Annotated in this window: 87 protein-coding genes and 4 pseudogenes (1 of these 91 only partly in view); 55 read left to right on the top strand and 36 right to left on the bottom strand. The window is 40.9% G+C overall.

Annotation, left to right across the window (positions count from 1 at the left end; genetic code table 11):
• Both PL9214_RS20915 and PL9214_RS20910 read left to right on the top strand, forming a co-directional pair.
• Nucleotides 1-3,295: the 3' portion of an ATP-binding protein gene (locus tag PL9214_RS20915; RefSeq protein ID WP_072720673.1), read on the top strand. The gene continues 2,090 nt to the left of window position 1, outside the view; 3,295 of the gene's 5,385 nt are visible here — the last part of the coding sequence; its start codon lies beyond the left edge, outside the window; its stop codon occupies nt 3,293-3,295.
• Nucleotides 3,296-3,451: 156 nt separating this feature from the next.
• Nucleotides 3,452-5,758: a GAF domain-containing protein gene (locus PL9214_RS20910; RefSeq protein ID WP_072720672.1), complete on the top strand. Its 2,307-nt coding sequence runs from the start codon at nt 3,452-3,454 to the stop codon at nt 5,756-5,758.
• Nucleotides 5,759-5,769: 11 nt separating this feature from the next.
• Here the strand turns inward: PL9214_RS20910 and PL9214_RS20905 are convergent, their stop codons facing one another.
• The gene (locus PL9214_RS20905) at nt 5,770-7,179 is read right to left on the bottom strand and encodes a proton extrusion protein PcxA (protein WP_072720671.1); all 1,410 of its coding nucleotides are present in this window, start codon (nt 7,177-7,179) and stop codon (nt 5,770-5,772) included.
• A gap of 164 nt (nt 7,180-7,343) precedes the next feature.
• Between PL9214_RS20905 and PL9214_RS20900 the strand changes: the two genes are divergently transcribed.
• The 4 genes and pseudogenes from PL9214_RS20900 (at nt 7,344) to PL9214_RS31495 (ending at nt 19,200) form a co-directional block, all read left to right on the top strand.
• The gene (locus PL9214_RS20900; RefSeq protein ID WP_072721172.1) at nt 7,344-9,479 is read left to right on the top strand and encodes a hypothetical protein; all 2,136 of its coding nucleotides are present in this window, start codon (nt 7,344-7,346) and stop codon (nt 9,477-9,479) included.
• A 568-nt stretch (nt 9,480-10,047) separates the two neighbouring features.
• Nucleotides 10,048-13,374 (top strand): annotated as a pseudogene (locus PL9214_RS30170) (Ig-like domain-containing protein); the annotation flags it as partial.
• Between the two features lie 145 nt (nt 13,375-13,519).
• On the top strand, nt 13,520-16,384 hold the full coding sequence (locus PL9214_RS32765) for an Ig-like domain-containing protein (protein WP_186440429.1): 2,865 nt from the start codon (nt 13,520-13,522) through the stop codon (nt 16,382-16,384).
• Entirely contained in the window at nt 16,360-19,200 is a 2,841-nt protein-coding gene (locus PL9214_RS31495; RefSeq protein WP_186440428.1) for an Ig-like domain-containing protein, read from the top strand. The genes PL9214_RS32765 and PL9214_RS31495 overlap by 25 nt, the downstream gene beginning before the upstream one ends.
• Nucleotides 19,201-19,279: 79 nt before the next feature.
• On the opposite strand, the gene PL9214_RS20815 is transcribed toward PL9214_RS31495, so the two are convergent.
• Nucleotides 19,280-19,888, bottom strand: coding sequence for a hypothetical protein (locus PL9214_RS20815; protein WP_083580113.1), 609 nt, complete (start codon nt 19,886-19,888; stop codon nt 19,280-19,282).
• 375 nt (nt 19,889-20,263) lie between these two features.
• On the bottom strand, nt 20,264-21,250 hold the full coding sequence (locus tag PL9214_RS20810) for a GGDEF domain-containing protein (protein ID WP_186440427.1): 987 nt from the start codon (nt 21,248-21,250) through the stop codon (nt 20,264-20,266).
• 298 nt (nt 21,251-21,548) lie between these two features.
• Here PL9214_RS20810 and PL9214_RS20805 point away from each other — a divergent pair, with 298 nt between their 5' ends.
• From PL9214_RS20805 to PL9214_RS20785, 5 genes are all read left to right on the top strand, one after another.
• Nucleotides 21,549-21,935 (top strand): MAPEG family protein, encoded by a 387-nt coding sequence (locus PL9214_RS20805; protein WP_072720667.1) that lies wholly within the window; start codon nt 21,549-21,551, stop codon nt 21,933-21,935.
• A gap of 56 nt (nt 21,936-21,991) precedes the next feature.
• Nucleotides 21,992-22,219 (top strand): hypothetical protein, encoded by a 228-nt coding sequence (locus PL9214_RS20800; protein WP_072720666.1) that lies wholly within the window; start codon nt 21,992-21,994, stop codon nt 22,217-22,219.
• A 10-nt stretch (nt 22,220-22,229) separates the two neighbouring features.
• A complete protein-coding gene (gene hpsL, locus PL9214_RS20795) occupies nt 22,230-23,840 on the top strand; it encodes a hormogonium polysaccharide biosynthesis protein HpsL (RefSeq protein WP_072720665.1) in 1,611 nt (536 codons plus the stop codon).
• 268 nt (nt 23,841-24,108) lie between these two features.
• The gene (locus PL9214_RS20790) at nt 24,109-25,905 is read left to right on the top strand and encodes a putative bifunctional diguanylate cyclase/phosphodiesterase (RefSeq protein ID WP_072721162.1); all 1,797 of its coding nucleotides are present in this window, start codon (nt 24,109-24,111) and stop codon (nt 25,903-25,905) included.
• A gap of 3 nt (nt 25,906-25,908) precedes the next feature.
• A complete protein-coding gene (locus PL9214_RS20785; RefSeq protein WP_072720664.1) occupies nt 25,909-26,937 on the top strand; it encodes a GGDEF domain-containing response regulator in 1,029 nt (342 codons plus the stop codon).
• Nucleotide 26,938: 1 nt separating this feature from the next.
• On the opposite strand, the gene PL9214_RS20780 is transcribed toward PL9214_RS20785, so the two are convergent.
• The 4 genes from PL9214_RS20780 to PL9214_RS20765 form a co-directional block, all read right to left on the bottom strand.
• Nucleotides 26,939-28,234 (bottom strand): recombinase family protein, encoded by a 1,296-nt coding sequence (locus tag PL9214_RS20780; RefSeq protein ID WP_072720663.1) that lies wholly within the window; start codon nt 28,232-28,234, stop codon nt 26,939-26,941.
• Entirely contained in the window at nt 28,231-28,593 is a 363-nt protein-coding gene (locus tag PL9214_RS20775) for a VOC family protein (protein ID WP_072720662.1), read from the bottom strand. Before PL9214_RS20775 ends, PL9214_RS20780 begins: the two co-directional genes overlap by 4 nt.
• A 169-nt stretch (nt 28,594-28,762) precedes the next feature.
• Nucleotides 28,763-29,560 carry a phycobilisome rod-core linker polypeptide gene (locus PL9214_RS20770; protein ID WP_072720661.1) on the bottom strand — a complete coding sequence of 266 codons (798 nt, stop codon included), beginning with the start codon at nt 29,558-29,560 and terminating at the stop codon, nt 28,763-28,765.
• Nucleotides 29,561-29,696: 136 nt separating this feature from the next.
• Entirely contained in the window at nt 29,697-30,203 is a 507-nt protein-coding gene (locus PL9214_RS20765; RefSeq protein ID WP_072720660.1) for a bilin-binding protein, read from the bottom strand.
• A 477-nt stretch (nt 30,204-30,680) separates the two neighbouring features.
• Between PL9214_RS20765 and ftsH4 the strand changes: the two genes are divergently transcribed.
• The 7 genes from ftsH4 (at nt 30,681) to PL9214_RS20730 (ending at nt 41,653) form a co-directional block, all read left to right on the top strand.
• Nucleotides 30,681-32,579: an ATP-dependent zinc metalloprotease FtsH gene (gene ftsH4, locus PL9214_RS20760; RefSeq protein WP_072720659.1), complete on the top strand. Its 1,899-nt coding sequence runs from the start codon at nt 30,681-30,683 to the stop codon at nt 32,577-32,579.
• A 175-nt stretch (nt 32,580-32,754) separates the two neighbouring features.
• Nucleotides 32,755-34,608, top strand: coding sequence for an ATP-dependent zinc metalloprotease FtsH (gene ftsH, locus PL9214_RS20755; protein ID WP_072720658.1), 1,854 nt, complete (start codon nt 32,755-32,757; stop codon nt 34,606-34,608).
• A 93-nt stretch (nt 34,609-34,701) separates the two neighbouring features.
• Entirely contained in the window at nt 34,702-36,261 is a 1,560-nt protein-coding gene (locus PL9214_RS20750) for a type I restriction-modification system subunit M (RefSeq protein ID WP_072720657.1), read from the top strand.
• Between the two features lie 68 nt (nt 36,262-36,329).
• Complete coding sequence (locus PL9214_RS20745; RefSeq protein ID WP_072720656.1) at nt 36,330-36,569, top strand: hypothetical protein; 240 nt, start codon at nt 36,330-36,332, stop codon at nt 36,567-36,569.
• Nucleotides 36,566-36,979: a putative toxin-antitoxin system toxin component, PIN family gene (locus tag PL9214_RS20740; RefSeq protein WP_072720655.1), complete on the top strand. Its 414-nt coding sequence runs from the start codon at nt 36,566-36,568 to the stop codon at nt 36,977-36,979. Before PL9214_RS20745 ends, PL9214_RS20740 begins: the two co-directional genes overlap by 4 nt.
• Nucleotides 36,980-37,007: 28 nt before the next feature.
• Nucleotides 37,008-38,138: a restriction endonuclease subunit S gene (locus PL9214_RS20735; protein ID WP_072720654.1), complete on the top strand. Its 1,131-nt coding sequence runs from the start codon at nt 37,008-37,010 to the stop codon at nt 38,136-38,138.
• A gap of 365 nt (nt 38,139-38,503) precedes the next feature.
• Nucleotides 38,504-41,653, top strand: a complete 3,150-nt coding sequence (locus PL9214_RS20730; protein WP_072720653.1) for a type I restriction endonuclease subunit R — start codon at nt 38,504-38,506, stop codon at nt 41,651-41,653.
• A gap of 189 nt (nt 41,654-41,842) precedes the next feature.
• Here the strand turns inward: PL9214_RS20730 and PL9214_RS20725 are convergent, their stop codons facing one another.
• Together PL9214_RS20725 and psb28 are read right to left on the bottom strand one after the other, a co-directional pair.
• A complete protein-coding gene (locus tag PL9214_RS20725) occupies nt 41,843-42,349 on the bottom strand; it encodes a MogA/MoaB family molybdenum cofactor biosynthesis protein (RefSeq protein WP_072720652.1) in 507 nt (168 codons plus the stop codon).
• Nucleotides 42,350-42,438: 89 nt separating this feature from the next.
• The gene (gene psb28, locus PL9214_RS20720) at nt 42,439-42,777 is read right to left on the bottom strand and encodes a photosystem II reaction center protein Psb28 (protein ID WP_072720651.1); all 339 of its coding nucleotides are present in this window, start codon (nt 42,775-42,777) and stop codon (nt 42,439-42,441) included.
• A 185-nt stretch (nt 42,778-42,962) separates the two neighbouring features.
• On the opposite strand from psb28, the gene PL9214_RS20715 reads away from it, so the two are divergent.
• From PL9214_RS20715 to PL9214_RS20680, 8 genes are all read left to right on the top strand, one after another.
• Nucleotides 42,963-43,772 carry a tetratricopeptide repeat protein gene (locus PL9214_RS20715; RefSeq protein ID WP_072720650.1) on the top strand — a complete coding sequence of 270 codons (810 nt, stop codon included), beginning with the start codon at nt 42,963-42,965 and terminating at the stop codon, nt 43,770-43,772.
• A 359-nt stretch (nt 43,773-44,131) separates the two neighbouring features.
• Nucleotides 44,132-45,535 carry a sugar porter family MFS transporter gene (locus PL9214_RS20710; protein WP_072720649.1) on the top strand — a complete coding sequence of 468 codons (1,404 nt, stop codon included), beginning with the start codon at nt 44,132-44,134 and terminating at the stop codon, nt 45,533-45,535.
• A gap of 205 nt (nt 45,536-45,740) precedes the next feature.
• The gene (psbA, locus tag PL9214_RS20705; protein ID WP_072720648.1) at nt 45,741-46,823 is read left to right on the top strand and encodes a photosystem II q(b) protein; all 1,083 of its coding nucleotides are present in this window, start codon (nt 45,741-45,743) and stop codon (nt 46,821-46,823) included.
• A gap of 336 nt (nt 46,824-47,159) precedes the next feature.
• Nucleotides 47,160-47,906: a DUF502 domain-containing protein gene (locus PL9214_RS20700; protein ID WP_072720647.1), complete on the top strand. Its 747-nt coding sequence runs from the start codon at nt 47,160-47,162 to the stop codon at nt 47,904-47,906.
• Between the two features lie 212 nt (nt 47,907-48,118).
• The gene (nusB, locus tag PL9214_RS20695) at nt 48,119-48,760 is read left to right on the top strand and encodes a transcription antitermination factor NusB (RefSeq protein WP_072720646.1); all 642 of its coding nucleotides are present in this window, start codon (nt 48,119-48,121) and stop codon (nt 48,758-48,760) included.
• A gap of 129 nt (nt 48,761-48,889) precedes the next feature.
• Complete coding sequence (gene ftsY / locus PL9214_RS20690) at nt 48,890-50,467, top strand: signal recognition particle-docking protein FtsY (protein ID WP_072720645.1); 1,578 nt, start codon at nt 48,890-48,892, stop codon at nt 50,465-50,467.
• Between the two features lie 173 nt (nt 50,468-50,640).
• Nucleotides 50,641-52,113, top strand: a complete 1,473-nt coding sequence (locus PL9214_RS20685; RefSeq protein ID WP_072721160.1) for a GAF domain-containing SpoIIE family protein phosphatase — start codon at nt 50,641-50,643, stop codon at nt 52,111-52,113.
• Nucleotides 52,082-52,300, top strand: coding sequence for a hypothetical protein (locus PL9214_RS20680; protein ID WP_083580112.1), 219 nt, complete (start codon nt 52,082-52,084; stop codon nt 52,298-52,300). The genes PL9214_RS20685 and PL9214_RS20680 overlap by 32 nt, the downstream gene beginning before the upstream one ends.
• A 118-nt stretch (nt 52,301-52,418) precedes the next feature.
• Here PL9214_RS20680 and PL9214_RS20675 read toward each other — a convergent pair whose 3' ends face one another.
• On the bottom strand, nt 52,419-52,928 hold the full coding sequence (locus tag PL9214_RS20675; RefSeq protein WP_072720644.1) for a hypothetical protein: 510 nt from the start codon (nt 52,926-52,928) through the stop codon (nt 52,419-52,421).
• A gap of 293 nt (nt 52,929-53,221) precedes the next feature.
• Entirely contained in the window at nt 53,222-54,772 is a 1,551-nt protein-coding gene (locus PL9214_RS20670) for a tetratricopeptide repeat protein (protein WP_072720643.1), read from the bottom strand.
• A gap of 239 nt (nt 54,773-55,011) precedes the next feature.
• On the opposite strand from PL9214_RS20670, the gene PL9214_RS20665 reads away from it, so the two are divergent.
• Entirely contained in the window at nt 55,012-55,371 is a 360-nt protein-coding gene (locus PL9214_RS20665) for a hypothetical protein (RefSeq protein WP_083580111.1), read from the top strand.
• 66 nt (nt 55,372-55,437) lie between these two features.
• Here the strand turns inward: PL9214_RS20665 and PL9214_RS20660 are convergent, their stop codons facing one another.
• On the bottom strand, nt 55,438-55,716 hold the full coding sequence (locus PL9214_RS20660) for a YggT family protein (protein ID WP_072720642.1): 279 nt from the start codon (nt 55,714-55,716) through the stop codon (nt 55,438-55,440).
• A 214-nt stretch (nt 55,717-55,930) separates the two neighbouring features.
• On the opposite strand from PL9214_RS20660, the gene psbX reads away from it, so the two are divergent.
• Nucleotides 55,931-56,050, top strand: a complete 120-nt coding sequence (psbX, locus tag PL9214_RS20655; protein ID WP_072720641.1) for a photosystem II reaction center X protein — start codon at nt 55,931-55,933, stop codon at nt 56,048-56,050.
• A 201-nt stretch (nt 56,051-56,251) separates the two neighbouring features.
• Nucleotides 56,252-57,082, top strand: coding sequence for a Ycf66 family protein (locus tag PL9214_RS20650; RefSeq protein ID WP_072720640.1), 831 nt, complete (start codon nt 56,252-56,254; stop codon nt 57,080-57,082).
• A 129-nt stretch (nt 57,083-57,211) separates the two neighbouring features.
• Here the strand turns inward: PL9214_RS20650 and PL9214_RS20645 are convergent, their stop codons facing one another.
• Nucleotides 57,212-57,643 (bottom strand): GNAT family N-acetyltransferase, encoded by a 432-nt coding sequence (locus PL9214_RS20645; RefSeq protein WP_072720639.1) that lies wholly within the window; start codon nt 57,641-57,643, stop codon nt 57,212-57,214.
• A 75-nt stretch (nt 57,644-57,718) separates the two neighbouring features.
• Nucleotides 57,719-58,912 carry a lipid-A-disaccharide synthase gene (gene lpxB, locus PL9214_RS20640; RefSeq protein ID WP_222425263.1) on the bottom strand — a complete coding sequence of 398 codons (1,194 nt, stop codon included), beginning with the start codon at nt 58,910-58,912 and terminating at the stop codon, nt 57,719-57,721.
• 290 nt (nt 58,913-59,202) lie between these two features.
• On the opposite strand from lpxB, the gene PL9214_RS20635 reads away from it, so the two are divergent.
• The 4 genes and pseudogenes from PL9214_RS20635 to gntT all read left to right on the top strand — a co-directional run bounded on the left by PL9214_RS20635 (nt 59,203) and on the right by gntT (nt 64,669).
• The gene (locus tag PL9214_RS20635) at nt 59,203-61,695 is read left to right on the top strand and encodes a VIT domain-containing protein (RefSeq protein ID WP_245824321.1); all 2,493 of its coding nucleotides are present in this window, start codon (nt 59,203-59,205) and stop codon (nt 61,693-61,695) included.
• A gap of 5 nt (nt 61,696-61,700) precedes the next feature.
• Nucleotides 61,701-62,696: a tRNA dihydrouridine(20/20a) synthase DusA gene (gene dusA / locus PL9214_RS20630; RefSeq protein ID WP_072720637.1), complete on the top strand. Its 996-nt coding sequence runs from the start codon at nt 61,701-61,703 to the stop codon at nt 62,694-62,696.
• Nucleotides 62,697-63,094: 398 nt separating this feature from the next.
• Nucleotides 63,095-63,262 (top strand): annotated as a pseudogene (locus PL9214_RS20620) (transposase); the annotation flags it as partial.
• A gap of 39 nt (nt 63,263-63,301) precedes the next feature.
• Nucleotides 63,302-64,669, top strand: a complete 1,368-nt coding sequence (gntT, locus tag PL9214_RS20615) for a guanitoxin biosynthesis MATE family efflux transporter GntT (RefSeq protein WP_072720635.1) — start codon at nt 63,302-63,304, stop codon at nt 64,667-64,669.
• Nucleotides 64,670-64,783: 114 nt separating this feature from the next.
• Here the strand turns inward: gntT and PL9214_RS20610 are convergent, their stop codons facing one another.
• The 6 genes from PL9214_RS20610 to PL9214_RS20585 all read right to left on the bottom strand — a co-directional run bounded on the left by PL9214_RS20610 (nt 64,784) and on the right by PL9214_RS20585 (nt 75,067).
• Nucleotides 64,784-65,053 (bottom strand): acyl carrier protein, encoded by a 270-nt coding sequence (locus tag PL9214_RS20610; RefSeq protein ID WP_072720634.1) that lies wholly within the window; start codon nt 65,051-65,053, stop codon nt 64,784-64,786.
• A gap of 19 nt (nt 65,054-65,072) precedes the next feature.
• Nucleotides 65,073-66,692 carry an amino acid adenylation domain-containing protein gene (locus tag PL9214_RS20605; RefSeq protein WP_245824320.1) on the bottom strand — a complete coding sequence of 540 codons (1,620 nt, stop codon included), beginning with the start codon at nt 66,690-66,692 and terminating at the stop codon, nt 65,073-65,075.
• A 112-nt stretch (nt 66,693-66,804) separates the two neighbouring features.
• Complete coding sequence (locus PL9214_RS20600; RefSeq protein WP_072720632.1) at nt 66,805-67,950, bottom strand: acyl-CoA dehydrogenase family protein; 1,146 nt, start codon at nt 67,948-67,950, stop codon at nt 66,805-66,807.
• Nucleotides 67,951-67,960: 10 nt separating this feature from the next.
• Nucleotides 67,961-69,742: a choline/carnitine O-acyltransferase gene (locus PL9214_RS20595; protein WP_072720631.1), complete on the bottom strand. Its 1,782-nt coding sequence runs from the start codon at nt 69,740-69,742 to the stop codon at nt 67,961-67,963.
• 25 nt (nt 69,743-69,767) lie between these two features.
• Complete coding sequence (locus PL9214_RS20590) at nt 69,768-70,739, bottom strand: TauD/TfdA family dioxygenase (protein ID WP_072720630.1); 972 nt, start codon at nt 70,737-70,739, stop codon at nt 69,768-69,770.
• Between the two features lie 74 nt (nt 70,740-70,813).
• Nucleotides 70,814-75,067, bottom strand: a complete 4,254-nt coding sequence (locus PL9214_RS20585) for a non-ribosomal peptide synthetase (protein ID WP_072720629.1) — start codon at nt 75,065-75,067, stop codon at nt 70,814-70,816.
• Nucleotides 75,068-75,317: 250 nt separating this feature from the next.
• Here PL9214_RS20585 and PL9214_RS20580 point away from each other — a divergent pair.
• Nucleotides 75,318-76,391: pseudogene (locus PL9214_RS20580) on the top strand (ISAs1 family transposase); the annotation flags it as partial.
• A 280-nt stretch (nt 76,392-76,671) separates the two neighbouring features.
• Here PL9214_RS20580 and PL9214_RS33285 read toward each other — a convergent pair.
• The 6 genes from PL9214_RS33285 to PL9214_RS30760 form a co-directional block, all read right to left on the bottom strand.
• Nucleotides 76,672-77,247 (bottom strand): MATE family efflux transporter, encoded by a 576-nt coding sequence (locus PL9214_RS33285; protein WP_439331542.1) that lies wholly within the window; start codon nt 77,245-77,247, stop codon nt 76,672-76,674.
• 2,205 nt (nt 77,248-79,452) lie between these two features.
• Nucleotides 79,453-79,620 (bottom strand): hypothetical protein, encoded by a 168-nt coding sequence (locus PL9214_RS20570; protein ID WP_437126717.1) that lies wholly within the window; start codon nt 79,618-79,620, stop codon nt 79,453-79,455.
• Between the two features lie 131 nt (nt 79,621-79,751).
• Complete coding sequence (locus PL9214_RS20565) at nt 79,752-80,492, bottom strand: GNAT family N-acetyltransferase (RefSeq protein WP_072721152.1); 741 nt, start codon at nt 80,490-80,492, stop codon at nt 79,752-79,754.
• Between the two features lie 38 nt (nt 80,493-80,530).
• Complete coding sequence (locus tag PL9214_RS20560; RefSeq protein ID WP_072720626.1) at nt 80,531-81,352, bottom strand: sulfotransferase; 822 nt, start codon at nt 81,350-81,352, stop codon at nt 80,531-80,533.
• A 76-nt stretch (nt 81,353-81,428) separates the two neighbouring features.
• Nucleotides 81,429-82,148, bottom strand: a complete 720-nt coding sequence (locus PL9214_RS20555) for a calcium-binding protein (protein WP_281250360.1) — start codon at nt 82,146-82,148, stop codon at nt 81,429-81,431.
• Nucleotides 82,149-82,507: 359 nt separating this feature from the next.
• Nucleotides 82,508-83,710, bottom strand: coding sequence for a DUF8696 domain-containing protein (locus PL9214_RS30760; RefSeq protein WP_500690253.1), 1,203 nt, complete (start codon nt 83,708-83,710; stop codon nt 82,508-82,510).
• A 555-nt stretch (nt 83,711-84,265) separates the two neighbouring features.
• Here PL9214_RS30760 and PL9214_RS20545 point away from each other — a divergent pair.
• From PL9214_RS20545 to PL9214_RS33105, 4 genes are all read left to right on the top strand, one after another.
• Complete coding sequence (locus tag PL9214_RS20545; protein WP_072720623.1) at nt 84,266-84,658, top strand: Ig-like domain-containing protein; 393 nt, start codon at nt 84,266-84,268, stop codon at nt 84,656-84,658.
• A gap of 77 nt (nt 84,659-84,735) precedes the next feature.
• Nucleotides 84,736-84,846: a PEP-CTERM sorting domain-containing protein gene (locus PL9214_RS20540; RefSeq protein ID WP_072720622.1), complete on the top strand. Its 111-nt coding sequence runs from the start codon at nt 84,736-84,738 to the stop codon at nt 84,844-84,846.
• A gap of 667 nt (nt 84,847-85,513) precedes the next feature.
• Nucleotides 85,514-86,305 carry a PEP-CTERM sorting domain-containing protein gene (locus PL9214_RS20535; RefSeq protein ID WP_072720621.1) on the top strand — a complete coding sequence of 264 codons (792 nt, stop codon included), beginning with the start codon at nt 85,514-85,516 and terminating at the stop codon, nt 86,303-86,305.
• Nucleotides 86,242-87,240 carry an Ig-like domain-containing protein gene (locus tag PL9214_RS33105; RefSeq protein WP_186440437.1) on the top strand — a complete coding sequence of 333 codons (999 nt, stop codon included), beginning with the start codon at nt 86,242-86,244 and terminating at the stop codon, nt 87,238-87,240. Before PL9214_RS20535 ends, PL9214_RS33105 begins: the two co-directional genes overlap by 64 nt.
• Here PL9214_RS33105 and PL9214_RS33410 read toward each other — a convergent pair.
• A complete protein-coding gene (locus PL9214_RS33410) occupies nt 87,191-87,538 on the bottom strand; it encodes a DUF8696 domain-containing protein (protein WP_500690252.1) in 348 nt (115 codons plus the stop codon). The genes PL9214_RS33105 and PL9214_RS33410 overlap by 50 nt on opposite strands.
• Before the next feature lie 189 nt (nt 87,539-87,727).
• On the opposite strand from PL9214_RS33410, the pseudogene PL9214_RS33100 reads away from it, so the two are divergent.
• The 3 genes and pseudogenes from PL9214_RS33100 to PL9214_RS20520 all read left to right on the top strand — a co-directional run.
• Nucleotides 87,728-87,862 (top strand): annotated as a pseudogene (locus tag PL9214_RS33100) (Ig-like domain-containing protein); the annotation flags it as partial.
• A 135-nt stretch (nt 87,863-87,997) separates the two neighbouring features.
• Complete coding sequence (locus PL9214_RS20525) at nt 87,998-89,419, top strand: calcium-binding protein (RefSeq protein ID WP_083580108.1); 1,422 nt, start codon at nt 87,998-88,000, stop codon at nt 89,417-89,419.
• 146 nt (nt 89,420-89,565) lie between these two features.
• Entirely contained in the window at nt 89,566-89,796 is a 231-nt protein-coding gene (locus PL9214_RS20520; protein WP_072720619.1) for a bromodomain-containing protein, read from the top strand.
• A gap of 6 nt (nt 89,797-89,802) precedes the next feature.
• On the opposite strand, the gene PL9214_RS20515 is transcribed toward PL9214_RS20520, so the two are convergent.
• The gene (locus PL9214_RS20515) at nt 89,803-91,056 is read right to left on the bottom strand and encodes an FAD-dependent hydroxylase (RefSeq protein ID WP_072720618.1); all 1,254 of its coding nucleotides are present in this window, start codon (nt 91,054-91,056) and stop codon (nt 89,803-89,805) included.
• Nucleotides 91,057-91,208: 152 nt separating this feature from the next.
• On the opposite strand from PL9214_RS20515, the gene PL9214_RS20510 reads away from it, so the two are divergent.
• Nucleotides 91,209-92,285: a glucokinase gene (locus PL9214_RS20510; protein WP_072720617.1), complete on the top strand. Its 1,077-nt coding sequence runs from the start codon at nt 91,209-91,211 to the stop codon at nt 92,283-92,285.
• A gap of 205 nt (nt 92,286-92,490) precedes the next feature.
• Here PL9214_RS20510 and PL9214_RS20505 read toward each other — a convergent pair whose 3' ends face one another.
• Nucleotides 92,491-93,273, bottom strand: coding sequence for an MBL fold metallo-hydrolase (locus tag PL9214_RS20505; protein ID WP_072720616.1), 783 nt, complete (start codon nt 93,271-93,273; stop codon nt 92,491-92,493).
• A 294-nt stretch (nt 93,274-93,567) separates the two neighbouring features.
• Here PL9214_RS20505 and PL9214_RS20500 point away from each other — a divergent pair, with 294 nt between their 5' ends.
• The 4 genes from PL9214_RS20500 to PL9214_RS31480 all read left to right on the top strand — a co-directional run bounded on the left by PL9214_RS20500 (nt 93,568) and on the right by PL9214_RS31480 (nt 98,877).
• Nucleotides 93,568-94,713, top strand: a complete 1,146-nt coding sequence (locus tag PL9214_RS20500) for an iron-containing alcohol dehydrogenase family protein (RefSeq protein WP_072720615.1) — start codon at nt 93,568-93,570, stop codon at nt 94,711-94,713.
• A 171-nt stretch (nt 94,714-94,884) separates the two neighbouring features.
• Nucleotides 94,885-96,087 carry an aspartate aminotransferase gene (locus PL9214_RS20495; protein ID WP_072720614.1) on the top strand — a complete coding sequence of 401 codons (1,203 nt, stop codon included), beginning with the start codon at nt 94,885-94,887 and terminating at the stop codon, nt 96,085-96,087.
• Nucleotides 96,088-96,176: 89 nt separating this feature from the next.
• A complete protein-coding gene (locus PL9214_RS20490) occupies nt 96,177-97,373 on the top strand; it encodes a class I SAM-dependent methyltransferase (RefSeq protein ID WP_072720613.1) in 1,197 nt (398 codons plus the stop codon).
• A gap of 442 nt (nt 97,374-97,815) precedes the next feature.
• Complete coding sequence (locus PL9214_RS31480; RefSeq protein WP_072720612.1) at nt 97,816-98,877, top strand: PEP-CTERM sorting domain-containing protein; 1,062 nt, start codon at nt 97,816-97,818, stop codon at nt 98,875-98,877.
• A 2,104-nt stretch (nt 98,878-100,981) separates the two neighbouring features.
• Here the strand turns inward: PL9214_RS31480 and PL9214_RS20475 are convergent.
• Nucleotides 100,982-101,668: a potassium channel family protein gene (locus tag PL9214_RS20475; RefSeq protein WP_072720610.1), complete on the bottom strand. Its 687-nt coding sequence runs from the start codon at nt 101,666-101,668 to the stop codon at nt 100,982-100,984.
• An 85-nt stretch (nt 101,669-101,753) separates the two neighbouring features.
• Here PL9214_RS20475 and PL9214_RS20470 point away from each other — a divergent pair, with 85 nt between their 5' ends.
• Nucleotides 101,754-103,310, top strand: a complete 1,557-nt coding sequence (locus PL9214_RS20470; protein WP_072720609.1) for a cation:proton antiporter — start codon at nt 101,754-101,756, stop codon at nt 103,308-103,310.
• Between the two features lie 456 nt (nt 103,311-103,766).
• Here PL9214_RS20470 and PL9214_RS20465 read toward each other — a convergent pair whose 3' ends face one another.
• Nucleotides 103,767-105,416, bottom strand: coding sequence for a glycoside hydrolase family 10-like protein (locus PL9214_RS20465; RefSeq protein ID WP_083580107.1), 1,650 nt, complete (start codon nt 105,414-105,416; stop codon nt 103,767-103,769).
• A gap of 286 nt (nt 105,417-105,702) precedes the next feature.
• Between PL9214_RS20465 and PL9214_RS20460 the strand changes: the two genes are divergently transcribed.
• Both PL9214_RS20460 and PL9214_RS20455 read left to right on the top strand, forming a co-directional pair.
• Nucleotides 105,703-106,575 (top strand): S-methyl-5'-thioadenosine phosphorylase, encoded by an 873-nt coding sequence (locus PL9214_RS20460; RefSeq protein WP_072720608.1) that lies wholly within the window; start codon nt 105,703-105,705, stop codon nt 106,573-106,575.
• A gap of 316 nt (nt 106,576-106,891) precedes the next feature.
• A complete protein-coding gene (locus tag PL9214_RS20455) occupies nt 106,892-107,812 on the top strand; it encodes an IS5/IS1182 family transposase (protein ID WP_072717485.1) in 921 nt (306 codons plus the stop codon).
• Between the two features lie 59 nt (nt 107,813-107,871).
• Here PL9214_RS20455 and PL9214_RS20450 read toward each other — a convergent pair whose 3' ends face one another.
• Both PL9214_RS20450 and PL9214_RS31475 read right to left on the bottom strand, forming a co-directional pair.
• Nucleotides 107,872-108,360, bottom strand: coding sequence for a hypothetical protein (locus tag PL9214_RS20450; RefSeq protein WP_222425262.1), 489 nt, complete (start codon nt 108,358-108,360; stop codon nt 107,872-107,874).
• A gap of 81 nt (nt 108,361-108,441) precedes the next feature.
• Nucleotides 108,442-108,735 carry a hypothetical protein gene (locus PL9214_RS31475; RefSeq protein WP_186440425.1) on the bottom strand — a complete coding sequence of 98 codons (294 nt, stop codon included), beginning with the start codon at nt 108,733-108,735 and terminating at the stop codon, nt 108,442-108,444.
• A 201-nt stretch (nt 108,736-108,936) separates the two neighbouring features.
• Between PL9214_RS31475 and PL9214_RS31470 the strand changes: the two genes are divergently transcribed.
• The 4 genes from PL9214_RS31470 to PL9214_RS20440 all read left to right on the top strand — a co-directional run bounded on the left by PL9214_RS31470 (nt 108,937) and on the right by PL9214_RS20440 (nt 110,998).
• Nucleotides 108,937-109,083, top strand: coding sequence for a hypothetical protein (locus PL9214_RS31470; protein WP_186440424.1), 147 nt, complete (start codon nt 108,937-108,939; stop codon nt 109,081-109,083).
• A gap of 262 nt (nt 109,084-109,345) precedes the next feature.
• Nucleotides 109,346-109,657: a transposase family protein gene (locus tag PL9214_RS33280; protein ID WP_437126718.1), complete on the top strand. Its 312-nt coding sequence runs from the start codon at nt 109,346-109,348 to the stop codon at nt 109,655-109,657.
• Complete coding sequence (locus PL9214_RS20445) at nt 109,608-110,165, top strand: transposase (protein WP_439331533.1); 558 nt, start codon at nt 109,608-109,610, stop codon at nt 110,163-110,165. Before PL9214_RS33280 ends, PL9214_RS20445 begins: the two co-directional genes overlap by 50 nt.
• Before the next feature lie 104 nt (nt 110,166-110,269).
• Nucleotides 110,270-110,998 carry a Uma2 family endonuclease gene (locus PL9214_RS20440; protein WP_072720607.1) on the top strand — a complete coding sequence of 243 codons (729 nt, stop codon included), beginning with the start codon at nt 110,270-110,272 and terminating at the stop codon, nt 110,996-110,998.
• A 59-nt stretch (nt 110,999-111,057) separates the two neighbouring features.
• Here PL9214_RS20440 and PL9214_RS20435 read toward each other — a convergent pair whose 3' ends face one another.
• Nucleotides 111,058-111,603: a hypothetical protein gene (locus PL9214_RS20435; RefSeq protein ID WP_072720606.1), complete on the bottom strand. Its 546-nt coding sequence runs from the start codon at nt 111,601-111,603 to the stop codon at nt 111,058-111,060.
• Nucleotides 111,604-111,616: 13 nt separating this feature from the next.
• A complete protein-coding gene (locus PL9214_RS20430; protein WP_245824319.1) occupies nt 111,617-113,035 on the bottom strand; it encodes a tetratricopeptide repeat protein in 1,419 nt (472 codons plus the stop codon).
• A gap of 201 nt (nt 113,036-113,236) precedes the next feature.
• Here PL9214_RS20430 and petP point away from each other — a divergent pair, with 201 nt between their 5' ends.
• Both petP and PL9214_RS20420 read left to right on the top strand, forming a co-directional pair.
• Nucleotides 113,237-113,443: a cytochrome b6f subunit PetP gene (gene petP / locus PL9214_RS20425; RefSeq protein WP_072720604.1), complete on the top strand. Its 207-nt coding sequence runs from the start codon at nt 113,237-113,239 to the stop codon at nt 113,441-113,443.
• A gap of 195 nt (nt 113,444-113,638) precedes the next feature.
• Nucleotides 113,639-114,733: a Get3/ArsA fold putative tail anchor-mediating ATPase NosAFP gene (locus PL9214_RS20420; RefSeq protein ID WP_072720603.1), complete on the top strand. Its 1,095-nt coding sequence runs from the start codon at nt 113,639-113,641 to the stop codon at nt 114,731-114,733.
• 96 nt (nt 114,734-114,829) lie between these two features.
• Here the strand turns inward: PL9214_RS20420 and PL9214_RS20415 are convergent, their stop codons facing one another.
• Nucleotides 114,830-115,222, bottom strand: coding sequence for a hypothetical protein (locus PL9214_RS20415; protein ID WP_072720602.1), 393 nt, complete (start codon nt 115,220-115,222; stop codon nt 114,830-114,832).
• Between the last annotated feature and the right edge of the window lie 121 nt (nt 115,223-115,343).

The following is a 115,343-nucleotide window of genomic DNA, read 5'->3' as shown; positions in this document are numbered from 1 at the left end:
TGCTCGGGCTGGAGAAGAAGCGACTATTGAAGGCTTAGAAGCCGGGGCTGATGATTATCTAATTAAACCGTTTTCAGCCCGTGAACTTTTAGCTCGTGTCCACTCCATTTTAGAACTTACTCGACTGCGACAGGAAGCCACAATTCGAGAACAAGAATTAAATACCACAAAAGCCCAGGTGATTGATATTCTCGAAAGTATTACCGATGGCTTTTTTGCCTTAGATCATCAGTGGCGATTTACCTATATTAACCAAGCTTCAGAACGGCTATTTTTGAAAACCAGAGGGGAATTATTAGGGTGTAACCTATGGGAAATTTATCCTAATTTTTTAAAATCTATTGAAGCTCAAAAACTGCATCAAGTCATGGAAAATCAGGAGGCAGAACATTTTGAAACTTCAACGATTCATCCGGGATTTTGGTATGAAGCCCACGTTTATCCTTATCAAGAAGGTTTAGCCGTTTATTGGCGAGATATTACCGAACGAAAACAAGCTGAAGTTTCCCTGCGTCAAAGCGAAGAACGATTTCGGGTGGCTCAAGAATTATCCTTAGATGCCTTTACTATTTTGCAAAGTGTGCGAGATGAAACGGGCAAAATTATTGATTTTGAGTGGACTTATGTTAATCCGAAAGCGGCTGACGTTTTACACCAAACCATTGAAAAGTTAATTGGTCAGCGACTTTTAGAAGTGCTTCCAGGGAATAAAACCAATAGTGATTTATTTGAACGTTATGTGCGAGTAGTAGAAACCGGAGAACCCCACGATATTGAGTTATGTTACCAATCGGAAGGAATTATGGGTTGGTTTCGGAATATGTGTGTTAAAATTGGTGATGGTGTGGCGATTTCTTTTAGTGATATTAGCGATCGCAAATTATCAGAAGCAGCCTTACTCCAAAGTGAAGAACGATTGCGAGTTGCCCTTAAAAGTGCACCGATTACTTTATTTAATCAAGATCAAAATTTACGCTACACCTGGATTTATAATCCCTTTCTTCAACAATCTGTTGATGAAATTATCGGTCGCAGCGATTTTGACTTACTCCCACAAGAACAAGCATCCCAACTGGTTCAACTCAAACGCCAGGTTTTAGAAACCGCTACCGGGGCACGGGAGGAACTTTGTTTGATTATCCAGGAACAGAAATATTATTTTGATTTAACCATTGAACCCCTACGCAATACGGAGGATGAAATCATCGGAGTTACTTGTTCTGGGGTTAATATTTCCGACCATAAACAAGTGGAATTAGCCTTACGCCAAAGTGAAGCCTTGGCTAATGCACGGGCTGAGGAATTGAGAACCTTTATGGAAACGGTTCCGGCTGCGGTTTGGGTTGCCCACGATCCCCAATGTCATGAGATGACAGCAAACCGGGCTGCCCATCAATTGGTACAGTTACCGTCTGGTAGCATTGTTACGGCTACCCCGGAAGATGGAAGTTATCCTTTTTTATTCACAATTCAACACCAGGGGGTTGATATTCCCCTGGAAGAGTTACCCATGCAAATAGCGGGACGCACGGGGGAGGATGTTGAGGCAGAATTTGAGTTTGTCTTTGAAAATGGGGAAGTTCGGTATATTTATGGTCGGGCGGTTCCCTTACGCGACGAGGGGGGGAAAATTCGAGGGGTTATTGGTGCGTTTTTAGATATTAGCGATCGCAAACGAGCCGAAGAGGAACTACGAGAACGCGAACAACGGTTTATTACCTTATTTCATGGCATGGAAGATTGGGTACTGGTGTACCATCTCACGCCAGATTACCAACCCGGAACGTTTATCGAAGTTAATCAACAAGCGTGTAACAAGTTAGGCTTTAGTCGGGAAGAACTGCTTACGATGTCTGTGGCGGATATTGTGGGTTCATCCTGGGTTTATCCCCAAGCCAATATAGAACAACTACTTCAGCAGAAGCGTTTGGTGGTGGAATCGGTGCATCGCACCAAACAGGGACATCGAATTCCGGTTGAAGTCAGTGCGACTCTGTTTACCCTCAATGGTTTACCAACGGTACAAGCGATTTGTCGAGATATTACTGAACGAAAACAAGCCGAACAAGAGCGAGAAAAACTGTTAACCCGTGAACGAGCCGCCCGGGAAGAAGCAGAAGTTGCAAACCGAATCAAAGATGAATTTTTAGCGGTTTTATCCCATGAGTTGCGATCGCCGTTGAATCCGATTTTAGGCTGGACAAAACTGTTACAAACTCGCAAATTTGATGCAGCAGGAACCGCCCGCGCCCTGGAAACGATTGAACGCAATGCCAAATTACAAACCCAATTGATTGAAGATTTATTAGATATTTCTCGAATTTTACGCGGAAAAATGGCGTTAAATATGGAGCCCGTTAATTTAATTTCCACCATTCAAGCCGCTTTAGAAACCGTGAAATTAGCCGCAGAAGCAAAGGGAATTCAGGTGACGTTTGAGGTGATTCCCGGCGAAGGTATGGGGGTGATTCCTCTGCGACAAGTTTTGAGAAGTCCCGAGGCCTTGTTCCCGGAATCTCAATCTTTTATCAATGTTTTAGGAGATAAAACTCGGTTGCAACAAGTGATGTGGAATTTGTTATCGAATGCGATTAAATTTACTCCTTCTGGAGGCGTTGTCGAGGTGCAATTAGAGTGTCGAGAAGGTCAAGCTCAAATTCAAGTTAAAGATACGGGAAAAGGAATTAATTCTGAATTTTTACCCTTTGTTTTTGACTATTTTCGTCAAGAAGATAGTACAACAACTCGTAAATTTGGTGGTTTAGGATTGGGATTAGCCATTGTTCGCCATCTCACAGAATTACATGGAGGAACAGTCAGCGTTGATAGTTTAGGAGAAGGACAAGGTGCGGTGTTTCTCGTCCAGTTACCTTTAATGGCTTATGAGCGGGAACAACCTCAATCTCCAACAATAGAGACTGAGGAAATTGACTTAATGGGGTTAAAAATTTTAGTGGTTGATGATGAAATTGATATTCGGGATTTAGTCGAATTTATATTAGAACAAGCTGGGGCTGAAGTGAGAGTTGCTAACAGCGCACGGGAAGCTTTGGGTTTGATGTCGGAATTTTCGCCGGATGTGTTAATCTCGGATATTGGGATGCCAGAAATGGATGGTTATGGGTTAATTGCAGAAGTCAGAAAAACATCATCCATTCCTGCGATCGCTTTAACAGCTTATGCTGGAGAAACGAACCAGGCTTTAGCTCTAGCGGCTGGATTTCAAGTTCACCTCGCCAAACCCATAGAACCTGATGAGTTAGTTCTTGCTATTATTAATTTAACAAAAAAATAAAGCGGTTAGGAATCGGATGGGGTTGTCACCCCAACAAAAACCTGATAAAATTATAGGTATAGCCCTCGCACCTTTCTGAAAATAGGGCAGCTAAAAAAATACGACCCGTAGAAGATTGAGATAACTTCAGCTTTCACCCCAATTTGGTGCTGTGCTATGACTATTTCTAAGTCGGTTTCGACTAACGGTAAACTTTCTAAAGATACTGTATCATCCGAGTCTACAGAACCATTAACCGTGTCCGAGAAAGTTGAACCCCTTCAGGATTGGAAACAGAGTTTAGAACAGTTATTCTATTTACAGCGCTGTAGTCATCTGTTGATGGCAGTAATTGAGCCACAAACTTTAATCTTGCGTTATGGAAATGAATTATTTTGTCAAGTTTCTAAGATTCATTCAACTTTATTAGGGTCAGAAACGGGATTATCGGCGAAGTTGCTGGGAAAAAATAAAAATCCTAAAATTGAAGACGGACTCTTTAACGGCTTAAATATTAAAATTTCAGATCTCTTTCAACAGTGGGATAGTTTAACCTTTGAACAACTCTATCGTTATCATCTCTTACATCACATTCTGAAGCAATATTATGACATTGATTTACAATCTTTACAACTCTTTAATCAGTCGGCGATCGCTATTTTAAATTCAGCTAATACTTCAGAACAACGATTTATTCAAATTTGGTTAAATTCCGATTTATTACAGATCACAAAACTTAATTCTCAACTCGATGACTTTGCAGAGTTTAAATTTAACTTAATGCCCTTCTCTGAGCGAGAAAGTTGGTTTTTAAAACCTGGAAATTTAGATGACATTGCCCAAAAATTAAATTTAGAAAACTATCAAGTCAAGGGAGTATTTTTGTTAGAAGGATTAGAGATTACAGAATCCGAACAAATGCGTCGTCTTACCCATCAATTAATTAGTCGAGATTTAATAGTCCAATCTCAGCAATGGGAAAATATTCAACAACAATTACAAGCTTTATTTCGAGTTAAAACTTGTTTAGTCATGAGAATTCAAGGACAAGAAGCCAAATTATCCCAGAGTTTAAATAATAATCCCCTTCACCAACCCATCATTTATCCTCTGGATACCTTAAAAGATTCTCCGATGTTACAAGCACTTCAAGACAATCAAGTCATTAATATTCCCGACCTGAGACAACAGTGTTTTACAGATTGTGAACGCTATTTAAGAAAGCTAAATATACGTTCGGTTTTATTAATTCCCTTAGTGATTCAATCCGTTAATTTACAAGGAAGTCAACAAATTTTAGGGGTGGTAGGATTAACGAGTGATCACCCCAACCATTTTACCTTAAGTGATGTTAAAAATGCCTATCAATTAATCCCAGCTTTTATTACAGCATTCTGCCATTGTTTACAAGAACAATTCACAAACTTACGCAATATTCATCCTTCCGTTGAATGGCGATTTTTACAAGAAGCAGAGCGCCGGAGTTGGGGATTTCAACCCGAAACAATTATCTTTGAAACCGTTTATCCCCTCTATGGAATTTCTGATATTCGAGGTTCATCAGAACAACGAAATCGGGCGATTCAGGTAGATTTACTAGAACAATTTCAATTAGCTATTAATATTGTAGAAGCTTTATGTGAAACCCAAAAATCCTCATTAGGAGAACAGCTTAAACTGGATTTACAAGACTATATTACTCAACTTAAAACAGAAATTAATGTTGAAATTGAAATGAGTTCAACGGATTATTTGAAAGAGCATTTAGAAATTTATTTTGATTGTTTTTCTCAGTGTAGTCCCAAGGTACAAACTGCTTTAAAACAGTATAAAGAAGCTTGTAACAATGAACATGGATGTGTTTATACTGCCCGATCTTACTATGATGAAATGTTAAACCTAATTACCTATCATTTACAACAAGTTTGGACACACTGGCAAGAGCAAATGCAGGCTATTCTTCCCCATTATTGTGAAATGGAATTTAGTGATGGAATGGATCATATTATTTATGTTGGAAAGTCCATTGATTCTCGGTTTACCTCCTTTCATATCCGCAGTTTAAGATATGAACAACTGAGGGCAATGTGTGATTGCGCCCGCAGGATATTTCGCTTAAAATCAGAACAAAAAATAACCCTAGATTTAGCCCATTTAGTCTTAGTCCAATATACCCCGATTGATATTTTTCATGATGAGAATACCGAAGGTATTTTTGCTGTTCGAGGAACCCGTGATATCCGGTATGAAATTGTTAAAAAACGGATTGATAAAGGCGTGGATAAAGACACCAAAATTCGCATTACCCAACCCGGAATGCTAACCCTAGTTTATTCAACAGAAGAAGAATGGCAAGAATATGAACAATATTTTCGCTATTTGCATCGGGAAGGGTGGGTAGATTCTCAAATTGAATTTGGAATCGTTGATCCCCTTCCGGGCGTTAGTGGGCTAAATTATGCGCGTGTTGCTATTCTGGAATAAGGCAATAACCCTTACTCGTTCATCGTTTTATAGGTAGAAACAGCAGAAGGTGAACTGCGGTTGAGATATCGGAAAATCCAATATTTAAACACCGCATCTAGGATAACCGGAAAAGTAGCAATAAACAGAAAATTAAAATCCCGATTTTCAGGGAGTCCAAAATGTCGCGCTGTACTTTCTAATATTACTTCCCAACCGTGGGGAGAGTGGAACCCCACAAACATATCGGTGGATAAAATAATGATAAACGCTTTAGCACTATCACTCAATCCATAAATTAAATCCCCCATAAAGGATTTCAGAATCTCTACCTCTTTCCGGTTTGAAACTAGCACAAAACAGAACATGAAAACAGCGATAATATCAGCAAAAACATTTTTGATGGCGTTACTTCCGTCAACTTTATATTCTTCCGCTAATTCTTTGGCTTTTTCCTCTAATTTTTCATCGAGTTCCTGTGGGGTTAGGGGAGGAGCTTGACCAATTAAGGTTTGAAATTTCAGCCGTTGTTCATAATGCTGAAGTTCAACAAAAGCTTCCTCCTCCATATTAACATTCAGAAAAATAGGCGTTTGCTCTTGATTGGTAAAAATTCGATCCACAAGGGGGCCGACTACAAAATTTTTAGCCAATTGTTGCGTGAGTAAGGGAATTAAAATTAACAATAAAACAAATCGGATAGAAACAAGGGTTTTGATTTTAGATTTTCGATAGTTTTGGATCATTTCAAACTCAGATTCTGGTCTGAGTTCCTGTTGAACCCGATTTAAAGTTCTCAGTAAAGATCGAGGAAGAACACTGGGGGAAGGTTTAGTCGTTAAATCCTGTTGAATTGTTTTTCCCGAACTCGAAGTCGGACTTCCATTATTCAAAGATTTATTCGTTCCCGGAGTATTTGTAATGCTAAGATCTTGATTAATAACTGTGTTCCGCAGCGATAGAGATTGATTCGTAGGAGCGTTCATTAAAGCAACGGAATCTTCCGGTGGCATGGGGTGGTATCGCGAAATCACCGTATCAATATAATCGAGCTTTTCACAGATAATAGAAATAATTTTAGAGTCAGGTAATGAACCATTCCTTTCCAGGTTATGGGTGATTTCACCGTTCACCGTTGAGGCTGGATTGAGTTGTTCAGATAATCCCAAAACAGAACGACTAGCATTAAATACCATTAAGCGAGTCTGAATCATTTTGAGATGTTTTTTCAGTTCAGAATTAAAATAAGCCAGAGTGCGATCGCTATATTCAGCATGAGATTCCGAGGGAATTTTTTCCCCTTGAAAATGCTCATTTTCCAGGGAACGAATCTTCAAAGCGGCATCATAAGCTTGATCTAAAGCTCGTTCAGGCGTATCACGGAACCATTGATTCGCATTCCCAAACCATCGTTTTAAGAAATTAGAGCTAGAAGTCGTCATAGTTCAGTTATCAGTTATCAGTTATCAGTTATCAGTCAGGAGTCTTCAAGTGTCCCCTATCGTATGACTTGTGACTGTTGCCTCCTACTTGCTCTGTCCTGTCTGCTGTCTACTGTCTTTTTGATCGGTACAATGTACGGGATATCTTAGCAAATTTCTATCGGATTGCTGTGCTGTCTCCTGCTTTGTGGATTACTGGAGGTTCCCGTAGTGGCAAAACCACTCGCCTCATTGAGTTATTTTGTGAATGGACACCTGTATTGGGAACACGCCCCAACCCCCAACGGGGGAAAAAGAAAACGGAAAAAAGCCGATTAAAGCTTCAACTCACGGGGACGACGACCTTAATTTTTGCGGCTAATAGTGATAATCGGATGGTCTTAGCAGAGCGTTTGACCACTACACCCCAGGGACAATATTCTTTTTACTCCACAACCCCTTTAGGCTTTTTTCAAGATGAAGTGATTCTATTTTGGCCCCTATTAGTCGAAAAGTTAGGGTTAAAAGCTCAATTTCCCCTGCGATTACGTCCTGAAACTGAACAGGAACTTGCACTGGCACTTTGGAGTCGTGATCTAGAAATCCACAGCTTAGAACGTCCAGGGATTAGCGTTAATCGTAGGGTGCGCCAAGTCTTGGATCTTCTACAACTGGCTGCTCTGAGTGGAACCTCCATTGAAGACATTCCTCAGATTTTACAGCAGGGGTTTGACTCCCGCAGACAGACAATAGAAACCCTGAATCAACAAATCGGTTTTTGGTTGAAACAGTGGCAAAACTGGTGTTTAGAACGGGGGTTACTCACCTATGGGATAATTGCAGACCTCTATGGTCAACACCTGCTGCATCATCCCATCTATCAAAAACACTTACTGCGTCGATATCCAGTGGTTTTAGCTGATGATGTGGATGAATATCCCGCCCTCGCTCGCCACTTGTTTGAGTTCTTTCTGGAGCAGGGAAAAATGGCTGCATTTACCTACAATCCAAAGGGGGCTGTACGGTTGGGGTTAGGGGCTGATCCCAATGACCTCGCCAGTTTACAATCCCGTTGTCGTGTGGAAACCTTAGACTCACCCCAAGGTTTAGGAAAAGACCTGGCGCAACCAATTTTGGAATTAGTGTTTGAAAATGCGATCGCCTTTCCCGACTCCCTATTATTTTCTCCTAATATTAAATCGATTCAAACCCTATCACGGGCTGATTTACTGCGACAAACGGCTGAACAGATTATTGCAGGCGTAAAAACAGGTCAAGTACAACCGGATGAAATTGCTGTTATTGCTCCCGGTTTAGATGCCATTGCCCGTTATACCCTGCGAGAACTGCTCAACCATGCAGGTATTACGGTGGAGTCGATGCAAGAACAACGTCCCCTCGTCAGTTCTCCCCTGGTTCGAGCTTTATTAACCCTCATGGCCTTGATTTATCCGGGAAATGGTCGCCTTGTCCACCGAGATGCGATCGCAGAAATGCTGGTAACTCTCAGTTATGAAGGGAACAGGGAATTGTCAACCCCTGTGATTGACCCTGTACGGGCTGGTCTGTTGGCGGATCATTGTTTTGTGCCAGATTGGGAAAATCCTCGGTTGCTTCCGGTGACGGCTTTTCCCCGTTGGGATCGGTTGGGATATCAAGCGACCCAAGCTTACCAACAGATTCTGCATTGGATTGAAGTTCAACAACAACAGTATCAACAACGACTCTTAGCCAGTCCGGTGGTGCTGTTAGACCGGGGAATTCAGCAATTTTTAATTCATGATTCTAGTTTAAGACCCGATCAATTGTCCGTCCTGCGAGAGTTAATGGAAACGGCAATTCATTATTGGGAGGTGCAGAATCGTTTACAACTGCAAACTGGTGTTACCCCTTCAGAACAAGTGGGTCAGTTTATTCAGTTATTGCGTCTAGGAGTCGTTTCTGCGAATCCCTATCCGATATCCAGTTTGGGGATTAAACCTGGGGGGGTGACTTTAGGCACGATTTTCCAATATCGGGCCAGTCGAGCATCCCATCGTTGGCACTTTTGGCTTGATGTAGGATCTCCCTTGTGGTTAAGTGGGGGAGCAAGTATTCTGTGGGGAGCACCCCTGTTTTTAAGGGAACGAGAGCATCGTCCCTGGACAGTGGAAGAGGGGTTGGAAGCTGATCTACAACGATTACGTCGTATTATTGTAGATTTGTTGAGTCGGGTCAGCGATCGCTTAATTCTGTGTCACAGTGATTTAGCGGTTAATGGCCAAGAACAACTGGGCCCCCTTTATCAGTTATCAGTTATCAGTAATCAGGATTATTATTGAACTGTAAGTTGGGGAATATTAGGTTTCGATTGGTTCAAATTGAACAAGCGAAAAAATAAGATAATATAGGAGATAGTGTTGGGACGCCACTTTTGCACAGGATCATCTACCCAAACAGTCACCCTAGAAGGTAAATTTAACCTTCAGACTAACCTATAAAATCTCACACAAGGACTTAAAATCAATGAAGTGCAAGTTTTAACTTTTCTTCTTTCTTTTTCTAAGTTCTTCATCATTTTGAATCAACAATTTTCAATTTTGGAAGGCTTCCGCAAGGAGGCTTACTCATTTTTGAAATAGAAAAATTTTACTAATAATATTAAAATGGAGTTGGCTATGTTTGTTTTCAGGTAAACAATTGAATTCGATAAATTTATAGAAATTGATGTTACTATCATCAACCCTTCTGGGAATGCTATAAATGAAACGAGGTTGGGGTGTAAGGAGTTAATTTGATTGCTTGGGTTTATTCATGAGGAGACTAAGAAATGACAAGTGCAGCAATTAATACTGTTAGGGCCAGAGTTATTAATACAGAGGAAACCCTGTTAATTTTTCNGGCGGGACAAATCCGGCTCCGATTGCTAATAATGACTTTTTTCAGACGAACTTTGAACAAGCAACTTTTTTTAATGTTCTGGAAAATGATTCTATTCCCGGAGGAAGTGGAACCAGTATCAGTATTGCTCAATTTAGCTCAACTTCTAATGGAACTTTAGTGTTTAATGGGGCTGGAATTTTTACTTATACTCCTGACCCGAATTTTTTTGGAGTCGATAGTTTTAGTTATACGATTGAACAAGGAACCGCCCCAGCCCAAGTTTTTATTCAAGTGTTAGCGGGGAATCGCCCGATTATTATTGAAGGAATTGGTAAAGGAACAGAAACCAGCGATTATATTACAGGTTCCTCTGGAAATGATGTGATCAACGGTTTAGGTGGAGACGATACCATCTTTGGTTTAGCGGGAAATGATGAACTTCGAGGGGATGAAGGCAATGATACCCTCTACGGTAATGAAGGAAATGATAGCCTCACCGGAGGAGAAGGTAACGACGAACTCAATGGCGGCAAGGATAATGATTTTCTCGATGGTAGTGAAGGAGATGATACTGGATTAGGACAACTCGGAAACGATACCGTCATTGGGAATTTGGGAAATGATAGCCTTTATGGAGGTCAAGGAGGCGATAGTGTTAGAGGTGGAGAAGGCAATGATCTTGTCTATGGAGATAAAGGTAGTGATGTCCTCTGGGGGGATGCTGGAAATGATACGGTAACAGGCGGAGACGAAGCAGACTTGTTGTTTGGAAATGACGGTGCTGATAGTCTCCAAGGAAATCAAGGCAACGATACAATATTTGGTGGCGTTGGTAACGATACTGCCTTCGGAGGCGAAGGAGATGATCAAATTTCGGGTGAAACTGGAGATGATTTTCTCTGGGGTGGTAAAGGCATTGATACCCTCACAGGTGGCTCAGGAAATGATACCTTCGTGATGACTCCCGAAAGTGGAGGAGGGAATTTAGAAGACGCTCAAATTGTGAATGATTTTGAATTGGGCGATCGCATTGGTTTAGCTGGGGGTTTACAATTTAGTGACTTATCGATTACCCAAAGTGCTGAAAATGCCGGGAATACGATTATTAGAAACGGCAGTGCAGGAGATTATATTGCCGTTCTCATTGGGGTAAATAGCACCACCATCAACGCGGATAGTTTTACTCCCATTTCCGGTACGATTATTCCGATTCCAACTCCATCTCCAACAACACCACCGACTCCAACAACACCACCGACTCCAACAACACCACCCACACCAACAACACCACCGACTCCAACAACACCACCGACTCCAACAACACCACCCACACCAACAACATCTCCCACCCCAACAACACCACCAACTCCAACAACTCCCACACCAACGACTCCACCGACGCCAACCACTCCCCCGTTACAACCCCCCATTGCTCAAAATGACACCGTAAAACGAACTCCCGATGGTTCTGTCACCTTTAACGTGTTAGTAAATGACACCGACCCCCAAGGAAGTCAACTCACGTTAGTCAGTACCGGGACAGTTGCCAATGGTAGTGTAGCGATTACCTCTGGAGGAAATATTACGTTCACCCCTATTCCAGGTTTTACAGGGCCATCAACCTTTCCCTATACCATTCAAAACAGTTATGGCTTAACGTCCACGGCTCAAGTCTTAATCACTGTTAATGTTCCCCCGACATTATTAGTGAATAATGGGATTATTATTGCGCTTAATGATGTGGAAAATCTTACTGCTGGAAATCTTTTGGCAGTAGACCCTGATAATCCCCCGAATGAAATTTTTTACCAAATTACTCAAGAACCCAGCTTAGGGAATTTACAAGCCATCGGGTCTACACCTCAAGTTATTAATGTGGGAGAGAGGTTTACTCAAGAAAATATTAACAACGGTTCCATTGAATATAATTCTCGAAATCTATCAGGAGAAGACGACTTTCTTTTCGTTCTCACTGATAACATTGGGACGACAACCCAGAATGCCTTTAGTATCACCATTGTTGATGATATTATTTCCGGTACGGACGGCGATGATTTCATTACAGGTAGTGGTTTAAGTGAAAATATCAGAGGATTTGCTGGAAATGATACCCTCTTAGGACTAGGCAACCGAGATGTTTTACAAGGAGGAAGCGGACGAGATTCTCTCGATGGGGGAGAAGGAAATGATGTTGTGCAAGGAGATGAAGAAGACGATATTCTCCTGGGTCAAATTGGGAATGATTCTCTATTTGGAGGTCAAGGAAATGACTCTCTGGATGGAGGTGCAGGTCGCAATACCTTGTTAGGAGAAGATGGGAATGACACCTTAGTTGCTGGAGATGATAGTAATTTACTCTCCGGTGGGAATAATGATGATATTCTCATTAGTGGTATTGGGAACGATACCCTTTTAGGGGGCAGTGGAAATGATTCCCTCACTGGAAATGCTGGAGATGATTCTCTGTATGGAGAAGAAGGACAAGACCTAATTTTTGCCGGAGTGGGTCGAGACTTAGTTCTCGGGGGTGCAGATAACGATACTATTGATGCCGGAGAGAATAACGACACCATTTTTGCTGGTGATGGCAATGATTCTATCACCGGTGGAGATGGAGACGATACTATTAGTAGTGGTTCAGGGGCAGATAGCGTTTCAGCAGGAACGGGAGATGATTCCATCTTTGGTGAAGCTGGAAATGACTCGATTTTGGGTGATTTTGGAGAAGATACTATCTATGCTGGAGATGGCTTAGATAGTTTGTTTGGGGGAATTGGTAATGACGTCATCTTTGGGGATGGTGGCAATGACACAATCTTTGGTGGTGAAGATGATGATACCTTAGCTGGAGGCTCCGGGGCTGATAGTTTAATTGGGAATGTGGGTAATAATTCTTACTACTATTTAGCTCCCGCAGAAGGCGTTGATGTGATCACAGAATTTAATGTTAATGGCGATGATCGATTCCTGTTTAGTTCTCTTGGTTTCCCCGGTTTTACCACCGCAGAAGGAACCGTTGTTCCTCTACAAGGAATAATCGTTTCTAATCTGGGTTCTACAGGGGATGATATTAGTAATAAACAAGTGATCATTTTCCAAGATACCTTTGATAATGTTCAAGCGGTCAATGCAGCTTTGAAAAATCAAAAAGGTTCCAGTGATACTGCCGCTTTCTTTGTCTATCGCAATAACTTGTCTTATGCCGCTTTCCCGGGTGCTTATGTGATGGGCTATGATCCAAATTTAAGTGATGATAGTCTCCCGGCTTTTGATTTAGGAATTTTACCGTCTATTGATCCAGCAACCAGCAATATTAGTACCTTAATTACGCCTAGTGATTTTGTCATTATCTAGTTGACAGTTGACGATTAACTATTGGTACAAATAGCTGGTAAGGGCAGGTTCTCTTAGATCTTTGTGAATAATCACTCATCTGGATGAACCTGTCCCTACGACTAATTACTGATTACTAATTACTGATTACTAATTACTTAATCTTATGACAAGTTCTGCTATCAATACAACTCCTGCTACTTTAGCCTTAAGAATTTCTCCGAGTAATGGTTTGTACAATACAGGAAATGGAATCTTAATTTTTCCGACCACAGAATTTTCGGGTAAATTTGAAACATTCCCTGGAAATATTCAAAATTTAGTCCCCCTTTCTAGTGGCATCGGAACAACTTTACCTGGGGCTGCTGGGGGAGTGCTTTTTGTACCGGATGAACCGATTTTAGAAGCGATATCAATTGAAACGAATACACCTGTTTATTTAGCCAAAACAGCAGATGGTCAATATCAAACTTTAGAGGGTCAAACAACAGGAGAGATTCAAGCAGGGCCAGCCGGAAGTACAATTTTTGTTCCCGATGGATATACCCCTGCAACCCCTAGCCCTACAGCAACTCCCAGTCCAACTGCAACTCCTAGCCCTACAGCCACACCCAGTCCCATAGCCACACCCAGTCCCACAGCCACACCCAGTCCCACAGCCACACCCAGTCCCACAGCCACCCCTAGTCCTAGCCCCAGCGAGTCCCAACCCATTCGGATTCAAGGTGCGGGCACAGGTACAGAAGGTGATGATACGATTCTGGGAAGTAATCAAAATGATACGATTTCTGGCTTAGACGGAAATGACAGTATCTTTGGTTTAGGAGGAAATGACCTTCTACAAGGAGATGCAGGACAAGATCAAATTAATGGTAATGAAGGAAATGATGCCATTGTCGGAGGCGCTGATGATGACTGTTTGCGTGGAGGTCAAGGGGATGATTTGATCTTCGGTGATGCCGGGAGTGATCTGGCTTTCGGTGATCGAGATAATGATACCTTGAATGGCGGAACCGAGGCAGATAGTTTATATGGTGGCCAAGGCAATGATAGTATCCGAGGGGGAGGCGAAGATGACCTCCTCTATGGGGATAAAGGTAATGATACGCTATCGGGTGAAGTGGGTAATGATAGCGTTAACGGAGGAGATGGAGACGATATTTTATCAGGAAATTCTGGTCAGGATTTCTTGAGTGGCGGTGCGGGAGATGATCAACTCTTTGGTGGCGGAGATGACGATAGTTTAGTCGGAGGTCAAGGGGCGGATATCCTCTACGGAGATTTAGGAAATGATACTGTCTCTGGCGGTGATGATAACGATCAACTGTTTGGAAATGCCGGAGATGATGTTCTCAATGGAGATAATGGAGCGGATAGTTTATATGGAGGTGCGGGGGAAGATATTCTCAATGGCGGTAAAGGTCGAGATTTCCTCTCCGGTGATGGGGGGAATGATTTATTAGCAGGGGGAGCCGGAGTAGACACCCTGACTGGAGGTGCGGGAGATGATATTTTTGTTTTGGGTTATGTTATTACTCAAGCTCCCAATGGGGGCAGCTTTATTACAGGAACTACAGGCGGAACCAGTATTGAATTAGCAGATATTATTACAGATTTTACCACAACTGATCAGCTTGGGTTATCGGGAGGATTAACATTCCAAGATCTCGAAATTTCCCAAGGTCAAGCCTCCAATGCCAGTAATACAATTATCAAAGATAAAAATACGGGTGAATTTTTAGCGGTTTTACAAGGGGTTAATGCGACTACCTTAAGCGAATCTAACTTTGTTCTTGACCCCACTGTCCCTCTTCCTCCCACAACTCCCCCAACCCCAACCCCAACAACCCCACCGACCACGACCCCAACCACTCCACCCATACCAACTCCCTCTCAACCCACACCTCCTCCGGTTGAACCCCCAACTCCAGCCGTTTTGCAGGCTGAAAATGATACGGTATCGGGTTTACAAAATAGTTTATTGGAGATTCCCTCTAATACAATCACCAGTAATGACACAGGGGTTGGACTGCTGACGGTGACAGAAGTTACTCAACCGTCTAATGGGACAGCAGTTTTAAATCGGGATAGTAGAATGATTACTTATACTCCTGATAAAAATTTTTCTGGTTTAGATACATTTGATTATCAAATCCGAGATGATAATGGAGCAACGGGAACGGCTACTATTACCGTTGAAGTTATATCTATTAATGAGCCTCCAATTTTAGATCTTAATAGTTCCCAACCGGGCAATAATTACAGCACTGTTTTTGTGGAAGGGACAACTCCGGTCGCAATTACTGGAAGTGTGAGTATTCTTGATGCAGATGATTCAGATTTGACTTCAGCAACGATTACTTTAATTAATAGTCCCAATGGTGACGTAGAAGGTTTGTCAATACAAGGAGCCTTACCTTCAGGGATTACAGCAGGAGCTTATGATCCGACAACAGGAATTATTCTCCTAACCGGAACAGCACCCATTTCTAGCTATGAAATTGCACTGTCTCAAGTTGTTTATAGTAATACTTCCCAAAATCCTGATCCTGAAAATCGAATCATTGATGTAGTCGTTACGGATCATGAAAATGATAGTAATATTGCAATTAGCACAGTTACTATTGATGCGGTTAATAATCCTCCCGTTAATACGGTTCCAGGAACACAATTAACAAATGGTAGTCAACCGATTGTATTTAGTCAAGCTAATAATAATCAAATTTTGATTAGTGACCCGGATGCTGATGGAAACCCGATTCAAGTTACCTTAACAGCTAGTACGGGAACTTTAACCTTGGGTGCAACACCGGCTAATGTGGAAATTTCTGGCGATGGAACAACAACAGTAACCTTAGTAGGTCGTCTGGAAAATATTAATACGGCTCTTAATGGTTTAACGTTCGCACCTCCTGCATCCTTGAATACCTCGGCAACTCTCCAAATTGTGACAACGGATAACGGAAATACAGGTAGTGGTGGCCCCCAAACAGCTTCTAGTACGNGGTGGGAACGCAAAATCAACTCTTAACAATATCCTCTTCCACTCTCTTAGCAAATGATACCGATCCGAATAATGATCCGTTAACCATTACACAAGTTAGTAATCCCACAAATGGGACGGTTACCCTCAGTAATGGAAATGTTCTGTTTACCCCAGTCAATAACTATACAGGGCCGGCTAGTTTCTTGTATACCATTAGTGATGGTCAGGGTGGAACCAGTAGCGCGACGGTTAACATTACTGTTAATCCCAATCAACCCCCAACCCTAGACTTAAATGGTAGCCAAGCGGGAAATAATACCCAAGTAGCCTTTCAACAAGGACAACCTGCTGTTGCGATCGCGAGTGGGAGTAGTATTGTAATTACGGATGCAGACAATACCACCATCCAGTCCGCCACAATTACTGTAACAAATCCACTCAATGGCGGTGGGGAAAGTTTATCAGCTAATGGTTCGTTACCTTCGGGGATTACCGCCAGTAGTTATAACAGCACCACCGGAATTTTAACCTTAACGGGGAATGCCTCACTAGCGGCTTATCAAACCGCCATTGGACAAGTTGTTTATAACAATACAGCTAATCCTCCCAATACCACCACCCGCCTAGTACAGGTTCAGGTGAATGATGGAACGAGCAATAGTAATACAGCGGCAAGTACCATTACGGTGATTGCTTTAAATCAGCCTCCTGTTGCTGTTACCGATGGCCCAATTTTTACTAACAATAGCATCCAATTCCCGATTTCTCCCTTAGCCAATGACACTGACCCCGATGGAGATGCTCTAACGTTAACTTCTGTGGATAATCCTCCCACCGCCCAAGGGTTAGTGACTCAAGCGGGGTCATTAGTTCAGTATACTCGCCTGGGAAGTAATACCGGGGTGGATAGTTTCAACTACAGTATTAGTGATGGTCAAGGGGGGACGGCGACGGGTCAGATTAATGTTGAATTGTTACCCTTAGCGGATGGGACTCCGAACTTAGTAACGGGAGGCAATTTTGGCGATAACCTCAATGGTTTGGGGGGAAATGACACCCTAACCGGTTTGGGGGGGAATGACACCCTGCGAGGAAATGACGGAAATGATAGTTTATCCGGTGGAAGCGGAACAGATCTGTTACAGGGAGGAATTGGAGAGGATACCCTGAATGGCGGTTTAACACCGGATACGATGACCGGAAATGAGGGAATTGACCAATTTCGTTATGAAACTGCTAATGATGGCGGTGGGTCGGGTTTTAATGCAAGTTCTAATACCGAGATTAAAGCTCAAATTGGAAGTGCTTTATATGATACTATCACCGATTTTGAAGGATTAGGGGCTGCGGTCGGAGATCAGATTAATTTTGCCACAACGGTGATTCAATCCTTTGCAAATATTGCCACAACGGTACAAACCAATATTACTGGAGATGTGATTCCGGGTACAAGTCCAGGTCTATTTGCCTTTAATGATGGCAGTAGCACTTACCTAATTTATGATGGTAATGGTGATAATACAACGGGTAATGATTCTCGAATTTTGGCAAAATTAGACAACGTTAATGGTGTGACAACCCTTAATGTTAATGACTTTGCTGGAATTGCTGGCTTAAATCTTCCTCCAGTAGTTCAAGGGAATACGACCGTTAATATTACTGAAGATATAACTCAAAATTTGGGAATTTCATCCCCAGTTGATCCCAATAATGACCCGTTAATTATTACTGTTAATAGTATTCCTGATAGCACTAAAGGAATCGTCCGTATTACGGGTCAAACTAACTCTATTATTATTGGTCAAACGTTAACGAGTGCTGAAATTAGCCAATTAGAATTTGTACCAAAAGCTAATGTTAATGGTTCAGCCGGGGTGTTTTTATATACCGTGAGTGACGGTGAAAATCCTGCGGTCAGTCAAACCGTTACGATTAATATTACGGCCGTTAATGATTTACCTGTTGCGGTTAATGATGGCCCAATTTTCACCAATAATAGTATCCAATTCCCCATTTCTCCCCTGGATAACGATACTGACCCCGATGGAGATGTTCTAACGTTAACTTCTGTGGATAATCCCCCTACAGCACAAGGGTTAGTGACTCAATCGGGGTCATTAGTTCAGTATACTCGTCTGGGAAATGCTACCGGGGTGGATAGTTTCAACTACACTATTAGTGACGGTCAAGGCGGAACAGCCACTGCTAATATTACGATTAACCTGTTACCTGTTGCTGATAATAACCCTAACTTAGTAACGGGAGGCAGTTTTAGCGATAACCTCAATGGTTTGGGGGGAAATGATACCCTCGTCGGTCTGGAGGGGAATGACACCCTGCGGGGAAATGATGGTAATGATAGTTTATCGGGGGGAAGTGGCAACGACCTTCTCGATGGAGGTGCAGGACAAGATAAGCTGTTTGGGGGTTTAGGACGGGATAGCCTCATTGGTAACTTAGGGGAAACAGACCTATTTATTTATAGTGATGCACTTGATGGAGGCGGTACTGCTTTTAATGCGGTGGGAACTACAATTACGACTCAAATTGGCAGTGGTTTCTATGATTCCATTAACAATTTTGAAGGTTTGGGTCAAGTGGGGGGTGATCAAATTAGCGTATCAACCAGTTTAATTGCAGATGCAGCTAATATTCTCCTCAGTGTACAAACGAATCTTTCAACCGATGTCTTGCCTACAAATAACCCTAGTCTATTTGCCTTTGATAATGGTAAGGATACTTACTTAATCTATGATGGCAATGGGAATAACACATCAGGAAATGATTCTCGAATTCTAGCTAAATTAGAGGGAATTACAGGCGTAACATCCTTGAATTCCGATGATATTATTCTGTTTTAGTTAGACTTTTGGGCGGGTTTTTCCCGCCCCGTTCTCACCCGAAGAAACCCAAAATAAAGACACTTGAAATTCAGTTAATTTATTGTTTTTGAGAGGGTGTATCTAATTTTAACTGAATGGAATTGTCTTTTTGCAACTCCACAACATTTTCAGGGGGAGTTAAACAAGTTTTTAAAACTTGATCAACGCCTAAATTTGTATTAGCTTGAATCAAGCCCACAACACAAAAAGACAACTTTTCAGGTAATACACTCCGACGACAACTATCAAGAATATTCAAGGGGTCGGATGAGTTAGTATTGCTGCTAATATTGACCACACAATTGGCTAATTCATCGGGACGCCGAACTTGCAAACAACCTGATAAAATTTGTTCTACAGGTAGGGCGGCAACATTTTTTTGCATTTGTGTGACACAATACCCCATATTTCTCGGCCTAGCTGCCATTGAACAGCCTTGAGTTGCCAATTCAACGGACAGACCAGCGTTAGTTAACTGTTGAGTACAGTTTCTATAGTCTTGTCGCCGAATTTGCACAAAAGACGGAAAAGCAGATGCCGGAGCAACGGGGACAAACAACGGAAATAAACTCACCGTTGCCACCACTGACAACCAACGCTGATTACGGGATAGGTGAGTCAGAAGTGCTTTTTTCAACCCAGAAGACATCACAATACAACGATTCATCGCGATTTAAAGTTTTGCACAATAATATCATAGGTAGGTTGACACTTCCTCACCCTAAAAGGGCGGAGATTCTTGGTTCACGGACTCAACTTATCTAAGCAGGTATGACAACCAACCCAGATAGAGGTTGTATCTCCCCAAAAGTGTTTAGGTCTGGCGACCAACTTCCGATAGGCCCTATCGTAGCTTTTTTGAGTCTATTGAATGCAGCCCTTTGATTCTATATTTTACCTAGGTTATAGAAACTGGAGCAAGCGATAAAAATTTTAGGTGATTTAATAAAAATTATTCTCTAAATGAGATTCAAAAATAGAATCGATTAAAAATATATTTTTAACCAATTTAAAGGTATATTTTTATTCTATTTTTGAATATTTAGAGAATATCTGAAGCGACTTTAACTTGATCTCGTCCTTCTGACTTGGCGTGATACATGGCTTTGTCTGCCGCACTAATCAACTCTTGTAAATGGGATTCTTCTCCGGGAATAGAACAGGCAACCCCTAAACTACTGGTAATATAAGAACGGATGGGAGAGGAACGATGGGGAATTTTTAAATATCGAATTTGCAGTTGAATTTCTTCAGCAACTTTACGCGCATTTTCTTGATCTAAATAGGGTAAAATTACAGCAAATTCTTCTCCCCCATAACGGGCGACTAAATAGGGTTCTGGTTCCCTAACTCTACGAACTGCCGTTTCAATAGCCTGGGCTATTTGTTGTAAACAATAATCCCCGGCTAAATGACCGTAAGTATCATTATAAAGTTTGAAAAAATCCACATCACATAAGATCATGGAAAGATAGTCTTCTTGGCAGGATTGCCATTGTTCTTGTAAGTAGCTATAAAATTGACGACGATTGGCTACTTGAGTTAAATCATCTAAAGAAGCTAGACGTTTCAGGTGTTGGTTTTCAGCTTGTAATTTAATTAATAATTTTTGCTGCATTTCAATTTGATTTTTGAGACTTTTAATCGTTGTATCAATCGGTAAATCACCAAAGGAAAAATTCGAGGCTGTCAAGGGATTATTCGCCTCAAGGGTTGAGGTAAAGGACGTTAGATATTGTACATTCAAGTCAGAATAACTATTCATCCATAACACCGGAACATTTTCAGTGATTTTAGCTTGCTTCAACTTGTGATAGGTTTCTTGGGGATTAGCTTGGTTGGGGTCAAAGGGAATCAGAATAACGTCTGGATTCGTATATTCTGCATGAAAAATCGCACTATCTGGATGAGGCGCAATCACAAAACTTAAGTGCAGTTGGTTCAATAATTTAACAAATGATCTAAAATTTAAGGGATGGGTTTCTTCTATAATAATAATCATATAGGGCTTTAATTGATTTTGATTCATCACGGGCGTGCAACCTGAGAAATTTAAGTTCAGCATTTTGACCTAATCCATTACGTCGGACTGAGTTAACTATCTAATGTTTGGTTAAAGATGACAGTGATAGCGCTTGGATGAAGCCGTGATAGTTCAAAAGCTTTGGCGTGACAGGGAAGGAAGATTTCCTGTGACTGACTGGGAAGTTTAAAAGTGATTGAGATCACAAGTTGACCTCGGTTGGCTCTGGGGTGCTGCGCGGTTGACCCTGGGTTGTTGAGGGTAGGATAGGAAAAGATAGATTTACTGTAGGGACTTTCTGGTTATGTCAATGTGGCCTAGTTTAGTAACCGCTTGTGCGTTGCTGCTATATTTAGCTGTGACGATTAATGTGGGGCGTGCCCGAATCAAGTACAAAATTATGCCCCCTCAAATGAACGGAGACGAGAATTTTGAGCGAGTGGTGCGCGTCCAACAGAACACCCTCGAACAATTGGTTTTGTTTCTCCCGACGCTGTGGTTGTTTTCGGAATGGGTGAGTCCAATTTGGGCTGCTGGTTTAGGTGCAGTTTGGGTCATCGGACGAATTTTATATGCTTGGGGATATTACCAAGTGGCTGAGAAACGGATGCTGGGGTTTGCCATCAGTTCCCTAGTAACATTTACTCTTCTTGGGGGTGCTATAGTGGGAATAATCCTTTCCAGCCTGTAGAAATTCAGATTATTTATTTTCTCAACAGTTGGTAACGCTCTGTTTTTTGGAACACGATGGCAATCGAACTTTTATCTTCAGAACAAACCCTTAACTTCGACCTCATCGAGCATCAATTGTTGCAATCGGCTTTATTACAAGCTGAAACTTTGGGTGAATTGACAGCTTTGATTGTTAATTATACTCATTGGGAAATTATGCAAGCCTTTGAACGACTTCCCTCTCCTCAACAACAGCGTGTACAGGAACTTTGGGAAGTCAATATTCCTCAACGTTGGCAATAATCATATTCTAATGTCCAACTTTCCTGGTCAACCCCAACAATCAGAACACCAGAGTCATCCCGACCCTGATCTTAACGGTTTTGAATACCCGGTGATTGATCTTGAACCGCCTTCCCCTAAGAAACCCAATTTCTGGCGGTTCTTAGCAATAGTCGCTAGTGTCGCTTTATTGATGGGACTCTTGCTATTTGCGAATGGGGTTTCTGTAAATACCACAATCTTTAGCAGTATTGCTCTAATGATTCTGGTTTTATGTTATCGATATCCCCGTCAAGGGTTATGGGCTTTTTTAATTTATTTACCCTTTGCGGGGACAATTTCTTATTGGGTTGGCAACGATCATTTTATTTTCCATTTAGCAAAAGATGGGTTTTATATCCCGGCTTTAATCGGTTTAATTGTTGAATTAAGAAAAAAAAAGTTACCGCTTATTGTTCCGCCTCAACTTAGAATTCCCCTGTTAATTTTGTTCACGATTGCTATTGTTACCCTCTTTGCTGTTAATGGTGTTCAACAACGACACGCCACGGTCGATAACCAACCGTTTGCCGTGGGACTCTTCGGCTTAAAAGTTTTACTGGGATATATTCCTCTGATTACCGGAGCCTATTATTTGATTCGGACTCGCAAAGAACTGCAATTTTTTTCTCGTTTGCAAATTATTTTAATCGTCATTTGTTGCATTTTAGGATTCATTCAATTTATATTAATAATAACGGGGTATTGTTCGGATAATAGCGGTTTACCAGAACATTTATTATTGAGGGCAAATGTGCAGCGTAAGTGTTTTGTGGGAGGCGCATTAGGATATTACCCATCGGAAAACTTTATTCGTTTACCCGGAACCTTTGTCGCGCCTTGGCATTGGTCTTGGTTTTTAGTATCCAGCACATTTTTTGGTTTTGCAACGGCCTTTAGTGACCCAAAATTGAAGTGGCGTTTAACGGGTTTAGCGGCGTTATCGTTAGTGATGCTCAATGCCATTATTTCTGGTCAAAGAACAGCTTTGTTAGCGGTTCCATCCATTGTGATTTTGTTGCTAGTGGCGACCAGTCATATCTCACGGGTTAAGCGCTTATTAGTGATTGTTGTAGGGATGGTGGCTTTAATTCTCGCCACATCAATTTTCGCACCAGAGGTCATGTCTGAACGAGTTGATAGCTTGATTGGACGTTGGAATGCTGATCCCCCGGCAGTGTTTTTAACGAAACAAACGAATTTGAGTTTGAAAGCCCATCGCGGTTTTTTAGGCAATGGTTTAGGACAAGCAACAACCGCAGCCAGAGGATTAGGAAAAACACGATTAATTGAAGCTTATTATCCTAAGTTGTACTATGAAATTGGCCCCTTTGGAGTTGCCGCTTTTTTATTCCTGGTGACAACAATTACGATTTTAGGGTTTAAATCCTATCATCAATTAATCGATCATAGTTTATGGGGTTATGGAATTACATTTTGGATTTTTATTGCTTTAATTAGCTATAATCCCTATTGGTATCCTCTCGATACCGATCCAGTGGCTGTTTATTATTGGTTTTTAGTGGGTGTCCTATTCAAATTGCCTAAAATTAAACAACAAGATCTGAAAAAAGAACAGCAACAAGAGCCCCTTCCGCTTTAATTTTTTTCAAAAACCTTGACACAAATATTCAGGGCATAAAACCAACAGGAATTGAGTAAAGCTCTAACAAAATGTTATAATTATGGCTTGTATTTTATAGAATTGACACAGTTCGGTTTAATGAGGTAAGCCACTTTACCCAATACCAGCATCCCCAGAGAAACTTTACCCAGTACACCAATAAACAATCAGAGTGGGTCTTTATTCCAACCTGTAGTGATTGGGAATGACCTCAATCCGTACCCCATTTTATCTGTTTCCAATTGAAATGAATCATTACAACCTGGATTTAACAAAAACTGAAGATATTCTCATCGTTGATGATACACCGGACAACCTCCATTTATTGTCCCGAATGCTCACTCGTCAAGGATACAATGTACGCAAAGCTTTAAATGGTGCGATGGCATTAACGGCGGCTCAAACCGTTGCTCCTGATTTAATTCTGCTGGATATTATGATGCCAGAAATGGATGGTTATGAGGTTTGTCAGAATCTCAAAGCTAATGCTAAAACCGCAGAAATTCCAGTAATCTTTTTAAGTGCTTTGGATGATGTTCTCGATAAAGTTAAAGGTTTTCAAGTGGGTGGAGTAGACTATATTACTAAACCCTTCCAATTTGAAGAAGTTTTAGCACGAGTTCAAAATCAATTAGCATTACGATCCGCAGAATTGGAAATTCGGGTTTTAAATTCAGAATTAGAAGCACGGGTAAAGGAACGGACTCAGCAACTTGAAGAAGCTAATGCCAAATTATTAAAAATGGCCCTTCATGATTCCCTAACGGGTTTACCCAACCGGGCCTTATTAATGACGGATTTACACCAATCCATTCAACGATCTAAAGCTGACCCTAATTATCAGTTTGCGGTATTATTTTTAGATTGCGATCGCTTTAAAGTTGTTAATGATTCTTTAGGGCATTTAGTCGGGGATGAACTCTTGATTTTAATTGCTCGTCGTCTTAACAGTTATATTAAACCCCAGAATACATTAGCCCGTCTAGGAGGAGATGAATTTGCAATTTTATTAACAGAAATTCCCGACTTTCCTCATGTTATTGAATTAGCCGATCAGATTTTAGACTCTTTTTCTAAACCTTTTCATTTAGAACGACATGAAGTTTTTATTAATGCCAGTATTGGGATTGTAATCGGTCATTCAGACTATAATGAACCGGAACATTTACTGCGTGATGCAGACACAGCTATGTATCGAGCTAAAGCATTAGGAAAAGGACAATATCATATCTTTGATCCGGTGATGCACGCCGCTGCTTTAGAGCGATTACAGTTAGAAACCGATTTACGTCGGGGTCTGGAACAGCAAGAGTTAGTCGTTCATTATCAACCAATTGTCGATTTGAATAGCGGAAAAATTGCTGGATTTGAAGCCTTAGTTCGATGGCGTCATCCTGAACGGGGTTTAGTTCCACCTGGTCTCTTTATTCCCATTGCTGAAGAAACGGGTTTAATTACTCCCATTGGCTATTGGGTTTTATTTGAAGCCTGTCATCAACTGCAAACTTGGCAAAAACAAAATTTAGTGGATTCCCGTTTATTTGTTAGTGTTAATTTATCTGTTAAACAGTTTACTCAACCCAATTTATTAGAACAAATTGATCAAGTTTTAGAACAAAGTCAACTTGATCCTGATTGTTTAAAATTGGAAATTACCGAAAGTGCGATTATGGAGAATGATAAGGATGTAGCTATCATTCTCAAAGAACTCAGAAAACGTCATATTTTAATTAGTATTGATGATTTTGGAACGGGTTATTCTTCCCTGAGTTATCTCCATTCTTTTCCGGTTGACACCCTAAAAGTCGATAAATCCTTTGTTCAACGTCTTAACTTAGAATCGGAAAATGTTGGCTTAATTCCTGTGATTATTAGTTTAGCTAAAACCATGAATATGAGTGTGGTTGCTGAAGGGATTGAATTACCTGAACAATTAGCCATCCTTAAAGAATTAAATTGTGGATTTGGGCAGGGATATTTCTTTTCTAAACCGTTACCCGGAGAAGAATTAATTAAATTGCTTTCATTAACTCCCCAATGGTAAATTATGAACCCAGATGAAACTTTTTCAACTCAGGGAAATTTACTCATCATCGATGATGAACCGGATAATATTCGGGTTTTGTCAGCGTTGTTAACTCAACAGGGATATTATGTCCGCAAAGCCTTAAATGCTGACATGGCAATGATCGCGATTACCGCTTTAAAACCCGATTTAATTTTACTCGATATTAGAATGCCCCAGGTCACAGGATATGAGTTATGTAATCAGCTAAAATCCTCTCCAGACACCTATGAAATTCCTATTATTTTTATTAGTGCGCTGAATCAAGTTGAAGATATTATAAAAGCGTTTTCTGTAGGAGGGGTAGACTATATCACGAAACCGTTCAAAGTTGATGAAGTCTTGGCACGGGTCAAAAATCAGTTAACAATTTGTCTGTTAAAACAACAACTAATCGCACAAAATCAAAAATTATTACAACAAAATAATCAATTACAAAATGAAATTAAAACCCGTAAAAAAGCTGAGGAAAATTTACAAACTGTGAACCGTCAATTGCAAAATTTAGCCTCTTGTGATAGTTTAACCAGTTTAGCTAACCGCCGACATTTTGATGAATATTTTGATCAAGTTTGGAAACAAATGATCGAAGAACAGCAACCCTTAGCTTTACTGGTTTGTGATTTAGATTATTTTAAAAATTATAATGATCATTATGGACATCCCGCCGGAGATATTTGCTTGAAATTAGTCGCCCAAGCCTTAGATCGATCTATTAATAATTCTACAGATTTAGTAGCTCGCTATGGTGGAGAAGAATTTGCCATTATTCTTCCCAATACGGATTTACAAGGAGCACTTAAAGTCGCAAAAACCATTCATCAAGAAGTCCAACGGCTTAAAATTAATCATGAGTATTCAAGGGTGAGTTCTATTGTAACGGTCAGTATCGGGATTTCTTATGGAATTCCTCAACCGAATACCTCTCCTGAAGAGTTATTAGAAATTGCTGATCAAGCCCTTTATGAAGCAAAACAAAAAGGTCGGAATCAATATTGTGTTAAAGTATAAATTAAAAAATAAAGATTAGCTTTAACTCCCAATTATCCCCATCTCGAATAATCTCAATTTGGTGAATAAATTCTCGAAAATAAAACCGTCGTTCAGGTTCGGATAAATCTAGCCAAAACTGTGGAATACAAACGGCTTGTGCTGTTTCTTTTAAATTAACGGGGGGAAGTTGGGCTAACTTTCCTTGTAATTGAGAAATTTCTGTCCGCAATTTATAAGTTCTTAACTCTGCTGTTTCTAAATCTAATATTCCCGCAGTTAATAAATCAGGAATTTGTAACAAAATCTCCTGTTTTTGGTTAATCTCCTGAATCATACCTTGTTTAACAATTTGTAAATCCGGTAAATTTAAACTAGAAACCGCCTCTGGTAAATCTTGACAAATTCGTTCAATCGTTAACTCTAATCCTGTTTGATAAGATAAGGCTTTGCACTTAGGATTTCGCGGACAATTTGTAGGACGTAAATACAAATATTCTTGATCTTTACGATAGGTTGTAACTCGTGAAACCGTCAGGGAAGATTGACATTCTCCACAAACAACTAACCCTGCTAAAGAACGCGGCGCACTCGCAGTTCGGGGGGGAAGGCGTTGATTTCGGCGTAATAATCGATCTATCTGGGCGGCTTCATCCCGTGAAATAATCGGAATATGGGTATTAGAAATAATCTCCCCATTTTGATATTCTAAATCCCCTCGATAAACCGGGTTTGTTAACCATCGTCGTCCCGTTGTGACAGATATTTTTTTACCATATCGTTTTTCTAAATAGCGCACCGCACCTCGCAAAGACCCATAAATTAAAAACCGCTCAAAAAACTCTTTAACAATCGGAGAAACGCTGCGATCTAAAATATAACGGTCTTTTCCCCGTCGATATCCGTAAGGTGCTTTACCCGGTGGAGGTAAGGTTTTAATTCGATTTTTAGCGTGTCCTTGACGAATGCGGCGACTCCGTTGGCGATTTTGAATTTCTATCAATAATTGCATTAAATCACTCCGATTAATAGGAGTTTCAGAGGTGTTAAAATCGGATTCTATTGCAATAATATTAATTTGAAATGATTCTAATTTTTGTAAGCGATCGCTCACTTCTAAAACAGAATCTCCTAACTCTTCTAACCGTCGAATTAATAAATATTCTGGGGGTTCTAAATCACAATCTTTCAATAATTGTTCTAGTTCTTCTCTTTCGCCTAAATCTTGATAAACCCGATCCACTTCCCATCCCCAAATTATCCGATCTGGGGGTTGTTCAAACAACGGATCAGTATAACAATAAGCAATAATTTTCATGCTTCATTTAATTCAATTATATTACCATCAGGATCTTGTGTAAACAAGGCAGCACGACCGGAAGCACTCATTTGAAAAGAACAATTATAAGTCATTAACTGTTGTTTCGCAGTTTCTAAATCTTCAACAGCAAAAGCCAAATGTCGATTTCGTCCCCATTTCTGATTATTAACTTGATCGTTAATTACAGTTTCAGCTTGAATTAAATGAATTTGAAACTCACCAATTTGATACCAAATACCCGGAAAATTTAACGGACGTTCAACTTTTTCTAAGCTTAACACTTGACTATAAAATTGTTCAGATTTTTCTAAATTAGACACTAAAATAGCAGCATGGAGATATTTATTGATTTGCATAATATCCAAAAACAAAACAATATATTAATTATATAACAGTCCTAAATAAGTAGGCCTATTTTCAATTGACTCAACCCCTAGCAAATATTGAAAATCTGATTAAATGGATGCGATCGCTAGTTGCAGAATTTTAATCATCATCCAAGGTGGGCTAAAACCCACCCTATTGTTAATTTTTAAAGAGTAAATTAGCGTTAGTGATACTAACATACTCCAAGACCTTTTGTTGAAGGTCAGTTTCAATCTCTTTGGGAGTGACAGGTTGAGGATATAATGACAGAATTTCTGTAATTTCTTTGACACACAGAGATAGCCGTTGAATATGCTTAGGTGTCATTTTGGTATCGGTGGATAAATCTAAAACCTCCTCAATAGGTGGTACCTCTTGAACTTTAGATTTATCCTCCTCTCGAACACAAGTTCCCCCATCACAGTCGATGTGTAATTCATGTTGATAATGGGTCGGAATTGCCCACCCTCTTTGTCCGGCGTGTTCATGACCGAGCTTTTCATTTTCGATATATTCACCTGCGGATTCAAAACGGTGTTCATGCCAGTAGGGGATGGTAAAATAACCAAAGGATTTCCGATATTCTTCAGAATCAACCAACTCTGAAACCAGGGCACCAACCCCATGACGAACTAAAATATCATCCCATTCATGTAGTTCTTCATTATTTTTGGGGGCTCGTCCTAAAAAATGTTTACAGGCATTTTCAATAAATTTCATATTAGAGCTATTTTCATAAAAAAGCTCTAAATAAATCGGACGAACTGCTAAACTTTTTAAGAAATGACGAATCCCTATTTTTCCTTTGATAAAATCTTTTTCTAAATCAACTAATTGTTTCCGTTCAGACTCATATAATTGCCGTTCTAAAACTTGTTGATAAATCTGTTTTAAAACAAATTCTCGTTCTTCCGGGGAAGCGTCATGACGAGTCGTTACAGGTTGAGTTAACGTCATAAATAAATTAAACTCCTGTGTGCATTAATATTCCAAATCAGCCTGAATTTACCTGCTATTGTATGAGGATTGAAAATATCATTCCTGTGGCTGGGAACGAAGGAACACCCTGAAAAAAATCAACAATCAATCCGTTTTAAACACCACTTCGTTGAACATTTGCCATCAGTTTAGGGGGAGTATCTAACACTTCTAAAACAATATCCATATAGGGTTTTAATAACTGGTTACAGACACTAGGTAATTGTTCTTGTAGGCTTTCTTGAAGATAGGTATAAGCTTGAAGGCACTGGACATTTTTTTCGTGGGCGGCTAAAATATTTGCCAGCCACAGCATTAAAGATTCCTTAAAAAAGTGAGGGTCATCGCGTAACAAGGCAACAGACATCAAACACATCGTCATCGACATATCATAAACACAGCGTTTGGAATGCTTTTGCATGATTTCTGGATGAGACAGCATGAATTTCTTCAGGGCTTGTTTAATTAAACCTGCTGATTTTACCCGCAACACTTCATAGGTTTTAGTTCGAGCATTTAAGGTCTGAACATACTGATGCAGAGGTTTGAGTTCTGCATTGGTTAAATATCGTCCGTCGCATTGGGTGATTAAGTCATCCCACGTTGAATTAATCGTTGGCATTTTAATCTCCTCTGTCTAGCCAGAATCCTATCTTCTAATTTGATACAAAATTAAATCTAAGTCAAGAAATTGATGTAATTTTTAATAAAAACCCAATAATTAGTTTATTTTTACAACAGTAATTGTACGGGCAATCATGCCCAATAGATGATCCTGTGTTCACTCTTGTCAAGTGTCAAAAAACGATCCTTTGATGAGCCTGCCCTCACCCCACCGATTAGGGAAATCACGCTATGGTGAACATTATAGATCATTGGGGAGAGCCTTACAGGAACATAGAAACATGAGATTATGCCAATATGAAAGCAGACAGGAGGCAAAAGAGATTACTGTCAACCTTAAACCGAATCTCTACCCTGTCCCCTGGAAATTTATTTCTGAGGTTTATCCCAAAAGTCCATTAAAATCAACTAAATTATGAGCGTTCTCTGATTTGAAACTGTACGCCTTTAATGAGTCAACCTTTAATTAAATACCATGAGTGTAAAAGACAAACCTAAATTTCCCCGAAATCTTCCCATCGGAAGTATTTTATTTTGGTTGGGTGTAATCTTCTTAATTGCTAACCTGACATTACCCGGATTATTCGGGCCACAAATTCCTCGTGTTCCCTATAGTTTATTTATTGAACAAGTGGAAGATGGGCAAGTTTCCCAAGTTTATCTCAGTCAAGATCAAATTCGCTATTTAGTAAAAGGAGAACAGGAAAAACCGGGACAAATCCTATCAACAACTCCGATTTTTGATATGGATTTACCCAAACGTTTAGAAGCCAAAGGCGTTGAATTTGCGGCTGCCCCACCTCCTCAGAATACTTGGTTTTCGAGTTTAATTGGTTGGGTAGTTCCCCCCTTAATTTTTGTGGGAATTTGGGTGGCTGTCGGACAATTCTTACAAAGCCGAGGGGGAGGAATTGGAGGGCCACAAGGGGCACTTTCCATTAGTAAGAGTAAAGCCAAAGTTTATGTGGAAAATGATGCCACAAAAGTCACGTTCAAAGATGTGGCAGGGGTTGAAGAAGCCAAAACCGAATTAGAAGAAGTGGTGGAATTTCTTAAGACTCCCCAACGATTTTTACAAATCGGAGCCAGAATTCCTAAAGGCGTATTATTAGTCGGCCCTCCTGGAACCGGAAAAACCTTATTAGCTAAAGCCGTAGCCGGAGAAGCGGGTGTTCCATTCTTTAGCATTTCGGGTTCAGAATTCGTCGAATTGTTCGTTGGCGCAGGGGCAGCGCGGGTTCGAGATTTATTTGAACAAGCCAAAAAGAAAGCCCCTTGTATTATCTTTATTGATGAATTAGATGCCATTGGAAAATCACGGTCGAGTGGCGGAATGTATGGGGGAAATGATGAACGAGAACAAACCCTAAACCAGTTATTAACCGAAATGGATGGGTTTGCAGCCGGACAAGCAACGGTAATCGTTTTAGCGGCTACAAACCGCCCGGAAACGTTAGACCCCGCCTTACTGCGTCCCGGTCGATTTGATCGTCAAGTTTTAGTGGATCGTCCTGATTTATCCGGTCGGTTACTAATTTTAGAAATCTATGCTAAAAAAGTTAAAATTGGGACGGATGTTGACTTAAAAGCGATCGCCACTCGTACCCCCGGTTTTGCAGGGGCAGATTTAGCCAATTTAGTTAATGAAGCTGCCTTATTAGCCGCTCGAAATAAACGGGAAACCGTCAGCCAAGCGGACTTTGCAGAAGCCATTGAACGGGTAGTTGCGGGGTTAGAAAAAAAATCCCGTGTTCTCAATGAAAAAGAGAAGAAAATTGTGGCTTATCATGAAGTCGGTCACGCGATTGTTGGCGCTGTTGTTTCTGGTCAAAATAAAGTGGCTAAAATCTCCATTGTGCCACGCGGAATGGCTGCATTAGGATATACCTTACAACTGCCAACCGAAGACCGTTTCTTACTCAGTGAAGAAGAAATGAAAGCCGAAATTGCCACCTTATTAGGGGGGCGTTCAGCCGAAGAAGTTGTATTTGGAAGTATTACCACAGGGGCTACCAACGACTTACAACGGGCGACGGATTTAGCTGAACGAATGGTTACCAGTTATGGCATGAGTAAAGTATTAGGGCCGTTGGCTTATGAAAAGGGTCAACAAAACAATTTCCTCGGCGATAATATGATGATGAATCCTCGCCGTTATGTCAGTGATGAAACGGCAAAAGCCATTGATGATGAGGTGAAACAACTGGTTGAACAAGCCCATCAAACCGCTTTGGATATCCTGAATCAAAATAAAGATTTAATGGAGCAAATTGCCCAACAAATCTTACAAACGGAAGTCATTGAAGGGGAAAATCTGCAACATTTGTTAAATCAAGTTAAGTATGAAGGCAAAATTCCCGCCGCGATCGCATAATTGATCTATCCCCCCTCGTTCCCTGGTTCTACCAGGGAATGCCCATCAGAGGCTCTGCCTCTAAATAGATTATCCGATTCAGTGAAGGGTGGCAGAGCCACCCAAAAAGCATTTCTAGGTAGAACCTAGAAACGAGAGGAACGAGAGAAATGAGAGCAAACCAGAGCCTAAATTTATGACGATTAAAAGAAGACCTAAATTACCCAGTTCTCAAAAAGTTGCCCAAATTTTATTAATTTCAGCCGGAGTTATTTTAATTGGAAATTGGTTGTTTCCTCAACTGACTCGTCCTCGTTTTCCTAAAGTTCCCTATAGTTTTTTTATCCAACAAATTGAAGATGGTAAAGTCTCAAAAGTTTTAGTCGGAGAAAATGAGATTCTTTACCAAATCAAAGCAGACAAAAATCAACCTGAAAGCATCTTATCCACCACCCCGATTTTTGATTTAGAACTTCCCAAACGCTTAGAAGCAAAAGGGGTTGAATTTGCTGCTTCTCCACCCCCAAAACAAAGTTGGTTAAGTGTTATTTTAAATTGGGTGATTCCCCCTTTAATTTTAGTCGTCGCGTTTCAATATTTCATGAAACGAGATCCCCAAGGAGCATTATCGATTAATAAAAGTAAAGCTAAAGTTTTTGTTAAAGGTCAAACGGATAATATTACCTTTGCAGATGTCGCCGGAGTAGACGAAGCCAAAACCGAATTAGCAGAAATTGTAGATTTCTTAAAAAATCCCCAACGGTTTACGGAAATTGGAGCTAAAATTCCCAAAGGTGTGTTATTAGTCGGCCCCCCAGGAACGGGAAAAACCTTATTAGCAAAAGCTGTAGCCGGAGAAGCCGGAGTTCCCTTTTTTAGTATATCTGGTTCTGAATTTATCGAATTATTTGTGGGAACCGGAGCCGCGCGAGTTCGAGATTTATTTGAACAGGCGAAAAAGAAAGCTCCTTGTATTATTTTTATTGATGAATTAGATGCCATTGGTAAATCCAGAAGTAGTGGCAGTTTCCAAAGTGGCAGTAGTGATGAACGAGAACAAACCCTGAACCAATTATTAACAGAAATGGATGGGTTTGGGGTGGGAGATGCAACGGTAATTGTCTTAGCCGCAACTAACCGTCCCGAAGCTTTAGACGCGGCATTATTACGTCCTGGGCGCTTTGATAGACAGGTTTTAGTAGACAGACCCGACTTAGCCGGACGCAAAGCCGTTTTAGATATTTACGTTAAAAAAGTTAAATTAGAAACGGATGTTGATTTACACGCTGTTGCCACAAGAACCCCAGGTTTTGGGGGGGCAGAATTAGCGAATTTAGTCAATGAAGCTGCTTTATTAGCGGCTAGAAATCAACGAAAAACGGTGAAGCAAGAGGATTTTTATGAAGCCATTGAACGGGTGGTTGCTGGGTTAGAAAAACGCAGCCGTGTGTTGAATGAAAAAGAGAAGAAAATTGTCGCCTATCATGAAGTTGGTCATGCGATAGTCGGGGCGTTAATGCCGGGAGGGGGAAAAGTGACTAAAATTTCCATTGTACCCAGGGGAATGTCCGCGTTAGGATATACCTTAAGAATGCCAACGGAAGACCGTTTTTTAATGGATGAACTGGAATTCCGCGAACAAATTGCCATGCTATTAGGGGGACGGGCTGCTGAAGAATTAATCTTTGGAACTGTTACCAATGGCGCATCGGATGACCTACAACGGGCTACGGAATTAGCCGAAAGAATGGTACTTAATTATGGCATGAGTAAAGCCTTGGGACCCTTAGCTTATGAAAAAGCCAAACAGAATAATTTTTTAGGTAATGCTGATGCTAATCTTCGCCGTCCCATGAGTGAAAAAACCGCAGAAGCCATTGATGATGAGGTGAAAGATATTGTTAATAATGCTCATCAAAAAGCGTTAGCAATTTTGAATTACAACCGAGAATTATTAGATGAAATTGCTGGCAAAGTATTGAAAACAGAAGTCATTGAAGGGGAGGAATTACAACAATTTTTAGAACAGGTTAAACCTGTATCTCGATAATTGATATGTTCCATAAAACCCTTTCAATTCTTACTGTTCCCTGTTCCCTTGCGCGTAGCGCTATACAATAATTGTACGATTAACGATTGATAAATGCCTGCTAATTATACCGAACTCGAAAAACGCCTTTGGGAAGCCGCCGATGAACTGCGGGCGAATTCCAAACTCAAACCCTCGGAATATTCTGTACCCGTATTGGGGCTGATTTTCTTACGTTATGCGGATTATAAATTCAGTTTGGTTGAACAAGAATTAGCGGGGGTGAGTACCCGTCGCCGCAGTGTGGGAAAGCTGGACTATCAGGCGAAAGGGGCGTTATTTTTAACAGAAAAAGCCCGGTTTGATTATTTGCTGAATTTGCCGGAAGCTGAAGATATTGGTACAGCCATTAATCAAGCGATGAAAGCAATAGAAGATGAAAATGAAGAATTAAAGGGAATTTTACTTAAAGATTATAATCGTTTAGAAAAACCAACGCTGCGAGAGTTATTAAAAACGTTTAATCGAATTAAATTAGCAGAAATTGGTGAGGATGCCTTTGGGGAAATTTATCAATATTTTTTAAGTAATTTTGCCCAGAAGGAAGGACAAAAAGGCGGGGAATTTTTTACGCCGATTTCGGTGGTTAAGTTAATAGTTGAAGTCATTGAACCAGATCACGGATTAATACTCGACCCGGCTTGTGGGGCGGGGGGAATGTTTGTGCAAAGTGCGATGCGGGTCAGGGAAAAGTTAGGACGTGACCCGAATACTGCTATTAGTGTTTACGGTCAGGAAAAGACGGAAGGAACCGTTAAACTGTGTCAGATGAACTTGGCGGTACATGGGATTTCGGGTTTACGGAATATCCGACAGGGGAATACCTATTATGAGGATATCCACAACTGCGTGGGGCAGTTTGATTTTGTGATGGCAAATCCACCGTTTAATGTGGATGGAGTGGATAATAAAAAATTGGAAAATGATCCTAGATTTCCTTTCGCTAAACCGAAGGTAGACAATGCGAATTATCTTTGGATTCAGTTGTTTTATACAGCTTTAAACAATACGGGACGGGCGGGGTTTGTGATGGCGAATTCTGCCTCGGATGCACGGGGTTCTGAATTGGAGATTCGGCAGGAATTGATAAAAACTGGGGCGGTGGATGTGATGATTGCCGTTAGTTCTAATTTCTTTTATACGGTAACATTGCCTTGTACGTTGTGGTTTTTGGATAAGGGAAAGGCGAAAACACATCGGAAAGAAAAGGTTTTATTTATTGATGGGCGGCACATTTACCGACAAATTGACCGCGCCCACCGCGAGTTTACGGATGAACAGGTAGAATTTATTTCTAATATTGTGAGATTGTACCGAGGGGAAGCACCGGACACAAAAAATGGCAGTAAAATTTTACTCGATACTTATTTTCCAGAAGGAGCTTATCAAGATGTGGCGGGGTTATGTCGGGTGGCGACAAGGGCGGAAATTGAGGCGCAGGGTTGGAGTTTGAATCCTGGGCGTTATGTGGGCGTCGCCGAACGTCCGGTGGAGGATTTTGATTTTGCTGAAAAGTTGGAAGAATTGAATGAGGAATTGGAGAGTTTAAATGTTGAGGCGAGGGAGTTAGAAGAACGAATTGCTGAGAATATCGCGCAAATTTTAGGGGTTTGAGGGATGAGTATAATTAAGTTAAGGAAAATGAGATTAAACTTTCAGCCGTTAATTAAGAGGAACTATTTATGAATGCTTATAAAGCTTACATCACGATAGAAGACCCGAAACAGGTGATTTTATCAGATTTACCTTTTCAACCTGGACAGCGAGTAGAGGTGATTATTTTAGCAGAAGAAAATCCCCGTGCAGAAATGAGTCGAAAGTTACGAGAATTATTTGACCGCACCCAGGCTTTACCAGGAGTAGAAGATATTACTGAAGAAGAAATTACCGCAGAAATTGAGGCTTATCGTAGAGGAGAATGAAAGTTATTATTGATACCAATGTCTTAGTATCTGCTGTTCTAAAAGGACGCAATCCGAGAATTGTGATTCAGTTTGTGGCTGATCATCCTAATTATGAATGGATTATATCACCAGAGATTTTAACTGAATACAAGGAAGTTTTAAATCGTCCCAAGTTTCCTTTAACGGAAGAAATACGGACAGAGTGGTTAACTTTTATAGAGCAATTTACTACAGTTTTAGAAGTAAATGTTGAGGTAGATTTCCCTAGAGATAGAAAAGATGCTAAGTTTCTGGCTTGTGCTGTGGTGGCTAAGGCTGATTTTTTGATTACAGGAGATAGAGATTTAACTGAAGTAAAAACCTGGGAAGATACTAAAATTATTTCAGTTTCTTTGTTTAAACAGTTGGTCATTGATGCTAGTTCTTAAAAGTTAATGAGGGAAAAGGATAAATTTAATGAATTGGAAAGAAGCAAATCTAGGTGAATTAATTACCTTTCAAAGAGGCTTTGATATCACCAAGAAAGAATTAACACCTGGAAAATATGATGTAATTTTTTCATCTGGCTTTGGTGGTAAACATAGCGATTTTAAAGTGAAAGCTCCTGGTGTTGTTATAGGTAGAAAAGGAACCCTGGGTACGGTTTTTTTTGCTACTCAGGATTTTTGGCCGACTGACACTACGCTTTGGGTAAAAGATTTTCACGGAAACCATGAAAAGTTTGCATACTATTTCCTTCAAACTCTACATTTAGAGCAGTATGATTGTGGTGCAGCAAATCCAACATTGAACAGAAACCATATTCATACAATCCCTGTTAGGTTTCCACCTCTCCCAATACAACGCAAAATTGCTGCTATTCTCTCAACTTATGATGACCTAATCGAAAACAATACACGACGAATTAAGATATTAGAAGAAATGGCGCGATCGCTCTACCGTGAATGGTTCGTTAACTTCCGTTTCCCCGGACACGAACAAGTCAAAATGGTTGATTCAGAATTGGGTTTAATTCCTGAAGGTTGGGAAGTTGTACTTTTAGGTAAACTTGTATCGTTCCAAACTGGAAAGCTGAATTCTAATGCAGCTAAACATAATGGTAGTTATCCTTTTTTTACTTGCTCTCAAGATATATTAAGAACAGATACCTATTCTTTTAATACTGAATGTGTTTTGCTAGCGGGTAATAATGCAAATGGAATATTCCATATCAAATATTTTAAAGGTAAATTTGACGTATATCAGAGAACCTATGTTATTCGTACTTTAGATTCAAAATTAGTTACAAATTATTACTTATATTTCGCTATACAAGCGCAATTAGATCACCTAAAAAGTATTTCTACTGGAGCAGCAACCAAGTTTCTGACCTTGACTATATTAAACAATCTCAAAATTATTGTATCTGATCCTAAAATTCAAAAAGAATTTGCAAGTTTTATTTCGGATGTCTTTTCTCAAATTGAATTATTACAATCTAAAAACGATAACCTCCGCCAAACCCGCGACCTACTCCTCCCCAAACTCATCTCCGGTGAAATAGACGTAGAAAACCTCGACATCAAAACCGGAGAAATCGCTGCCTAACCTCATATAATATAGATCAATTCCACCAACAAACTCCATCCATAACCCACCCTTGCAAAATTAGCTATTTGAATAATATCAAAGTCAGAGAAACATCAAAAAAACCAAGAGGTTTGGGAAGGACGCAAAGTCCGTTAACTTAACCTCAAAAGCCTTGAAATAAATTTCAGGCTAAAAGCTAAAACCCGTTAAAACGGGTTAATAAAGAACAGTTTTAGTCATCTTTAGATGCCGATCGCTATTAGCCCGAACTTGAGTTCAGGGCTAACGTGGGTTAAGTTGACGGACTTTGGACACCACCCTTACCCTAAAATATTACAATTTCCCCCTCGAACACGCAGATTGCTATAACCCCTAAAATTCCCATGCTTAACCCAGACTCAGAAACCGCCCTAGAACTCGAAACCATTAAACTTTTTGAACAACTCGGCTATACCACCGCCAATTGCTACCATGAAAAAATCGGCAATAACAGCACATTAGGACGAGAAACCAAAACCGAAGTTGTGCTAATTTCCAAACTCCGCCCCGCCTTAGAAAAACTCAACCCAACCCTATCAACCGAAGTTATTAACCTCGCCATAGAAGAACTCATTCGTGATAGAAACGCCTTAAGCCTTGCTAACGCTAACCGCGAAATTTATAAACTCCTCAAAGATGGCGTAAACGTCACCTACCGCAACACCGACAACGAAGAAATTACCGAAAACGTCCAAATTATTAACTGGAAAACCCCAACGGAAAACAACTTTTTCCTCGCCTCTGAATTCTGGGTATCGGGGGAAATGTACACTCGCCGCGCTGATTTAATTGGTTTTATAAACGGAATTCCCCTATTATTTATTGAATTAAAAGCCCATTATAAACGCTTAGATTTAGCTTATCAGAATAACTTATGCGATTATAGAAACACCATTCCTCAACTGTTCTGGTATAACGGAATTGTTATCCTTTCCAATGGGTCAGAAAGCCGTATTGGTAGCGTTACCGCCCATTGGGAACACTTCGCCGAATGGAAAAAAATCAACTCAGAAGGGGAAGAAGGGATAATTTCTCTTGATACTATGATTCGGGGAACCTGTGAGAAACCTAAATTATTAGATATTATCGAAAACTTTACCTTATTTAGTGAAGAAAAAGGGCAAATTGTTAAACTTGTCGCCAAAAATCATCAATATCTCGGTGTTAATAATGCCATAGAAGCCGTTAAACAAATTCGTGAAAATCAAGGACGTTTAGGGGTATTTTGGCATACCCAAGGAAGCGGAAAAAGCTTCTCCATGCAATTTTTCTCCCAAAAAGTTCATCGCCAAATTACGGGTAATTGGACGTTTGTTGTGATCACTGATAGAGATGATTTAGACAACCAAATTTATAAAAATTTCGCCAAAACAGGCGCAGTTACCGAACCCGAAAAAGAAGTCAGGGCGAAAAGTGCGGAACATTTAAAACAACTGTTACAAGAAGATCACCGTTATATTTTTACATTAATTCAGAAATTCCGCACCGCTAAAGGCGAAAACTATCCACAACTTTCCGACCGAGAAGATGTGATTGTTATCGCTGATGAAGCTCACCGCAGCCAATATGATACCTTTGCAAAAAATATGAGAAAAGCCTTACCCAACGCTGGATTTATTGGCTTTACAGGTACACCCTTAATGATTGGAGAAGAAACCACTAAACGAGAGTTTGGCGATTATATTAGTGTTTATAATTTTAAACAATCCATTGAAGATAACGCCACTGTTCCGCTATTTTATGAAAACCGCATCCCACAATTAGAACTAACGAATACAGACCTGAATGAAAATATTGCCTACGCGATAGAATCTGCTAATTTAGAGGAAGAAGCAGAAACTAAATTAGAACGGGAATTTTCGCGGGAATATCATTTAATTACCCGTGATGAACGGTTAGAAACAATTGCCCAAGATATTGTTACTCATTTTTTAGGACGGGGACACCAAGGAAAAGCAATGGTGATTTCCATTGATCGCTTTACAGCCGTTAAAATGTACAACAAAGTACAGGCATATTGGCAACAACATTTAACCACCTTGCAAATTCAATTAGACACCGCAGAAGCCCCAAAACGAGAAGGTCTGGAAGCAAGGATTAATTATATGCAAAATACCGATATGGCGGTGATCATTTCTCAATCTCAAAATGAAGTAGAAGCGTTTCAGAAGAAAAATTTAGATATTCAACCCCACCGGAAACGGTTAGTGAATGAAGCGTTAGACGAAAAATTCAAAGATCCAGATCATCCCCTGCGAATTGTGTTTGTTTGTGCGATGTGGATTACCGGATTTGATGTTCCCAGTTGTTCAACCATTTACCTCGATAAACCCATGTTGAACCATACCCTTATGCAAACCATCGCCAGGGCAAATCGGGTATTTAAAGATAAAGTTAATGGGTTAATTGTTGATTATATTGGCGTGTTTCGTAACTTGCAAAAAGCCCTAGCCATTTATGGTTCAGCTTCTGGCGGAGGAGTCCAAGACGGAGACACCCCAGTACAAGCAAAAACGGCATTAATAGAAGAGTTGCGAAAGGCAATATTAGAAGCGACTAATTTTTGTACAGAACGAGAAATTAATTTAGAAAAACTGCAATCTGCACCAGTATTTGAACGCATTAAATTAATCTGTGATGCAGGAGAAGCTATTCTAATTAATGAGGAATCCAAACAGCGTTATTTTGCCCTCGTTAGAAATGTAATTAAACTATATAAAGCAATTCTACCTGATCCCATTGCTGATGATTTTACCTCAATGCAGTATCTATTAATCATGATTAGGGAGTGTATTCTTTCTCAAACACCAAAAGTAGACATTTCAGACGTCAAAGCAACCGTTGAGGAAATTTTAGATCAATCCATTGGAACTTTAAAATATGTGATTTCTGAATCAGAACAAATCATCGATTTAAGTCAAATTGATTTTGAAGCATTGAAGGCTAAATTTGCCACAGGTTATCAACGCACGGAAGCCGAAAAACTTAAAGGACAAATTAGCATCAAGCTAACCCAGATGGTTAATCTTAATAAAAGCCGGATGAATTATTTAAACAAGTTTCAGCAAATGATTGATGACTATAATGCAGGCTGTCGCAATATCGAAACGTTCTTTCAAGATTTAGTAGAATTTGCCCAAGAATTAAATATTGAAGATCAACGGGCGATTTCGGAAAATCTGGAAGAGGAAGAATTAGCAATTTTGGATTTACTAACCAAACCCGATATTGATTTAACGGAAAAGGAAAAGCAAGACGTTAAGAAGGTCGCCCAACAGTTATTAGAAACCCTCAAACGGGAAAAATTGGTGTTGGACTGGCGCAAGCGACAGCGAACCCGTGCGGCGGTACAACTAACAGTTGAGGAGATTTTAGATCGCTTACCCCAGCGTTACTCAACGGAATTATATCAGCAGAAATGTCAAGAGGTATATCAGCACGTTTACGATTCTTATTTTGGTCAGGGAAAAAGTATTTATACCCGTGTTGCTTGAGAAGGTAATCTTATATGAAATCCTTAAATGTTTGTTACGCATCCGTATTGTGTAGAGACGCGCCAATAGCCTTCGGCATAGCTTCGCCCAGGCGCGTCTCTATGTGGGGTTTAGGGTTATAATCTGTAGCGTCGATTGAAGGATTTCATATTAAATTTAAGAAAAAGATAGACTTCAGAAACAAAATTTCTATTGATTTAATACTTTAACTAAATGAGCTAATTCGGGTATAATTAATTGTTCCATTGCTAACTTCACTGCATTAGAAGACCCTGGAACTGAAAAAATTAATTTTCCTTGACAAACGCCAGCAACAGCACGAGAAGCCATCGCCCTTGAGCCTATTTCAGCATAACTCAAGGTTCTAAAAATTTCCCCAAAACCAGGTAAGGTTTTTTCTAATAATGTCTCAATCGCATCATAGGTGGTATCTCGCGGTGAAATTCCCGTACCCCCATTGAAAATACAAGCATCCAGTTCAGGAATTTGGCACAAGGTTTTCAATAATTCTGTGATTTCCGTCGGTTCATCTTTAACAATTTGATAATGCCGAATAGGATAACCTGCATTCTGTAAAAACTGCTGAATTAATTGGCCGCTTTTATCCGTTTCTGGAGTGCGAGTATCACTGACTGTAATTACAGCACAATTAACCTGGATTTCTGAACTATCTGGATGAGGAATGGTTGAATTCATAAACTGTAGATCCAGAACAACAACGATGAGAAGTTAGAAGCCAAACTTTCTCTATTTCTTATAGAATTTAACTTCTAACTCCTGAGAAATTAGGATTTACTAAATTCTAACCCATTCGCTTCTGCATAACGTTTCATAAACAACATAAAACGTTCCCATTCTTCGGGAGATTTCATTAAATGGATCGCTTCAATTTCCGTAGGTTTTCCATTAATAAACTTAGCTTTAACCTCACGGGTTATGATTTCCCCATCATCATCAATCATATACATTCCCGTGATTTCTTCCGTAGAATCATCCGCTAATGCTTTAGGATTGAGGAAATAAAATGTTGCTGTTCCTTGACTCCCATCTCGTGAACGAGTTAGGCGCACATCAGGAATTGCATCTTCATCAATACCTCTTGAAAACTGAATTTTAGCGACCATATTGTCTTGTTAAACCTTTATTCATTTAAGAGTTAACATCTTATTGTCTCACGAGATGGCACTGAAAAGGATAAAATTCCCCATAGGGTGTGTAAATACAGTCCACGGACTACCCCATCCTTCAGCAAGGATTTTACCCCCCCTTTGAGTACAATGGTGTTATTTCAGCTTGCTTATTTCAGTTCATGCCTAAAATTCGCCAATTTTGCCTGAGTTTAACTCTATTATTGAGTATCCTCGTCCTGACTTGGGGAAATGTCGCCCCTCTGTGGGCCGAAAATCTACCCCTGTCTTCCACTTTGGATGGGATGCTTCAGCAAGCGTTTACAGCCACTCAAACCGGTGAATTTGCTCAAGCAGAAACCTACTGGACAGAAATTATTAATCAATATCCCCAAAATCCGGCGATGTGGAGTAACCGAGGCAATGTTAGAGTCAGTCAAAATAAACTTCATGAAGCGATTTCTGATTATAATCAATCCCTAGAATTAGCACCTGATTTTCCTGATTCCTATTTAAACCGAGGAGTCGCCTATGAAGGATTAGGAGAATGGGAAAAAGCGATTGCAGACTATAATAAAGTCTTAGAAATAAACCCCAATGATGCGATCGCCTATAATAATCGAGGGAATGCTGAAGCAGGATTAGGAAAATGGGAAGAAGCGCTTTTAGATTATCAAACCGCCAGTGATTTAGATAAAAACTATTCCTTTGCCCGTGCCAATTATGCCTTAACATTATATCAAGTCGGACAACCAGAAGCAGCGATTAAAATCATGAAAAATTTAGTGCGGAAATATCCCAATTTTGCCGATATGCGAGCCGCATTAACCGCCTGTTTATGGGATATGGGAAAACCCGGAGAAGCGGAAAGTAATTGGGTAGCTGTAGTTGGACTTGATCCCCGATATAAAAATATTGATTGGGTGAAAACCGTTAGACGATGGCCCCCAAAAGTCGTTCTTGCCTTAAATCATTTTCTGAATTTAAAATAACCCTTTCATTTAAGATAAATTCACAATAAAAATGCACTCTTCCAGCCATGAGAGCGCATTTCCAGAGCAGATAGTATGATAGACCAATCATTTCTTTTATAAGGTAAACTATCATCGTTGAGCCTTTCCTCTCTCAATAGCATGACTTCCATCTCATCCTAATCCTATTGTTGGGCGCAGACAAAAGCATTGTTAATAATATTTTCTCGAAGTTGGGTATCACTGAGAATTGCTAATATTTCTTCACCAAAAGAAAAAGATAGGTTTCAGAAAGATAAGTCTAAAGATTGATGTGCGTCTACCTGTGGAACTGAAACAATATTTCTATAGCCACAAATTAATGAACCTTAACAAAAAAAATGACGGTTCACCATCCTCCTGCTTTAAATCAACCCAGTGCTTATTATGTGCTGATGCTGGCAATTGTGGCAGCCCTTGGCGGTTTCTTATTTGGTTTTGATACCGCCGTCATTAATGGTGCTGTCGGAGCATTAGGGAAAGAGTTTCAAGCCAATAGTTCACAAATCGGATTGGCAGTCTCTTCTGCTTTATTGGGGTCAGCCGTCGGAGCCTTCTTTGCGGGCCAGATCGCTGATCGCTACGGACGAATTAAAGTCATGATCTCGGCTGCTGGACTGTTCTTAATGAGTGCGGTGGGCTCTGGTATTGCATTCACCATTTGGGATTTCATGGTTTGGCGATTAGTGGGCGGGTTAGCCGTTGGGGCGGCGAGTGTAATTGCTCCAGCTTATATTGCAGAAGTCTCACCAGCCCATCTGCGGGGTCGCCTCGGTTCTCTCCAACAACTTGCGATTGTGATCGGTATTTTTGCCGCGTTACTTTGTGACTATTTTATTGCGTTAGGGGCTGGAAGTGCCGAAGCCCCGTTTTGGTTTAATATTCCGGCTTGGCGTTGGATGTTTTGGACAGAGATCCCTCCGGCTATCCTCTACGGAATTGGATCATTGAAAATTCCTGAATCTCCCCGTTATTTAGTCGCTCAAGGTCGAGAAGCAGAAGCTGAGGTGATCTTAGCGCGAGTGGTTGGGGGAGATACTCAAACTAAAGTGATGGAAATCCGGGCTTCGGTGGTGCGAGAAACCAAGCCTCGATTGTCAGATTTGCTGGGTCGTCACGGACTATTACCTGTGGTATGGATCGGAACAGGGTTATCGGTGCTGCAACAGTTAGTGGGAATTAACGTAATTTTCTATTACAGCAGTGTGTTGTGGCAAGCTGTGGGCTTTTCTGAACAGGATTCTTTGTGGATTACGGTAATTACCAGTGTGACCAATATTATTACTACCCTCGTTGCTATTTCTGTGGTGGATAAGTTTGGCCGCAAACCGTTATTGATTCTGGGTTCGATTGGCATGACCATCACGTTAGGAACTCTGGCGACTGTGTTTGGAAGTGCGCCCCTAGATGCGGCTGGAAATCCCAATTTAACCGGAAACGCTGGACTCATTGCCCTATTCGCTGCGAATATCTACGTTTTTTGTTTCGGCTTTTCTTGGGGGCCGGTGGTGTGGGTGATGTTAGGAGAAATGTTTAATAATCGGATTCGCGGTGCCGCTCTTTCCGTGGCAGCTACAGCCCAATGGATCGCTAATTTCGTTGTCTCCACAACGTTTCCGCCCCTCAAGGATGTGGGGTTAGGGTTTGCTTACGGTTTATATGCAACGGCGGCGGCGATTTCTCTATTTTTTGTTCTCCTACTCATCAAGGAAACACGAGGTAAGGAACTGGAAGAAATGGTATAGCGTGGAACAGGCATCTTGCCTGTTAAGTAGGGTGTCGGGTGTGCAATCATATTACTTTTTTTAATATAAAAAACTTCAATACAAGGAAATATTAATATAAACGGCTCGACAAATCTTTAACAGTAGGTTATTATAACTATATGGTTATAAAACCAAATAACGAGACACCGAACCTCGAAAAATACATACGCAATACATAACTCCAATGACAACAACCATTCAACAGCAGTTAAGAGGAAACCCATGGGAGCGGTTGTGCAACTGGATCACCAGCACCGAAAACCGCCTCTATGTGGGTTGGTTTGGGATTCTGATGATTCCAACTCTGCTTGCTGCTACCATCTGTTTCGTTCTGGCTTTCGTTGCTGCACCCCCCGTTGATATCGACGGCATCCGCGAACCCGTGTCCGGTTCACTGCTCTACGGAAATAACATCATCTCGGCTGCGGTGGTACCGAGTTCCAATGCAATTGGTTTGCACTTTTATCCCATCTGGGAAGCCGCTAACGTCGATGAATGGCTTTATAACGGTGGCCCTTACCAATTGATTGTCTTTCACTTCCTGATCGGCATCTTTTGTTACATGGGTCGAGAGTGGGAACTCTCCTATCGCTTAGGAATGAGACCTTGGATCGCCGTTGCCTATAGTGCTCCTGTGGCGGCTGCAACTGCGGTGTTGCTGATTTATTCCATCGGTCAAGGTTCTTTCTCCGATGGTTTACCCCTGGGAATTTCCGGCACATTCAACTTTATGCTCGTTCTGCAAGCCGAACATAACGTTTTAATGCACCCCTTACATATGTTGGGTGTAATGGGAATTTTTGGTGGTGCTTTATTCTGTGCAATGCACGGATCGTTAGTGACTTCTTCTTTAGTTCGTGAAACCACCGAAAACGAATCTTTAAACTGTGGTTACAAATTCGGTCAAGAAGGAGAAACCTACAATATTGTTGCAGCCCACGGTTACTTTGGACGTTTAATCTTCCAATATGCCAGTTTCAACAACAGCCGCAGCTTACACTTCTTCTTAGGCGCTTGGCCTGTCGTTGGCATCTGGTGTGCGTCTCTGGCGGTGGCTTGCTTCGCGTTTAATCTGAATGGTTTTAACTTTAACCAGTCCTTACTGGATTCAGAAGGTCGCGTGATCAATACCTGGGCGGATGTGATCAACCGTGCCAACTTAGGGATTGAAGCCATGCACGAACGCAACGTCCATAACTTCCCCTTAGATTTAGCATCCGGTGCATTGACTCCTGTGGCTTTAGTTGCCCCTTCTATCAACGGTTAATTTTTAACCCACGCTAACAAAAGACGCTCTCCGAAAGGAGGGCGTTTTTTTGTGGTTAAATTTGGGTGTCGGTTGTCGGGAAGAACAAAAGGTGAGGAGGACTTTTGAAACCAGAAAGCCGCAGAAGTTGACGAGAAAACCGACTTTTGTTTCAGAATATACAAAAGCTGACATAATAAATAAATTATCTCTCAACCCTTTTAAATCGATTTGAACCCATTTTGTGGTACAGACCGAGTTGAGGAGCCTGGGTACAATGCTTGTACTTGCAATGATTCTTTACAATCGTTAACAATAAGTATCAGCCCCTTAGATAAACAGGAGAGTGGACGCTCTGTGTTCCAACGCTTGAAGCAGGACTTAAAAAATGACTTGATTGCAGGTCTGTTGGTCGTGATTCCTTTGGCAACCACGATTTGGTTGACCATCACCATCTCCAGTTCTGTGATTGAGTTTCTGACCCGCATTCCTAAGCAAATTAATCCCTTTGATGGTTTGCATCCGATTTTAGTCAACCTGCTTAATGTTTTGGTCGGGTTGGCAGTACCCCTGTTAGGGATATTATTTATCGGTTTAATGGCTCGCAATATTGCTGGACAGTGGCTTTTGGCTGTGAGCGAAAAAATCTTACAAGCCATTCCCTTAGCGGGTTCGGTTTACAAAACTCTCAAACAACTTTTAGAAACCCTTTTACGAGATTCTAATGATAAATTTCGTCGTGTGGTTTTAGTTGAATATCCCCGTCGAGGAGTTTGGTCACTGGCTTTTGTAACGGGTTCGGTCAACCGCGATATCCAGTCAGAATTGTCTGAGGAAATGGTGAGTGTGTTTATTCCCACTACCCCGAACCCCACCAGTGGATGGTATGCTATTGTTCCAGAACATGAGGTACTCAACCTCACTCTTTCAGTAGAAGATGCGTTTAAAATTATCGTATCTGGTGGGATTGTTAATTCAACATCCTCATCGGTAAAAGCTCTTCCTCCTAAACCCAATCCTAAATTAGAACCCCTTCTTCCCAGCGAAAATAGATTGCAATCTATTGTCCTAGAAGATGAGGGCGTTGGGATTAGTGAAAATTAACGGATTAGAGTTTAGATTCATTAAACGTTCAAGGGTTGGGGAAAATTCCCTAATAATAACCCCTTATTTTTTTGACTAGACTAAAGTGGTGATTCCAATTTCAAGTTTTTACACTCATTAAAGTGTGAAAAATTCTAAATTTTTCCTGAATTTTCAGGGATTCTTCTTTAATGTTGTGGTTCCCTATTCCTTATTCTTAAATTCTTAAACTTATGCAAGCTCGTCGTACTGCTCGTGAACTCGCTTTACTGGGAATTAGTCAACTCCCAGCAACTTCAGAGCGCCTAGAACCTCAAGAATTACATGATGTTTTAATTGCTGCTGTCAGAACCTTGACTGCTGAAGGTCAAGAATCTTTAGAAACGGCTGTTTCTGAGTTACAACGCAGTAGCGATCGCCTTTTAGGAAGCCAAATTCGGGCGAATGATTTAGACATTGCACGAGCGATGGTACATGAAGCCATTGAATTAGTTCAAGGCGCGATTAATCGCTTAAGTACCGCCCTGGAATTACCGGAATTAGTTCAACTGGCAAATCAACAAGAAGTCCGGGATTATGCCCTTGATATTTTAATTCAAGTCAATAGCCATAAAGCTGAAATTGATCAGTTGTTAACCGATGCTATGGTAGATTGGCAACTGAATCGACTCGCCCGTATTGATCGAGATATTTTACGAATTGCCGTTGCCGAATTAATGTATTTAAACTTAAAAGAACAAGTGGCAATTAATGAAGCGATTGAACTGGCAAAACGCTACAGCGATGAAGAAAGTTATCGCTTTATTAATGGTGTTCTACGTCGATTTGTCGATAAATTAAAAACGACTGTTCCAGAATTAACAGTTGAGAGTTAACCGTCAACAGCTATCATAATTTCAGGGGGATTTCTCAAAACCCAAACTGTTCCCTCTTATCCTGATAACTGATAACTGATAACTGATAACTGATAACTGATTCCAGCCAACAAATATTAAATAAATCCTATGGTATTTAATTGGTTTCGTCGTCAATTTAATGAAAAAACGGATCAAACTCAGGAGTCACAACCAGAGGTTAAATCTGAACCTGAAAAGGTAGAGAAACCGACTGAAACAGCCGTAGAGACGAGCGCGTCTCCACCCGCACCTCAAATTGCTGAAGATTATTTACAGTGGGCAAAAGCGGCTTATCAAAATATTCAAAAACAACAGGAACCCGAACCTGAACCCGAACCCGAACCTGAACCTGAACCCGAACCTGAACCTGAACCTGAACCCGAAGCTATCACAGAGCCGGAAGTTGAACCAACGGTTTTAACCCCAGAAATACCAGAGGCGGAAGCGAGTATTGAAACGGTTGTAGAAGTAGCTGAAACGGACGTAAAAGTACCCGAACCCGTTGTCACCCCTCAAACCGATACAACTCAGTCAGAAACCCTAGAAACGTCCGAACCCTTGCCATTTTGGGCAACAGCAGCTACGGAACGTCAAGCCAGGGTGGAACGGTTAAAAGAAACCGCCATTGAGGAAGAAGAACCCGAACCCAGCGAAACGGCATCCTCAAACGCAGGAATGGTGTTTGATGAGATGTTTATGTGGTCGGCCCAGGTCTTAGCGGATCAAGGTCGTCGTCCCGATGAAGTTGCTTTAGAAGAAATTACCTGGTTACAGAAACTCTGGAAAGCGTTAGGACGGACACGACGCAACTTACTCAACCAATTAAAAGCGATTGTTGGTCAAGGCCCCTTAAATCAACAAGCTGTTGATGAAATTGAATCCATGCTATTACAAGCGGATGTGGGTGTAGCCGCAACGGATCGCGTGATTGAAGCGTTACAAAGTAAACTCCGCCAAGAAGCCTTACCCCCAGAACAAGCGATCGCTTATCTCAAACAAATTTTAAGGGGAATTTTAGAAGAACCCTTTGAAAAGGGGTATCCCATTACCTTTGCACCAGAGAAAGATACCTTAAATATTTGGTTAGTCACCGGAGTCAATGGAGCCGGGAAAACCACAACGATTGGCAAAATTGCCCATTTAGCCCAAAAATCCGATTATCGGTGTTTAATTGCTGCTGGAGATACCTTTCGAGCAGCAGCCGTTGATCAGGTGAAAGTTTGGGGCGATCGCAGTGGCGTTGAAGTCGTGGCGAACCCCGGAAAAAATACCGATCCGGCGGCGGTGGTTTATGATGCCATTGAAGCAGCCAGAGCCCGAAATACAGAATTATTAATTATTGATACAGCCGGCCGCTTGCAAAATAAAAAGAATTTAATGGAGGAACTCAATAAAATCCGTCGAGTGATTGATAAACGCGCCCCAGAAGCCAAAATACAATCATTATTAGTTTTAGATTCTACCTTGGGCCAAAATGGGTTACGACAGGCGGAAGTTTTTTCTGAAGTTGCTCAACTCAGTGGGGTGGTCTTGACAAAACTTGATGGAACTGCTAAAGGTGGTGTTGCCCTAGCGATTGTCCAACAACTCGGCTTACCGATTCGATTTATCGGAGTTGGGGAAAGTATCGAAGATTTGCGCCCCTTTTCCAGCTACGAGTTCATTGAAGCCCTCTTAAGTGGGTAGAGATATGAAAGATGTAAAGTGTGAGGGAAGAATGTGCAGAGTGCAAAGAAGCAGTCAGCAGTCAGAAGTCAGAAATTAATTATTTCTCCCCTGCGGTCACTGCTCCCCCTGCTCCCCCTGCTCCCCCTGCTCCCTGCTCCCTGTTCCCTGTTCCCTGTTCCCTCAAACTGAACATGACAGCCTTGCCCCTACCCAGACGCTCCGATCAATTTGCTGACTCGATTTCGGGTTCTGCAACACCAGAGACCACACCAGTTTTCACCCTGAAAGAACTGGTGGCGCGTTTGCATCGAGAACAGCAAAACGTGAACGAGTTGTTAAGTTCCTTGGGGTATGCCCTGCGTAGCTTCAACAACCTGAATCAATTTTTAGAGTTAACTCCCTTAGTAGCCAGTCGGGTAACAGATGCCGATGGGGGAGCATTAGTCCTATTTAAACCCAACGGACAAGTCCGATTTCAACGGCTCCATTGTCAGGAAGGACGCCAGTGTCAAGATATTCGACAAGCAATTGAAACTGTGACCCGACAAATCTCGTTGATGCCAAAAACCAGCCTGGGAGACTTGTCTGAATCGGCTTTACAAACCTATACAGCGAATTTAGATTATCAGGTGAGTCGCTACCTGGGTTCTGATGTGCAGCTATTTGGCACACCAATTTTGGTCAATAATACGGAACGGGGACGGCTATATGTTTTTAGTCATGATGCCAATTACGTTTGGACACCGACCCGTCAAAAATTAATTCGATTAGTCGCGGATCAAACCGCCGTTGCGATCGCTAATGATGAGTTAGCAACATCCCTGCGGGAAAAAGAACGCTTAGATCGAGAGTTAGAAATTGGGGCAGAAATTCAGTTACAATTACTACCTCGAAAATGCCCGACTATCCCCGGTTTAGATATTGCTGCCCAATGTCAAACGGCTAACCGAGTGGGTGGGGATTATTATGATTTTATTCCCTCTAATTTTGACAAACGGGGTGATCATCCCTCTATTCATCAGGATGAACGCTGGAGTATTGTGATTGGGGATGTCATGGGTAAAGGAGTTCCGGCGGGTTTAATTATGACCATGACACGGGGAATGCTGCGGGCTGAAGTTCTAAACCGCCATTCTCCGGCTCAAATTTTGGGGCATTTGAATCAAGTCATGTATGCGGATTTAGAAAACTCTAACCGCTTTGTGACGTTATTCTATTCAGAATATGATCCGGCAACTCGAATGTTGTCCTATAGCAATGCCGCTCACCATCCCCCGTTATTATGGCAAGTAGCAACGAATACTATTCGACGGTTAGATACTCTGGGAATGTTGATTGGTTTAGATGCGGATAGTTGCTATTATGAAGCTCAAATCCAACTTTCTCCTGGGGATACCCTAATTTATTATACGGATGGATTTACCGATGCTATGAATCAACGGGGCGATCGCTTTGATGAGGAAAATCTTAGTAAAGCTTTTCATTGGGCGTGTCAAAATTGTAGAAATCCCCAATTGATTCTGGAATATTTGTTTGAACAAGTTCAACAATTTATTGGTTCAGGAAATCGAAATGGAGATGATATGACCCTTGTGGTGTTGCAAGTTCAACCCAACAACGGAGGTAATCTTGATGATCACGGTTCTGATACTGAATCCTATTGATGGAGTTAATAGTTTTTATCACAGTTTAGACTTGATAACCCAAGCCCCGATTTTAGCTCAACAAGTGGATGTGGATATTGTTGCTGATTTTGTCAGAACTTGGAACCATATCTTGAAAACAGGTCAACTCTGGGCATTTTTTATTGGGGTAGTTGCCGGATGGAGCCTTAAGAGTTTATTACCTTGAATATTAGGGACAAGGAGAAGGAAAGGGGAGCAAGGGGAGAAGAGGAGGGGGAGGGGAAATCATTAGCTTCTGGCTCTGCACTTGGTACTCAATAAAAGGCAATAGTCAATACCCCTGTTCAGGTTTCTTTCTTCGGGCAATAATTCACTAATTCTTTAAATAAAGCTTCATTTTGAGAAGCAGTTTGTTTGGCTTTTTCTCCGACTTCTTGGACGGTTTGTTGCGCTTGTAAGAGTTGTTGTTTTCCCTCTGGGGTAATAGAGGCTTTCTCCGCAGTCGTTAAGGTTTCACCGAGTTGTTTGAGGCTGTTGGATAGGTCTCTAAATTGTTGGGTAGCGTTTTTTTGAATGGTTTGTAAAGGTTTATCTTGAATTTTTAAGGTTTCAATGTCCTGAGAAATTTGATTTAATTGTTGTGAGAGTTTTAGGGTTGTTATTGCATCCCCTTGAGGACTGAGATTAACCACTAAGGTTTGACCTTCACCAATAGCACTAATCAGTTTTGTACATTCGGCAGATTTACTGCTACAACTAATGAGGGAAAAGGCGATCGCAACAACAGCCACGATCCTTATAGGAATGGAAAAAGATAAAGAAGATTGAAAATGCAAGTCCTCAGAAGGTTTCACAAGATTTTAGGATATTCAACCTCAACTATTGTGCAGTGTTCTGGGTAGAAAATCAAGGGTTATTTTTAAGATCTAGTAGGGAACAGGGAATAGGGAATAGGGAATAGGGAATAGGGAATTACGAATTACGAACCGGGAACAGAAGGGAAAAGAAAATAGGGAATAGGGGGTGAGAAAAAGTGATTAGCCATCTGACAATTATTTGTAGCCAATATTTAAGGACTTCATATTACGAATAGAGTGCGTGCGCTGTGGGGAGCGAAGCGAAGGATCACGCACCCTATTGTATTGGGTTAACTTTCATCTTCATCGGGTTGCAGTTCTTTTGCTTTTTCAAAGGCTGCAACGGCTTCTTCAGTTTGCCCTAACTCTTGCAAAGTTAGACCCAGATTATACCAGACATCTGCATCATTAGGTTGCAATTCCAGAGCTTGATTAAAAGAAATTAAGCCTTCTTCTAATCTCCCTAAATTGAGCATAGAAAATCCTCGATTATACAAGGCATTAAAATAGTTGGGTTCTAATTCAATGGCTTGTTGATAACAGTCTAATGCTTCTTCTAATCTCCCTAAATCGGACAACACATTTCCGCGATTATTCCAAACATAGGCATCATTCGGTTCTAACTCCAGAGCCAGTTCATAGGATTGTAAGGCTTCTTCAATTCGGCCTAAAATCTCTAAGATACTTCCGCGATTATTCCAAGCATCAGCATATTCTGGATGCAGTCTAATCGCTTGTTCAAAGGAGTCTAACGCTTCTTCAAGTCGGCCTAAACTTTTGAGAGTATTACCCCGATAAAACCAAACACAAATATGATCGGGTTGGAGTTGAATTGCTGTATTAAAGGATAGTAAAGCAGCTTCAAAATCCCCGGCTGCATCTTGTTTAATGCCTTGTTCAAACCATTCCTCTACCTCAGAGGAAGTTCTCTCAATAATTGGGGTTTCTTCTGGCAGAATTTCCGGTTGATAATTAACAAGATGTTCCTCAATAATTGGGGTTTCTTCTGGCAGAATTTCCGGTTGATAATTAACAGGATGTTCCTCAATAATTGGGATTTCTTCTGGCAGAATTTCCGGTTGATAATCAACAAGAGGTTCCTCAATAATTGGGGTTTCTTCTGGCAGAATTTCCGGTTGATAATTAACAGGATGTTCCTCAATAATTGGGATTTCTTCTGGCAGAATTTCCGGTTGATAATCAACAAGAGGTTCCTCAATAATTGGGGTTTCTTCTGGCAGAATTTCCGGTTGATAATCAACAAGAGGTTCCTCAATAATTGGGGTTTCTTCCTCCGTTGAGACCGTTACTCCATCTTCCAGAAATTCCGCTTCAATAATTGGATACACCCCAACATTCTCTGAAGGTTGTGCAGGAGAGGGAACCGTTACCCCATCACCCGCAAATTCCGCATCAATAATTGGATAAGCTTCTCTGTTATCTAAGATTTCTGACTCTGTTGGTGGAGCTATCTGTTCCAAGATACTTCTCCCAATGCGTGCTGAAATATCTCCTATTTCTCCAATTTCCAAACTCGCTAACAGTAACATTCGTCGTGCGAGTTCTTCATGTTGGCTAGGTGTTTGTAGGAGTCGGTTTCCAAAGCGTTGTAACCAAGCCACTAACTCCCCTTCTTGAACTTTATTCCCAATCAACCAGCCTTTAACTTGTCCCCGACTAGCACCTTGTTGCACTGTGTCCAAGAGTTGCAGAAACAGTGCTTCATATTCCGTATCTGTCCGAGTAGGAATGGCTTCGGAAGTTGGGGATGGAGGAGAGGGCTGTTTCCCAAACAGGCGTTGAATCAGTCGTTTGAAAAATTGAATAATTCGGCGTAACATAAATAGGCTTAGACAATAGAGTTGTTATGAAGATTCAAGGCAAAACCGCCAAGATATCGGACATAATACACCTTTTTGATTCAGCCGTTTAATTCAATCCTTCTATAATAATATTAAAAGCTTACAATCTCACCCTCTGGGGTGAATAGGCCACAATCTCAAAGTTAAGTAAATTCTCGGATGTTCAGGGTCGTTGTGTTGTTATAAACTCAACTATAATTTCTACCGGATTATCACCCATGTTGAAATTTAGAGTATTAATTGGACTAACCTTGCTCCTGAGTTTATTTGCAACTGAAGCGAAAGCCCAGACTCAAAGTGTAAAATTCACTCTCGTTAACGGTACCAGTCGAACTTTAGAATCATTCTATGCTTCGCCTCCAAGTACCAGTGATTGGGAAGAAGATATTTTGGGAGTTGATGTTCTTCCCCCAGGAGAGTCAACGGAAATCACGATTGATGATGGCCGTGAAGATTGCCACTATGATTTCAAAGGGGTATTAGGCCCTAGTGATGATGGCAGTGTCGGACGGGGTGAATTAATTCAATCAGGAGTTAATGTCTGCGACGGTGGGAGTTACACCTATTACGAAAATTAGGACGTTTGCAAAAGGCAAAAGCTAGAAAACAATATGGGTTGAGTTCCCAGCCTTTTACAGGGGTTGTTACAGCATTCGTAATAGTCCCTGTTGACCAAGGAGCATTTCCCGCAGCAGACTGAAAATCCCCACCCAGATAATCGGGGTGATATCTACACCTCCCAAAGGAGGAACGATTTTACGGGTGACGACTAAAAAGGGTTCTGTCGGCCAAACAATCAAGTTGAAAGGAAAACGCTGTTGATTGACTTGGGGATACCACGTTAGGACGATTCTGAAAATAAACAAAAACGTCATTAAACCTAGAATTAAGCCTAAACCCCACATTAAAATGGTTGTATTCATAAGATGAGACAAAATATTTTAAGTTTTGTTACTGCTTCTGAGATTAATTTTAACGGTTTTGGGGTATTTTCTCAGAAACCGGGGAATGGCTGCCCCAGATTTTAACCGAAAACGGGATTAACTCAGAATTATCGCCTTTCTAGGACGATGGAGTGTCAAGTATTGTTAAAATAGTAGACCAAGAAATTATTCTAAGACAAGGATCGCATTTGTTATGACACCTTCATTGATGAACTTTTTCTATAGTTTGCTGGCTGGAATTCTGATTGTGGTGATTCCCGCCACCGTCGGTCTGATTTTTATCAGCCAGAAGGATAAAATCATTCGTTCCTAGACCGACTCTCTGGAGACAAGTCTTGGTACACTTGCCAAAATCCTTGTTAAACCGATAAACTTAGGGGCTAAGAAGTCAGAACTTAATCTGAATCCCTAGCCCCTCCTGTTTATTTTGCCAACAATACCCATCCAGAAGTGCCGATCAGTAGAGATTCTCAAGAGAACTCGCTAAGATAGGACTGGCATAGGAGAACGAATAATGGTTAATTTAGGTTTAAATTTCAGCAGCTTAGTCGGGATTATCCTCGCGGTTGCTGGTGCTGGATTATATTTCCTGCGTTCCTGGCGTCCAAAACTGGCACGGGATCATGATATTTTCTTTGCGGCCATCGGGTTACTTTGTGGCGGGATTCTGCTCTTTCAGGGATGGCGACTTGATCCCATTCTAGCGTTTGGTCAATTTTTATTAACGGGAAGTGCGATTTTCTTTGCGGTGGAAAGTATTCGCCTCAGAGGAATTGCCGTTGTCCAAGCTAAAGAACGAGCCCCCATTGTGGATGATGAACGCTATGTCAGTAACGTTTATCGGGTCGATGCAGAATTAGACGAACTCGAACCCACCGACGAATATATGCCCATGGCTCGTCAAATTCGCGGGAGTCGGGATACTCGTTTAAGTAGAGCCGATAGCTATGACGATGATGCTGTCCGTCGGCGTCCCTCTAGCCGCAAAAATAGCAGTGTTGACTATCCTCCGGTAGAAGATCGTCCTCGCAAGCGTCGTCCCCGTCCTGAATCTCGTCCTGACACTGCATCTGACTGGGGAGAACCCCCCAGAGAACGGGAAGAAAGATCGGCTAGAAAGCGTCCTAACCGTCCTCCCGCATCACCTTCAGTAGAGAAAGAGGATTGGGCCGTTTCTGAAACACCCCGTTCTCGTCGTCGTCCCTCCTCTTCTTCTTCTTCTTCTTCAGAATATCGTTATTCTGAAGATCGCAATCGCAACACGAATTCAACTGATTATGTTGAATATCGACCCGTAGACTATTCTGATGATGAGGTTGATAGTCCTTCCAATTTTGAAAAATAAATTCCATCTTGTAGGGAACACCGAACAGGGAACACCGAACAAGGAATAGGTTTCAATATCAGTTTATTTATGCTTGAGGAATGAGACTTCTGTCTGATTCCTATTTTTTTATCTATTCCCTAGTTTTTCTTAAAATTCCCCATAATGAGTTGTATTTTCGAGACTCATTAATTTGACACTATCGGATAAATGAAACCCTAGTTTTTCATAAAAAGGAACCATTTCAGGTAAACACATTAATAGAAAAGCTTCCACATCTTTTAAAGCGGGATGAGTCAGAATTTCATCGATTAATTTTTTCCCTAATCCTTGATTTTGATAGGAACTCTCCACTAAAACATCCCAAATTAAGGCTCGATAGGTATAATCTGTTAAAACTCTTGTAAATCCGATTAATTTTTGGGTATCAGAGTCTACTAGACCGATTATAATATCGGAGTGATTTAGCATTTTTTGGATGTCTTTTGAGGTGCGTTGATGACTCCACCATCCTTGTTTATAAAGTTGCTCTAAATCTTGTACTTGGCTTGGGGTTAACTCTTGAATTACGATAATAGGCAAGGGAATTATCCTTCTAAATCGTTTATTGATCACTATTTTACAGCAATTCGGTAAAAAACAAAAATTAAGAGTTGCTTACAGGGAGAGACTCTTAAGAATTTCTAAAGCTGCGCGATCGCACACTCCCTCCTCTCCTAACGCTTGCTTCATCTGTTGATACTGATTTAACATTTCTTGTCGTTTTTGTGGATTTGTTAATAATTCTATCGCCTCTTGAACGATATTTTCGGGAGTGGCTTTTTCTTGTAATAATTCAGGAACAATGGCTTGCATTTGCACTAAATTAGTCGGGGACATAAACGGAATCGAAAATTTCAGGAGATGACGAGCGACCCAAGCCGTTAAAGCACTGACTCGATAAACGACAACTTGGGGAACCTTTAATAAGGCAATTTCTAAGTTAACTGTTCCTGATTTTGCGATCGCTAAATCGGCGGCAGATAAGACTTCTAAGGTTTGATAGTAACTCGTTGTTGAAACTAAAACGGCATTCAATTGATAGGTTTTTATAGCTGTTTCAATCGCTATTTTATACTCAGGTAAAGATAAGGGAATCCAAAATTTTACCTGGGGTATTTTAGCTTGAATTTGTTGAGCCGCTTCAAATAATATGGGCATTAAATATTTAATTTCTTGCCATCGAGAAGCCGGAAGTAAAGCGATCGCAATTTCATCCGGTTGAATGCCTAATTTTCGGCGAGATTCTTCTCGACTTGGTGCTGTTTTCATCCGGTCTAATAGGGGATGACCAACCCATGTCACCTTCGCACCTTTTGATTGAAAATAACGTGCTTCTTCAGGAAAAATGGCAAGAATACGATTCGTTAGTTTAACAATTTGTGCTGTACTTTTTGAACCCAACGACCATACCCATTCTTGCGGCGCAATATAATAAAAAATAGGAATTGTTGGCAAGTTATGTTTAATAAAATTTCCCATCCCAATATTTGGCCCCATATAATCAATTAAAATAACTAAATCAGGAGGATGCTCTTTTAAATAGTGTTTGACTTGTTTTTGCATTAAATAGGTCGGGATAATATAGGGGATAGATTCTAAAATTCCAACGGAACCAATTCCTGTGGTATTCCCTAATAATTTGGCTCCTGCTGATGCCATTTTTTCTCCCCCTAATGCGATAATTTGTATTAATATTCCTGCCTTTTTAGCTTGTCTGAATAAAGCTTCAATTAACAGTGATCCTTGTAAATCACCGGAAACTTCTCCGGTACTTATAAAAATACGAATAGGGGGAGTCTTGTGAACCATTGGAAATCAATAATTAATTTTGAGAGAACGTACTATAGCAATTCTATTCCTAACCTAATTTTTAATTATAGGGGTTTACTGACCTGATCCAGAGTTTAATTCAAAATTTGAGGAAGGATATCGGACAAAACACGATAGAATCATGAATTGTAGGTGCAAGCTGTAGCTGTCCCTACAGAAGTCTTCTGAATGCTAAAAAGTAATGTAGCTCAGGAACGTTTATGATCCTTATTAGGTCTTAGTTCATAGACCTGATTCATATTGTAACTTAAATAATGGCAGTCTTATTCATGAACTCTTTATTGACTTTAGCAAGACTTTCCTGGGGAATTCTGATTTTTAGCGGTTTCAATTTTATCGGGAATACTTCTCCCACATTGGCGAGTCCTGTTCAACAGTTGGAACAGCAATCCTCAACGTTAAAATTAGCACAATTTCCTCAACAATTATCTGAGAAACCTGTAGGAGGATTATATGTTCAATCTCCTACTCAAACTCAAGTTTTTCCCCTCAAAAAAACCCAGGTTAAAGCTAAAATTTCAGGAAATCTTTCTGAAGTAGAAGTTTCTCAAACCTTTGAAAATCCGTTTAAAGAACCTTTAGAAGCGATTTATGTGTTTCCCCTTCCTGATCAAGCCGCCATTGATCAAATGGTAATCAAAATTGGCGATCGCACGATTAAATCGAGAATTGAAACCAAAGAAGGTGCGAGAGAAATCTATCAACGTGCTAAAGATCAAGGTCGCACCGCAGCTTTATTAGAACAGGAACGAGATAATATTTTTACTCAGTCTGTAGCCAATATTCAACCGGGTGAGCAAATATCCGTAACGATTCGCTATATTGATCAATTAAAATTTGAAGGGGGAGATTATGAATTTGTTTTTCCGATGGTGGTTGGCCCCCGTTATATTCCGGGTCAATTAATTGATAAAAATCAACCCAATACGAATCAAGTCCCCGATGCAGATCGGATTACACCGCCTATTATTGATCCTAATACAAAATCAGACCATAAAATTCAAGTTAATCTTGAAATAGATGCAGGTATTCCTATTGAAAATATTCGTTCAACTTCCCATAAAATTATTACCCAACAACAAGGAAATCGAGTTTTTGTTCGTTTAGATGAATCGGATAAAATTCCGAATAAGGATCTAATTCTAAGATATCAAATTTCAGGAGAAAATACAAGAGCAACGGTCTTAACAGAAGCGGATCAACAAGGGGGACATTTTGCCACTTATCTGTTACCTGCAATTCGTTATAATCCTAATCAAATTATTCCCAAAGACGTTATTTTTTTAATGGATACTTCCGGTTCTCAAGAAGGTGAACCCTTAACAAAATCCAAAGAATTAATGAAACGGTTTATTCAAGGATTAAATACTGAAGATACCTTTACCATTATTGATTTTGCAAATACGACTAATACGTTATCCGAAACTCCCCTAGAAAATACCCCGGCTAACCGAGAAAAAGCACTCAATTATATTAATCAATTAGAAGCTAATGGCGGTACAGAATTATTAAATGGTATTCAAGCGGTGATGCGTTTCCCTTCACATCCAACGGGTCGGTTACGCAGTATTGTTTTACTCACCGATGGTTATATTGGAAATGATTCCGAAGTCATTGCAGAAGTGCAAAATAAACTTAAACCTGGAAATCGATTTTATTGTTTTGGGGTGGGAAGTTCAGTCAATCGATTTTTATTAAATCGTTTAGGAGAAATGGGACGAGGAACAGTACAAATTGTTCGTCAAGATGAACCTACTCAAACCGTTGTTGAAACTTTTTTTAAACAGATTAATAATCCCATTTTAACCGATATTGAAATTAGTTGGCAAGGGGAAGGATTAAAACCGGAAATTTACCCCATCACCTTATCAGATTTATTTGATAATCAACCTTTAGTTTTATTTGGACGTAAATTAGATCGACGCAATGGCTTATTAAAAATTACAGGAACCACAGCAAACGGCGATCGCTATGAACAAACCTTACCTGTTAATTTTCCAGTCGTTAATACGAAGGAATCTGGTAATATTGCCATTGCTAAATTGTGGGGACGGTCTAAAATCAAAGAACTGATGAATCAAATGTTTTCCGGTGAAACAAAATCTGGAGTTGACGCAGTAACACGCACCGCTTTATCGTATCAATTATTATCAAATTATACGGCATTTGTTGCTGTGAGCGAAGAAGTTCGAGTTAATCCAAATGGAACCCGTCATACCGTAGAAGTTCCTGTAGAATTACCCGAAGGTGTCAGTTATGAGGGAATTTTTGGCACACCTGCAACCCTTCAACTTCAATCTACAAATTCAATGCCTATAGGACGAGTTCGTTCAGCATCGGGTTACAATAATTATAGTAGTCAACGAAGCCCAGAACTTGCGCCTGCACCCTCTCCATTTCAAGGTGCAGATAGACTCGATACAAGGCTTCAGGCAGCTAGAAATACGGGTTCTACTATTGCAGTGGTTCAACTAACCGGAATTAGCGATCGCGCCCTTTTAGATGACTTAAATCGTTATTTACAGGGGTTAAATTTATCGATTCCAATTAATGGAAAAGTCAGTTTTGAAATGATTGTTGATCAAGGCAATGTCCAACGAGCAATTTTTGATGACCTTGACTCTAATTTAGATTTAGATGATAATCAAAAACAAGCGATAATCATTGATCAAATTCGACGATCGCTGTTAACTTGGCAACCTCCAACTTCAATCAGTGGAAAGATCAGAATAACCTTAGAATTAAAAGCAACAAAATCCTAAATTTCATGAACAATCTGAGATCAATTTCAACCTTAAATCAAAGCTATCCCCTCAGTATTGCTCCCATGATGGATCGCACTGATCGCCATTATCGTTATTTTATGCGACAAATCACCCGGCGAACGTTACTTTATACGGAAATGGTGACAACCGCAGCGATTTTGCATGGAGATCATGAAAAATTATTGAGCTTTTCTCCTGAAGAAAAACCCTTAGTTTTACAGTTAGGAGGAGATCATCCTCATCATCTTGCGACCTGCGCTAAAATAGCAGAAGATTGGGGATATGATCAGGTTAATTTAAACGTAGGCTGTCCCAGTGATCGCGTTCAAAATGGCAATTTTGGGGCTTGTTTAATGGCGCAACCAGAATTAGTTGCACAAGCCATAAAAGCGATGCAAAAAGTTGTTCAAATTCCTGTCACCGTTAAGCATCGAATTGGCATTGATGATCGGGATCGTTATGAAGATATGGCGGATTTTGTTAGAATTGTTTCTGAAGCCGGATGTCAACATTTTACCGTTCATGCTCGCAAAGCTTGGTTACAGGGTTTAAGTCCGAAAGAAAACCGCACCATTCCCCCATTACGCTATCAAGAAGTACATCAATTAAAACAAGAATTTCCCCATTTATTGATTGAAATTAATGGGGGGTTTAAAACCTTAACAGAAGTCAAAGAACAATTGCAATTTGTGGATGCAGTTATGATAGGACGTGCTGCTTATGATCACCCCTATTTATTTGCAATAGCTGATCAAGAAATCTATGGAGAAAAAACACCCCCCCTCACTCGCCGAGAAGTCATAGAAGCGATGTATCCTTATCTTGAATATTGGTTACAAAAAGGGGTAAAATTGAATAGTATTACTCGCCATTTATTAGAACTTTTTGCTGGACAACCGGGAACAAAAGCTTGGAAACGATATATTAGTGAAAATGCCCATCTTCCGGGTGCTGGGGTAGAGGTTCTTCAGCAAGCTTTAGAAAAAGTTTTAGGTTGATATAGTCAGTCTAAATCAATTGTGACAATAATTACCGTGCATCGTAGGGGCGACGCTTAACCCGTCTGGTTTTATTGATAGCGATGCGCCAGCAGGCGCGGCTAGCGCCATCGCTTATACCATAAAAGCCTTACAAGGATTAAAAATCAAACAACTTGGGCAACAAAAATATATCAACCGCCTTCAAGAATTAGGGCGGAGTGTTCAACGGCACAGCAACTTTTGGTCTTGTCAATATGGGCTTTTATGGATAGCTGGAATGGAAATTTGGGCAGACTTGGCTCAACAATTAATGAGAACTAAATGCAATAAGATCCCTTTTTTTCAAAGAGGTCAGAGAGCTATGATGTTGATTCAGTCTACCTTCTAGCTTCTTTGTCACCCCGTCAGCCGCCCAAACTCTTAAACACCATCTTCCCGATATTTGCCATTATTTTATTAATCGAACAACCAGTGGAGTCATGGAGGGATTAAACAACCGGATCAAATTAATTCTTCGTCAAAGCTATGGCTTCAAAAATTTTGAGATGATGCGTGAAAAGCTACTAGCTTGTCTTTCTTTATAAGATTTACTTATCACCATAGGTACAGGAGAACCTAAATCCATGAACATAACACTCCCAAATAGGTACGACTTCCTTTCTCGCTTCTTTAGACTAGCTTTCATCAATGTCCTGTCCAATATTATGGAGCCTCTGGCTGGGACAATCAGCTTAGCGTTCCTGGGCCATCTAACCGAAATCCATCACTTAGCAGGGGTTACTCTCTCTACCACTCTGTTTAACTTCACCTATTTCATTGTGAACTTTTTACGCATGGGAACCACTGGAGTGACAGCGCAAGCGGTGGGACGGGATGACACCGAAGATATGCTGCTGGTGGGACTGCGTAATGCTTTAATCGGACTGGGTATAGGCGGACTGCTTCTGTTGTTGCAATATCCTCTGCAACAGTTGTGGTTTGGTCTAATGAGCGTGACTCCAGAGGTTAAGGCTTCAGGTATTGACTATTTCAATGCCCGAATTTGGGGAGCGCCTGCGGTTGTCGTCAATTTTGTTCTGATTGGGTGGTTTCTCGGACGAGAAATGAGTGGCTTTGTGTTGCTGATGACCCTAGTAGGCAATGCGGCTAATGTTGTGTTCGACTACCTGTTTATTGTCCGTTGGGACTGGGCAAGCACGGGGGCGGGACTGTCTCAGGCAATTAGCCAGTATCTGGTGTTAGTGGTAGGCATAATTTTGGCGAGTCTCAATATCGAGTGGAAGGAAGCTCGAAGTGCAGCCAGAAAGTTTTGGGATGCCAGCGCATTTAAAGCGACTTTTACCCTGAACGGCAACCTCTTTATCAGGTCTTCGGCTAATATGTTCGTCGCCACCTTTTTCACGGCTCTAAGTTCTGCAATGGGGACAACTATCCTGGCTGAAAATGCCTTACTCTTACAAGTAATAATGCTTTCCAGTTACTTTTTTGAAGGAATAGGATTTGCTACCGAGACTTTGGGTGGAAATTTTAAAGGCAAACAAACAATAGATCGATTGTTGCCCCTATTGCAGGTGGCAGTCTCAACCAGCCTACTGGCGGCATTAATTTGTTCTGGAGTGTCTATCCTGTTCCCGAATACAGTCTTTGGGTTATTAACCAATCATAGTGAAGTGAAGGAACTTGTTAAAATCTATGTTTCTTGGCTACTCTCCAGACTGGGATTTAGTTCAATTGCTATGATACTGGATGGATACTTTGCTGGTTTAGCCCAAGGGCATTTTATACGTAACGCTACTTTAAGCGGAGCAATGTTTGGATTTGCGCCCTTAGCAGTCATGGCATGGCATTATCAGAGCAATCATCTCTTATGGTTGGCTCTATCAATGTTCGCAGCAATAAGAGTGGTAGTGCTTGCGGTGCAGGTGTCCGCAACATTGAAAGATGAACCTCTGGTTGTCGCCGAGCAACTGCCTGATTCACGCATAGGTTGAGCCGTCAACGTTTGCCTGTTTAAAACTTCAGCTAATTTGGTCAAAGTAGATTTTGATGGCGTAGCCTGTAAAAATCTAACCTAGCAGGTAGTTAGAAATTGGCAGCAACAACTGTTACAGTCTGCTGATAACGAAAGATTTGATAACGTTAACTGTTTCAAAATTCTCCAGTAAGAATTCTTCTGGATTTAAGGTAATACCAAACTTTTCTTCCAGAAAGCTAGCCAGTCGAAAAATGCCCAGCGAGTCAACCAGTCCTTCTTCGATTATGGACAAATCATTTGATAAAACCATATCGGGTCTATCGTACATGAAATTTTGGATAATATGCTCTTTAATTATCTGTTCTATCTGTGCTTCCGTGTACTTGTTTACGGCGGTCATTATCAATCTCCTTATTGAACTATTTTGAATTCTCTTGAAGTTCTTCGGTACGCAGTAAGGTTTTGTCAATCTTGCCTGTAGGGGTTTTAGGTAACCCAGAACGAAACTCAATTAGCTCCGGTATCATGTATTTAGGTAGACGCTGTGCACAAAAATATTCTACATCGCTCTTTTTGAGATTATTTCCATCCTGTGTGGCAATTATAGCCTTGATTTTCTTGCCGATTTCCTCATCGGGAATAGCAATTACGGCTGCTTCAACAATTGCAGGATGAGCGTATAGCGTCGTTTCAATTTCATCCAGTTCAATTCGGTATCCTCGGCTCTTAATCTGGTTATCGCGACGACCTAAATAAATATAGTTGCCATCAGAATTGAGTTTCACTAAATCCCCAGTTCGGTAAACTTTTTCTAACCATCCGCAACCTGGTACGGGGAAAGGTGTGAGAGCCTGTTGGGTTTTGTCATGATTTCCCCAGTATCCTTTCATTAAGGAGGGGCTACGCACGTAAAGTTCCCCAACTTCTCCTGGTTTGGTAATTTCCTTGTGTTCATTAACGGCAAATACCTCTGTGTTGGCACAAGCTTTGCCAATGGGCAGAGTTCTTACCTCTTCAGGAGGAATTTCCTTTACCGGATAGTAAGTACAGACATTTGTTTCTGTGGGTCCGTAGAGATTATAGTAGTTGGCTTGCGGTAGCAACTCCATAAGTTGACGCAGGTATTTAACTGGGAACACTTCCCCCGCAAACAAAATCGTCCGAATATGGGGAAATTGAGCCTGATGCAGGTTGCCGTAAACAATTAGCTGTCTCAGCACTGAAGGGACAGAATACCAGATGGTAATTTGTTGTTCTTCAATAAACTGAGCGAGGTTTCTGGGAAACACTGAGAGTTCCGGTGGTACCAGAATGACAGTCGCACCTGCTTTGATAGTGGTGAAGATATCAAAGATGGAAAGATCGAAATGAAGTGGGGCGTGATTGGAAACGCGATCGCTCCTTTGTACCTGAAAGCAATCATAAGCCCAGTTGACAAAGGTTAGAGAAGCTCGATGGCTAATCATCACCCCTTTGGGAGTGCCAGTGGAGCCGGATGTGTAGAGAATGTAGGCAAGATCGTCTTCAATCAAATTGCTGGGTGGTGATGGGTTTGGCGGTGCTTGCAACACCTCTTGCCAAGACACCATCCTGACATTTGACAGATTACCCGTGTCCTGTTGTGCTTCATCGTCAGCGAGTACCAGGCACTGGACACCAGAGGTGTTTGGCAGTTGAAGGCTGGCTATCTTTTTATGGGTACTCACCAAAGCCTTCATCTGGCAATTGTCAATGATAAAGCCTATCCGCTTCGCAGGAGCTAAGGGGTCTAGGGGAACGTAGACAGATCCAGCTTTAAGGATACCGAAAATGGCAATGACTGCTTCAATGGATTTGTTCACGTAAATGCCGACGCGATCGCCTCTTGATATCCCGCAACTTATCAAGAGGTGGGCTAACTGATTAGAAACTTGGTCTAACTCCCGATACGTGATGCTGCTATTTTTATAGATTACAGCTTCCCGGTCTGGATATTGCTTGGCACTAATTTCTAAAAGCTGTTGCAGTAGATACGGCATGGGTTTTGGGCTGTCTTCCATAGAATGTTCAAACGATAATACAGCGAGATGAATTCGTACCAATTCTTCGTAGCGCGCCGCAGCGTTGTCTCGTAATCTCGCAAATGCTCTCGCGTAAACAAAAAATCACCCTCTATAATCCCATAAATTGGGCAATTATTTGGTACTGAATCTCAGAGGTTCCTGAATAAAGCTTGCTCCCTAACGCATCCCTTAATTCTCGTTCTAGTTCTAACTCAGTTAGATAGCCATAACCACCATGAATCTGAATTGCATCAAGGCAGGACTGCACCCAAGATTCACTAATATAAAGTTTTGCCATTGCCGCTTCCATAATCGCCGTTTTTTTATTATTTTTTAACCATCCTACTTTATACAGCAGCGCTCTAGCTGTTTCAAGTCGCATCTTCATGTCAACAATTTTGCTGCTAACTAACTGAAATTTTCCAATCGATTGACCAAATTGCTGGCGCTTCCTAGCATATTGAATGCAGCTTTCTAACAGACGTTCCATAGTCCCGATCGCACTGGCAAGAATGAATCCTCGCTCCCATTCCATACTGTGATTAAAGATAGCAAGTCCCGAACCCTCTTGACCAAGACGATTTTCACTCGGCACTTCACAATTTTCTAGGAACAGTTCACCTAACTGAGTCGTTCTTAAACCCATTTTGGAAATTTTACGATTGATCGCGACTCCGGCAAAATCTTTTTCGACGATAAATCCAGTAATTCCCCGTTTTCCTTTTTCGGGAGCGACATTCGCAAATACAATGTAAAGGTCAGCAACTGGACCATTTGTGACCCAATTCTTAACACCATTTAAGATGTACTTGTCTCCCTGTATTTTGGCAGTAGTCTTAAGATTGTAAATATCCGAACCTGCTTCTGGTTCACTTGCCCCATGAGCGCCAATGAATTCACCGCTACAGAGTTTGGGGAGATACTTTTGTTTTTGAGCTTCGGTGCCAAAGGTTAAAATCGGTATTTCGCCAGCCCATATATGAGCGTTGATGGCAAAGATTAGACCATTGTCTTTACAACCATAACCTAAAGCTTCCAAGGCACAAATCGTTGTAAGAATATCTGTCCCAGTTCCCCCATAATGTTCAGGAATTGGCAGACCGATCAGACCAAATTTCCCACATTTTTCCCAACTTTCTCGGTTAAATTCTTCTCGCCAATCTAGGTCAATTAGATTTGATTGCAACTCTTGTTGGGCGAATTTAACAATCTTCTCTCTAAACTGAATTTGTTCCTCTGTCCATGAAAAGTCCATTTTTCAAAGCTCATTGTGGTGATGAATGTATTCTTATATTGGAATCTGGGTGTCGTTGCTCTATTAACAATTTTCCGATTTCTGAAAGACACTGCTTGACAAGAGCGATGAAATCTTCCGGCTGTAGATGTTTACTCGTTACAGCAAAGGTAATCTTGTTGCGATCGATGACATAGCCGATTCCATAGTCGCGACATGGACTGGGGCAGGCTATCTCTACACCCATTTTATTACTTAGGGCAGAAGCGGAGAAGCTTGGGTCTAAGATAACTTCTTCAAAGGTTTTATCTTGAAAAATATCGAGAACACTGCTGCCTTTATAGCGAGCTAAGTTATAAAGCGCATAAAGGTGCATGACCACTCCCTGCCCGTTTTTAGTGTTAAACACTCGCCATAAATGAGCGTTAACAGCACGTTTTAGAGTCCGATATCGCACTTCGTCTGAAGCTCCCTCAGTAAAGGCTTGAATGAGTTCTACAGATTCGGGTGTAACTACTAAGGCGTAGTCGTGCCGCCCGTACCGGAAGGTTCTGTTGTGTACAGCTTGCCAAGCGCTAGTAGTAATCTTACCATGCAGGCGAGTGTAAGCAATCTGTAGCGACAGGAGAAACACAGCATCAGCAATTAAACCATGTTGCTGGATAAAGTCTGACCCAAATTCGTCGAAAATTATTATCCCCATCTGAATTTGTTCGCTCAGACGCTCTGCATCTGTTAATGCTTGCGCTACTTCTTCTTTGAGTGTCCGATCTAACTTCCAGCACAGTCGCTGTGGTGGTTCGAGTTCGACTGAACTGGAGGATGTAAGGGATTCTTCAAGGGGTTCAAGCTCCCGGTTGACCTCGCTTATCAACCGTGCTACCGGATAACCATCGACATTACTGTGTTCAATTGTTACAGCGAACTGACCCTCAGAGTTAAAAACGAGCCGAATAGGTTTATCGAACCATCGGTTTCGCGCACCATCTCCAGTAAAGGCAGTTCTTGCTAGCCTTTCCAAATCGGGAGGCGTTATTTCGTCTAAACAGACAACAAATAAGGCGCTATCCAATAGTTCTAGAGAGCAAGCGTTTTCTGCATCTAGGTTCGTGAGGTAGGAGCGAACTGTTGCCCACTGTTCTCTGGGGAGAGATGTCAGCACTCCCACAGGAAGTTCCCCTGGATGAGTATTTTCCAGAATCCAATCAATTTGCTGTGCTACAGCTTCCACCGACGGTAACGTATCCCCTGGGAGCAACTTTAAGACGTAAAACGTATCCCGTCGGATGACCACAATATGCTCAGAATTTTTCGCCCTTTGAAAGCTGTCACATTTGATTCCAGGAATTCGCGCACTGCCAAACAAATTGTCATACTGAGCCATACAAAGGGGAGGTTTGTTTCGTTGAAATACATCGCGATCTGGCTCTAGTTCCCGATATTTGATTTTCAGGTGGAATTGGAGGGTATTAAAAATTATGATGGCGACAATGCGGGTAAAGGAATATTTCGAGGTTGTCAAGACGGGCGAAGCCACCCCTGTGCTTCTCATATTTAGTTGTGAAGACCGCATTTCTAAATAGGTTTCCTCTTTAAATTGTTGTAAATAGTTAGTATTAGTTGAGCGGTCAATCATCTCCAATTGCTTCTGTAGTTCGACTCCACTCCCTTGTTGAAATTCCCTTACGGCGGTCTTAGTTCGCTCTAATTCTGTGTCACTCAACAGCGGTGTTACCATCTCGATATAACGAGCGCAGGTGTCTGAGAGTTTGGGCAAAGGTAGTTTTGGAAGAGACTCTTGGAATTGATACATCTACTTACACTTATAGCTAAGATTATCAGAATTGTGACATAGAAATCAAAATTTTTCTCGAACCAAAAAACGGTCTTCGTCCATGACAAACTAACATATTATCTATGACTAGAACATCACCCTCCCGCCAAGGAAAAACAACAGTTTGTTTACCAATAGTTTCTCTAATTTCATCTAGCATTGAAACATCAATTGGAGTATTGTCGCCAAAGCAAGCATAGTGAGGGAGTTCCTCTTCGTTACCGTCAAAATAAAACATCATAGCTTCGTAGATATTTTTAGGAAGAGTAGATGGATGAAATAGATCGGCTTGATTAAACCAAACTTGTTCATCTGTACGAGGATGAGTTGCAATAGCAGGACGAATCTGGCTTAATCGCAATCCTCCATCCTTCTTCCACTCAAAATCCATACCAGCTTTTCTATTATGCTCTTCTACTAGGGACTTATCTGAAGTTTTAAAAGCATCTTGCCATGAAACTCCCATGCCATTACTACTAGGTAAATTGCGGATATACTTCACTTGTTTAAGTGTGAACTTTTCCACAATCTTTGGGTTAAGACTTTTGAGGATTTGGCGACTATCAGCAATTGGTGTTTCTCCGCCCTCTTTAGGCGCAGTAATACAGCAAAAATAGAGTTGGTCTGGCCATTGGCTAGAGTAGGATAACTCATTATGCAAACTAATGGAGTATTCAGCTGGATATTCAGTTGAAGTATAAATACCACTAGCTAGTTGGGTTCGGGGAGAATTTCCATCAACATAATCTATTAAATTACCTGAAATAGATTTAACGAATTTTTCAAAAGCTAAGATTGTATTGACATCAAAACCTCGAAAAAGAATCGCTCCGTGTTTCAAAATTTTGTTTGATAAAAGTTCACTATTATCTTTGTACCATGAAAGGAGATAATCAAAATTAGACGATTCGCGTTTTGTGTCAGGTTCTACTAGCAAGGGTAGATTGTGATTCGAGTCGAAAATTCCTATTTTCATAATGATTGAGCTTTTTTAGTCAAATGAAAGAGCTTGTTAATTACCTCAAAAATTTCCACTTAACAGACCAATTACTAAGCCAATGGAGCCTGTGTTTGCTTTAGGCAAGAGAGAAGTTGTGTGGCTAACACCTGTACGTGCGGCTGTTGCATCATGGTGCTATGGTTCCCTGGAACAACATGAATGTCTATAGTAGAAGAAAACTCGTTCCAGCCCAAAGCAGGTTCTTTTCGCCTTTGTTTCAACTCTTCTGTATCACCCTCAAATACATCAACCTCACTAGAACGGAAAAGAGTAATGGGAGCTTGTTGCAGCCCCGAAGGCAAATAAGCACGATGAGCTTTCAGGGACGCAATGTATACTTGCACTAGCCCCCGTACTAACCCTATTCCCGCATCAGGGGGTAGCAAATTGACCCGTATCAACCGTTCTTTGAGATAGTTCAATTGCTCCTCCTGAGATAGGGAAGCAAGAGTTTCTTTAGATACCTCCAACTTGAGGGAGAACATATATTCAATATAGCTGGCAAAATCAAAAAGATATGCCACCTCATCTTCATCAGAATAATTCGGCTTATTAGCAACAATTGGCGCAACAACGTCAATAATTGCAAGTAGAGCGACCTCATGCCCCTGTTTGAGCAACTGAGTTGCCATCTCAAAGGCAACTACACCTCCAAACGAATGCCCTCCCAGCAGGTACGGACCAGAGGGCTGAACTGTCTGTATTGCTTCAATATAGTAGGTGGCTATCTCTTCCAACTGTGTAAAAGGCTCTGATTCGCCATCCAGTCCCCGTGCTTGCAGACCGTAGAAGGGTTGCTCAGATCCAAGATGACGCGCTAGCTCATATAAGTAAATCACATTTCCCCCAACTCCAGGCACAAAGAAGAAAGGTCGCTTCTCGGTGCCAGACTGAATTGCTACCAAAGGAGACCAAGGCAAGGAATGAGTTTCGGATCGAAGACAACTAGCTAGCTGTTCGATAGTTGGGCTAGAGAAAAGCGTTGCTATGGGCAGATTTTTCCCAAAATGCCGCGAAATTTGAGCCATTAAGAGTACAGCTAAAAGAGAATGACCTCCGAAAGTAAAGAAGTTATCCTTCATTCCAACAGTCGGAAGCTTCAAAACCTCTGACCAAATTTGCTGTAGTTGCTGTTCAACTGTGTCACGGGGAGGGACAAAGCCCATTGAGTTACTTAATTCCGTATCTGGTGTCTCCAAGGCGCGACGGTCTACCTTACCATTGGGGGTGAGAGGTAAAGAAGAAAGCATCACAAAGGCTCCCGGCACCATGTAGTCTGGGAGCTTTTGTTGGAGGAAGTGCCGCAGTTCAATGGTGGCAGGAGGTTCATGGTTGGGAACAACATAAGCTACCAGTCGTTTGTTATCTGGTTGGTCATCCCTTGCTAAAACTACTGTCTCCCGTAACTCTGGGTGTTGAGCTAGCGCTGCTTCGATTTCTCCGAGTTCAATACGGAAACCGCGAATCTTCACTTGACGATCCAGCCGACCAAGGAACTCAATGTTACCGTCTGGAAGGTAGCGGGCATTGTCCCCGGTTTTGTAGAGGCGTGTTCCTTCTTCTTGGCTAAAGGGGTTGGGGATGAATTTTTCTTTTGTCAATTCTGGGCTGTTGAGGTAGCCTCGCGCCAGTCCAAAACCACCAATATGCACTTCCCCAGGTACACCAACAGGGACTGGTTGCAGATGGCAGTCGAGCAGATAAATTTGTGTGTTGGTGATCGGGCGACCGATAGGGACAATTTTGATTGGCTCATCCTGTTGTGCCGGAATTGGATAAGTGGCAACAATTCCACAAGTTTCAGTTTGACCAAACATATTGATTAATCGTGCTTTGTGCTGAAAACCAAACGTCCACTGAGTAGGAAGATCGGACAGCAGCGGTTCGCTCGCCGACACAATTAAACGCAGTTTGTTATCTAACAGTGCTTGTTTCGTAACAGGTTCTAAGCTAGCAAGTGTATGAATGCAGTTACGCCAATAAGAGGGGACAATATCAATAACTGTCACACTATGTTGTTTAATTGTCGTAAATAGTGATTGTGGGTCTTTTCTCTGTTCAGAAGTTGCAATTTTGACAGTTGCCCCACTAGCCAGAGGCACGATCAACTGTCTGACAGAAGATGAGAAAGCAATCGATGCGGTGTGCAAATATACATCTTCTGCTGTGATATTTAGCACTTGACTCATTGCTTGGGCATAGTGACACAAATTAGCGTGTGTCACCTGTACTCCCTTTGGCTTTCCCGTTGAGCCAGAGGTATAAATGACATAGGCTAAATTAGCAACTGTTGCTGTTTGGTTTAAATTTTCTTCTGAGTGTTGAGCAATGAGATGCCTATCTGTATCTAAGCAAACAACTTGTGCCGTATGTTCAGGCAGTTCTGTTATCAAGCACTCCTGAGTCAACAACACCTTTGGTTGTGAATTTTGCAACATGAACGCTAAGCGCTCTTTGGGATAGGATGGGTCTAAAGGCACATAAGCCCCTCCAGTTTTGAGGATGCCAAGTAGACTCACTACCATCTCTAAGGAGCGATCAACGTAGATGCCCACCAGCACTTCTGGCTCCACACCTAGAGTTTTCAAGTGATGTGCTATTCTGTTCGCCCGTTGGTTCAAATCTTGGTAGGTCAGTTGCTCCCCTTCAAAAACCACCGCAATAGCATCAGGCGATCGCTCCACCTGTTCCTCAAATAACTGGTGGATACACTTATTGAAGGGATACTCTTTTGTGGCGTTGTTCCACTCTACTAATAGCTGGTGTCGCTCTGGCTCTGTGAGCAATGGCAATTCTGAAACCTTCTGTTGAGGATTAGCAACAATTCCCTCTAGTAAGGTCTGAAAATGTTGAGCCATGCGATTGATCGTACTGGCATCAAACAAGTCAGTATTGTATTCCCACGTCCCGATTAGTCCAGAGTCGCTGTTGACGAAAGCTACAAACAAATCCAACTTCGCCGTAGCTGTTTCTACCGCTACTGGACTCACCGTTAAGCCTTCCATGTCTATCTGCATCGCTGGGTAAAGCACAAACCTCACTTGGAAATACGGTGTGTAGCTTAAGTTACGCGCTGGCTGCAATTGTTCTAATAACTTTTCAAACGGTAGGTCATGATGAGCGTATGCTCCCAAAGCCACGTCCCGGACTCTTGAGAGTAGCTCCTCAAAACTCGGATTACCTGATATATCAGTCCGCAGAACCAACGTATTGAGAAACAATCCAATCAATCCCTGAAGCTCACGGCGCTCCCGGCCTGCGTAAGGCGTGCCTACGCAAATATCGGTCTGCTCTGTATAACGGTAAAGCAATGTGAAGAGCGCCGCCAACAGCGTCATAAACAGAGTAACTCCTTTGCGTTGACTTAAAATCATCAAAGCCTCTGTTAGTTCTTTTGAGAGTGCTTGTCGGTGACACGCCCCTCGAAACGTTTGAGTTGCTTTTCGCACTCGGTCAGTTGGCAGTTCCAATATTTCTGGCGCACTCCTCAGTTGTTGCTTCCAATAAGCAAGTTGAGACTCTAGTATGTCTTCCTGTAACCACTGCCGCTGCCAAACAGCAAAGTCGGCGTACTGAATCGGTAGCTCTGGTAGCTCTGGTAGCAAGTCATTGCAGTAGGCTGTGTAGAAAGCTGCTAACTCTTTGACCAATACGCCCTCTGAAGGAGCATCCCAGACAATGTGATGTATTGTTAGTAACAAGATATGTTCTGTCGGTGTTAGCTTTAGCACAGAAGCTTGAATCAACCCAGAGCTACTGAGGTCAAAGGGTTGCTGGATTTGTGCCCTGGCTTTTAGCCCCCAAGCAATTTCTCTTTCACTCTCAGGTAGCTCACTCAAATCTATGACTTGCACACTCAAGGTCAAGCCAAGAGCAATAACCTGAACGGGTTGCCCCTCAACCGTTGTGAAGTTGGTGCGTAAGACCTCGTGGCGTTGAATTATCTTGTTGAGGCTTTTCTCTAAAGCGACAACGTTGAGAGAACCATTAAGTCGCAGAGCTAGTGGTACGTTGTAGAAGGGGTTAGTTGGCTCCAACTGGCTCAAGAACCACAGTCCTTCTTGGGCAAAAGACAGAGGCAAGTTACCAGTTCGCGAAACTCTTAGAAGGGGTAGGTCAGTATCATTGGCGATCGCATTGCTGTTCTGTAGCAACTTTACAAGTTCTGCCTTATGCAATGCCAGTAAATTACGTACCTCTGGTGTCAGTACCTTCTTTGGTGCCCGCACGCGCAACTGGTCGTCTTCGACCCACAACTTCACACCAGCTAGGGCGAGTTCAGCTACAAATTGCTTAAGGTTCATAGAGCGATTTCCTTCATACTGTCATCGAGTTCAGTGGATGGGGATGCTGACTGGAGCAGAGCCAATGCCCATTGCTCTAGCATTAGCTCTGCTAGAGAGGAAATGCTCACACCCTCCATAATTTTCATAACAGGCATCACCCCCGACTTGAACCAGGGCTGTTTCAAAGTCGGGGGGAAAAGAGTAAAGAAATAGCGATCGCTAGCTGATAAAATCAAAAGCGGTCGCTGATTTTTTTGTAAAAATAAAGATGCTAACAATTCTAATAGAAAAACTGAAAAAAGTCAAGGATTACCGGAAAGCCCAGGGAACAAGGCATCCAATATGGCTAGTATTATTAATAGTCATTTTGGGGCTAATGTCGAGAAATTTAGGGTACAGAGAACTCGAAAATTTTGCGAAAATCAATCAATACCAACTGAGTCAAGTTTTAAAAATCAAGCTAGAAAAACTGCCATCATACTCAACAATAAGAAGAGTAATACAAGGAGTAGATTGGTTAAATTTAATTGAGATATTTAATGAATGGGCTACTTGTAATTATCCGCATCAAGAAGAACTAGATTGGTTAGCAGTAGATGGAAAAAGCCTGAGAAGCACTCTCAAAGATTTTGGAGATAAATCCCAAAATTTTGTGATGATTGTTGCACTGTTTAGTCAAAGAACAGGATGCGTATTAAACCTGAGAAAGATGGAGAACAAAAAAGAATCAGAAATCAGCCAAGCCCAAAAGATAGTAAGGGATTGCCAGTTAAAAAGAAAAGTAATAACCTTTGATGCGTTGCACTGTAATCAGAAAACTGCTGCCCTAGTTATTGAGAGCGGGAATGATTATATAATGGCTTTAAAGAAAAATCAAAAAAAGTTATATGAGCAAGTTGAAGCGGTAATAAAAAGTGAAAATCCTGTGAGTGTAGATGTGACTCATGAACACAGCCATGGCAGAAAAGTGACTCGAAAAGTTTCCATTTATCAAGTCAATAACAACTTTCACAAAGGCTGGAAACATCTGAAACTTGTGATTCAGATAGAAAGAAGTGGCAACAGAGGAAAAAAACCCTATCAAGAAAAAGTATATTATATCAGTAGTGCCGTTAACGAAGCTCAAACCTTAGCTCAAATCATTAAAGGACATTGGGGGATTGAGAATCAATACCATTGGGTAAAAGATGTAATTTTTCAAGAAGATAAAAGCCGAATTCGTAACTTTCAAGCAGCTAGCAACTTTTCAACTCTTAAAACTCTGGTAATCAATCTTTTCAGAAGTTGGGGTTTTGTATCAATAACAGAAGGACAACTTTTTCGCCTCATTCCTAAAAATTGGGGACTCAATTTGACTCCCCAATTTGGGAAAATGAAACAGCCCTGGGAATTTGAAGGGGGTTCCTGTCCCGATGCCATTATATCGTTTATCTCGTTCTGCCTTAAAACCGGGTATGAACCGATTTGATAATCTGATTGAGAAGTTGGTACGTTATCATCCCGAACATTGTATGACATTGAACAACCAGTTTATCATTTTGAATAGATTCCAATTTCCCGCGGCTTAAATAAACATTAAAGAGGATTTGTAAAAATACATCAAAATCAGTTTTTAACTTTTCTCAATTGTTTATTCTATCTCTCAATTTAAAGTGAAAACGTCCTGCGTAGAATATCGCACTGATTAACACATTAAGGGTTAGTTTAAGCCAAGCCCCTACTACGCCGAAAGACATAACGCTTGTTAGTAATAATGAAACAGGTATCATTACAAACCAACCGCCTAATAAACTGATATTTCGCACATAGAAAGTATCATTTAATCCCACCAAAGCGGCTCGGTAAATCATAAAAATAGCATCGCCAGCTTGGTAAAAAATATGAATACGCAGAATGGTAGTAGTGGTTGCTATGACTTCAGTGTCGTTACTGAATATTCCGATGACTAACGGCGAAAAAACTAGGGCGAGAATGCTAACTCCTTCCATCATTATAACTGCCCAGCAGGCGGCAAGGGATGATTCTTCTTTTGCGCCAACTGCGTCGTTACGCGCTATCGCATGGGCGACTTGAACGGTTGTCATACTGGCAGCACCTGCGCCAAAGATGTAACCAATATCTTTAATTCTCATCCCGATAGTGTGTGCCGCCATTGGTACTACACCAAGATGACTAANCCTCCCTTGCACCTGATTCATTTTTTCTTGTCTTCTCCTCCCCTCTGTTCTGGCTTTTCGCCTTTTTTCAGCAAGCCCTAAATAACGACCAACCCCAACATATCGGAAATATTCTAGCTTGCCACCGGAGTGACTGCGGCGATCGCTCGTATATCGAAAGCCGAGGATATTGCCCACTGGTGACGAAGGGACAATGGCTAAATAGTCTCGTGGTGGGCGATTGACCAGGGATAAGCTAGTGTCGTGAAAGTCGATCACCTGCGATCGCATTAAAGCACTGAGGTGGTCAAGCACAAAGCTTAACCGATTCGCCAGAACTGTCACCAAGATGGCGAACTGTAAATGGCGCGTCGCTTCCTCAAACTGGGTTTTATCGGTCAGAGAAATATTCACAGCCTCTAGCCATCGCTTCAACCAGTCCCCGATTTCCGCTAATGCAACTTGATCACTTTCACCACTGAGTAAGGTAAACGCCAAATCGGATAGTTCTCCTCCTTTGCGACGATTGAGAGGAGCTTGCAAAAATCTCTCAAGGGTCTGCATCAGTTGTTTGCGACGCTGACGTTCTTCAACTGGAGGTAAACCCGCTTCAATGCGTTTTTGTCGTTGTTGACTGCGTTCACTGCGAGTCAGTTTAGGTTGGGTTTGCTGATTATCTGTTTCTAAGGGAGGTTCTAGAATATCTCGAATAATATGGGCAAAGACTGAACGACCTGTAAACGGAGTTGAGCCTAACCATTGCACCAGTTTCGGTTGATTGTGAAGTTTAGGCAGAATAATATCAGTGGCAATTTGAGCAAAATCATTCGCTTTCTTGGCATCTGCAATCAGTTTAGCTGCCAGAGGGCGACGATCAGAATTATAAATTGCATTGGCGAATTTAATTCCTAATTGATTTAATAAGGAATTTCCAGAAGCATCCACTAACACTTCATCAGGTGCAAACGCTTCATCAAACTGCACTTGGACTCGATCTGCTTCATCAATAAAAAGAAAGTGGCATTCACGGTAAACGGCTTCAGCAAACGTTAGTTTTTCTTCTAACAATTGGCGGGGAATGGGAGTATGAATCAAACTCGCTGGGGTTAATACCCAAACTAAAGATTGTCCAATGTCTCGTTCTAATTGATGATGAGGGCATTGGTAATAAAAAGGGCAGGTGCTATATTTATTATTTTCAGTTTCTTCTTCCTCACCTTCATCATCATCACTAGGACTATTCTGATTTATACTGTTCACTTTTTGGTAAAGATTATGGCAAGGTTCGGAACCAAATTCCCATTTTTCCTCCGCTTGAACTAATGCTAATAAGGGGCAGATTGGATTAAACCAACGCCATGCCGGATGGGTAGCTCCTTGATAAATTTCTTCTCCTTTTGTGGATAGAATAGGTTCATAAACTTTTTCTAATTGTTGAAAGCGATCGCTTCCTAGGATAGGAGTTGCTGGAATGCCTAAACCATGGGAAAATAAAGAAGCGAGTCGTACCTGTGCCACCACATCATTCACAATTAAAGCACAGCGATATCCTTGTTTAGCGAGAGAGTAAATCAGAATTTCAAGCAAGGTCGATTTACCCACATTCAATAAACCGACGATATGGAGCAATTTGTCTAGTTTGAGTTCTTGATTTTGATCACAGAAATTATCAGTTGATTCGTTATAAATTCGCCAGTTAATTTCTTTAAGTCGGCTATCATAATTTTCTGGTTCATATCCGCATTCAGCTAATTTAGCGTCCATTTCCCTGGCTGAACTGAGCAACTCCTCTTTAGTGATGGTTTGAGCAAAATTGTTTTGTTGGCGAATGTGATTAAACGCTACATTTCGCGAGAGATCAAGATTAGCAACGGCTTCGGGAATATTGATAGGAACTTCTACGGGTGCATGACCTTTGTTAGAAATTTTTGCATACCAATAGCCCGTAGAGGCAAGTTTAATTTTTCGTTTGCTATGAGAGGGTGTTGTTGATAAGGTTTCTTTATAAAAAGAATGGCGTTGAGGGTGAATTGTGGTCGGAATTAAGACAGGGCTATCGTTATCAGGAAAACTGATTGCTCTGTCTGGAGTGGTGGGTTGTGGCAAAACTTTAACGCTGCGACGGCTACAAGAGACCTTGAGGAAAGGTGGCAAGATTTTGGTTTCCAAATCTTTGTCAGTGGATAAAAGTCGGGCGAGTTTGGCAACTAGAAAATCTGATCACAACAGAAGCGATTGATGTGCTGGCTAAACGGTTGAGAACTCCGCTACAAATAATAAAATTAAAATACCTGCCAAGAAATTCTGTAAAATATCTCGAAAGGCAAACCCAATTGCTACCCCACTAATACCCAATAATTGGACTAAATCTCCCGCTTTCAAAGAAGGAATAATAATCGATAATGCGATAAACAAACCGACCAGGATTGTTGTGCCTTGGGCTAATCGTCAGACTTTTGAACTCATGCGTCGTTACTGATGTTAGTCAAATTGAGTGGAATTAAAATCTATCTAAGGTTGGTAATTGCGACAACACTCTAAAATAATTAAGAACTTATTCGTTTAAGTATTCCTGATTTAGCAAAATAAGGTTGATTTTCTGATGGGGAAATACGACCCAGACCCGGAATTTTTGATTCATCAGGAGGAGGAAGGGGTGCTGTTAAAGGTTGGGTAATATCACGCCCAACTAATCGTTTAGATAAACGAGAAATCCGAGGATTTTGTCGCATCTGAGTTTCATTCATAGCATAAATGTGCAGATCAATATATTGTTGAGCGATCGGATCATATAAATGTTCTTTCATGATTCCTTCTAATTGAAATCCTGCGGTAATTAAAGCTGCATGGACAGGATGGTTATAACCATAACAATAGGCATAATAGCGATGTAAATGATAGGCATTAAAAATTAAATCTGTCATTAATAAACCCGCTTCAATCCCATAGGAAATAGAACGATATTTTTCTTCAAAAATTCCAATTAACAGTTCAGCCCTTTTATGGAGAGCACTATAGTCGGCGGCGGCAATAATTCCAATGATGCCATGATGTTTATGAATCATTAAACATTCTAAATAACCACTTTCAGCAGGTGTTAAACGGGATCTTCTGATTAATTTTTCTCTAACTTCTTCTACGGTTTCTGCTGTATCATTCAAACGAAATAAACGCATAAATTCATAACAAGAATACATTTTTTCAAATAGAAAAATAGCATCATCGGGAGTTGTGCGTTTGAGGGTTAGAGAACATCCTTGATGCAGAATGAGAGGATTTAAAGTCATAGGGTTATAGCAGGGAATAGTTAACAAAACATAGAGAATTACAATAAACCGGGGTAAAACGTTTGATAAAACCAAGTAAAATTCTGTTGAATTGTGGTTTCAAAACGTTTGGGTAGCAGATAATTCACTAATGGCTGATGGGGATTATAGGGTTCTTCGACATATTTACCAAAAGACTGGGAATAATTAGATAATTCAAAATTAATTAAGGTTAAATTCGGTGTAATGGGTTGGAGGTTTAACCAACTGAATAATTCTGTTAAGACTTCTTGAGGATTCGTCATTAAATGCTCGTAAACGACATAAAATAATCGTTCCTGTAAACTAATTTCTAAGTCTTGAATTTGTTCTAAAGCCTTGAGACTTGAACCGATAATCCCTGGAGGAATAAATAATTTTTGAGCGCGTTCTACTCGTGAAATAGAAGCTAATTTATCAGGAAAATCTAATAGTAATGTTTTTTGATGTTGTGTTTCTATCGCACCATAGATTTGACCTAATTCTCTGACAAAAATAACCATTTTAAAATCAGGATCAATTAAATTAACTAACTCTAAATGCTCCAACCATTGGGGATGAAAATCAACAATCCAAGGTTGAGAGATCGGTTCAGACCATCCGTTGATAAACCCTCTCATTCCTAAGAGTGATCGCTCCATTGTCCCCTTAAAATCCTGATTTAATTGGTTAATTAATTCGGGGTTAGTGGTCAAAAAGTTGCGAAAGTTCAGCAGTAAGTCACAAAGAGGCGATCGCAAATAATTACTATTAATTTCAGGATGTTGGGCTAACAGTTGACTAACAAAAAACATCCCAGAGCAAGGAAGTCCGGTTAAATAAAGGTAACGATGATGGAGCATAAAAAAATGTTGAAGTTGTTAGGAATTGTTAAAGAAACCCGATTTCTTGAAGAAACCGGGTTTCGGGATGTATTCGTTAATTAAGGGTAAAAGAATTAGCGGTAATTGAGTTAGCAGGAACACCGATTAAAGTGGCTAAAAGTTCATTATTGGCTGCGACTTGAATCAAGGTATTTCCGGCTTGAGTTCCACTGCCTTGCAGGATGGTAAGCTGATTAAAATTATAATTTTGGGTCAATTTTAACAGATCTTCACCTCCGAGAAAATCTAGGATGATATCGCCATTTTCACCCGGATTTAACATAAAGATATCGGCTCCTTGACCCCCGATGAGGGAATCTGTTCCGACTCCACCATTAAGGGTATCATTGCCTAAATCTCCTGTGACTAAATCATCGCCGTTACTTCCATCTACAAAATCGTCGCCTTGACCGCCATGAATCAGATCGTTATCGTCGCCACCGTAAAGGTTATCGTTCCCTGTACCTCCTGACAACAGATCTTCTCCAGTATGACCAACTAACAGGTCGTTTCCAACTTCTCCTAATACCGTATCATTGCCTAAATCGCCACTGAGGGTATCGTTTCCTAAACCTCCGAAAATCAGGTCATTGTCTTTACCGCCTCCCACCCAGTCTTCATCGGCTCCACCATAAATTAGGTCGTTTCCAAGGAAACCATAAATCACATCTTGACCTAGGTTTCCTGAGAGGAAATCAACTTCACCATAACCGAGTAGGGTATCTTGACCGACACCGCCACTGAGGGAGTTGGGACGCTCATCTCCTAAGAGCAGGTCATCGGGGGGGTTACTGGTGGGAATGGAGGTTAGATTTTTCCGAGCGATAAATTGTTCGATGGGGTCGCTCAGGGATGAGGGATTTGTTGTTTTTGGGGTGGGAGTTGAGGGAGTTGGAGTTGTGGGATTAACGGAATTTATTAACCCAACGGTGCTACTATTAATAACCTCTTGATTCGGGTCAATGTTACCGTTATCAATGATGGTTCCTCCTGTGTCTGGGTTGTTGGGATCTGTTGGGGGTTGGTCAATAACAGAAGTATCGATGGTGGTGGTAGCAATTTGAGTGGTTAGGGCTTCTCCAGTATTCTCAGCTACTACTTCGTCAAAGGATTTTGTACCACTGAAGGCGGCACTTAAATCCTGGGTGACGCTGGTTTGGGCGACTTTTTGGGCTTGGAAGATGCCATCAGTGGTGGTGGCNTGCCGCCGCCGCCACCGAAGCCTCCTCGCCCGGCACCTTGGCCGACGAAGCCTTGACCGCCGCCGTTGCCACCCTTGCCGCCGAAGCCGCCCGCGCCGCCTTGGCCACCGTTGCCGCCGTTGCCGCCGAAGCCACCGTTGCCGCTGTAGCTGTATCCGCCGAAGCCATTGTCGTTGTGATTACTGCCGTTGTCGCCGCCATTACCCCCGTAGCCGCCATTGCCACCGTAGCTGCTGTTGCTGCCGTTACTGCCATTGTTAGCTACTATATTCCGCAACCCAATTCCACCACCGTTAAACTGCCCGTAGCCTGTTGAGAAATTACCGCCAATGGCCTGATTCCCGTCAAACGTCACGTTATCAACCGTGACATTCCCTTGATAAATAAACAGGGCACCCCCCATCCCCGCGCCAGCGCCGCCATTGTAAGAGCCATCGCCTCCCTTAGCAACTGCGTTTTTCAGGGTTAAATTCTTAAACGTGACATCAAGAATACCATTGCTCCCCTTGTCGGTGTGTTCCGGTTCCCCCCCATAGATAAAGAAGATGGGACGATCATCTTGATCTGCTTTACCATTACTATTGTTATCCCCATTGATAGTATGTCCTTGCCCATCAACAGTCATATCGCTATCAATCAAACTCCACATCCGAATCACATTGCTACCAAAATTCAGACGCACATCGGTATTCAATTTTATGGTATCGGCTCCAGCTTTCTCGTTAGCCGTTTTAATTGCCCAACTCAGAGTTCCTTCGGTGTCTCCCTTGCCGTTATCTGTGTCTGTGGTGACGATGATCTTATCCCAAAGGACTGCATTGGTTGGGTTACTATTAACGGTTTCTGTGGTTCCTTGTCCATCGGTATAACTAACTTTTGCTTGTACCTTTTTCCCCACTTGGGTTTGAGATAAGGTGAACGTATTATTAGTCGCTCCACTAATATTAGTCCAGGTCACTCCATTATCGGCTGACTCTTGCCATTGATAATTAAACGTTCCTAAACCATCTGCATCTGCTAAGGTATTTGTTGCCGTTAAAATTTGGTTGTGTTCGGGTGTTCCTGTAATACTAATATTCCCTGTGGGTAAGTCATTAACGGCAATAACATCAATAGTAATCGTATTAGCTGCCACACTATCAATAATGCCGTCATTAACGGTGAACTTGAAGTTGGCATAACTGCTACCGTTAGCATTGGCAACTGGGGTGAAGACTAAGCTGGGAATATCAACAGCAGAGATCACCTGGTTAGCTGTGACAGCAGTGCCATTCAGTTGTAATGTCCCCACTGTGGGCAGTTGGGTGATTTTTATTGATGCTAGGGTATCTGTGGTGTCTACATCACTGAAACCGAAGTCGGTGGCAGCAAAGGTGTAGGGGTTGTCTTCGTTAACGGTTAGGGTTTTGTCCGTGGCAGTGGGAGTATTGTTAAAGGCCGTTACCACAATGGAGGCGGTGGCGGTGTTGGTGCTAAAGGCTGTTGTACCGCCGTTAATGCGAGTGTCGGCTGTAGTTCCGGCTGTACCTGTGGACTGATCCCAGGCGCGGAAGGTGAGGGCAGTGGTAATAGTCCCGTTGTAGTCAGCGTTGGGTTGGAAGCGGACTTTGTTACTCGGATCTAATAATAGGGCGTTACTGTTGCTGACGGCAGGGAAGTTTGTCCAGGTTGTGCCGTTGTCGGTGGAATATTGCCAGGTGCCGTTCTTGTCGGCGGCTGTAATAGCAATGGCTTCGGTGATGGTGGTGGTGTCTACATCGAATATGGGGAAAAGATTGCTATAGATTTTGCTGATAGGGTTCCATGGACTATCCTTGCCCGTGAGCAGGATGTCGGTGTCCCCATCAGAGTCAAAGTCGGCTGTGGTGACGGAACCANATTTACTCCCACACCCAGTTATATTGGGCCTGCAAGTTTTGAATATACTGTCAATGATGGAAACGGGGGAATTAGCACCGCAACGGCTAATATTACGGTTGAAGCACTACCCAACCAACCTCCTATTCTTGTTGATGATACGGCTACCACTCAACAAGATATTCCTGTCACCTTAACCCCTTTAAATAATGATACCNTCCAGTAGCAGAAGTTCCTCCTTCCGAACCTGTTACACCTCCAGTAGCCGAAGTTCCTCCTTCCGAACCCGTTACACCTCCAGTCGTGGAAACTCCCCAACCTAAAGCTGTTTCAGTTCCTGAACCTACCACATTAGTTGGTTTAGGTTTAGCCTTCGGTGGAATGCTGGCTTCTCGTCGTCGCAAATCTCACTAAGAAACGATACTGAAATTAGTGTCACAACATCTCAAGGCTTAAGTGGATACTTGTCTGATACGGTTAATATCTTAAGCCTTTATCTCATCCAATTCAGAAGAGTAGCGGTTCTCATCACACCGCTACTTTATTAGAAAAAAGGGCAACTACAAGTCTAGTTCTAGTCATCTTGCAAAATCAGTAGTAGAACTCCATACTCACCCATCTATTATCATCACTTGGGGTGCATTTACCTACTGTTCAGGAATGAATCGCCCAAAAAGCTCAGATGGTTAAAAAAAATCATGAAAATCTGCGTTTTTTTGTGGATATTACGGATGTAAAAGTATTTTTCGTTACCCGTATACTTAGAAATTAATGGATTATCTTGTGATCAAACTCACAACTTTTGTCTCTATGCTTTCAGGAAAATGCTATTTAGATACAAAGCAGACACATCTTTTAACCGGTTTTGTAAAGGGCATTTCACCATATCTTTATAGTTCTACGGATAAACTGTAAACCTTCTGTAAAAATAACCTCTATTAGCAAAAAACCTATAGACAACCCCAAACTGATTCTGTCATATTGATAACAAGGTAGAAAAAAGAAATCAAAAACACCCAGATTGAAGACTTTGGTTTCTACGCAGACTACTAAACCACTCAATATAAAGGATGAGACTGAGATGAAAACCACATTATCGACAATTATCGGTTCTGCTTTATTAGCTACTGGAATGGCAGTTTCCTTCGTTGCTGCACCTGCACAAGCCAAACCTACTGATACAGGAAAACCGGCTGATGCAGGAAAACCGGCTGATGCAGGAAAACCGGCTGACCCCGTTGTTGCTGCTCCCGCGCCTGCTGCTCCAACTTCTAGTTTCACATTATCAGGCCTTACACAAACCTTTAACTTCGCTAATATCTTAGGTGGCGATACAGTTGGGGATAGCATTGTCAGCCAATTCAATCTTAATGTTAGCGAAACCGATACCAATCAAGTTCTGTTACAGTTTGTCAATACAGGTTCAGTATCCAGTGCGTTTATTAGCCAAATTCAATTCTCTGATGCAAATAACTTGTTAAACTTCAATAGTTTTGCACCAGCCTACAATCAAGGAAACGTGAGTTTTGAAGCAGATAGTAAAAATTTAGCTCAATCTAAGAAGATTGCAAATTGGGAAAACAGCTTTGGTTTTGCAACAACCAGTCAAGGTTCAGGAAATGGTGGAATTGATGCGGGTGAAAAGTTAGGCTTACTCTTCGATGGCAATTTTCAGTCAGTCATCAGTGCTTTGACCTCTAATCAATTAACAGTGGGAATGCACGTTCAAGGAATTGGTATTGCCAATGGCGCAAGTGATACATTTATCAGTGGAAGTCCTGATAATGTTAAAGTTCCCGAACCCGCCACATTAGCTGGTTTAGGTTTAGCCTTCGGTGGAATGCTGGCTTCTCGTCGTCGCAAATCTCACTAAGAAATGATACTGAAATTAGTGTCAAAACATCTCAAGGCTTAAGTGANAGCACCCGTTACACCTCCAGTAGCAGAAGTTCCTCCTTCCGAACCCGTTACACCTCCAGTGACAGAAGTTCCTCCTTCCGAACCTGTTACACCTCCAGTGACAGAAGTTCCTCCTTCCGAACCTNATTTACTCCTACACCCGGTTATATTGGCCCTGCAAGTTTTGAATATACTGTCAATGATGGTAATGGGGGAATTAGCACCGCAACTGTTAATATTACTGTTGATGAACTTCCTAACCAACCGCCTATTCTTGTTGATGATACTGCTACAACTCAACAAGATACTCCTGTTACCCTAAATCCTTTAAATAATGATACCGACCCCAATGGAGATAATTTAACTATTGCATCTGTTAATAATCCTAATAACGGTACAGTTAACTTAAATCCTGATACTGGAGAAGTTGTCTTTACGCCTACACCCGGTTATATTGGCCCTGCAAGTTTTGAATATACTGTCAATGATGGTAATGGAGGAACAAGTACCGCAACGGCTAATATTACGGTTGAAGCACTACCCAACCAACCTCCTATTCTTGTTGATGATACGGCTACCACTCAACAAGATATTCCTGTTACCTTAACCCCTTTAAATAATGATACCGACCCCAATGGAGATAATTTAACTATTGCATCTGTTAATAATCCTAATAACGGTACAGTTAACTTAAATCCTGATACTGGAGAAGTTGTATTTACTCCTACACCCGGTTATATTGGCCCTGCAAGTTTTGAATATACTGTCAATGATGGTAATGGGGGAATTAGCACCGCAACGGCTAATATTACGGTTGAAGCACTACCCAACCAACCCCCTATTCTTGTTGATGATACTGCTACAACTCAACAAGATACTCCTGTTNGTTCTGTGTCGCTGTTCCTGTAATACTAACATTACCTGTAGGAGCATTATTCAAAAGTCCAGAAACCACAGAAGTTGGACTACTATTAACCGTTTCTGCTGTTCCTAATAGGTCAGTATAACTAACTTTTACTTGTACCGTTTTCCCAACTTGTGTTTGAGATAAGGTGAACGTATCATTAGTCGCTCCACTAATATCACTCCAGGTGACTCCATTATCGGTTGACTCTTGCCATTGATAATTAAACGTTCCTAAACCATCTGCATCTGCTAAGGTATTAGTTGCTGTTAAGGTTTGATTTTGTGTTGCTGTTCCTGTAATACTAACATTACCTGTAGGTAAGTCGTTANGACTCTTGCCATTGATAATTTAATGTTCCTAAACCATCTGCATCTGCTAAGGTATTTGTGGCGGTTAAAATTTGGTTCTGTGTCGCTGTTCCTGTAATACTAACATTACCTGTGGGTAAGTCGTTAACATTAGTAACGGTAGTTGTAGGTGAACTATTAACTGTTTCTGCTGTCCCTAATAGNAAATCCTGATACTGGAGAAGTTGTCTTTACGCCTACACCCAGTTATATTGGGCCTGCAAGTTTTGAATATACTGTCAATGATGGTAATGGGGGAATTAGTACCGCAACTGCTAATATTACTGTTGATGAACTTCCGACAATAGCACCTTTATCCCCTCCGGTTTTTGTACCTGATGATGAGTGTGATCTTTGTCCTCCCCTTCCTGAATTACCCAGTGTTGTCTTTCCAGAACGTCCAGTTTTAGGGTTGAGTTCTCCCAATATTGCCACAACTACGATTAACGGTACTAATGAGAATGATAGTCTGCTGGGAACACCTGGAAATGACAACATCTTCTCATTTGGAGGAGATGTTGTCATTGATGCGTTACCTGGAAATGACAATATCTATAGTGGTGACGGCGATGATAGCGTTGATGGGGGAGAAGGAACTGCTTGGATAGAAGGCGGAAAAGGAAATGATCAACTTCGGGGTAGTTTTGATAATGATACCCTTCAAGGTCAAGAAGGAAATGATAGTTTATTTGGAGGCATTGATGATATTCCCCCCATATCGGGTCGTGATATTACTGGACAAGATTGGTTGAGTGGGGGGACGGGAGATGATTTCCTCTCGGCTAATGAAAATAACGATACTCTAACCGGGGATGATGGTAACGATATTGGATATGGTGGGAAGAATAATGACCTGATCTTTGGGGATAAAGGCAATGATAGCCTCTATGGAGATGAGAATAATGACACCCTCATTGGCAGTGTAACTGATGGTACTGTTCCACCAGAAGGGGAGGAAGAAGACGTTCTCTATGGTTATGAGAACAATGATTTAATTCAAGGCGGTATCGGTAAGGATACCATTTATGCCGGGGAAGGAGATGATTTCGTTTTTGGCGGTCAACAAGATGATTTGTTGCGGGGTGAATTAGGCCGAGATACTGTTTATGGTGATGAAGGTAATGATACCTTATTTGGTGGTTACTTCCCCCAAGATATGATGAGTGACCCTTCAGAGGATTTGTTATGGGGGGGAACAGGGGATGATGTTCTCTATGGTAACTTGTTTAACGATACCTTAATCGGTGGTGAAGGAAATGATACCCTCTATGGAGGGGAAGATGACGATATTCTCTATGGCGAGAATGGCGATGATTTGATGTATGGAGATCAAGGGAGTGATATTGTCTGCGGTGGCGACGGGGATGATACCCTCTATGGCGGTACAGGTGAAACTGGAAACATCAAAGATATCTCGCAATTAGAACAATTAGAGGGAGGTGCAGGAAATGATATTCTTTCAGCCAATGAAGGTATGGGTGAACTGTGCGGAGATGAAGGTAATGATACCCTCTATGGCGGTAAAGAAGCGGATACCCTCAAAGGAGGTGCAAATGATGACTGGTTGTTTAGTGATTTGGGAAATGATAGTTTAACTGGAGGAAGTGGAAGTGATCGCTTTGTAATTGCTGCGGATACAGGATTAGATCAAATTACCGATTTTCAACTCGGACAAGATTTGATTGTATTAAATCAGGGTTTAACGTTCTCTCAACTCACTCTAACTCAAGATGGAACATCGGCTTTAATTAGTTTTAATAATCAACCGTTAGTCAAGCTTAATAACATCCAAGCAGAGTTGATTTCTAGCAATGCGTTTGAGGTATTAGTTTAACAATAGTAGAGGCGGTGTATGCAACCTCTCTACTTGGGGTTTAGGGTTCATATAATTTAATGACTCCGAAGATTTATCACCTCGGATAGAAGGCAGGAAACCTTAAACAATTTTATCCTAAAAATTGATAATCATTAAGGTTTCCGATGGATTTTAAATATAAATGGAAAAATGGTGCAACTCCGACCCCGGATGAAGCTGCACATAAAGCTCATCTCCTCGATGAAAGTCAATTTGAAACGACTCAGGATCAACAAATTGCAGAGGAACAAGCACGACAATATTTGAATGTACCCCTGCGAACGTTAGACGCAGATAAATACCCGTTACCTCATGGTGATTCTACAAGCGAAAGTGCAGATATCCAAAAGCCGTAAGTGAATTTAAAGGGCTATTTTGGGAGCACGACCAATTAAACCTGTCATTAATCGTAATGCCAAATAACGGAAAACTTTCACCTTTTTTAAGAACCCTAATCCTAGACGACGTATCTTAACTTTGGGTATCCAATTTCCTGAGAAACTTCGGTCTAAGAAATCCGTTAATCCTAAAACAATTAAATTCTCTTTTTGTCTCCAGTTTTCATAGCGTTTTAAGATTTTTTCTTGTCCGATATCTTGATGATTGTGATGGGCAGTTTTCAAGACTTCTGCTAAAGCTCCTGCATCTCGAATTCCCATATTTAATCCTTGTCCCCCCACAGGATGACAACAATGGGCGGCATCTCCCACTAATGCTAATCGATGTTGAATATAGCGATCGCTTTGCATTAATTGTACCGGATAAACATAGCGATCGCTTAATAATTCTAATTTTCCTAATAATCCTCCTGTCCGATATTCTAATAATTGCAAAAATTCGGTTTCATCTAATTCTTTTAAAGCCTGCGCTTCTGCATGGGGGGCTGTCCAAACCACTTGACAACGATTTCCGGGTAACGGTAAAACCCCCATTGGGCCACTAGGCCAGAAGCGTTCAAAGGCTACATTTTGATGGGATTTTTCAGTTTTAATCGTCATGGCTATACAAGATTGCCAATATTTCCAACCGTGAGTTTTAATTTCCGCCTCTTCCCGTAAGCGAGATTTTGCCCCATCCGCAGCGACTACAATTCGACTGCAAAATCGTTGAGAATTCCCTTCTTTTTCAATTTCAATTTCGACAAAATCAGAATAATAATTAACCGTTTTTAAAATAGCTGGACATTGCCAAACAACATTTGGACATTGTTCTAAAAAATCATACATTGCTGATAACAGCACCCCATGTTCGCCCACATATCCTAACTCATTGGTTCCTAAATCTTGAGGTAGGAATTTAACAACATTCGGATAATCAGAATCACTTAAACTAATCTGATAAAACGTCGTAATTTTAGCTAAAATCTCATCCCAAACCCCGATTTGTTTGAGAATGCGTCCCGTTTGTAGCGTTAACGCATAAGCTTGTCGTCTTCCAATGGCGGCTTCTGGCGGTTGAGATTCAATAATGGTTACCTTTAACCCCGAATCTTTCAACCCACAGGCTAAAGTAGCCCCCACAATTCCACCCCCGACAATAACGACATCATAATCGATCTCTGGTTTGGAGGAATCCACGCAGGAAGATTGAGTTTGTAAATGCGACGACACCAGCATGATATTGAGTGATTGTACTTAGAATTTGGACTAGCTCTATTGTTACATGGTTTCAGGTTGAGTTCCATAAACCCTGTTTCTACTGATAGAGTGATGACTTCAGTATACAGATGAGCCACAATAAAAAAGGTAAAGGATGAGTCAATGTAAATATGACATTATTATTAGCCGGAGATATTGGTGGAACAAAAACGATTTTACGCTTAGTAGATGCCACCACTACAGTCGAATCAACTACAATTCAAGAACGATTAAAAACTCTCTATGAATTTCGATATTTGAGTGGAGATTATCCTGATTTAGTCCCCATTGTTAAATTATTTTTGCAAGCTGCAAGTGAACAACTGGGTTATATTCCTCAACCGGAAAGGGCGTGTTTTGCCATTGCAGGGCCAGTGGTTAATCAAACTGCAAAATTAACCAATTTACCTTGGGGCTTAGATGCTCAACATTTAAGCAAAGAATTAACCATTTCTCATGTAACTTTAATTAATGATTTTGAAGCGGTTGGTTATGGGGTAACAGGTTTACCCAAAAGTGATGTTTTAACCTTACAAAAAGGGCAGCCTCAAGCAGGTTCTCCTATCGGGGTAATTGGGGCAGGAACAGGCTTAGGACAATGTTTTGTTATTCCGTTAACTAATGGAATTAAAGTCTATCCTTGTGAAGGCGGTCATACAGATTTTGCTCCTCGTTCTGAATTAGAATTTCAGTTAATGAAATATTTATTAGCGAAACATAATATTGATCGGGTGTCTGTAGAACGGGTGGTTTCTGGGCCTGGAATTGTGGCAATTTATCAATTTTTACGCGATCGCAATTTGGCTAAAGACTCGCCATTGCGCGTCTCTACTGAAATTGCCGAAATTGTTAAAGAGTGGGAACATCAAATAGGATTAGGAGATGTTACTGTTGATCCGGCTGCTGCGATTTCTCAAGCTGCATTAGAAAAACGGGATTCCCTGTCTGAAAAAACAATGCAAATGTTTGTTGAAGCCTATGGGGCAGAAGTAGGAAATTTAGCTTTAAAACTATTGCCTTATAACGGGTTATATATCGCCGGAGGAATTGCCCCTAAAATTTTACCGTTATTAGAAACTCCCGACTTTATAGACGCTTTTTCTAATAAAGGGAGAATGAAACCAATTTTATCAAAAATCCCCATTCATATCGTATTAAATTCCCAGGTTGGATTAATTGGGGCGGCGGTTTGTGCTGCAATTCTTTAAGCCTTAATTAATCCTCCTTAAGGGATTTTTGGAACTAAAAAGAGGCTATAAAACTGAAGTTTATCCATTTTCCCTAAGCGTCTTACTGCCTTACTCAAACTCCCCCTAAAAAAAGCTAATTTAGGGGGATTTGATCGAGGAATTAAAACAAGAGTTTGAAGCTTAATTTGATATTCATGGAATAGCGATCGCCTGACTTCATCAATTAAACCACACTCACAGAACGCTGTTCTAAGGAAACTTCAAATCGTTCTCCGGGTTTGGGATTGAGTACCCGTGTAGATAGATTTTCCCTAGCCAACATAGAGCGAAAATCTTCAAGATTACCACTTGCTTTTAATAAAGAAACTAACAACCCTTCATACACAACATCCCCTGCTTCGGCGGTGGGTAACATCACTTGAGGATGAACTAACTTTGCTAAATCTAACGCTGTTTGTTGTCCGCGAATAATTGGCCCGACCAAAGGTAAACTAATATTAATTAAAGGGGTAATGACGACATCAATAGTTGCCATATCTTTTAATTCAGGAGCATGATAGCCATGAGGTTCATAATAAACCGTATTTCCTGTTGTTAAGTCTTTTAAAAGATAGGCATTTTCCAGAGTTGTTGGGCCAATAGGCGAACCTGGAAGTGCTTTAATTTCAATCTGATTTTCTAAACAATAGGTGCTTCCATGTTCCAATGCTCGAACTTGAGTATATCCTAATTCTTGGACTACCTTTGCCGCATTCGGAGAACCCACAACCGGGATATTTTTATTGAGTTGTTTTAACGTTTCAGGATGGGCATGATCTTCTAATCCCTGAGATAATAAAATTAAGTCAATCTTTTGAGGAATAGGTCGCGGGTTCCGTCTTTCCCCCTTAAATAACCAATTCATATTCCCAAAGGTTAATGCACCCACTAACCAAGGATCTATCAGAACATTTTTTCCGCTTATTTCCAGTAACCAAGAATTACTATCCAGCCAAGTGAAATACATACAGGTTAATTCGATCACATCACTACTCTGATGATAGCCTAATTTGAGTTTGATGGAGAGATGGAATTAAGGATAAAATTGATTAATCAACTTATAAAATCCCAGTCATAAATCCTATAATTTTTTCGGTTTAAAACGCATAAACACAGCCCTCTTTCCCAATTTCCAGGCTTCTATTCATTTCTGGCTTCGGTAAAACCGTTTCTGCGGAGTCAAAAATGATGGGGAACCTTTACCCAAATTAGAGATCAATGCTGTAAAGTAAAGAATTTAGCACCATTGACTTAACCTGTTATGGCTCAAACCTCTTCAACTACCAATCTAACGCCCACTTCAGTTGTGAGTTTAAAGATTGCCCCAGCCCAAGTTTTACGCAGTAATAACGCCTTAGTCGCGTCAGGAGAAGCGATCGCACGCTTTGGTCAACGTCCCTTAATCATTGGGGGCGATCGCTCTCTTGGTCTTACGGTTCAAAGTCTACAACCTATTTTAGAACGTTATCAACTCCAATGCGCCCAAGCATCCTACGGTACAGACTGTAGTGAAACCAGCTTAACCGCCCTACATCAAGCCGTCAGCAGCCATAAAGCCGATTTTATTATCGGGACGGGTGGCGGAAAAGCCCTAGATGCAGCCAAACTCATCGCCCATCAAACCCATCTCCCCATCGTCACTATCCCCACCTCTGGGGCGACCTGCGCCGCTTGGACAGCGCTTTCTAACGTTTATTCTGAGGAGGGGGCATTTTTATATGACGTCAGTTTAGATCGCTGTCCCGATTTATTGATTTTGGACTATAACTTAATTCAAACTGCTCCCCAACGAACGTTAATTGCAGGTATTGGAGATGCGATCGCTAAATGGTATGAAGCTTCCGTTAGCAGTGGACATTCCGATCAAACCTTCATGATTGCTGCGGTACAACAAGCCAGAGTGCTGCGAGATATTTTATTACAAAAATCCTTAATTGCCTTACAAGACAACGGGGGCGAAACGTGGCGGGAAGTTGTGGATGCAACGGTCTTACTGGCGGGTGTTATTGGGGGTATTGGCGGCGCCCAATGTCGCACCGTTGCTGCCCATGCAGTTCATAATGGTTTAACCCATGTTGGAGCTAGTCATGGAACGTTACACGGGGAAAAAGTGGCCTATGGGATTTTAGTACAATTGCGTTTAGAGGAGATGGTACAAGGCAACCAACTCGCCGCCAGCGCCAGACAACAACTCTTAAAGTTTTACCCCGATTTAGGTTTACCCCAAACTTTAAATGATTTGGGAATGGGAGAAATCACCTTAGCCGAACTGCGACACGCCGCCGAAGTTGCCTGTAATGAGCGTTCTGACATTCATCGTTTACCGTTTAAAGTGGTTCCCGAACAGTTAATGGCGGCAATGGTATCAACAACGGCCCCTATTGTTGAAACCAAACTGAAGAATTAAAGAGTGTCAGAATTAAGAATTAAGAAGGGAAATAAAAAAGAAGACCGTATCAGGGGAAAATAAAGAATCACCGATCAGGGTGAGAGATGCAATTATTCAGAACCCTAAATCCTGAATTCTTTGTTTTCCTTGCTCCTGAACCTATTCGTTTTCATACAACATTATTGACCAATGACATTAGATTGGATTAGCCCTGCTGACCGGATACAAGCCCTACCGCCTTATGTTTTTGCCCGTTTAGATGAATTGAAAGCCAACGCCCGTCAGCAAGGCTTAGATTTAATTGATTTAGGTATGGGAAACCCCGATGGGGCAACCCCTGAACCTGTGGTTGAAGCTGCTGTTCAGGCGTTAAGAAATCCGGCGAATCATGGCTATCCACCCTTTGAAGGAACGGCTAATTTTAGACGAGCAATTACCAATTGGTATCACCGTCGTTATGGTGTTTCCCTCGACCCTAATGGCGAAGCTTTACCTTTATTAGGGTCAAAAGAAGGATTAGGTCATTTAGCTTTAGCTTATATTAATCCGGGGGATTTAGTATTAGTTCCTAGCCCTTCCTATCCGGTTCATTTTCGCGGGCCAGTCATCGCCGGAGGAAAGGTTCATTCGATTATTTTGAAACCGGAAAATGATTGGGTGATTGATTTAGGTTCAATTCCTGATTCTATTGCAGAACAAGCTAAAATTCTCTATTTTAATTATCCTAGTAATCCCACTGGTGCAACAGCCCCCCGTGAATTTTTTGAAGAAATTGTTGCCTTTGCCCATAAATATCAAATTCTGCTGGTTCATGATTTATGTTATGCTGAATTAGCCTTTGATGGCTATAAACCCACCAGTTTATTAGAAATTTCGGGGGGCAAAGAAATTGGGGTAGAATTCCATACCATGTCTAAAACCTATAATATGGCGGGCTGGCGTGTGGGATTTGCGGTGGGAAATTCTAAGGTTTTACAAGGGTTAAGAACCTTAAAAACCAATTTAGATTATGGGGTGTTTTCAGCGTTACAAGCGGCGGCAGAAACGGCTTTAAGTTTACCGGATTCTTATTTGCAAGAAGTTCAAGAACGCTATCGCACCCGCCGAGATTTTCTGATTAAAGGATTAGCAGAATTAGGTTGGACTGTTCCTAAAACCTTAGCTACCATGTATTTATGGGTTCCCTGTCCACCAGGGATGAATTCAACGGATTTTGCTCTAACGGTTTTACAACAAACGGGTGTTGTTTTAACTCCGGGTAATGCCTTTGGTATTGGGGGAGAAGGGTATGTCAGAATTAGTTTAATTGCAGATTGCGATCGCTTAGGAGAAGCCTTAAAACGCTTAAAAGATGCCAATATTCGGTATCAACCCCAACCCGTTTCTGTTTAATTTTCCATTGTTGGGTTTTAGGATCAATTGAATTAAGGCTGAAGCCCAACAATGGAAAATCATTCATCTAATATTATGAAAAATTAATTATGGATTATGAAAATAATCAGAATTTATGTAACTTTATTTCCGAAAAAATTATAGAAAATCCTGATCATAGAATTACCTTTGCTGATTATATGAACTGGGTTTTATATCACCCAGAATATGGCTATTATACCGTTAATGAACCTCAATTTGGTGCAGCAGGAGATTTTGTTACTTCTCCCTATTTCGGATCAGACTTTGGGGAAATGTTGGCAGAACAGTTTGTACAAATGTGGGAAATTCTGGATTATCCTACCCCTTTTACCTTAGTAGAAATGGGAGCAGGTCAAGGACTATTAGCCAGCGATATTTTATTATATTTAAAAAAACAATATCCTGAATTTTACAGCAAAATCAACTATATTATTTGTGAAAAATCTGCCTTTCTTAAACAACAACAGCAAAAACAACTAAAAAATCAGTTGAATCTTAACTCATCAATTCAATGGTGTGATTTAGAGACGCTTCAAAATGAAGCTATTATTGGTTGCTTTTTCTCTAATGAATTAGTTGATGCGTTCCCCGTCCATCAAGTTATTGTTCAAAATCGTCAACTTCAAGAAATTTATATTACTATAGATCCCCAAACTACAACAGATATTAAATTTCAAGAAACTATTGGTGAACTTTCAACGGAAAACCTCACCGACTATTTTAAATTAATCGAGATTGATTTATGTTCTCCCGCTTATCCTGAAGGTTATCGAACTGAAGTTAATTTAATGGCGTTAGACTGGATCAAAACCATTGCGTCAAAACTAAATCAAGGCTTTATTTTAACGATTGATTATGGTTATCCCGCCCAACGATATTACCTGCCCAGTCGTCGTGAAGGAACTCTACAATGCTATTATCAACATCGTCATCATAATGATCCCTATATTAATATTGGCCGACAGGATTTAACCGCCCATATCAACTTCACCGCCTTAGAACGTTACGGAGAACACTACAACCTTCATTCCCAGGGGTTTACCCAACAAGCTTTATTTTTAATGGCGTTAGGCTTAGGCGATCGCATCGCAGCATTATCCCAACCTTCAGAATATTCTATTTCGGAAGTATTACAACGGCGAGACTGCTTACATTCTCTCATCGATCCAATGGGGTTGGGAAACTTTGGGGTTCTTCTACAATCTAAAGGCTTAAGTCTCTCTCAACAACAAATTCCCCTCAAAGGGTTCAATATCCCCCTTTAAGCCTCTAAATCAGGATTTTTCAGGAATAGAATGACCCCAAAAAGCTCCGACGGTCAAAAAAAGATCATGCTGATCTGCACCTTTCTACGGATATTACTGAATACAAAGTATTATTTATTACCAGTATCGTGATCAATACTGATACCAACTTGTGATCAAGCTCACAACTTTTGTTGGAATAAATTCAGGGAAATTCTATATAGATACTAAGCCTACACATCTTATAGGGAGGTTTACTCAAGGCATTTTATCGTGGCTTTATATTTCCATTGACAAACTGTAAACCTTCTGTAAAAATAACCCCTATTGGCAAAAAACCTATAGACAACCCTCAACTAATTCTGTCATATTGGTAACAAGGTAGAACAAGGAAACTAAGAACACCCAGGTTCAAACCCCTTGCTTCTACCGAGGCTACTAAATTACAAAGGATGAGGCTGAGATGAAAACCACACTATCTAAAATTATTGGTTCCACAATATTAGCTACTGGAGTTGCAGTTTCCTTGGTTGCAGCACCTGCACAAGCAGGAAATGGAAATGGAAATAATCAAAAGACAACTTCCACAACTCCAACAACAACAACTTCCACAACTCCGACAACAACAACTTCCACAACTTCCACAACAACAACCTCCACAACAGGAAACGGGAATGGAAACGGGAATGGAAACGGAAATGGAAATAATCAACAGACCACGACAACTTCCACAACTCCAACAACAACAACTTCCACAACTCCGACAACGACAACTTCCACAACTCCAACAACAACAACTTCCACAACTCCGACAACGACAACTTCCACAACTCCGACAACAACAACTTCCACAACTCCAACAACAACAACTTCTAGTACAGGTTCAACCACTTTAAGCACAGGTTCCACAACTTCTAGTGCAGGTTCTAACATTTTCACGTTTGGATTTGGCAATGTTTTGGGTGGCGACACAGCCGGAGATACAATTTTCAGCCAATTCAATTTTAATGTCAGAAAAACCAGCACTAATCAAGTTCTGTTCCAGTTTGAAAATACAGGTGAAAAATCGGCTGCGTTTATTAGTCAGATTAAATTCTCTGATCCGACTAGCTTACTAAAATTCAATGCGTTTGCGCCGGATTTCAACGTTGGAAACGTTGGTTTTCTACAAGAGAATAAAAATTTAGCTCAATCTGCTAATATTACAGGTTGGAAAGACAGCTTTGGTTTTGCAACAACCGATTCAGGTACTGGTAAGAAAGGAATTGATGGCGGTGAAAAGTTAGGCTTACTGTTTGATGGTAATTTTGACAACGTGCTCAGTAGTTTGAGATCTAATCAGTTAAAAATCGGAATGCACGTTCAAGGGATTGCAGTGGCAAATGGCAAAAGCGATGTTTTTGTTAGCTCTGTAGAAATTATCAAACCCCCCGCACCTGTTGAAGTTCCCGAACCCGCCACATTAGTTGGTTTAGGTTTAGCCTTCGGTGGAATGCTGGCTTCTCGTCGTCGTCAATCTCACTAAGAAACGATGCTGAAATTAGTTCATGAAAACATTTCAACGCTTATGTTAAGACTTGTCTCATACCGTTGAGATCCTCAGCCTTTACTCATCCAATTTAGAAAAGTAGCGGTTCTCATCACACCGCTACTTTATTTAAAAAAATCGACAACTGAAAATCCAATGCTAGTTATCTAGTGAAATCAGTTGTAGAACTCTATGTTCAAACATCTATTACTATTATCTTTAAGGGTAAGTTAACCCATTAACAAGTCAAAAACAAGAAGCTTTAATTTATAGTCAGTCTAAATCACAAATATATTAAACAAATAAAGTAATGGGTGGTCAGGTAGCTGGCAGCCCATTTTTGATTGTGGAAAATATCATTCTAAAGGTCAAAAAGTGAAGATGGTCAATATAGTGCTACGCATTACAGTTAGGACATTTGTAAATCCTGAAACCCTTTGACCACTTACTGTTTCCTGTTCTAAAGTGCGTAGCACTATATTAAACGAATTTGCGTTATTTTGCGGATATTGCGGATAATACGGATACTATTGTATTTTTTATTACCAATAAATAATCCATTCCTATAGTATCCTGTGATTTGAATCACAATTTTAATTAGTATAAATTTATTGCAATTTTATCTATAAAAGAATGTCTATAAATGAGAAAAATCTTATATATAAGGCTTCCCGATGTTTTTTTTTAAATCTTTATATTTCTACCCCCTCTCTATAAAAGTTTAATAAAGATAGGGAATTTTGGTAAAAAATTGATGGACAACCCAAACGGTTTGCGTAATATTAGTAACAACGTAGAACAAGGGCATTTAGAACAGCTAAGTTCAAGCTCCAGGTTTTACCCCAAGTAACCAGACACCAAAAAACTAAGGATGAGACTGCGATGAAAACCACACTATCGACCATTATCAGTTCTGCTTTATTAGCTACTGGAGTTGCAGTTTCTTTAGTTGCAGCACCTGCACAAGCAAACAGCAGCAATAAATCGACTTCGACTACCACAACCCCAACTTCCACAACAGGAAACGGGAATGGGAACGGAAATGGAAATAATCAACAGACTACGACAACTTCCACAACTCCAACTTCCACATCTACATCTACAACTTCCACAACAGGAAACGGGAATGGGAACGGAAATGGAAATAATCAACAGACTACGACAACTTCCACATCTACAACTCCCGCATCTACAACTCCCGCATCTACAACTCCCGCATCTACAACTTCCACAACTCCAACTTCTACAACTCCAACTTCTACAACTTCCACAACTCCAACTCCCAGTTTCACGTTACTGGATACAAAAAACTTTGGATTTACCAATATCTTCCTAAACCCAACCACTCAGGTTTCTGACAATACGAATGGAGATGGCATTGTCAACCAATTCAATTTTAATGTCAGCAAAACCAGCAATGATAAAGTTCTGTTCCAATTTGAAAATACAGGTTTATTATCTAATTCATTCATTAGCCAGATTAAGTTCTCTGATTCCAATAATTTACTGAAATTCAATGCTTTTGCACCTGGTTTTGATGTAGGAACGGTGAGTTTTGAAACCAATACCCAAAATTTAGCTCAATCTGCTAATATTGCAGGCTGGGTCGATAGCTTTGGTTTTGCAGCAACCAGTCCTGGTGCAAATAAGACAGGAATTGATCAAAAAGAAAAGTTAAGCATACTGTTCGATGCTGAGTTTGACAAAGTGATCAGCAGTTTGAATGGTAATCAGCTAAAAATCGGGATGCACGTTCAAGGAATTCAACTTACAGGTGGTGGAAGTGATAGTTTTGTTAGCTATGTAGCACCCATGACCCCACCAGCACCCGTTACACCTCCAGTAGCAGAAGTTCCTCCTTCCGAACCCGTTACACCTCCAGTGANACTTGTCTGATACGGTTAATATCTTAAGCCTTTATCTCATCCAATTCAGAAGAGTAGCGGTTCTCATCACACCGCTACTTTATTTAAAAAATCGATAACTAGAAATCTAATTCTAGTCATCTCGTAAAATCAGTAGTAGAACAACTCCATACTCACCCATTGATCATCATCACCTAGGGTGCATTTACCCACTCGGAAGTTAAAACCATAAACCGTTATCCACAAGATTGATAACCTTCAATAAAATCAATCACTTGATGTAATGTTCCAGGCTTTGTTACAATCAATATCGTTGAACCTGGTTCTAAAACCGTACTCCCATTCGGAATCATTAAATTATCTTGGGGATGGGGTTGATAACCAATAATTAAAGAACCCGTTGGAAACCGAGAATCTTGAGCAATTTCCGCCACACTCCGACCCGCAACATAACAATTTTTCGGAACCGCTAATTTTAAAACTTCAATTTGTCCTTGCTCAAAGTGCATCATTGATTCTACTTGAGGATATTCAATCGCATTCACCATCGTAGAAACCCCCAGTTCAACGGTACTGATAATATGATTTGCTCCGGCTAAACGCAGAGGTTGAGTAAAATCCGGGTGTCGCATTCGACTGATAATATGGGGAACGCCATAATGTTTAGCCAGAGTCACCATTGCTAAGTTGAGTGCATCACTTCTAAGTGCCGCCACTAAGGAATTGGCTTTACGAATACCCGATTCTAATAACACCTCTGTACTAACTGCACTGCCTTCAAAAGCCATTGCTCCTATTTTTTCCCGTGCATAACGACAGGCGTTCGGATCAATATCAATAACGGCTACAGTATGCCCCAATTCTAACAATTTTTGAGCTAAACTCAACCCCACTAAACCACCGCCACCAATCAGAACATACATAGAAACTCCTCATCCTGGGTTGACATGAATATTAGCTTCTGGCAATGTTAATCCATAATACAAAAACTTATTACCAGTATCGAGAGTGGATGTTACCGAATTAGTCAGGATTTCAATTATTCTCCTACTGGTTGCGACGATTGTAGCTTTATTATCGCGCCGGGTAGGGATTCCTTACGTTACAGGTTTAGTTTTAGCGGGTTTACCCTTTACAGAATTAATGTCTCGTCCCATTGGTTTAGACCCGTCCCTGGTTTTAAATCTATTTTTACCGATTCTCATCTTTGATGCCGGGATTAATACCGATGTCAGTCGTCTCCGTAGTACCTTTAAACCCATTGCCCTTTTAGCTGGCCCAGGAGCTATTCTTTCGAGTGTAATTATCGCGGTTCTGTTAAAATTTGGGTTGGGATTAGGTTGGATACCTGCTGCATTTATGGGGATAATTCTGGCAAATACGGATACGGTTTCTATGATTGCGGTATTTAAAGAAATCCCCGTACCCTCTCGACTCTCTACAATTGTCGAAGGAGAAACCCTGTTTAATGATGCGGCGGCGTTGGTTTCCTTCAATCTGATTTCCCAAGTTTATTCAACGGGTTCACTCACGTTTCAAGAAGGCATCCAGCAATTGCTATTTATCGCCATTGGAGGAAGTATAGTTGGGTTAGTTTTAGGTTATTTAAGCATACCTGTATTTGCCCGTTTAGATGATCCTCTCAGTAGTTTATTACTAACGGTAGCAGTAGCATTAGGAACGTTTCAGGCGGGACAATTTCTAGGCGTATCTGGTGCGGTGGCGGTGGTGGTGGCGGGATTAATTTTCGGAAATCTAGGACTTTCACGCCAAACCACCGCTTCCAGTCGCATCACGTTATTGAGTTTCTGGGAATACGCTAGTTTTACGGTAAATACCTTTATTTTTCTATTAATTGGGGTAGAGATCAATTTATTAACGTTTTGGCAAACTTTACCTGCGGTTTTACTCGCTGTTTTAGCGTATCAAGTCGGGCGAGTTTTGACGGTTTATCCCCTATTAGCGGGAATTCGTTGGTTTGACCGTCCCATTCCCCTGCGTTGGCAACATTTACTATTTTTTGGCAATATTAAAGGCTCACTTTCTATGGCGTTGGCGTTAAGTCTACCCCCGACACTCCCAGGACGGGATATTCTGATTACACTGGTTTTTGGAAGTGTGCTGGTGTCGTTAGTAGGGCAGGGTTTAAGTTTACCTTGGGTTGTTAAACGTCTAAAGTTATCGACGGTTTCCCCAACTCAAGAGCAGATGGAACAATGGCAAGCTGAATTAATTACGGCGAAGGCTGCACAGGATGAATTAGAAGGGTTATTAAAGTCGGGAATTTTGCCCAAATCGGTTTATGAAGAAATGCGGTCACGCTATCAGGTGAAAGTAGCCGGAGCAGAAAAGTCTTTGCGAGAATTTTATAATCGTCGTTCTGGGGAGTTGGAGCATTCTACGGGCGATTATATGAGTAAATTGGATGCCATTCGTCGCCGTTTAATCTTGGCGGAAAAAGGGGTTCTCAATGAAGCTTTGCGAAAGCGGATTTTATCAGAAACCATTGTCCGAGGACGTCTGCGAACTCTGGATGAACAGTTGCTACAACTGGAGGATGATTAATCTTTAATTTAAGCCTTGATCATAAAATGATGATTTTGTCAAGATACCCCTAAGCTGCTTAAGGTATTTTCCAAAAAACTCGTGCATCGCCAGACATAAATTGAGTCAGAAAATCTGGATATTTGACGGTTGAATAAGGGTTGCAGCCTCTATTTTTGCCTATAGACACAATAACTCCTTGGGTGGTGTTTTTTATAGTCTACCAGAACCCCTATAATCTCGTCAACTACTTGAGAGAAATTCTCAATCTAATTTGAGGATTTCCTGACAATCTTTTAAAAAACGGAACAATTATCAAATTTTAATTATAAAAACTTATCTTATTTCTACAGATTCTCGATAAAGTCAGTATCAAACCAATGATTTACCCTATACCCTATTTCTATCTCAGTGTTAGGGCGAGGCGACCTCGCCCCTACAATTTAGGGTTCAAAGCTGTGTTTAATATCGGATGAATTAAGACACAGAAACAACCTGTTCAACGCTTTCATTCCCCATTCTATCTACCGCACGAATGGCATAACTTCCAGGGTTAACTCGAACAGAAGTTGTATTTTTATCCACAACTTTAACTAACTGCCAACCGTTAGAAAATTGTTGATAAATTGCCCAAGAGCGGATATCGTTTTCAGCAGAAGGCATCCAAGAAATCATCCCCGAATTCACTTGAATACCACTGGGAGTTTCAGGAGGTTGATTATCCAACCAAGGCATGGGGGGAACTAAGGCTGGGGTGGGATAAATCGCACTTTTAAAAACCTCATTAATGCCTTGACGATTATCGCGGAAAAACTTCATACTAAAAAAGATATTTCCTAAAGATAATTGGGGAGATCTTTGTCGAGAAATCGCCACCTGTCGTTGCAGTTCAGATATAGGCCATTCGTTGTCAATTCGATACAGAGCATTTCCGGTATAAACATGGCGCCGCTGGGGATTATGTTGTAACCACCAATCTAATAACACTGGATAACTTTGTTGAGGCGGATCAATTTTCCAATACAGTTGAGGGGATAAATAATCCATCCATCCTTGTTCTATCCATAATTTTACATCAGCGTAGAGAGAATCATATTGATCTAATCCTACCGTTCCGGGTGCTGCTCCAGGGCGATAAATTCCAAAGGGACTAATACCAAATTTGACATAAGGTTTTGTCGCTTTAATGCCATCATGAATGCGTTTAATCATCAAATTAACATTTTGACGTCGCCAATCTCCTAACCCTAACGTTCCGCCAGCAGCACGATAGGCATTATAGATTTGACTATCAGGAAATGGAATACCATCTTTAGGATAGGGATAGAAATAATCATCTAAATGGATGCCATCAACATCATACCGTTGTACCACATCCATAATTACATTAAAGGTTTGATCTTGAACTTCCCGCGCACCGGGTTCCATCCAAACTAAATCCCCATATTGATAGGCATATTGAGGAAATTTTGAAGCCATGTGATTCGGCGCAAAGGGAGCATTTCCTCTTAATCTTGCGCGATAGGGATTAAACCAAGCGTGTAATTCAATATTGCGTTTATGAGCTTCTTCAATGGCAAATTGTAGCGGATCATAATAGGGATTTGGGGGAGTTCCTTGAGATCCGGTTAACCACGCACTCCAAGGTTCTATACTGGAACTATACAACGCATCACCATTGGGACGAACTTGCAGAATTAACGCATTTAAGTTTAATTCTTGCATTCGATTTAAGATGGCAATGAGTTCAAATTTTTGTTGATCAACGGATAAATTAGATTTAGACGGCCAATCAATATTGGCAACGGTCGCGACCCAAACCCCACGAAATTCTCGTTGATGATAAATAGCACTGGTTGAATTAACGATTCCCTGAGCTAATAAATTATCCGATTGTTCCTGTCTCAATGTAGCGATATTAACCGAAGTGGAAAGTACCGGAAATTGAATTAAGGTTAATCCCAGAAAAACACAACAGACGGAGAAAGCGAAATAGCGTTGAAAACGGGTAATTTTTCCGAGTCTAAATCGTTGAATGTGATTGTGAAGGGAACGGGTGAAAGATTTTAATCGTTTGACACCCATAGACCAAAAACGAGTCTGTTGTTGAATGGAGTTCCAATTCATGCTTTGTGTTGGAGAAGATGACTAATATCAGTTATCAGTAAATAGTGATCAGTTACCAGTTATGAAATCGTTGACAGTGATCATTAATTAGTCAAGTCTTAATTTAACTTCTTTCACTGATAACTGATGACTGATGACTGATGACTGATTAATAGCTTAACGAATAAGGGGGACATCTGACAAGAGATGTTTAACTCCGTCAACAAAATCCTTCTCTTTCCTGAGTAAATGATGCTCCATTTTCGGTACAATACCTAAGTACAACTTCGTCAAGGAAACGAACAAAATGAGTGAGGTTAAAATTGGGATTATTGGGGGAAGTGGATTATATAAGATGGAGGCATTCACCGATGTGGAGGAACTACACCTCGATACTCCGTTTGGTCATCCTTCCGATGCGATTTTAGTGGGAACCTTAGAAGGAATGCGAGTCGCATTTTTAGCTCGACATGGACGAAACCATAATTTTTTACCGACAGAATTACCTTATCGTGCTAATATTTACGCGCTTAAAAGTTTAGGCGTTGAGTATATTATTTCCGCTTCGGCTGTGGGGTCTTTAAAAGAAGAGGTTAAACCCTTAGATTTAGTCGTTCCTGATCAATTTATTGATCGAACTTATCAACGAAATTCTACATTTTTTGGTGAAGGGGTTGTGGCTCATATCGGCTTCGGTCATCCCTTTTGTTCTCAACTCTCAAAAATTTTGGGACAAGCGATCACGAGTTTAAATTTACCCGATATTGATTATCATTTATCAGGAACCTATGTCTGCATGGAGGGGCCAGCCTTTTCTACAAAAGCTGAATCTAATTTATATCGCAGTTGGGGGGGCAGCATTATTGGGATGACGAATTTAACGGAAGCCAAATTAGCCAGAGAAGCAGAAATTGCTTATACTACTTTAGCTTTAGTTACCGATTATGATTGTTGGCATCCCGATCATGATCATGTCACCGTAGAAATGGTGATTCAAAATTTACATAAAAATGCGGTTAATGCTCAAACAGTCATTCAAGAAACCGTGCGAAGATTAAAGGATCATTTACCACCTTCTGAAGCTCATTCAGCGTTAAAATATGCCATCTTAACCCCCCTAAATCAAATTCCTCCAGACCGACTCCAACAGTTAGAACTATTCTTGAAAAAATATATCTAAACGTAGGGTGGGCTATGCCCACCTAAATTCTCTATAACTTAATAACAGAAGTGTCAAATTTAAAGGATCAATACCTGTTGACACTCCCCGCTCTGAAGAGACGGGGATTCTTAAGAGATTTTCACTCTTAAAGGCTGAGTCAAACAACCCCTACCCACTCCGGCAAAACCATTGTGGCTACTTTTCTTTCCGATATTGGCAGCGCCATTACAATCAGCATTAATCAAATGCCCTTGTTGAGAACAATAGACATCTCCAAAATAGAAAAAAGGAGGGGTAAAAAGATGATAAAATTAAATTTTACCCCGGATTAGAGATGAGTAAATTAAGAGACTATCTGGACAAGAATCCCCAGCAAGCAAAAAGGCTATTAGGGATGGAATATGAACAGATGATAGAACTCATTCAAGCTGCGGAGTTATTAGAAGAAGAAAAACGACAGGAAAAAGAAAAAACTAAAATCAGGTTGATTAAAGCAGGTGGGGGTCGTCGGCAGAAATTATCTGTGGAGGAACAAATCTTACTGACTCTAATTTATCTGCATCAAATGCCGACATTTCAAATGTTAGGGTTACAGTTTGAAGTCAGTGAATCAACAGCGAATGATATTTTCCATAACTGGATAAAAATCTTGAGAGAATTACTACCAGCGAGTTTGCTAGAGCAAGTAAAAAAAAACGAGAGTGATTGGGAGTGGGTAGAAAAAATTCTGGTGGAATTTGAGTTAGTAGTAGATAGCTATGAACAGCCCAGGGAAAGACCAACAGACAATGAAGAGCAGAAAAAATATTACTCAGGAAAGAAAAAGACACATACCTTTAAAAATCAAGTCATTGTCATGCCAAATGGAAAAGAAATAGTGGATGTAGCTGTGGGTTATACCGGAGCAACAAGTGATCTGAAATTGTGGAGAGAAAGAAGCCAGGAATTGGGGAATAATCAAAAATACAGAGGGGATAAAGCTTATGTAGGAGAAACAGCAATTAATACACCGTATAAGAAACCGAGGAATCAAGAGATGTCGGCGGAAAAGCGAGAAGAAAATCGGTTAAAAGCCCAACAAAGGATTGTAGTTGAACATTTAATAAGACTGATAAAAATTTATCGAGTTGCTTCAGAAAGATTTCGGTTAAAGAGGCAAAATTATGAAGCAGTAATCTTGACAGTATGTGGATTAATAAGATGGCGAATAGGAGCGATTGTATTACCATCTAAGAATTGCCCAGAATTCTTTTGAGAAATAATTGTATATCAGAGATAAAATTCATTAGTTATTATTAATGTGACTGAAAAAGCCTATGAATCCGTTACTTTTGGAGAAGCCGTCACAGGAGTGCTAGAGATTCCAAAAGTAGCGATAGAGGGCATTTGGAGATTTTCGGAGATGTCTAATATCTTTCCGTTCAATCGCTCAGGAAATGGAAGACGGATAGAACCGAATTCCTTTCTAAATGCGTTAGACATAGGGACTTCAAACCCTCCGTTTTTTACCTTAATGCGTGGCATAATCAACGGAAAGTAACCTTCTTTTGGAAGGTATTTGGGCAAACGAATTTGCTCAAACCGATACAACCCTTGCTTTGCTGCTTTAATCAAGTTAAAAAAAGAACGGAACGACCGATCTACCACCTTCAGCGTTTGCTGTGCAATGTCGGTATTGAGAAGTTTGTAATTCTCATTCTCTTTGCATTGATGGTAGTTCGATTCATATCTCAAGTATCTCTGCTCAGAAAAATAGAACTGTCTAACCGAGTAAAGTCCTACATTGTAAAGGTTTTTACTCAATCTACACAGTTCTCTCAGAGCCAGGAACTCTTGCTTACCCNTCCTTGGGGAAATTGGGGAGTTTTAATAGTGATTGTGCCATCAGACTGAACAAAAGTAGTTTGACGAATTGCCTGAGCCATGTTTAGGATTTTTATAGCGAAATAAATAATTATTAGGATCAGTTATAACATATAGTAAACTACTCCATTGGGGCGCACTATTGCGATCGCTTTGACGGTCACGGGTAAGGGAGTAAAGGCAGATATTATTAAAGCGATCGCAACTGTTCCTACTAAAAATTAAGCCCCCAAAAATTGTCCAACCACTGACAGGGGGTAAAAATTCATCAAGATGATGGATGGGAAGATAATCAGGGTTGGGGTTTCTCAGCATAATTACGGATCTTGGTCAATTCTATTATTATCAAGGCTTTCGGACTTTTTTTTGACCCATTTCGCCCTAATATGAAGATTTTGTAATGTATTAATCCTAAAAAAAAGTTTAGTAAATTTACGAATTTACAGGGGGTTTTTAAAGGGTTATGTTGAGATTATACAAAAACCAGTACACTTCTACCTCAATAGAAAAGCACCCATGAAAACCATTAAAAATTCCGCTACCACCAACAAAACCGACAAAACCAGCAAAGATATTCGCAACAATGCTTTATTCACTGATATTACAGCCCAAGAAGAAGTGTTTGTACGCGGTGGAGCAGCCCGCATAGCAGGCGCACAGTAGTCAGACGTTAATAAACTACGATAGCTGACTCTAATCTCAAGCCAATTAACTAAAATTCTACGACACCAAGAGCCAGCTATCAATTCTCCCCCTGTGGAAAAAGCAATTAATAAATTACACCAGCAAAGTTCAACCCACATATAAATAGGAAAGCACCCATGAAAACCATTAAAAATTCCGTTACCACCAACAACAAAACCCAAAAACCCAGCGCAGATATTCGCAGCAATACTTTATTTNCTTCGACCTCCCGAATATTACGGTGTTCACTTGTCAAGAACAAGAAGGTTTTATTGTTCTTAAATTAGACTTATTAAACGAGGGGATTACTTGTCCACATTGTCAAAATTATACCGCTCATATTCATCAAACTCGCTCGATGTTAATCCGAGATCTATCTATTTGTGGGCAGGGAGTTTATCTGCATCTACCCCGTCGCCAATTTTATTGTGCTGGATGTAAAAAATATCCAACAGAACCCTTAGAATTTGTAGAGAAAAGGAGGAATTACACCATTCGTTATAATGAGAGCCAAGGTCAAAGAGGTTTCTGTGGATATGTGGGGAGGATTTAAAAAAGTGATTCGGGAAGTTTTTCCTAATGCTTTAATTGTCATTGACCGATTTCATGTGATGAAGTTAGTCAACAGTTCTCTGAATCAACTTCGACTTAAATTAGAACTAAAAGGCTTAAAAAATCGGTGCTTACTGCTGAAAAATTATGTCGATTTAACCCCCGAAGAGAGAAGGGATCTGAAACTGTTGTTAAAGGCCTCCCCCTGTTTGAGTATCGCTTATGAATTAAAAGAGGAACTCCGAGATATTTATGAAAGCAGTACAACGGTTCTTATGGGAATGAGAAGATTAAAGAAATGGCTCAATTCGGCTCTTATTGTTTTTGGAAAAACCGCCCAAACTCTTAAACACCATCTTCCCGATATTTGCCATTATTTTATTAATCGAACAACCAGTGGAGTTATGGAGGGATTAAACAACCGGATCAAATTAATTCTTCGTCAAAGCTATGGCTTCAAAAATTTTGAGATGATGCGCCAAAAGCTACTAGCTTGTCTTTTTATATAAGCCTTACTTATAACCATAAGTATAGGAGAGCCGGAATTTATTGACAGTTAAGCAGTTAATTGATATAATAATAATAAAAATTCACTACCCTTGCACGGATAATCATGTTAGCTACCTCCCCCACCTACACGATTACTTGGGAAAAGTTGCCGGATGATTTTGTGCTACCCGATGACCCTGTGGATAATATTAATCAACCCGCCCTTGCTGCCGCCTTAACTGAAGGTTTACAACTTGCCGGAAAACTACCAGAAACCGCCCTTACTCCCACTAACTATGGGATTTGTGCTACGATTAATGGTAAATTAGCGATAAAAGCTCCAGATTGGGCTTATATTCACCCCATTACGGTTAGTCGAGAAGAAGTTTTTCGCAGTTATACCCCCCATTTACAGGGGAATATTCCAGCCCTAGTGTTAGAGTTTTTATCCGATACTGACGGAGGAGAATATTCCGTTAAAGAAACCTATCCCCCAGGGAAATTCTTCTTCTATGAACAGGTTTTGAAAGTACCCAATTATGGAATTTTTGACCTCAAAACCGGAATTTTAGAACTCTACCGTTTCGGGGATAACCAACGCTATCGGCTGGAGTCTGCTAATGAACAAGGCTGGTTTTGGATACCGGAAATGCAGTTGTTTTTGGGGGTATGGGAAGGAAACCGCCAAAACCGTCAAGGCTATTGGCTGCGTTGGTGGGATGAGCAGGGAAATTTACTATTGTGGGGCGCTGAACGAGTTGAGGAAGAACGTCAACGGGCTGATCAGGAGCGTCAACGGGCTGAGAAATTAATCGCCCAACTTCGCGCTGCTGGTATTGAGCCTGTGGAATAATCAGTTATCAAGTATCCGCATTATCAGTTAGTCATACAATCATTAGAGTTTATAGAATATTAACTTTTAGAGGGGGTAACTCGTCGATTTCTGAGTCTGTGTTTATCATCTTCTAGGGTATATTCTTCTAAATCATCATCTTGAGTTGAAAGGGAGTCTAATTTATCTTGAATTCCTTGGAGGGTTGCTTCGGTGACTTGAAAAGAATCTTGAAGATCATAAACAATATCCTGAGCTTCCGCAATACGAGCATAAAAGTCAGGGATAAAATCATCTTTTAACGCATCTAACTGTTGAGAACATCTGCGACTGTCTTGGGTGACTTTAAAAAATAAAATTAAAATGCTAAAAACACTAGCAGTGGGAACAAGAACAGCCAATAAAATCCAAGCTGTTAATAAAGGATTAACCCGTCTGAGACTTCGAGAAACTTCATTTTCAATTAACTCTCGGATAAAAATGCGATCGCTAAGTTGAGAGGCTTTTAAGGTAAAACTTTTCTCTATTAAAGGTCTAAATTCATGAGATTTAAAATCACAAAAATAAACAGAAAACAAGCTTAAATAAGAAGAGAAAAAACTAAGAAAAACTTGGAATATATTCATGGAAATTCAATAATTAAGAGTCAAAATTTAACTGTTGGAATTTTTCATCCTGTCGAATGAGATCAAAATCTGTTTCCCGTTTAACCAATTTTTTACAAACATCAGGATTTAACCGAATTGCTCGTTTTAAATTTTCCAGGGCCAACTCAACTTTTCCTTGAAGAGCATAACAACGAGCTTTATTATACCAAATTCGATAAAAATCAGGACGAATTTTTGCCGCTTGATTATAGGAAGAAATAGCTTCATCATACTTTTTAACTTTAGCTAAAGCAAAGCCACAATTATTCCACGCATCCATATAATTTTGTTTTAATTCAATTGCTCGTTGATAGGATAAAATTGCGGCATCATAATGATTGAGCTTTCCTAAAGCTACCCCACGATTATTCCACGCATCGGCATAATGACCTCGTAATTGAATAGCCCTTTCATAAGATACAATCGCTTCATGATACCGTTGTAATCGGGTTAAAGCAACACCTCGATTATTCCAAACCTCAGCTAAATCAGGTTTAAGTTTTAAGGCTTCATCATAATGTTGAATTGCTGTTTCTAAATGACCCTCTAAAAATAACTTATCTCCTTGTTTAGCCATAAAAACCGCTTGTTTGAGTTGTTCCTCACTGGTAGAAACAAGAGATTCTGCGGGGCAAGCTTTCCCTTCTAAAGCTAGTGTTTCCGGTTGAGATATGACTGAAGATTGAGGAGCAACTTTATCAATAGTAAAGGTTTGATTATTTTCTGATTCTGGGGAAGAAGAAAACTGAACCGGGATTAAAATTTCCGTCGCAGGATGGGTTGAAATCTCAGTTTGAGATGGAATAGAAATTCCATTACTTTCAGGTAAAGATTCAGTTTGAATCTTAGTCGGAACTCCCGTATTTTGAGGCTGTTCAACCCAGACTGCTTCAATCACAGGTAAGGGAGTTTGAGTGGTTAGAGTTTGTAATGTTTCATGGGCTAAATCATTTTTATGTTGCAATTGATATAAAATTTGTCTGGCTTCCGTTAGAACCCGCTCCATTTCCGTGAGGGTATCCACTTTTAAACTTTCAATCTCTTGTTCTGCGGATGCTGTTTGTTGGGCTAATTTTTTCAACAAAAACCACACCCCACAGGCAGCAATGGTATTCAAAAGAAGTAACAACAGTAAAACCAAACTTAATAATGATAGATGACGACGAAACGTATTATCAACTTGAGTTTCAACTAAATCTTGAATATCTTGTTCCTGTACAGAAGATTCGGATATAGGAGGGGTTTGAGCCAGGGGAAAAGCCCAGGACTCAGCCGATAAAAAGGTAAAAAAAAGTAAAATAGTCGCAGTAGCGATCCGACTGCGTTGAGCAAAGGTCTGGGGTGTCAGCATCGCCTGTGTCCAAAATAGACAAAAGGTGAAGGCGATCGCAAATGTATTTTTGTTTTTCATAACATCTAAGCGTGAATCGAGGAAATCCAAATGGGAGACCCCCAGGATCAAATCATCGAAGAACAGGAAGAATTAAGAAATACTATCATGTCTGAGTGGATTCCCCAGAGGATCTTGATTGTTAATGGACTGTCTTCTTAAATCAGGTAAACTCATATTAGAGTCAATGAATTGGTTAATACCCCAAGGAGAACACCGGACGTGTCAATCGAAATTGGTCAAAGAGTCAAGGTTCGCCGAATCAGAGAGCGAGTCCCTAATGATGTTGTCGATCAGTTAAAGCAAAATCCCTTTGGAACCGTCAAAGAATTTAAAATGGTTGACGGGAGTGGAGTCGGTTTTATTGTTCAACTCGATAACAAAACATCAACCTGGTTCTTTGAAGATGAGCTAGAAGTTTCTCGCTGATCTGCCCCCCACTGCGGGACAGAATAATTCTCAGGGGATGATCTGCATCCTGTAGCATTAGGCTGTTGTAGATCATCCTCTTAAAGCTTTTGTCATCTATCCGTCGTTTGGTCTAGTTAATTTTCAAAAAACTTGCGATAGGATCAAGGGCGATCCCATGATCAAGTTTCCCTGAGCGAGATTAGGAAATCATAAATGGCCCTGACATTAACATTTTTGGGCAAAGGTGGTACAGGTCGGACAATATTGGCGATCGCTGCGGCTAAACAATTGGCAGCCAGTGGTCAGCGAGTGTTGTTCGTCGAACAAGATAATAGTCCCGCCTGTCACCTGTTGCTAGAAACGGAAGTCGGTTGTGATCCAACACCGATCACGACGAACTTAAAAGCCGTTCAACTGAAAAGTGCAGTATTACTCGAACGCAGTTGGGAAGAGATTAAAAAGCTAGAAAGCCAATATGTTCGGACTCCCTTTTTTAGGAACGTTTATGGTCAGGAATTGGGGGTTTTACCGGGGATGGACAGTGCCCTAGCTTTAAATGCAATTCGGGAATATGACGGAAGTGGCGATTATGATGTGATCATTTATGACGGGTTAGCCAGTCAAGACACCCTGAGAATGTTGGGAATGCCAGAAATTTTAAGCTGGTATCTTCGCCGTTTTCGGAATGTGTTTATGGAGTCAGACTTAGGCAAAACCTTATCTCCTTTTGTGCAACCCATCGCCAGTAGTATTCTCAATATTGATATTTCTGGGGATACCTTTGCTCAACCGACTCAAGAAATGAATAATATCTTGGATCAAGGGAAAGCGGCGGTATCTGATCCCAACCGAGTGGCGGCTTATTTAGTGACGACCCAAGATGAAGTTGCGATCGCAACAGCCCGATATTTATGGGGAAGTGCTCAACAGGTGGGGTTAACCGTTGGGGGGGTACTGTTAAATCAAAGCTTACTCACCGGATCAATTACAGAAGCCTTTGATCCCTTAGTCGTGAGTCTGATTCCCCAATCTCACAGTCCAAACTGGCAACCCATCATCGACGCTTTACCCGATTTCACCCAGGCGCAACGAGCTCCCAAACCGATTAATATTGATGTGAATGAGCGCAAGGTGAGCTTGTTCTTACCCAGTTTTGATAAAAAACAAGTCAAGCTCACACAATACGGCCCAGAAGTCACGATAGAAGCCGGAGATCAACGGCGAAATATCTTCCTCCCCCCTGCCTTAACTGGAAAACCTGTTACCGGGGCTAAATTCCAAAACGGTTATTTAACGATTAGTTTTTAATTGAGGTTGACGGTTGACAATGAATTGTTAATCGTCAACCCAAATTAAAAGGTTTTGAGTTTACAAGAATAGAATTAAGTTTTGTGATTGAAATTATTAATAAGGATCAGATAAAGAAGATTTAGGGGAAGATTCGACTTGAGAATCAAGGGTTTGATTATTTAAGGTAACTTTTTCGTTAATCGTAACAACTATTCCGAGAAATAAAAGACTGCTAATCACCGCTAAAAGGGGTAATCCTTTTGTTAAACTTAAATCCCGTCGAATCCGGGCAAAAGGATGACTTTGCCGTCGCAGCATTTGGGCAACCGCACACTGCTGAAGACAAAAGGGATCTCTGACATAATGACCACTTCTGCTCATCACAAAATGGGTATGGCAGTGAGGACAGGTAAAGAGTCCACCTAACATTCCTACTGAGGGCAAAATGCTAGTATGATGGCAAATGGGGCAAGTAACAGAATGAGCATTAAAGGTATCTGCGTTCATAACAACTGGACTCAAACGTAGAAAACTAAGGGTTCATTGAAACTGGAGAAAATTGCAACAGCTTGGGCAGTAGGATGTGTTTCTGCTTTCTATTACTTCTAGTCTACCTCTAAGGAGAGAG

It is taken from the genome of Planktothrix tepida PCC 9214 (assembly GCF_900009145.1).
Classification (GTDB): Bacteria; Cyanobacteriota; Cyanobacteriia; order Cyanobacteriales; family Microcoleaceae; genus Planktothrix; species Planktothrix tepida.
Note: the sequence above shows the minus strand (reverse complement) of the source record. Positions and strands in the feature narration are given on the sequence as shown.

Excerpts from the sequence above, each read along its gene's own strand:
- PL9214_RS20910 (WP_072720672.1), top strand. The coding sequence starts at position 3,452 with ATGACTATTTCTAAGTCGGTTTCGACTAACGGTAAACTTTCTAAAGAT.
- PL9214_RS20905 (WP_072720671.1), bottom strand. The coding sequence starts at position 7,179 with ATGACGACTTCTAGCTCTAATTTCTTAAAACGATGGTTTGGGAATGCG.
- PL9214_RS20815 (WP_083580113.1), bottom strand. The coding sequence starts at position 19,888 with ATGAATCGTTGTATTGTGATGTCTTCTGGGTTGAAAAAAGCACTTCTG.
- PL9214_RS20810 (WP_186440427.1), bottom strand. The coding sequence starts at position 21,250 with ATGAATCAAAATCAATTAAAGCCCTATATGATTATTATTATAGAAGAA.
- PL9214_RS20805 (WP_072720667.1), top strand. The coding sequence starts at position 21,549 with ATGTCAATGTGGCCTAGTTTAGTAACCGCTTGTGCGTTGCTGCTATAT.
- PL9214_RS20800 (WP_072720666.1), top strand. The coding sequence starts at position 21,992 with ATGGCAATCGAACTTTTATCTTCAGAACAAACCCTTAACTTCGACCTC.
- hpsL (WP_072720665.1), top strand. The coding sequence starts at position 22,230 with ATGTCCAACTTTCCTGGTCAACCCCAACAATCAGAACACCAGAGTCAT.
- PL9214_RS20790 (WP_072721162.1), top strand. The coding sequence starts at position 24,109 with ATGAATCATTACAACCTGGATTTAACAAAAACTGAAGATATTCTCATC.
- PL9214_RS20785 (WP_072720664.1), top strand. The coding sequence starts at position 25,909 with ATGAACCCAGATGAAACTTTTTCAACTCAGGGAAATTTACTCATCATC.
- PL9214_RS20780 (WP_072720663.1), bottom strand. The coding sequence starts at position 28,234 with ATGAAAATTATTGCTTATTGTTATACTGATCCGTTGTTTGAACAACCC.
- PL9214_RS20775 (WP_072720662.1), bottom strand. The coding sequence starts at position 28,593 with ATGCAAATCAATAAATATCTCCATGCTGCTATTTTAGTGTCTAATTTA.
- PL9214_RS20770 (WP_072720661.1), bottom strand. The coding sequence starts at position 29,560 with ATGACGTTAACTCAACCTGTAACGACTCGTCATGACGCTTCCCCGGAA.
- PL9214_RS20765 (WP_072720660.1), bottom strand. The coding sequence starts at position 30,203 with ATGCCAACGATTAATTCAACGTGGGATGACTTAATCACCCAATGCGAC.
- ftsH4 (WP_072720659.1), top strand. The coding sequence starts at position 30,681 with ATGAGTGTAAAAGACAAACCTAAATTTCCCCGAAATCTTCCCATCGGA.
- ftsH (WP_072720658.1), top strand. The coding sequence starts at position 32,755 with ATGACGATTAAAAGAAGACCTAAATTACCCAGTTCTCAAAAAGTTGCC.
- PL9214_RS20750 (WP_072720657.1), top strand. The coding sequence starts at position 34,702 with ATGCCTGCTAATTATACCGAACTCGAAAAACGCCTTTGGGAAGCCGCC.
- PL9214_RS20745 (WP_072720656.1), top strand. The coding sequence starts at position 36,330 with ATGAATGCTTATAAAGCTTACATCACGATAGAAGACCCGAAACAGGTG.
- PL9214_RS20740 (WP_072720655.1), top strand. The coding sequence starts at position 36,566 with ATGAAAGTTATTATTGATACCAATGTCTTAGTATCTGCTGTTCTAAAA.
- PL9214_RS20735 (WP_072720654.1), top strand. The coding sequence starts at position 37,008 with ATGAATTGGAAAGAAGCAAATCTAGGTGAATTAATTACCTTTCAAAGA.
- PL9214_RS20730 (WP_072720653.1), top strand. The coding sequence starts at position 38,504 with ATGCTTAACCCAGACTCAGAAACCGCCCTAGAACTCGAAACCATTAAA.
- PL9214_RS20725 (WP_072720652.1), bottom strand. The coding sequence starts at position 42,349 with ATGAATTCAACCATTCCTCATCCAGATAGTTCAGAAATCCAGGTTAAT.
- psb28 (WP_072720651.1), bottom strand. The coding sequence starts at position 42,777 with ATGGTCGCTAAAATTCAGTTTTCAAGAGGTATTGATGAAGATGCAATT.
- PL9214_RS20715 (WP_072720650.1), top strand. The coding sequence starts at position 42,963 with ATGCCTAAAATTCGCCAATTTTGCCTGAGTTTAACTCTATTATTGAGT.
- PL9214_RS20710 (WP_072720649.1), top strand. The coding sequence starts at position 44,132 with ATGACGGTTCACCATCCTCCTGCTTTAAATCAACCCAGTGCTTATTAT.
- psbA (WP_072720648.1), top strand. The coding sequence starts at position 45,741 with ATGACAACAACCATTCAACAGCAGTTAAGAGGAAACCCATGGGAGCGG.
- nusB (WP_072720646.1), top strand. The coding sequence starts at position 48,119 with ATGCAAGCTCGTCGTACTGCTCGTGAACTCGCTTTACTGGGAATTAGT.
- ftsY (WP_072720645.1), top strand. The coding sequence starts at position 48,890 with ATGGTATTTAATTGGTTTCGTCGTCAATTTAATGAAAAAACGGATCAA.
- PL9214_RS20685 (WP_072721160.1), top strand. The coding sequence starts at position 50,641 with ATGACAGCCTTGCCCCTACCCAGACGCTCCGATCAATTTGCTGACTCG.
- PL9214_RS20680 (WP_083580112.1), top strand. The coding sequence starts at position 52,082 with ATGATCACGGTTCTGATACTGAATCCTATTGATGGAGTTAATAGTTTT.
- PL9214_RS20670 (WP_072720643.1), bottom strand. The coding sequence starts at position 54,772 with ATGTTACGCCGAATTATTCAATTTTTCAAACGACTGATTCAACGCCTG.
- PL9214_RS20665 (WP_083580111.1), top strand. The coding sequence starts at position 55,012 with ATGTTGAAATTTAGAGTATTAATTGGACTAACCTTGCTCCTGAGTTTA.
- PL9214_RS20660 (WP_072720642.1), bottom strand. The coding sequence starts at position 55,716 with ATGAATACAACCATTTTAATGTGGGGTTTAGGCTTAATTCTAGGTTTA.
- psbX (WP_072720641.1), top strand. The coding sequence starts at position 55,931 with ATGACACCTTCATTGATGAACTTTTTCTATAGTTTGCTGGCTGGAATT.
- PL9214_RS20650 (WP_072720640.1), top strand. The coding sequence starts at position 56,252 with ATGGTTAATTTAGGTTTAAATTTCAGCAGCTTAGTCGGGATTATCCTC.
- lpxB (WP_222425263.1), bottom strand. The coding sequence starts at position 58,912 with ATGGTTCACAAGACTCCCCCTATTCGTATTTTTATAAGTACCGGAGAA.
- PL9214_RS20635 (WP_245824321.1), top strand. The coding sequence starts at position 59,203 with ATGAACTCTTTATTGACTTTAGCAAGACTTTCCTGGGGAATTCTGATT.
- dusA (WP_072720637.1), top strand. The coding sequence starts at position 61,701 with ATGAACAATCTGAGATCAATTTCAACCTTAAATCAAAGCTATCCCCTC.
- gntT (WP_072720635.1), top strand. The coding sequence starts at position 63,302 with ATGAACATAACACTCCCAAATAGGTACGACTTCCTTTCTCGCTTCTTT.
- PL9214_RS20610 (WP_072720634.1), bottom strand. The coding sequence starts at position 65,053 with ATGACCGCCGTAAACAAGTACACGGAAGCACAGATAGAACAGATAATT.
- PL9214_RS20605 (WP_245824320.1), bottom strand. The coding sequence starts at position 66,692 with ATGGAAGACAGCCCAAAACCCATGCCGTATCTACTGCAACAGCTTTTA.
- PL9214_RS20600 (WP_072720632.1), bottom strand. The coding sequence starts at position 67,950 with ATGGACTTTTCATGGACAGAGGAACAAATTCAGTTTAGAGAGAAGATT.
- PL9214_RS20595 (WP_072720631.1), bottom strand. The coding sequence starts at position 69,742 with ATGTATCAATTCCAAGAGTCTCTTCCAAAACTACCTTTGCCCAAACTC.
- PL9214_RS20590 (WP_072720630.1), bottom strand. The coding sequence starts at position 70,739 with ATGAAAATAGGAATTTTCGACTCGAATCACAATCTACCCTTGCTAGTA.
- PL9214_RS20585 (WP_072720629.1), bottom strand. The coding sequence starts at position 75,067 with ATGAACCTTAAGCAATTTGTAGCTGAACTCGCCCTAGCTGGTGTGAAG.
- PL9214_RS20565 (WP_072721152.1), bottom strand. The coding sequence starts at position 80,492 with ATGACTTTAAATCCTCTCATTCTGCATCAAGGATGTTCTCTAACCCTC.
- PL9214_RS20560 (WP_072720626.1), bottom strand. The coding sequence starts at position 81,352 with ATGCTCCATCATCGTTACCTTTATTTAACCGGACTTCCTTGCTCTGGG.
- PL9214_RS20535 (WP_072720621.1), top strand. The coding sequence starts at position 85,514 with ATGAAAACCACATTATCGACAATTATCGGTTCTGCTTTATTAGCTACT.
- PL9214_RS20520 (WP_072720619.1), top strand. The coding sequence starts at position 89,566 with ATGGATTTTAAATATAAATGGAAAAATGGTGCAACTCCGACCCCGGAT.
- PL9214_RS20515 (WP_072720618.1), bottom strand. The coding sequence starts at position 91,056 with ATGCTGGTGTCGTCGCATTTACAAACTCAATCTTCCTGCGTGGATTCC.
- PL9214_RS20510 (WP_072720617.1), top strand. The coding sequence starts at position 91,209 with ATGACATTATTATTAGCCGGAGATATTGGTGGAACAAAAACGATTTTA.
- PL9214_RS20505 (WP_072720616.1), bottom strand. The coding sequence starts at position 93,273 with ATGTATTTCACTTGGCTGGATAGTAATTCTTGGTTACTGGAAATAAGC.
- PL9214_RS20500 (WP_072720615.1), top strand. The coding sequence starts at position 93,568 with ATGGCTCAAACCTCTTCAACTACCAATCTAACGCCCACTTCAGTTGTG.
- PL9214_RS20495 (WP_072720614.1), top strand. The coding sequence starts at position 94,885 with ATGACATTAGATTGGATTAGCCCTGCTGACCGGATACAAGCCCTACCG.
- PL9214_RS20490 (WP_072720613.1), top strand. The coding sequence starts at position 96,177 with ATGGATTATGAAAATAATCAGAATTTATGTAACTTTATTTCCGAAAAA.
- PL9214_RS31480 (WP_072720612.1), top strand. The coding sequence starts at position 97,816 with ATGAAAACCACACTATCTAAAATTATTGGTTCCACAATATTAGCTACT.
- PL9214_RS20475 (WP_072720610.1), bottom strand. The coding sequence starts at position 101,668 with ATGTATGTTCTGATTGGTGGCGGTGGTTTAGTGGGGTTGAGTTTAGCT.
- PL9214_RS20465 (WP_083580107.1), bottom strand. The coding sequence starts at position 105,416 with ATGAATTGGAACTCCATTCAACAACAGACTCGTTTTTGGTCTATGGGT.
- PL9214_RS20460 (WP_072720608.1), top strand. The coding sequence starts at position 105,703 with ATGAGTGAGGTTAAAATTGGGATTATTGGGGGAAGTGGATTATATAAG.
- PL9214_RS20455 (WP_072717485.1), top strand. The coding sequence starts at position 106,892 with ATGAGTAAATTAAGAGACTATCTGGACAAGAATCCCCAGCAAGCAAAA.
- PL9214_RS31475 (WP_186440425.1), bottom strand. The coding sequence starts at position 108,735 with ATGCTGAGAAACCCCAACCCTGATTATCTTCCCATCCATCATCTTGAT.
- PL9214_RS31470 (WP_186440424.1), top strand. The coding sequence starts at position 108,937 with ATGAAAACCATTAAAAATTCCGCTACCACCAACAAAACCGACAAAACC.
- PL9214_RS20445 (WP_439331533.1), top strand. The coding sequence starts at position 109,608 with ATGAGAGCCAAGGTCAAAGAGGTTTCTGTGGATATGTGGGGAGGATTT.
- PL9214_RS20440 (WP_072720607.1), top strand. The coding sequence starts at position 110,270 with ATGTTAGCTACCTCCCCCACCTACACGATTACTTGGGAAAAGTTGCCG.
- PL9214_RS20435 (WP_072720606.1), bottom strand. The coding sequence starts at position 111,603 with ATGAATATATTCCAAGTTTTTCTTAGTTTTTTCTCTTCTTATTTAAGC.
- PL9214_RS20430 (WP_245824319.1), bottom strand. The coding sequence starts at position 113,035 with ATGAAAAACAAAAATACATTTGCGATCGCCTTCACCTTTTGTCTATTT.
- PL9214_RS20420 (WP_072720603.1), top strand. The coding sequence starts at position 113,639 with ATGGCCCTGACATTAACATTTTTGGGCAAAGGTGGTACAGGTCGGACA.
- PL9214_RS20415 (WP_072720602.1), bottom strand. The coding sequence starts at position 115,222 with ATGAACGCAGATACCTTTAATGCTCATTCTGTTACTTGCCCCATTTGC.